The organism is Halorubrum cibi (assembly GCF_900182635.1).
In the GTDB taxonomy this organism is placed as follows: Archaea; Halobacteriota; Halobacteria; order Halobacteriales; family Haloferacaceae; genus Halorubrum; species Halorubrum cibi.
In genome coordinates this window covers 223,085-321,746 of sequence record NZ_FXTD01000003.1, presented here as the reverse complement: position 1 = coordinate 321,746, position 98,662 = coordinate 223,085, and the positions used below count along the sequence as shown (strand labels likewise).

Below are 98,662 nucleotides of genomic sequence, written 5' to 3'. Positions count from 1 at the left end.
CAGTTCCGTGAGATTGTCTTGATGTTCGCCATCACCAACATAGAACCGCTGTGTGAGCCGCTGTGACCGTGACTCAGCATCTATTCAACACAGCATACTAAATAGTCCTCTTGTCATTCCATCTGCTCGTTGTTCGTTGCTTCGGCGTAGTGTATGTTCATCATCTCGTGAGTTATCCACTCTGTCGGCGGTCACGTCCAGCCCCCTCCTCACCGTGCCACCTCCCGATTGACTCACACCGAACAATTCTACAGTCTACTAATTCTCGCGCGCGCTGACTGAACTAATAGATAGGAGGCAACTCAACTATAGCAAACCGCAGTAAGGAGCAGATGCGCATCACACTCGAAACGAACTGACGCCAAATCGACGGTTATTCCCAAACCTTCTAATGGCGCTACCTGCTATGTATAGACAGTTCAGCCGCTAACGACCTAACTTGGTATCCGTCTTTGAGAAAGCGGGCCGGGCGCGATTTGAACACGCGACCGACGGATTAAGAGTCCGTCGCTCTCCCTAACTGAGCTACCGGCCCTCGACCTTCCGTATCCGAGTCACGGTAAAAGGCCTTTTCATTCGCCGGGCACCACGGCGGCGACGGCCCCCTCACCTATCCGAGTCGGTGACGGCGATATCCGCCGAACGAGCGCGCGAATTCGATGAAGACGGCCCTCTCACGGACCGGGACGCCGCGGCGAGAGCGCACTCGTTAAGTGTCGTCCCGCGGAAACTCGCCCCAATGAGTGGCGCATCCGGCTCGGCACGCACGCGGTACGCGATACTCGGCTGCGGGAGCGTCGGCCACGCGGTCGCGGAGTCGCTCTCCGAACGCGGCAAGGACGTGCTCATCCTCGACCGCGACGAGAGCCGCGTCGAGGCGCTGCGGGACCAGGACCTCAACGCGCGCGTTCAAGACATCTCCGAGCCCGACGTCGTCGACGCACTCGACGACCGGGACATCGTGTTGATCCTCGCCTCGGACGTCGAGGCCAACAAGGCGGCCGTCTCCGCGATCCGCGAGGTCGACGGCGACCAGTACGTGGTCGTGCGCGCGTCCGACCCGGTGAGCGAGGACGAGCTGCGCGAGCGCGGCGCGGACGTGGTGATCAACCCGTCGACGGTGATAGCCGACAGCGCCCTCCAGTCGCTCGAAACGGGCGAGTTGGAGTACATGGCGCGGCAGCTCGCGGAGATCATCGAGGGCGGCGGCGGCCGGATGGCGATCCTCACCCACGACAACCCCGAGCCGGACTCGATCGCGTCCGCGACCGCTCTCCAGGCGATCGCGGACGCGTTCGGTGTCGAGGCCGACATCCTCTACTCCGGGGACGTGGGACACCAGGAGAACCGTGCGTTCGTGAACTTGCTCGGCATCGACTTACGCTCCCGAGCGGACGCACCCCCGCTCTCGGAGTACGACACGGTCGCAGCCGTCGACCTCGCGAAGTCCGCCGAGGACGAGATGGACTTCGAGACCGGGATCGACGTCTACATCGACCACCTCGAGTCGGACGCGCCGCCGGACGCGCGGTTCGTCGACGTCCGGACGAACGTCTCCTCGACGTCGACGATCCTCACGAAGTACCTCCAGGAGTTCGACCAGTCGCCGACGGAGGCGGTCGCGACCGCGCTGCTGTACGGGATCCGCGCGGAGACGCTGGATTTCAAACGCGACACCACGCCGGCGGACCTCACCGCGGCCGCATACCTCCACCCGTTCGCCAACCACGACACGCTCGAGCAGGTGGAGTCGCCCTCGATGAGCCCGGAGACGCTCGACGTGTTGGCCGAGGCGATCCAGAACCGGCAGGTTCAGGGGAGCCACCTCTTCTCGACGGCCGGGTTCATCCGCGACCGCGAGGCGCTCGCACAGGCCGCTCAACACCTCCTCAACCTCGAGGGGATCACGACGACCGCGGTCCTCGGGATCGCGGACGATCACATCTACCTCGCGGCCCGCTCGAAGGACATTCGGCTCAACATCGGCAACGTCCTCCAGGAGGCGTTCGCGGAGATGGGCGACGCCGCGGGCCACTCGACGCAGGGCTCCGTCGAGATCCCGCTCGGCATCTTCACCGGCATCGAGGCGAGCGGCGGGAACCGCGACACGCTCCTCCACCTGACCGAGGAGGCGGTCCGCCGGAAGCTGTTCGACGCGCTCGGCGTCGAGGGCGCGGCGGAGGGCGGAAACGGCTCGTAGACCGCGCCAGAGCCGTCTCACGTCCGGTGCGTCCGCCGCACACGTCGGGGACGGCTTTTTATCCACGGTCGGCGACTTCCCTCGCATGACCGACCCGTTCGTCGTCGTCGGTGCCGACGCGGCCGGACTGAGCGCCGCCAGCAAGTTCCGCCGGGAGGCCCCCGACCGCGACGTCGTCGTCTTCGAGAGGGGACGCTGGATCTCCTTCGCGTACTGCGGGATGCCGTACTTCATCGAGGGACGGATCGAGCACATGTCGAACCTGCTCTCGTTGTCGCCGAGCGAGGTCGACGATCGCGGGATCGACCTCCGGCGCGGCCACGAGGTCGTCGGAGTCGATCTTGAGGCCGCGACGGTCGCGGTCGAAACTGCCGACGGCGACGGGTTCGAGCAGCCGTACGGCGACCTGCTCGTCGCGACCGGCGGCCGCGCCGTCACCGGCCCCTTCGATGTGCGGGGGGTAGACGGTGCGTTCACCCTCCACGACATGGACACCGCGGCGGCGATCGACGCGTACGTCGCCGACCCCGACGAGTACGATCCCGGCCGCGTAGACGTGTCGGCGGTCGACCGCGAGCGCGTTGACCGCAACGCGGCCATGCCCGCCCCCGAGACCGCCGCGATCGTCGGCGGCGGGTACGTGGGCGTCGAGATGGCCGAGGCGCTTTCGGGCCGCGGGCTCGACGTTCATCTCTTCCAGCGCTCCGACCACCTCCTCCCGCCGTTCGGCGAGGCGGTCGGCGAGCGAGTCGAGGCGGAACTCGAAGACCGGGACGTGACCGTCCACACCGGGAGTCCCGTGGAGGGTCTGGTCGGTGACGGTCGGATCGAGGCGGTCGCGTTCGACGGTGAGTCGCTCGCCGTCGACCTCGCGATCGTCGGCGTCGGCATCGAGCCGAACGCGGAGCTGCTGTCGGGAACTGGCGTCGAACTCGGTGAGGGCGGCGCGATCCGGACCGACGAATACGGGCGGACGAACCTCCCGGACGTGTACGCCGCCGGCGACTGCGCGACGGCGATCCACGCTGTCACCGGCGAGGAGGCCTGGATGCCCCTCGGCCTCACGGCGAACCGTTCCGGCCGCGCGATCGGGGCGACGGTCGCCGGCGACCCGACGCCGGTCGGCGAGATCGCCGGGACGGCCGTCGTCAAGGCGTTCGACCAGGAGTGCGGTCGCGTCGGGCTCGTCGACGAAAAGGAAGCGGCCGAGGCCGGCTTCGACCCCGTGAGCGAGACGGTCACCGCGGGCTCGCGCTCTGGGTACTACCCGGGGGCGGCCGAGACGGACGTGACGCTCGTCGCCGACCGCGACACGAAGCGGCTGATCGGCGGGAGCATCGTCGGACCCGATCGCGCGGCCGTTCGAATAAACACCCTCGCGACCGCGCTGGAGGCGGACCTCACGGTTCCCGAACTCGAGCGGCTCGACTTGGCGTACGCGCCGCCGTTCAGCCCGGTCTGGGACCCGATACTGGTCGCGGCGAAGGTGTTGAACGGCTCGCTCGAGGAGTGAGAGACGGATCAGTCGTCGGCGTCGGCGGTGGGGGATCCGGCGTCGTCCTTCGAGTCCCCGCCGTCGTTCCCCGCGTCTCCACCGGTCGCCGCCGCTAGCCCGCGACCGACGAGGAAGCCGACAACCCCGAGCGCGACCGCGCCGGCGACCGCGAACGCGAGGGATTCCGCGAGCGCGAGGCCGGTCGAGAGCGGACCGCCGCCCGCACCGCCCGCGTCGACCGCGATCCCGCCGCCGGCGACGAGGCGGATCCGGGGGCCGAGAATTTCGAGCAGGGCCGCCGAGACCGGTCCGTACGCGAGGAGCACGCTCGGGAGTAGCCCGCCGTCGACCCGCGTGAATCCCGCGACGCCGACCCCAACCACGGCCGTACAGGCGACCGCGATCGCGATCGGAGCCGATCCCAGCGCTCCCGCGGCTCGGAGGGCGACGATCGAGAGCGCGAACCCGGTCGCGCTCCAGACGGCGGCGCGCTCGAATCCCGCCTCGCCGAGGAGAGTCCGCACGAGTCGCGTCATTCGGGCCGCGTCGCGCCCCGGCCCTCCCGGTCGGGGGTGATGTTTCCGTGTTCGTCGATCTCGCCGGCGACGATGCGCGTCGAGGAGATACGCTCGCCGTCGTCGGCGGGGACGTGGTCGACGACGACGATCTCTAGCGGGTCGTGGCCGCGCGACTCGCGGATCTCGTTGATGCGTTTCCCTCCCACCTTCGTCTCGGGCGAGACGATCAGCGCGTCGAACTGCGGCTCGACGGCGATCCCCGTCGGTTCATCCAGTTTCCTGACCGCGAACTCGCGGTCGTGTGCCGCCGCGAGGGGTTCGAGTTCGGCCTCCAAGTCGCGTTTGCGGCCCTCGTACGGGCGGACGTACCGCTCGACGTGTCGGGTCTTCGGGGCGAGCTCGTCGGAGGTCAAGCCGACAGTCACGTCACCCAGCTCGAACGCCCGTTCGAACAGCCTCCGGTGGCCGTCGTGGACGGGGTCGAACGTGCCGCCGAGCGCGACGTTCATGTCCGTTGGTTGCGCGGACGGGACTTAAATCATCCCGAACCGACCGCGAGGACGTCGATCGGTTCGGTCCGGTTCGATCGGTTCAGTTACCGATCGTCGGCGCCGTCTTCGGGCCGGTCGTCGTCTTCGGTTCCGTCGTCCTCGTCGGTCGTCCCGTTCACGCCCTCGTCCGATCCGGCTACGGATATCTCGACCGGTTCGTCGTCGCCTTCGGTGGACTCCCCGCCCAGCCGCCGGTCGAGGTTGAAGACGGCGTTGAGCTCTGCCTGGACGTCGCCGACGACGCCGCGGACCAGTTCGCTCGGCGCGATCGCCTCGTACTCGTAGGGGTTGTTGCCCGCGCCGTCGGCCTCGCGTTTCCCCCGCGAGACCGTCTCCTCCTCGTGAAGCTCCGCGAGTGCCTCCCGAACGGTGCTCGGGTAGAGGCCGGTCCCGTCCGCGACCTCGTCGCTGGTGCTCTCGGGGTTCTCACGGAGATAGACGTATATCCGCGCCCGCGTTTCCGTGTCGAGCAGCCACGCCAGCAGGTCCACGACGTTGTCGTCGAACCCCTTGACCGCCTTGTCGGCCCCCTCGCCGAGCCGCTCGCGAGTCTTTCGAAGCTCCTCTTTCGTCCGCTCCGTCGGCGATCCGTCGTCGCCGTCGCCGACGATGTCGTCTCCGCGTTCGGCGTCGTCGTCCGTGGTCATGCCCGAAACGTCGCTCCCCGCGCGGAAAAGGGTTTCTCGTCGCTTTCGTTCCGACGGAACCGGGTTCAGCGCGGATCCAACACGAGGTCCGCACACAGCGCGTCGAGCCCGCCCTCCTCTCGGATCCGGCGCTGGCGGTCGGTCCCGCTCTCGGCATCGTACACGTCCCGGATCCCGTCGATCCCCAGGCGGTCGCACTCCTCGTCGACGACTTCGCCGAGCGAGACCGTCGCCTCGCCGTCGCGTGTGACGAACGACGCGTCGTGTCCGTACCGGATCGCACGCCACTTGTTCTCGTCCAGTAGCTCGCGGCGGAGGCCGGAGTCGGATCCGGAATCGGGTTCAGATCCGGCCGCTCCGTCGTCGTACCGCTTCGCGAGGTCGACGACGAGCGCGTGGACGAACTCGACGAACGCGAGCGTCCGCTCCGGGTCGCGCTGGGCATCCGGCGCGCGCACCTCGACCGTGCCGTGGCCGGTGTGCGGGCGCACGTCGAACCAGAGCTCCCCCCGGTCCTCGATCGATCCCTGCTCGACCATGCGACGCTCGAACCGGTCGAAGGAGTCGAAGTCAGCGAACGCCGAGGGGATCCCCGTGTTCGGGAGGTTCTCGAAGACCTTCGCGCGCGCCGACGCCAGCCCGGTGTCGTGACCGTTCCAGAACGGGGAGTTCGCCGACAGCGCGAGCAACACCGGACAGTACCACCGGAGGCGGTTGGCGATCCACACCGCCTTGTCCGCGTCGTCGACGCCGACGTGGACGTGGAGGCCCGCCGTCGTGTTCCGGTGTTGGGGGTACTGGATACGGTCGAGCTGCGAGCGATACCGCGGCTTCTCGGCGTGATCCAGCTCGCGCCACCGCGCGGCCGGATGTAATCCGGCGGCCGCGATGCGGTAGCCGTCCTCGGCGGCGTGATCGACGAGCGCCCTCCGGACCGATCGGAGCGCGTCGCCCGCCCGGTCCGGGTCCTCGATGAGCGGCGTCTGCGCCTCGATCGTACACTTGAACAGCTCATGATCGAACCCCTCGGGGACCTCCGGAGGCGGGTCGCGACCGTACACGAGGTCGTCGGTCCCGGAGGTTGGGCGACCGTCGGCGTCCACGACGAAGAACTCCTCCTCAATGCCGAGCGTTCCCGTTCGGGTGAACGCGTCCCGCGAACCGAGTTCCATTACGAGCCGATTAGCCCGTGCGTTATTATAAGGATTGGATGGGGGAAATCGCTTCGCGACGGTACCACGATGCTTCGAAAACGCCTCGGCGGCGGCGCCGACGGCATCCCGAAGAACTGGCGTCTCGAAGGAGAAGACTCGCAACGAGAGGCGATCGAACTGCCGGAAAACGAGTCGGACGCAAAACGAGTCGGACCGAGGGTTCGACGGGGCCGCGCTCCCGGCTTAGCCGAGGAGGTAGCGGGCGGCCGGGAACCGCTCGATGAGAGGCATCCCGCCGACCTCGATCCGCTCGATGTAGGCGTCGAGGCCGAGGATCCGGCCCGCACCGAAGGCGGCGACCGTGAGGAACACGGCCGCGTAGATGAGCGTCGAGTCGAACAGGGCAAGGAACTCGCCCGCCCAGCCGCCGAGGTAGAACATCGTCATCTGGATGGCCCCGCCGAAGGCGGCCAGCCGGACGAACGCCCCCGCGATGAGCGCCACGCCGATGAGCACCTGCGTCACCGGGACGACGACGTTAACGATCTCCATGAGCGCCGGCATCGACGCCATCGCGCCGAACAGTCCGCTGACCGGGCTCGCGGGGTCGACGTTCGCGAGATACCCGCTCGCGTCGAACGGCCACTCGCTCACCTTCCCAAGGCCCGCGAACAGGATCATCCCGCCGATGGTCGCTCGAAGCAGGACGATGAACAGCGCCGACAGCGAGTGCGCTCTCCCCAGCAGCGTGATCCCGCCGAACTCCCCGCCGAACTCGTTGGTGGTTTTGGTGGACATAGTGTCTCTCTCCGGTTACGGATACGCCGGGTGAACACATAAGGGGGGAAGGGCGTTCCACGTTGCGGGGAAGGAGATCGTCGATTCCCCCGATCGACGGGGTCATTATAACCACACGAGGCCGTGGATCGGTTCCGCTCCGGACCGGTCTACCACTCCTCGCCGCTCGCGAGGTCCACGTCGGCGTCGGGTTTCGCGGAGGGACAGACATCGGCGAGCACGCAGTCGGCACAGTCCGGGTTGATCGCGGTACACGTCGCGCGCCCGTGGTCTATCATGAGGTGCGTGAACTGCTGCCAGTCCTTTTCGGGGACGATCCCGAGGAGGTCCTCCTCGATCGCCTCGGGCCGTTCCTCCTCCGTGATCTCAAGCCGCCTCGTGAGCCGTTGGACGTGCGTGTCGACGACGATCCCCTCGACCACGTCGTGGCCGTGCTGGAGCACGACGTTCGCCGTCTTTCTCCCCACGCCCGCGAGGTCGGTGAGCTCGGACATGGTGTCGGGGACCTCGCCGTCGTGTTCCTCCGCGATGTCCGCGCACGCCGAGCGGATGTACTTCGCTTTGTTGTTGTAGTAAGTGATCGAGTTGATCGCCTCGGCCAGTTCCTCTTGAGGTGCGTTCGCGTACTCCTCGGGCGTCTCGTAGGTCTCGAACAGGTCCGAACAGACCGTGTTGACGCGCTCGTCGGTACACTGCGCCGAGAGGATCACGGCGATGAGCAACTCCAGCCGGTTCGAGTATTTCAGCGAGATGGTGGAGTCCGGATACTCCTCGTAGAGCCTCTCGAGGACCTCCTCGACCTGCGCCTCGCGCGGTTCGAGCGGCGTTCCCATACGCGTCGCACTCGCCGACCGACATAAAGCGATCCGGAAGCGGCCGCGAACCGGTCCGGAAGCGGTCACGGGAGATACGGAATCGCCCCCGAAGTGGTCGGAAAACCGCCCCGGAGCGACAGTTTCAGGTTCCGTCCCGGCCACGAGCCGACGTGTCACGCTCCCGCGATCGGACCCGACGACACCCGGCGTACCTCCGGCGGCCCGAGGAGTTCTACACCCTCTGGATCGCCGCCACCTCGACGTACGGCGTCGGCGACATCGTCTCGACGATAGCCTTCCTCGCGTACGTCCCCGAGATCGAGGAGGCCAATCCGATCGTCGCCTTGGCGCTCGACTCCTTCGGCCTCGCCGGACTCGTCGGGCTCAAGATCGCGGTGTACCTCGTCATGCTGTGGATCAGCGTCCTCGGAGCCCGCGATGGCGACGGGCTCCTCTATTATTTCCCACCGGTACTTCTGACTATCGTCGGGCTCTACCTCACCGGCTCGAACGTCTGGCTGATGTGGATCGCGACGTGAGCGACGGGCATCGGTGAGTCTCTCGACAGGGGAGACGCTCTGAACAGGCGAAGCAGAGAGCGATCGCGGTGGCGTCGCCGGCGCTTTGCGCCGGCTGCCAGAGGCACGGAGCGCCTCGCTGTCGCGAGGACGACGTCGACTCCTCCTTTGGAGATAGTCACCGCCTCAGCAACGATCCCGTTCTCATCACCCCGATCCCCACCGAAACATCCGTACCACTAACACTCTTCATCGAACGATCGTTTCAGGCGGGAACAGGTCTGAAAGCGAAGCCTCGATACTCTCGTTCTCACCGAACGACTCTTGTAGACGAGATCGTTTCATCCGGTATGAACTTCCGCGGGCAACGCGTCACACTCGCCGTCCTCCTGCTCGTCGTGCTCGCGGGGTGTGCCGGGACCGCGGTCGACGATCGGCCCTCGCCGTCCTCCGGCTCGAACGAGCCCGTAACCGATCCCCGCGGTCCGGGGACGGGCACCGAGTGGATCGTGACCGTCACTCGAGTGATCGACGGCGACACGATCGAAGTCGAGTTCCCGAACGGGGAGACCGACACCGTCCGACTGTTGGGCGTCGACACCCCGGAGACTTCGTTGGACACGGTCTCGCCGGGCAAGTTCGAGGGGATCCCGGAGACGGCCGCCGGCCGACGTCACCTCTATCAGTGGGGCGAGGAGGCGACGCGCCACGCGACCGACGACCTGGCCGACGAGGAGGTTCGGATCGCGCTCGACGAGGAGGCGGACCGCCGCGGCGGCTTCGGGCGGCTCCTCGCGTACGTGTACGTCGACGGCGAGAACTTCAACGAGGGTCTCCTCTCGAACGGCTACGCGCGGGTGTACGACTCCTCGTTCTCGATGCGCGAGGAGTTCGACGCGGCGGAACGGGACGCTCGCGAGCGGTCCGTCGGCGTATGGGGGTTCGAGGCGTCGCGTGCGGCCGACCTCGTGCCGACCGACACCGGCGACGTGACCGTTCCGCCTCCGCCGTCCGACGGCGACTACGACTGTTCGGATTTCGACACGCGGGCTCAGGCTCAAGCCGTGTTGGACGGAGTCTCGGGGGATCCGCACGGACTCGATGGCGACGGCGACGGCGTCGCCTGCGAGTCGCTCACCTGACGACGGTGACCGTCCACGTCCTCCGCGACGATCCCGAGGAGCCGAGGGGCCGGAACGTCGTCGCGGATCCGACCGTTCGTCAACCCGAACACCTCGTATCCGATCAAACAATACTATGGATATAAGGTACAAACCTATCCGCTCTGGCATGCTACTGGATACCATGAGGCCGAACACGACGGAAACGGGAGAAGAACTGTACGAATGTTTCGAATGCGGAACTCGATCGGAGACGGCGGGTCGCTGTGACTGCGGCGGGGAACTGCTCCACTTGGGTCGGTCGCGCGACCTGTAAGCGGCCGAGGGCGAACCGATCCGTAGCGGGAACGGGGATCGACCGACGTTGAGGGGTCGTCGCCGTCGCGGGCTCGGTCGTTGTAGGGTCGGTCGACGTTGCGGACTCAGTCGTTGTAGGGTCGGTCGACGTTGCGGACTCAGTCGTTGTAGGGTCGGTCGACGTTGCGGACTCAGTCGTCGTCAGCCGCCGCGGCCGGTCCGCCGGACCCCGCGTCCGCGTCCTCCTCGATGCTCGGCGGGTACTTCCCGCGGTCGAGTTTCAGGTCGGACTGCGGGCGCGCCATACAGGTGAGCGCGAACTCCTCGGCCTCCTCGTCGGTCAGCCCACGGGCCGCCGGTTGGGTCACCTCACCCTCGACGATCTCGGCGGAGCAGGCGAGACACATGCCGACGCGGCAGGAGTACTCTTGGGCGATCCCCTCCTCGATACAGGGCTGGAGGATCGTCTCCGTGTCGGACACCTCGATCGTCTCGCCGGTGCCGACGAACTCGACGGTGTACTCGGTCATGAGGCGGAGTACCCGCCGACCCGTCAAAAAGGGTTCCCCTCGATCCCGTCGCCGTCGCGGGGTCGGAAGTGACCACGATGCGCCGCGGTGCGTCCGGTTTCGGTCGGCTTCCGATGTCGGTTTTTTTATAAACGGGACGAGAAGGCGGACCCGTCAATGGTCCTCGCTCCCTCCGTCGCAGGGTTGCCGACGTATCGATTCTGGGGCGTCACCGTCGTCCGCGACGAACTGTTTCTTTTCGCGGCGCTTCTCGTCCTCTGGGCGACGCTCGGGCGGTGGATCTACGGGGACGCGAAGGCTCGGGGTAGCGAGTGGGCGTGGCAGTGGGGGTTCGGCACCCCGCTGACGCTGGTCGCGGGCCTCGACGTGATGTTGCTGGTAGTAGTGATCTACCTCTTGCTTCGGAATTCGGACTGACCGTCGTACGTATTATTTCAAACGACTGACGCAGATCTGCGGTGAACATCTCCAAAGCCCCAGCCACTCCGAACCGCACAGCACCGCAACCGCACCTCACGCCTCCCCAGCCTCGTTGCGAGCGCGAACGCGCTCGCAACTCCCTCGCGGGCTCTTCGTGCCCCTGCGGGGCACTCGGAGGCGCACCGCCGCATCTCCGTTATTTATCGGGAGCTTCCTCCCGCTCATCGCAACGACTAATCCCCCGCCGGACGCTTCCCGAGGTATGACCGGCAAGGCCACCGCGCGTGCCCACCCGATCCAGGGGCTCGTCAAGTACCACGGGATGCGCGACGAACGGCGTCGCTACCCGTACCACGACAGCATCAGCCTCTGTACCGCCCCGACCGCGACCACGACCACCGTGGAGTGGGAGCCGGACGCCCCGGAGGACACCTACGTCATCGGCGGCGAGGCGGTCGAGGGGCGGGCGGCCGAGCGGATCGCGGCGGTCGTCGACGAGGTCCGCGAGCGCGCGGACACGGACGCCGCCGTCAGGCTGGAGAGCGAGAACTCCTTCCCGTCGAACATCGGCTTCGGCTCCTCGTCGTCGGGGTTCGCGGCCGCCGCGCTCGCGCTCGTCGAGGCCGCGGGACTCGACCTCGACCTGCCGGAGGTCTCGACCGTCGCTCGACTCGGCTCCTCCTCGGCGGCCCGCGCCGTCACGGGCGCGTACTCGCTCCTCGAGGCCGGACTCAACGACGCCGACTGCCGGTCGCGCCGGCTCGACGTCGGCGTCGGCGACGACGGCTTCGACCCCGAGGAGGACCTCCGGATCGTGGCCGCGCACGTCCCCGCCTACAAGGAGACGGAGGAGGCCCACCGCGAGGCCGCCGCGAGCCACATGATGCAGGCGCGGACCGCTCACGTCCAGGACCAGCTCGTGGAGATGACGGACGCCCTCCGAGAGGGCGACTTCGACCGGATATACGGGACCGCCGAACACGACTCGCTGTCGCTCACGGCCACCACGATGACCGGCCCCGCCGGCTGGGTGTACTGGCAGCCGGAGACGATCGCGGTGTTCAACGCGGTCCGCGAGCTCCGCGAGTCGGGCATCGACGTCTACTTCTCCACCGACACGGGCGCGTCGGTGTACGTCAACACCCGCGCGGAACACGTCGACCGGGTGGAGTCGCGGATCGCCGAGATCGGGATCGACACCGACGTCTGGGAGGTCGGTGGGCCGGCGCGCGTCCTCGACGCGGACGAGGCACTGTTCTAGGCGCGTTCCGGGCGACGGTCAGCACCCCCACGCTCCCCCGACTACAACCGGTCTCTGATATCGGCCGCGACCGCCGAGAGCGCCTCCTCCGCGACCGCGACCCGGTCCGTGAGGCTACAGAAGCCGTGCGCCATCGCCGGGTAGTGCCGCCTCTCGACGGACGTTCCGTCCTCGTCGAACCGCTCCGCGAGCGCCAGCCCGTCGTCGCGAAGCGGGTCGAAGCCGGCGGTGACGACGGTCGCGGGCGGAAGTCCGCCGAGGTCGTCGGCCCGGAGCGGGACCGCGAAGGGGTTCTCCGCGTCGACCGGGCTCCGGAGGTACTGCTCGTAGAACCACTCCATGTCGGCGCGGGTGAGGAGCGGCCCGTCGGCGTTCTCGCGGTACGACTCCGTCCCGAAGTCGTACCCGGCGATCGGGTACAACAGGAACTGGCCCGCGATGTCGGGGCCGTCGAACTCGCGGGCGTGAAGCGCCGCGGCGGCGGCGAGTGCGCCGCCCGCGCTGGTGCCGGCGACGCCCAGTCGGTCGGGGTCGCCGCCGAACGCGTCCGCGACGCTCGCGGCCCACTCGACCGCCGCGGCCGCCTCGTCGACCGGGACGGGAAAGGGATGCTCGGGCGCGAGCCGGTAGTCGACGGAGACGACCACCGAATCGGTCCGCGTCGCCAGCTCGCGACAGGGGCCGTCGATGGAGTCGAGCGTCCCGAGCGTCCAGCCGCCGCCGTGGAAGTAGACGAGGGTTCGGGCGGCCGGCGCGTCGGCATCGAGCGATCCGTCGGCGTCGGCCGGCGTGTCGGAGTCTGTCGCGGCGCCGGGACCCGTCGCGGCCGTCGGTCGGTACACCCGCACGGGAACTTCGCCGTGCGGGCCGTCGAACGCGAGGTCCCGCACGCTCTCGACGGGCGGCTCCGGCTCGCCGGAGAACACCTCGTCCTCCAGGCGTCTGGCGGCCTCGACGGAGAGGTCGTGCCACTCCGGGAGTCCGAGCGTTTCGAGTTCGTCGACGACCGCCGCGAGTTCGGGGTCGAGTTCGGCCGCGCGCATGCGGGGACCGAGGCGGTGGTCCTTTATCAGTCGGTCGGTAACTCCGACCGATGACGGTGCGGCTGTCGTACGAGAACGGGACGATCCGGGTCGAGGCCGATCCGGCCAGGAGCGACGGCGACGGCGGGACGGACCGCGGCACCGACGAGCGTGCCGCCGGTGAGGCGGACCGCGACGCTCCCGGCCTACCGCCGCTTCCGGGCGTCGAGACCGACCCTCGCTCGGGCACGGGGCGCGCCCCCGCGTACCGCTACGCGGCGATCCGGCGGGCGCTCGAGGTCGCCGGCGTCCCCGTCGACGACCGGGTGCCGGCGTGGGAGCACGGAAACGGCGACGATCCGGACGGTGTCGACCTCGCACTCTCGACCGAGTACGACCTCCGGGAGTACCAGGCCGACGCGCTCGCGGCGTGGCACGACGCCGACGACCGGGGCGTCCTGGAGCTGCCGACCGGGGCCGGCAAGACCGTGATCGCGATCCGCGCGATGGTCGATTCGGGCGTCCCGACGCTCGTCGTCGTCCCCACGATCGACCTCCTCGAGCAGTGGCAGCGCGAGTTGGAGGCCGAGTTCGACGTGCCGATCGGTCGGTTCGGCGGCGGCGAGCAGCGCAGGGAGGCGATCACGGTGTCGACGTACGACTCCGCGTACCTCAAAGCCGAGGACGTCGGCGACGCGTTCGGGCTCGTCGTCTTCGACGAGGTCCACCACCTCGGCGGCGAGGGGTACCAGGATATCGCCAGACTGCTCGCCGCGCCCGCCCGGCTCGGGCTCACGGCGACGTTCGAGCGGCCCGACGGGGCCCACGAGACGGTCGCGGAACTCGTCGGCGACCGCGTCTACGCGCTCGACGTCGACGACCTCGCGGGCGACCACCTCGCGCCCTACGACGTCAGGCGGATCGAGGTGGAGCTGACCCCCGAGGAGCGCGAGCGGTACGACGAGAAACAGGGGACCTTCCTCGAGTACGTCCGCGAGGCGGGGATCACCTTCACGAGCGGCGACGACTACCGCAAGCTGGTGATGCGGTCGGGAAACGACCCGCGGGCACGGGAGGCGCTGCTGGCGAAGTCGGCCGCCCGCGAGGTCATGATGAACGCCGACCGGAAGCTCGAGCGGCTCGCGGACCTCCTCGAGCGCCATCGCGACGACCGGGTCATCGTCTTCACGGCCCACACCGAACTGGTCTACCGGATCTCCGAGCGGTTCCTGGTCCCCGCGATCACCGCGGAGACGGGCGCGACGGAGCGCCGGGAGGTCCTCGAGCGGTTCCGCGACGGGACCTACGGTCGGGTGGTCGCCGCGAACGTCCTCGACGAGGGGGTCGACGTCCCCGACGCCAACGTCGCCGTCGTCCTCTCGGGGTCGGGCAGCGAGCGTGAGTTCACCCAGCGGCTCGGCCGGATCCTCCGACCGAAGGCGGACGGCGGCCGGGCGGTGCTCTACGAGATCGTCTCGGCGGAGACGGCCGAGGAGCGGGTCGCAGCGCGTCGGCGGTGAGTCGGCAGTGAGTCGGCTCGCGGCGGTCGACGGGACTGGGTCCTCGACGGGACCGGATTCGGGCCTCTCGGAGACGCTTCGTTCCTGAGAAGGAGTGTCACCGACACACTCATGGAACTAGCGGCATAGATCGTGACACATGAACACGCTTCGAGCGGGTGATCGACGTGTCCAGTGAGGGTGACGACGCGGTCAAGACGATCTGCCCGTACTGCGGCGTGGGCTGCGGTATCCAGATCCAACAGGGCGATGACCGCGGTGACGTGAACTTCAGGCCGTGGGGCGACGCCCCGGTCAACGAGGGCCGGATCTGCATCAAGGGGGGCGCGGCGACGCAGGTGATCGACCACGAGGACCGGCTCACGGAGCCGCTGATCAAGGAGGACGGCGAGTTCCGCGAGGCGACGTGGGAGGAGGCGTACGACCGGATCGTCTCGGAGATGGAGCGGATCCGCGGGGAATGTGGCCCCGACGGGATGGGATTCTACGGCTCCTCGAAGACGATGAACGAGGAGAACTACCTCCTCCAGAAGCTCGCGCGCCGGTACGGCACCAACAACGTCGACAACTGTACCCGAATGTGTCACGCCTCGACCGTCTGGGCGCTCCGGACCAGCCTCGGCGCGGGCGCGATGACGAACAGCATGGAGGACTTGGAGGAGGCCGCGGACGTGTTCTGGATCCAGGGCGCGAACCCCGGCGAGCAGCACCCGATCGCCAACAGCCAGTACTTCCGACAGGCGGTCTTAGAGGGCGCGACCGTCATCCAGGTCGACCCCCACGCCAACAAGACCACGCGCTCGTTCGACATCGAGGAGACCGACCGCCACATGCACCTCCAGTTGAATCCGGGTGCCGACATCCCCCTCCTGAACGTCGTGCTCAAGACGATCCTCGAGAGGCACGAGGCGGAGCCCGACGCGGGGTGGATCGACGAGGACTTCATCGAGGAGCGGACCGAGGGGTTCGAGCACCTGAAGGAGACGCTCGCGGACTTCGACAAGGAGGAGGCCGCCGAGGAGGCCGGCGTCCCGGTCGAGGACATCGAACTCGCCGCAGAGAAGTACGCGATGGCGAACAACGCCGCCATCTTCACCGGGATGGGGATGAGCCAGCACACCTGCGGCGTCGACAACGTTCAAAACGAGATCAACCTCGCGCTGATCACGGGTAACCTGGGCAAGCCCGGTACCGGCGTCAACCCGCTCCGCGGTCAGAACAACGTCCAGGGGACGAGCGACGTGGGCGCGATGCCGAACGTCCTGCCCGGCTACCAGCTCGTCGACGACGACGAGGCTCGCGAGTCGGTCGAGGAGGTGTGGGGCTTCGAGGTGCCGGACGAGCCCGGCCTCACGAACGTCGAGATATCTCACGAGGCGGGCAAGTCGGTCCACGGACTCTACGTGATGGGCGAGAACCCCGTGATGAGCGAACCCGACGGCAACGTCGTCGAGGAGCGGCTGAAGTCGCTGGAGTTCATGGTGGCACAGGACATCTTCATGACCGAGACCGCCGAGTTCGCGGACGTGGTCCTCCCGGCGACGACGTGGGCCGAGCGCGGCGGCACGGTGACCAACACCGACCGGCGCGTCCAGCGGATGCGCGGCGTCGAGAAGGTCCACGAGAACACGAAACACGACCTCGAGATCCTGATGGAGGTCGGCAGCCGCCTCTTCAACGAGGAGGAGTTCCGCTTCGACGACGTGGAGGCCGTCTTCGAGGAGCTTCGGGAGGTCTGTCCGATCTACCACGGGATGACCTACGACGGTCTCGGCGAGGAGGGGCTTCACTGGCCCTGCTACGAGGAGGGCGACGAGGGCGACCAGTTCCTCTACGAGGACTCCTTCGACACGGAGAGCGGCCTCGGGCAGATCGAGGGCGTCCGCCACCAGCCGCCCGCGGAGGTGCCCGACGAGGAGTACCCGCTCATCCTCACCACCGCCCGCCTCGAAGAGCACTACAACACGGGGACGATGAGCCGACGCTCGCCCACGCTCTCGCGCCAGCACCCGGAGAACTTCGTCGACGTCCACCCGAACGACGCCGATCACTACGGCATCGAGGACGGCGACGTGGTGACGCTCCGGTCCCGCCGCGGCGAGATCGAGGTGAAAGCGCAGGTGACCGAGGACATCAAGGAGGGCGTCGTCTGGACGACGCCGCACTTCGCGGCTGCTTCGGCGAACCGACTCACGAACGACGTACTCGACGACCGCGCGAAGATCCCCGAGTACAAGGCGGCCGCCGCCGACATCGCGGTGACCGTCTCGGACGGCGGCGAGCCGACCGGCGACGACCCCGAACCGGCCGACGACTGAACGGGTCACCCGCCTTTTCGAGAACGCCCGCGCTCTCACGCGACCGGAACGACCTCCAACGCTCTTGACCCGCCCGCGTGAAGGCCCGGTATGGTGACGACCGACGCCGATCTCGACGACGGAACGCCCGAATCCGACCTCGCCGTCGCGCGCGCGACGGACACGCGACCCATCGAGGAGGTGGCCGGAGATCTCGGCTTGACGCCCGAGGACATCGAGCCGCGAGGCGAGGGGATCGCGAAGCTCACACAGGGGGCGGTTCGGTCGGCGACCGCGGGCGACGTCGACGGGACGACCGTCCTCGTGACCGGGATGACGCCGACGCCGAAGGGCGAAGGGAAGACGGTGACCACCGTCGGCCTCGGTCAGGCACTCGCGGGGCTCGGCGAGTCCACGACGGTCGCGATCCGCGAGCCCTCGCTCGGGCCGGTCTTCGGGATCAAGGGCGGCGCGGCCGGCGGCGGCCGCTCGCAGGTGCTGCCGATGGAGGCGATAAACCTCCACTTCACCGGCGACATCCACGCGCTGACGGCCGCACACGACCTGATCGCCGCGGCGCTCGACAACCACCTCCACCAGGGGAACGAGCTCGAAATCGACGTGCGACGGGTCGACTGGCCGCGCGCGCTCGACGTCAACGACCGCGCGCTCCGGGAGACGGTAGTCGGGCTCGGCGGGCCCGCACGCGGCGTTCCCCGCGAGGACGAGTTCGTCATCACCGCAGCCTCGGAGTTGACGGCGGTGCTCGGGCTCGCGAGCGATCTCGAGGACCTCAAAGCGCGGATCGCTCGGATCGTCCTCGCGGAAGACGCCGACGGCGAACCGGTGACGCCGGCGGATCTCGGCGTCACCGGCGCGGTCGCGGCCCTGCTCCGTGACGCGTTTCGGCCGAACCTCGTTCAGACCGTCGAGGGCGTTCCGGCGCTCGTCCACGGCGGCCCGTTCGCGAACATCGCGCACGGCACCAACACCCTCGTGGCCGACCGCGTCGGCGCGTCGCTCTCGGAGTTCCTCGTCACGGAGGCCGGCTTCGGCGCGGACCTCGGCGCGGAGAAGTTCGCCCACATCGTCGCTCGCGAGGGGATCGTCCCGGAGGTCGCGGTCGTCGTCGCGACGGTTCGGGGGGCCAAACGCCACGGACTGGAGATGTGGCCGACCGACTTCGACGCCCTCGCGGAGCCGGACGCGGACGCGGTGCGTGCGGGCGTCGCCAACCTCCGACGCCACGTCGAGATCGTCGAGTCGTTCGGGATCCCCGCGGTCGTCGCGATCAACGTCTTCCCCGACGACACGGAGTCGGAGCTCGCGGCGCTCGAGGAGGAACTCACACAGGACGGGATCGCGGTCGCCCGCTCCACGGCGTACCGCGACGGCGGCGACGGGGCGATCGACCTCGCCGAGCGAGTTCGGGATCTGGCCGGAACCGGGGAGTTCGCGCCCCTGTACGACGTGGACGAGCCGGTCCGGGAGAAGATCGACACGGTGGCCCGCGAGGTGTACGGCGCTGACGGGGTGGAGTACGTCGACGGCGCGGACGACGACGTCGATCGCCTCGAGGAGTGGGGGTACGGCGACCTCCCGGTGTGTCTCTCGAAGACGCCGTACTCCTTCTCGGACGACGCCTCGTTGACCGGGGTTCCGACGGGGTGGACGCTCACCGTCAGGGAGGTGACGCCCTCGGCCGGGGCCGGGTTCCTCGTGGCGAAGACTGCCGACGTGATGACGATGCCGGGGCTTCCCGCCGAGCCGGCCGCCGAGGGGATCGACGTCGACGCGGACGGAGACGTCTCTGGACTGTTCTAGGTAGCGGAGCCCCGTCGCTTCTCGGGTTTCGCCGTCAGATCTCGCGTTTCTCCTTCGAAACGACCTCCACGTCCGAGATTCGCGTGTCCGGGTACTCGCCGTCAGCGTCCTTCTCCGCGGCCTTCACCATGTCCCAGACGACGTTGAGCCCGGTCGTGACGCCCTCGAGAGCCTCCATCTCGCAGCCGGTCTTTCCGGTCGTCTCGACGGCGACGGTGACCTCGACTCGGTCGTCTCCGACCGCGAACTCGGTGTCGACGTTCGTGATCGGGATCTGATGACACATCGGGATCGTCTCCCAGGTGTGTTTGACGGCCTGTATCGCGCCGATTCGGGCGGTCGCGAGTACGTCCCCCTTGGCGATCCCGTCGGCCCGGATCGCCTCGATCGTCGAGGCGGTGAGTCGGATCTCTCCACGGGCGACGGCCCGCCGGGCCGTGTCGGGTTTCGCTCCCACGTCGACCATCTGGACGTCGCCGTCGGCGGTCGTGTGCGTCAACTCGTCGTCCGAGGTCGCCGCCGGCTCCGGGGTCGCCTCGACCGGTTCATCGGGGTCCGTCTCCTCACTCATCGTACAGCGCGTCCGGGAGCCGGTCGATTAAGTCCGTCGCCACGAGGCCGTGTCCGTTCGCCTCCGCGGCCGCGTCGCCGGCGAGCCCGTTCACGTACGCGCCCGCGGCGGCCGCCTGAAACGGGTCCGTTCGGGCTGCGTTTCGGTCCGTTTGAGTCGTTCGCGGGTCCGTTTGGGCCGTTCGCGGGTCCGTCTGAGCCGCGAGCGCGCCGACCGTCCCCGCGAGCACGTCGCCGGTGCCGCCGACGGTCATCCCCGGGTTGCCGGTGCGGTTCTGTCGAACCGTCTCCCCGTCGTCGCTCGCGATCACGTCGTACCGCCCCTTCACGAGGAGCGTGTGGCCCACCTCCGCGGCGAACGCCCGGACGAGTTCCGCCCGTTCGTTCGGATCCGCGGCGGTCTCGCCGCCCATCCCCCGGAGTTCGCCCTGATGCGGCGTGCAGATCAGTTCGGCGTCCGTCTCGACCTCGGGGACGACTCGGAGCGCGTCGGCGTCGACGACCGCCCGGCCGGAGAAGTCGGCGAGAAATCGCCGGACGAACTCGAGCGACGCCTCCGCGTTCCCCATCCCCGGCCCGATCACGACGACGTCCTGGTCGGCCGCGAGCTCGGCGACCCGGTCGAAGTGGTCCGGACCGAGGCTCTCTCCGGGAAGCGGGCGAACGATGAGGTCCGCGGAGTAGCCCTGGATCTCGTCGGCGACGCTCGCCGGACACGCCACCCTCGCGAGGTCCGCGCCGGCCCTGAGCGCGGCCCGCGCGGACAGCGACGGCGCGCCGGTGTAGGGACCCCCGCCGACGACGAGGACCTCCCCGTTCTCGCCCTTGTGCGAGTCCGGGCTCCGACCCAGTCCGAGGAGGTCGCCGGGGCCGGTGTATCGCTCCGCGGCCGCCGGGATCCCGATGTCCGCGACCGTCACGTCGGCCTCGAGCCGTTCGAGCCCCGGCTTCGCGTCGTGAAACGTCACGACGCGGTCCGCGTCGACGGCGACGGCTCCGTCCCCGCCGGTCGGCTCCCCGGTGTCGGCGTCGACTCCCGACGGAACGTCGACGGCGATCACGATCGCGCCGTCACCGCCGCTCTCGCCGCCCCTCCCGCCCGACGCGTTGATCTCCTCGACCGCGGTCCGAGCCGGTTCACGCAGCGTCCCGGAGACGCCGGTTCCGAGGACCGCGTCGACGACGACGGCCGGCGATCCGAGATCGAAGTCGGCGGAGTCGGCGACGGTCTCGCTCGGGATCTCGGCCGCGTGGAGCGCCTCCCAGTTCTCGCGGGCGATCGCGGTTCCGATCGACTCCGGCCGTCCGAGCAGGTGAACAGTCACGTCGCGGTCGGCGAGGAACCGAGCCGCGACGAACGCGTCCCCGCCGTTGTTTCCGCGACCGCACACGAGCGCGACCGCGTCGCCGGGATCGCTCGCCGACCGGACCGCCCGGGCGACGGCGTTGCCGGACGACTCCATCAACTGTTTCGAGGGCACGCCGAGTGCGGCCGCGTTGGCGTCGACGGCCGCCATCCGTTCACTCGAGATCATACCGAGGGATCCGACGGTAACGGTGATAACGGTGATGGCCGCCCGCGGTTCGGTCGCGGGTCGTCGACGAGACGGCGCCGGAGGACTCCCGGTCCCCGTTACTTCGGATCCTCGGCGTCGAGTCGCCACGTGAATATCTCTCTCAACACGACGACCAGACTGTTCTTGTCGCCCTCGCCCCAGATGGCAGTCTCCGACCGGGCGTCCGATGGAGCCGCGTCCTCACCGTTGACGAGCGCGCTTATGAGCGTCTTCCGCCCGTCGATCATCGTGAGCCGCCCCGCCGACGTGTCCGACCAGACCCACAGCGACTCGAACATCTCCGCTCCAGGGATGTCGCTCTGGATGCGCTCTTGGACGTCCGTCGAGACCCCGCCGAGTTTGATCGAGACGCCGCGCTTCGCGGCTTCGCTTAGGCCATCGATCACGTCGTCGGTGAGGAGGCCCTCGACGGTCATGTAGACGATCTCCTCTTCGGCGCCCGAAAAGAACTCCAAGGCTCGTTCGGTGACCGCCTTCCGTCCATCGACCGTCCAGACGCCCCGCTGTTCGGCCCGTCGTTCGGCGGGCTCGAGTTCGTTCAGTGCCGTTCGGAGGACGTCAGTTCGGTGTTGGAGTTCGTGTTCGAACGATCGGCTCGCGGTTTCGGCCGAGATGGCCCAGAACTGCTTCGGTGACGATTGGAGCACGTCGACGAGTCCTCGGTCGTGTAGTTCGTCGATCGCGTCGTAGACGCGGGTCCGCGGTACCTCCGACACCTGGCTCACGTCCCTGGCCGTGCCCGACCCCAGACTCGAGAGTGCCACGAACGTCCGCGCGGCGTACGCGCTCAACCCGAACCGTTCGAGTTGCTCGATGGCTGCGGCGCGTGGGTCTTCGGTTGGATCGTCGTTCATCGGTTTGGCTGACTCCCGGTAGTACGAATCCAGACACGTGGCGTGATCGGGCGGCGCACAGTAGGCGAGTGGAACACGAAAGTGACCTGCGTACGGATGGACGGTCGAAGGCCACCCGGTTATTCTTTTTGTGATTAATCGAGTGAGTGATTCATCGAACCTATTTATCCATTTGAAGTGAAGTAGAGCGCGAGAAGATCAGTAGTTACTGGACGAGTTACAACTATCTCGGGTGGCGGCGCGCCATCGTGGACTGCGTCGCCGACAGCGGGAGGAAACGCCTCGGACGCCCTCGTCTCGTCATACATCGAGTGACAATACATATCCGTTGGGGGAGAGAATCAACAGGAAGTCCGGGGGATCCCGGGAGGGTGGGACACATGGAAACACCAGAAAACGTGGAGGAAGCGATCGAGGTCCTCCAGCAACTCGGCTTGAAGGAGTACGAAGCTCGATGCTTCGTCGGACTGGCTCGTCTCAATACGGGAACCGCGAAGCGACTGAGCGAGATAACGGAGGTTCCGCGGACGCGGGTGTACGACGCGATACGAGTTCTCGAGGCGCAGGGCTTGGTCGAGGTCCAACACTCGAGTCCACAGCAGTTTCGCGCGGTCCCGCTCGAGGAGGTGACCGGTGCGTTCCGCGATCAGTACGAGGAGCGCGTCGAGCGCCTGTACGACGCCCTCGATACGGTCGACCTCGTCGTCGAAGAGGACGACCGCACCGTCCAACAGATATGGTCGATGACCGGACGAGACGCGATCGAAAGCAGGACGGATCAGCTCATCGAGAAAGCCACGGAGGAGGTCGTGTTCATCATCGGCGACGAGTCGCTCTTCACCGAGAACCTGATCGATACGCTCAACGAAGTGAGCAGCCGCGTCGACGTGCTCATCGGAATCTTGTCCGAATCGTTCCAAGAACGGGTCCAAGCGGCCGTGCCGAACGCCACGACGTTCGTCTCCGGATTGGAGTGGTTGCGCAGCGAGAACACGACCGGAGACGAGACGTCGATCGGACGGCTGCTGCTCGTCGACCGTTCGATGATCCTTGTGAGTTCGATCATCTCCGAGAGCGGAGAGGAACGAGCGATCTACGGGGAGGGATTCGGGAACGGACTCGTCGTGATCTCCCGACGCCTCATGTCCCAAGGGCTGATACCCGCTCGCGACCCGCAACACTAGTCGCACACGCGACGACTCGATTTTCAGGCGAGCGCGTTGTCTCGGGTACCACCATCGACGGCGCCGCAGTCGCAGTTGTCGGAAGCGAACTCCCGATGTGGACCGTCGAGAGCTACGGACACGAATACTGCGTCTGATACGTAACGTCGTGCTACCGTTTATCGCACACTCGACCGACGAGTAAGCGAGATGTACTGGCGTCGGTGTGTCCCGACTCCGTCAGTCGCCCGGGTCGTGACGTCAACGGAGGATACGGAACTCCGAGCGTTATGGCGTACCTGCGGACGGGTCGGTCGGTCGGTCCGAATCGAACGGCACGGATCCGAACAATATTACCGAGATATTGATATTAATCGAACAATTTCTCGACATACCGGATTCGCTGTATTGGCAGTAAAGCCGGTATTACTGGCATAGAGTGATTCATTACTATTTAATATTGGATTCCTGATCTATTGTCTTCCCAACAATAAGACGCCGAACCTGCCGGCCAACGATCACTCACATATGCCACAGACACGACCGAATCAGGCCTTCGCGCTGCTCTTCTCGCTGTTGATGCTCACGTCTATGGGCGTGACCTCGATAGCGGTCGGAACCGGTACCGCGCAGGCACAGGCGGACGGAAACGTATCGTATCGAGTAAACGCAGGGGGATCGACGGTCGAAGCCGTCGACGGCCCCGACTGGGTGGGAGACGCCCAGTACCTCGTCGCCGGTGAGGACGAGACGTCGACCAGCCCCGCGCCGGACGCGATCGACGGCTCGGTTCCGGCGGGGACGCCCTCGGAGATCTGGACCACCGAGCGGTGGGAACCCGAAAACGGCGAGGAGCTACAGTACGAGTTCGACGTCCAGTCCGGCCAACAGGTCGACGTACGGCTGTACTTCTACGACGGGTACTCCGGGACGAGCAACCCCGGCGAGTACACCCACGGCGTCGTCACCGAGGACGACTCCGCGACCGCGACCATCACCATCGAAGCCGTCGATGACGGAGATGACGGAGCCGGTGATGGTGACGACGGAGACGATGGGGACGATGGAGATGATGGCGACGGAGACGACGGAGACGATGGGGACGATGGAGATGACGGCGATGGGGACGATGGAACCGGTGATGGTGATGACGGAGATGACGGAACCGGCGATGGTGACGACGGAGATGACGGAACCGGCGATGGTGATGACGGAACCGGTGATGGTGACGGCGGAACCGGTGATGGTGACGACGGAACCGGTGATGGTGACGACGGAGCCGGCGATGGTGACGGCGGAGCCGGCGATGGTGACGACGGAGCCGGCGATGGTGACGGCGGAGCCGGCGATGGTGACGGCGGAGACGATGGAGCCGACGATGGTGATGACGACGCTGCGGACGAGGAGTTCACTCTCGACGAGGTCTCACAGGCGAAGTACGGCCGGGACTTCGCGGAGCTCAGCACCGAGACTGCCGCCGAAGTTCAGGAGATCTTCAACCGCCAGCCGTTCCCTGAGGGAACGGACCCGGCCGACATCCGGACGCGGGACGAGATCACTACCGACCGCTACGACCGCGACTTCGACGAAGTGAGCCGCGAGACGGCGATCGAGATACAGAACGACTACGACGCACAGTTCGGTCCGCTTCCCTCCGATCCGTCGGTCACCCTCGACGAGGTCTCACAGGCGAAGTACGGCCGGGACTTCACGGAGCTCAGCACCGAGACTGCCGCCGAAGTCCAGGAGATCTTCAACCGCCAGCCGTTCCCCGAGGGAACGGACCCGGCCGACATCCGGACGCGAGACGAGATCGCTACCGATCGCTACGACCGCGACTTCGACGAGGTGAGCCGCGAGACGGCGATCGAGATACAGAACGACTACGACGCACAGTTCGGGGCCGAGAACTAGCTCCGGGGCACCGACGTTTCGGCGCTATTTTTTGACTATCGGTTCGCGGTGAAGTTCCCGGAACCGCTCTCGTCGTGATCGTGCGACGCTCGTGGTTCCAGAACCCGTTGAGCGAGTTCAACCGGTCTCCTACCGATCCGCACCAGTCGCGGGAGTCGGCTCCCGCCGATCGGTCTGGACGGCGTCTCGTCGTCGTATCCCGTGAGCGCGGCCGGCGGCCCGTGCCAGCGTCCCGGCACCGTGAAGCAGGGCCGATCGCACCGGGAAGCCGATGTAGTTCGCGGGATCGACCGCGTCACTGAGGGTCATCAACCACTGTTCTCGCCCGCTCCGCCCCGCCTTGTCCCACAGGTACGGTTGCTCCATCTCCTGACGGTACGTCTTCCGCAGGTAATCCGAAACCGAGTCGGCGTAGGGGTGATCGACCACGAGTTCGGGGTCGTAGTATATCGGAGAGGCGGTGAGTACCCGCTCCGCGAGCTCGAGTTCCTCGTGACCCCACGGGATCTTCTCGTCCCATCCCCCTATCTCGTCGAACACGTCCCGGTGTACTCCCATGTTACATCCCCAGAACCGCGTGACGTAGCGCGGCTCGTCGCCGAAGTCGTAGTGGCTGGTGAGGTTTCCGGCGAAGACGTCGTCGCGGGGGTGAACCGTCCTGCCCGCGACGGCCGTCTCGGTCTCGAAGATCTCGGACATCAAAGAGAGGTATCCGTCGCGCGGTCGGGAGTCGTCGTCGAGGAACACCAGTTTGTCCGCCTTCGCGCGGTCGATACCGGCGTTCCGGGCGGACGTAACGGTCGGCTCGTCCTGGAGGCAGACCTCGTAATCCGAAAACGAATCGGAATCCAAGTAGTCGAGACACTCGACTTCGTCCGGCGGTTTCAACGTGGGGATAATGACACTGATATCCGTCATAGGCCCCTGAACGACTGTTACTGGTTTTGTTATTGATCGCCTATCTCTCCCCTCGCTCGACCGCTTCGAGCCCTCGGCCCACGAGCGGTTTCGGCCGACGGCTCCCGAGTCGGAGGGGTCCAACGCCGGATCCCACGCACCATCCCGTCGATCATCCCCCGGACGAGGAACCGTAGGAGACGACAGTCAACTCGCCGGTCGGGTAACAGCCTACTACCCGGTGATAGAGGGATCGTAACTACACTGCCGACGTGCGACGGGCGAGTATGGTCGGGTTATCCGAACGGAAGGGGTCCCGACGTCGACGAACGGTTTCGGGACGGAGGTAACCCGTGGACCCGCGATACGGAACGGACCGAACCGAGAACCGATCCATGCCATCCGGAACACTGACCGACGTGAGTAGGATCGGGAACCTGGTCAAACACCAGGCCCTCAAGCAACTGAACCGACGACGGAGCGCCTCCGAGGTACCGGTCGCTCGGCTGGACGAACTGCTCAATCGGCACGGCGACGGGCGTTCGAAGGTGTTCGTTCACGTCGGTTTGAGCGACGTAAAGCGGGCGTTCCGAACCGATCCCTACGCGTTCCTCCGGTCGAAGCTCGACGAGCACTTCCGGAGCGTGCTCGCGCCGGGATTCACGGACTACTTCGCGACGTCCGGGGTGTATCACAAGCAGTACTCCCGGCCGAAACACGGGACCTTCGGGCCGCTGTTCCTCCGGGACGCCGACTATCGAACCGACGACGCGATGAAGTCGATCCTGGTGAGAGGTCCCTACCGGTTCGACGGCTGTCTACACTCCGACACGTACCACGAGGACGGCTGTTTCGCCCGACTCGTCGAGGAGGACGCGTTGGTTATGGACATCGGGACGCCGTGGCTCACCTGCTCGCACCTTCACCACTTCGAGAGCCGTCTAGACCTCGAGTACGTCGTTACGGAGACCTTCGAGGGGGTGATCTGTACCGAGGAGGGCGGCTGTGAGCCGGTCGAACAGACCTGCGGCGTCCGCACCTCGCCGTTCTACTCGTGGAACAAGCCGAAACTGACCAGAGACCTGGAACGTGACGGCGTCCTCCACAGGTACGACTTGAACGGGCTTCAGGTCCTGTTTTTCACCCTGGGTGACCTGAAGTCATCTCTCGTCCCGCGTCTACGGGCGGACCCGCAGTACCTCGTGACTTTGTGACGATACCACATACCAATCGACACGCTCGTCGCGGGAGGCCCGTGGCGTGGGCGCCGCGGTCAGTAGTCGACGGATAACAAAACGGACGACTACGGTGGTCTCGGTATGAACGACGAGCCCCCACGGAGTCCGTCGGTTACCGATCGGGCGCCGGTTACCGACCGACTGCCAGTTACTGACCAGCCGCCAGTTACCGATCGGGATGGTCGCGATCGCGGCGACGACCGGAGACGACGATGACTGCGGTCGGGCAGATCGGCGGGGATCGGCGGTCGGAATCGACCGCGACGGAAGTACCGCCGTCGACGGAGGTACTCGTCGTCGGTCCGGCGGGGTATCGCACGGAAGGAACCGGCGGCATCGGCCGATATATCGCGGAACAGCGGCGATATCTCCACGGTCGGGTCTCGGTGGACGTCGTCGACACCGCGGTGAGAACTCCCGATCGTCCGGTGGAGTACCTCCGAACCGCGGTCGTCGTTCTACTCACGTGGATCGGATTTCTCCGTCGTCGACGTCCCGATCTCGTTCACGTCCACACCTCTCATTCCCTCTCGTTTTACGTCTCGGCGCCCTACGTCCTCGTCGCTGCGGCGCTGTGGAATCGGCCCGTGATACTCCACGTCCACGGCTCGTCGTTCGACGCGTTCATCGAGGACGCGTCGGCTCCGGTGGCGGCCCTCCAGCGGGCGGTGTTCGACGCCAGCACCACGACGATCGCCCTCTCGGAGGGCTGGCGGGACGTCCTTTCAGCGCGTGTTCCCGCGGAGCGGATCGCCGTGGTACCCAACGCGGTCGACCCGGACGAGTACGACCCCGATCCCGCCGCCGACCCGCCTCATCTCGTGTTCGTCTCCAACCACATCGAGCGGAAGGGCATAATCGACGTGGCGGAGGCCGTCGACGAACTACAGGACGCCGGAGTCCGGTTCCGGGCGACGATCGCCGGAAGCGGTCCCCTCTCGAGTCACGCCGCCGCCGTCGCCGCCGATCACGACGCCGTCGACTACGTCGGCTTCGTGTCCGAGAAGCGGAAACGAGACCTCCTCAGCGAGGGAAGCGTGTACGTCCTCCCGACGCGGGCGGAAGGGCTGCCGATCGCCGTACTGGAGGCGATGGCCGGAGCGAACGCGATCGTCTCGACCGACGTCGGGGGAATACCCTCGATCGTCGACGAGGAGAACGGTGCGATCGTCTCTCCCGGAGACGTCCGTGAGCTGACCGACACCCTTGAGAGGCTGTTCTCGGATCCGGCGGCGATCGAACGGATGGGCCGGGTCAGCCGCCGACGTATCGAGGAGTCCTACGCGTGGCCCGACGTCGTCGACGACCTCCTCTCGGTGTATGCACGCGCCTTGGACGACACCGCCGTGACCGCGAATTCGGAGAACTGATCGGAACGGGGCCGCCGGGTGAGTTCGTCGAGTGACGGCGACGGAGTCCGGCGAATCGGACGTGGAGGACTCAGCGACACAACCCGAGCGAGACGTACCCACCGCGACTCGCGCACATCCACTCGGTGGTTCGTTTCTCCCCTGTGGGAGTCAGATAGAGCGTTCGTTCCTCCGGGCGATCGTCGTACCGCACCATCGTCGCCTCGATCGCGTTCCCGGTACCGTGTGAGTCCTCGGTCGTTCTCATCGATAGCCTCGTGTGGGACTCGTCCACATATCGTAATAGACGACCTAACGACGCGCGGTTTCCGGAGAACGGGAATGATTCACGGGGGTCCAACGCGAGGTCCTCGCCGTTCGACGCGGAGGAATCGAAAGGGCCGCCGGGGTCCGGTCTCCTTCCGGGCCGATCGGAAGTCCGACGATCTAAGGGGTACCTACTCGCCGCCCCCACGATCGCGATCGGTACGCACGACCCGCGTCGGGTACCGTCACACCGGGACGGATCGGGAAGGAGGTTCCTGTAGGGGGGTATGAACCACATAATAATCAGGACGGGTCCTGTCGAGGGAAGGTATGCGAAACCACCCCTCCGATGGGCTCTTCCGGCGGGTGCGTACTGAGCGAAGTCCCCGGGCGATCCCTCCGACCCTCCCGACCCCGACGGCGGCCGATCCCGAGCGACAGACGCTCAGGGTCGGCGCCAAGGCCCTCATCACGAATCTCGATCGAGTGCTGCTGATCAAGGAGTGTCACGGCGACAGTTCGACGTTCTGGACGCTTCCCGGCGGCGGCGTCGAGTCGGGAGAGTCGTTCACGACGTGTCTCCGGCGGGAAATACGAGAGGAGATACGGTGCCGCGCGACCGTCGGCGAGTCGATCGGGCGCTACGTCTACCACCACACGAGCAGCCCCACGACGACGGTCTATGCGATATTCGACGCAGCACTCCTGTCGGAGCCGGAACCGAACCGCGAGGAGCGCGTCCTGGATTACGCCTGGTCGGAACCGTCGGAGCTCCCGGCGACGACTCTCGATCCCGTCGAACGGTTCATCGAACGGTCGGTGACGGGAACGGACGGGGGACGATAGTGGCGTCGCGCCGGCTGAGACCGACCGCCGCTGGCGGTCGTAACCCCGAGTAATCCGCCGTTACCGATGATATACGGTATGTAACAAAGACGAGAGGAAGCGGCTGAACTCATAGCATCGGACCTACTACCCGAACCTCGTCGCCCCACAAAATGACAAAAAACCGAAATAATGGGTTGGATCAGGACGCCATGTTCAGTCTTCTCAGCAATCCGCGACGACGGTTCATCCTCCAGTATCTGAACAGAACCGGAGAGAGCATCCAACTCCAGGATCTCGCGACGGAAGTCGCGGCGTGGGAGAACGAAACGGAGCCGGAAGCGCTGACCGACAAACAGCGGAAGCGGTTGTACGTCTCCCTGTATCAGACACACATCCCGAAGCTCGAGGAGGCGGGAATCGTCGATTACGACGGTGACACGGGAGACATTCGGCTCACGGATCGGGGAAGCGATCTCAATCGATATCTCGACGCGGAGGCTCCCAAAGACGGCGACGCGCGTCCCTGGGGACGGTACTACCTCCTCGTCACGCTCCTCGGATTCCTCGTGTACGGACTGATCACGATCGGCGGGGAGCTGGGCCGAACCGAAATGGTTCTGATCGGTACGGGATGGGTGCTGTTGACCGTTCTAACGGTGCTTCATTACGTAGAGACAGAACGCTGGAGCGCACACTAAACGTCGGGGACTGACAGAGGGGCGAGCGTCACTTCGAACGAACCGCCGTCCGGACGAAGGCCCAGCCCGGTTTCCCGTCCAGGACCCACAGCGCCACGGTCCCGCCGATCAGGAGCGCCTCGAGCAGGAAGTACGTCCGCCCCATCGAGCCACCGAGGAGGGCTCGACTGTCCAACAACAGTTGCCAGGTCTTCACACCGAGTCCCGGAGCGTCGATCGCGGGCGTCGTGTAGACCGGCCACAGGAACGCCGGGAGGATCGGCGGTCGACTGAACAGGGCGGCGAAGAGGAGATCCCCGAAGACGTGACTCCCGTAGCCGATGGACAGACCGGCACCCAGCTGAGAGTGCCCGCCGAACCGGAGGGCGATCCCGACGGCGAGCGCGACGGGAACGCCGACGAGCAGGGAGTGGGCGACGCCGATGCCGTTGCTCAACAGTCCGAACTGCCAGGCGAGCGGCTTGTCGATGAGGTCCGGAAGCTGCGTGGCGACCGCGAGAACGAACACCGCTCGATCGTTCGGCCGATCTCGCAGTCCGAGGCGGACGAACGCCGAGAACGCGACGTACCCGACCGCGAGGTGCCCCCATGGCCACATCGGTCACTCACCCGCCGTCACGGACGGCTGGGCGTCGATCCAGAGGTACGTGCTCCTGTACGCGGAGTCAGTCGTCGGGTTTTCGGGCGGTTCACCCCGGTAGAGGTACGTCACGAACCGAAGGTTCTCGCCGGTGAGCGTCGCCTCGAACTCCTGTCTCTCACGCCAGCTCTCCCCGTGTCCCAGTTCGAACACGTGGCGGTCGATTCTGCGTTTCTCCACGACGACGACCGACCGTCCGTCGACTTGGACGCGTTGGATCTCCGTGATGACCGTGTACTCGGTCGTCCGGTGCTCCTCGTTCGTCACCCCGACGGTCAGGGCCGCCGATCCGTCCGCAGTCAGCGTGTCCGGATACTCGTTGGCGACGAGTCGGTCGCCCTGTTCGGTCAGGATGTGGAGATCCGTCGCCGCCTCTCCGTGGCTGGGCACGGTCACCGCCACGCCCAACGCGGCGACCGCGACGACGACGCTCGCCGCGAGAACGACGGTGAGGGGACTCAACCGACCGGACGACCAGCCGACCGACGCCGACGCTTCCTCCCGTGATCCGAACGGCCGAGACCCCCGACCACCCCCGCTCGCGTCGGAGCGCCGGGATCGACGCACTGCCGTGGCCGCCGCCCCGAGGAGGACGTACCCGGAAACGGTCGCGACGAGTCCCCACGCGGTCAACTCGCCCGAGACGAGATACGAGAGGACCGCCAGGATCGGCAGTACCGCCAGACTGCTGCCGAGCGAGAGAGCGAATCGCTCGACGAGCACGACAAACGACCACGGTTCCCGATCGCGCTCGGCGTACGCCACCGCCGTCGTCACATATCCCGGGAGGAAAAGGAGGAACAGGAAGACGGGAGGGAGCCGGACGGCGCTCGGCGCCTCCGCGGCGGTCGCCGCGGCTACGACCACGACAACCACCCCGACGCCGACGAGGTCCCGATCCGCCGGTATCTCGTCGACCGTCGGACTCATCGCGGAGGGGAGCGGGAGGAGCCGTCCCGGTGCCGCTCGTCGCCCTCGCAGTGAACGTCGATCGGATCGGTCGTGCCGGTACGGGCCGAGTGCCGCGACTGACTGCCGTGTGCTCCGATCGGTTCGAGGTGGCGGTCACTCATTCACCGGTACCTCTCTCGAGTCGCTATATCGTTATGGGGAGCATATCCGACTCGACCGACGCGGAACCCGATCTCCTCCGACGCGGTAAGAAGGCATTACCGACCGACTGCGGACGGATCCGCGGCGGCGTGACGGGAGGACGCGAATCGTCGAAGCGCCCTCGTTATTTTATAAACGATCTCCACGCCTTATGTCCGTAGGGCGGGAAAGGCAATCAATGGAGAACGAGCGGAACGAAGACGCCACGAACGATTGGGACCAGATCGGATTCATCATCAGCTCCAAATACCGAACGGCGGTGCTCGAACAGCTCGTCGAGAGTCCCTCCACTCCCTCCTCGATCGCGTCCCGTACCGGGCTCCCCATCACCCACGTCTCGCGTGCGCTGCGGTCCCTCCGCGATCGTTCGCTCGTCGAACTGCTCGTTTCGAAGGAAAAGCGGAAGGGACGCATCTACGGGGTCACGGAGAGGGGACAGCATCTCTGGAAACGCATCGAGACCGAAGGACTGATCGACTGACTTGCCGGAACATCGCCGCGGCCGGAGAACGCCGGCGACGCCCCTTCTAACGAGCGTACCTCACGCCGGCTAACGGGAGTACGCTACCCTCCGGGAACCGTCGCCGCGTCCTCGTCGGGCGACTCCGGGAACGTGTCCGACGGAATGTCGACGAAGTAGACGGTCAGTTCCCCGTTGTCCCTGACCTTCCCGACGTCGGGTTGCGCCTCGACGGCCTCGAAGGCGTCCGCCGAGTATCGCAGTTCGCGGTACGCGAGCACTTCGCGTTGACGGTCGGCCTCCGCGACGACGAAGTAGTGATCGCGCCTGACGATCTCCTCGGGGTGGTTCGCGTAGTACGTCGGCAACCCGTCCAGCATCGCCCGGTCCGGGACCGGTGAGCTCTTTATCACAGCAGGGTTCACCTGTCGGTCCCACGGTGCCGACTCCGCCCCGTACAGCGCGACCTCGTAGCGGTCCGAGGTGTGACGCACACCACCGAACCAGACCGGCGACCCTCCCGACTGGCTCGCGAACGCCCGCTCGTAGCCGTCCATCTCGCCCTCGGGAACGTGCGAGCCCGAGAGGTACACGAACGGCGAGGGGAACACCGTGGCCAGCGACAGCGAGAGGAGCAACACGACGACCGCGACCGCCGCGACCGAACGGGCCTCCGGGAGCACCTCGGTGAACCGGGCGGACGACGACCCGACGCGCGTTTCCGCCGAACGGCTACCGAGACCGCTCAGCGGGGACTCGTCGGCCAGCAGGTACCGGACGCCGACCGCACCGAAGATCGTGGCGAGCATCATGAGGAACCCGACGTGTCGGAACAGGTACGTCGAGATGGACCCCACGAAGTGAGCCGCGAAGAACGGGAGAAGCACGAGGATCCCCGCGAAGAACAACGTCGTGACGTCCTTCGCGGTGTCGGGGTCCGATCGCCTCGATCCCCGTCCCTCGAGCGGCCCGAGGTATCCGGTCACCCGTCCCAGAACGGCCGCCGCCGCCAGTAGCGAGTAGATCGCCCCGACGCCGAACAGTTTGACGAAGAGCTCCTGGATGCTCGCACCGATCGACGACGCCGACTCGCTCTGACTCTCGACGCGCGGCGTCGTACTTCCCTCGCCGGCGGCGAACTCGGTCACCGACTCGATCATCGCCTCCGCCGTGTTGACGAACTGCCACTCGTGAGTGGCGACCCAGACCACGAACACCACGAGGAGAAACGCCGTCTGGAACGTGAGTAGGCGGTACTCGGCGAGTACGTTGTCCGGGCGGAATCGTCGATACGCGTGCTGCGTGACCACCATTCCGCCGAACAGGAACACGACGTTCAACGCGATCTGGGGATGGACCAACACCAGCGCGATCGAGATCAGCGGCAGGAGGTAGCTCGTCGGGACCGGCTTTCTCGACCCCACGGAGAACGCGACGGTGTCGTCGAGCCCCACCGTCCCGCGACCGATCGCGCCGCTCCCGTCGGCGACCCGTTTGACGGCCCGCTCGCGCGCGTCACCGCCGATGAGGTGCGTGAACACCACGTAGATCACGAAGGGAACGAACAGCATCCCGATCGAGTACGTGTGGAAGTGTTGATGCGTACTGACGTTGTTTATGGGCAACAACAGGAACGCGGAGAACGCGCCGACGGCCAGCGCACGGCGGTCCGGGACCAGGAACCAGACGCAAAGCGGGACGCTCGCGAAGAACACCAGCGTGTACGTCCACATGACGAGCATCATCGCCCGAGTCACCTCCAGGGCCGCGACCTTGGCGAGGCTCGTCGCGATGAGGTGACTCCCCGGATAGAACAGCCGGAGCGGGTCGTTTCCGACGGAGATCGACCGCACGAGACCGAGGTGGACCAGCGAATCGGCCCGCCCGTAGAAGTGGTAGCCGCGGATCAGGGGGAGGCCGGCGACTGTCGCGGCCCCGAGAGCCGCGAGCAACACCGCCGGCGCGAGGTATCGCTCGTCGGACAGACAGACGCCGACCGAGACGGCGCCCGCGACCGCGAGCGCTGCCCACGTCACCGCCGGCGTCGCCGCGTATATCGACAGCTCGTAGCCGGTCGCCGGCGCGGCGTAGGAGGCCGCGATCCCCGCCGTGAGCGCCAGGTATCCGACCGCGAGCGCCGCTTCGGCGGCTCGGCCGTCCTCCCGTCGCACTGACGTCCTCACGTCGGATCACTCCGTCGGCGTTCGCGCGGCTCACGGGTCGCCCGTGGTCGCCGGGATCGGACGCGCTGTCGAGCGAGCACGGATCCCTCGAATCCGGTCGTGGCTTTTGTTATACATCGGTTACCGCACGCGGGGACGCCCGCACTCCCCGCCGGTCGACCGGCGGCGCGGTAAGCCGCCTATTACAATCCGATCGCCACCCCGAGAGGGCGCATGCGATTCGTCTTCTTCACGAACACGCCCGCTCACGTTCACCTGTACAAACACGCCGTCGACCGACTCCAGCGGGCCGGACACGAGGTGTTCGTTCTCGGCCGGGATTACGGCTGTACGGTCGCGCTGCTCGAACGGTACGAACTCCCCTACCGACTCTACGGGTCCTGCGGGACCACCAAGGGGTCGGTGTTCCGGAACCTCCCGCGGCACTACGCCAACCTCGTTCCCGCCGTCCGGTCGTTCGACCCGGACGTGATCTTCGGCGTCGGTGCCTACGCCGCCCACGCCGGGCTGGCGAGCGGGACGCCCGCGGTATTGATCCTCGATTCGGAGCCGACGTCGATCGACCACGCGATCTCCCGACCGTTCGCCGCGGCGCTCCTCACGCCGCACGCCTTCCGCAAGGACCTCGGGAAGAAACACTACCAGTTCCACGGGTTCTGTGAGGCGGCGTACCTCCACCCGGACGTGTACCGGCCGAACCCAGGGATCCGCGATGAGCTCGGCCTCGAAGCCGACGAGGAGTTCGTCCTGTTGCGATTCAACGCGTTCGGCTCCCACCACGACGTCGGGCAGTCGGGATTCACCCCGGACCAGCGGCGGCGGCTGATCGAGACGTTCGCCGAACACGCCACGGTCTTCGTCTCTGACGAGGGCGGGACGCGGGACTCCGACTCGCTTCCCGCCCGCGAGTTCGACGTCCACCCCGCGCTGCTCCACGACGCGCTGTCGGCGGCACGGCTCGTCGTCACCGACACGCAGACGGTCTGTACCGAGGCCGCCCTGTTGGGAACGCCGGTCATCAGATCGAACTCGTTCGTGGGGGACGACGACATGGGGAACTTCCGGGAGCTCGAGCGACAGGGGCTGGTCGTCAACACCGACGAGTTCGAGGAAGTCCTCGCGACGGGCACCGGCGTCCTCCGGGACGAGGCGGTCGGGGTGGAGTGGCGACGGCGACGGAACGAGTACGTGGGCGGGCTCGTGAACCTCACCGACGTGATCGTCGCGGTCGCGGAGGCGGGCGGCGCCGCGGCCGTCTCGGGGCTCGAACGCTGGCGAGCGGGCACGGAAGGGACGAATTCGGACCGTCCGACCCCCGTCACGGAGGAGTCGACGTGACGGCCTCCGGACACGGCACGGCCCGCGACGGAGGGGAGGTCCGATCTCTCGACGACCGCGGCCACGCCGACGAGGTCCCCGACGTCACCGAGTCGCCGACGAGCGGGGGCGGGACCCACCGCGTCACGGACGAATCGGTGGCGCGGGTACTGGAGGAGACGCTCGCGTACGCGCGCGATAGAGAATACACCGGATGGGACTACTTCGACGGCATGAGCAGTCGGTTCCGGCAGTGGCTGCCGGTGGAGAACAAGTGGCTGAACATCGCGGTCCAAGAGGGGATCAAGCGCGCCCCCGTCAACGTCCGCCGACTCATGCTGGTGGAACGGCGGCAGAACTTCAAGGGGACCGCACTGTTCGTCATGGCCAACCTGGCCGCCGCGGATCACCTCCGGGACGAGCGGTACCGTCGCGAGGCCGATCGGCTGACGAAGTGGTTACTCGAGAACCGGAGCCGCGGATATGCGGGCTTCTGCGGCGGTCACCAACACGCGACGCAGGGACTTCACGACCGGCTTCGGGCGCGACACCCGGGGATCGTCTCGACCGGCTACGCGGTCAGGGCGTTACTGACCGCCTCGAACGGGGAGGAGTACGTGGACGTCGCCGAGTCCGCCATCCCGTTCGTGTTCGAGGACCTGAACTACCGGGAGATCGGTGACACCGCCAGGATCGACTACCACGCCAGCGACGAAGCGGGCGAGACGGTCGTGATAAACGCGAACGCGATCGGTGCCCGACTGTTGTTGGACCTCCACGAACGCCAGCCTCGTCCACGTCTCCGGGAGCGTGCGGAGCGGATCCTGGACTACGTCGCGGGCCAACAGGCCGAGATCGGCGGGTGGGTCTACACCGATCCGCCGTCCGGGTCGCACCTCTCGATGGACAACCACCACAACGGGTTCATCCTCGAGTCGTTCCTCCGCTACCGGGAGGTAACGGGATCGGACCGCTACGACGACACGCTGAAACGCGGACTCGAGTTCTACCGCGAGATCCTGTTCGAGAAGTCGGGGGCGCCAAACTGGGACGAGGAGAGCGCCTATCCCAAGGACGTTCACGCCGCCGCGGAGGGGATCGTGTTGTTCAGCGCGGCCGGCGACACCGCGTTCGCGTCGCGGATCATCGACTGGACGCTCTCGAACCTGTACGCCGGCGACGGACGGTTCTACTACCAGAAACGACGGTTTTACACGAAGCGGTTCACGCTGATGCGGTGGTGTCAGGCTTGGATGGCGTTCGCGCTGGGAGAGTACCTCCGCGCTCGCGAGCGCGAGTGAGAATGAGACGGCGGAGCGGGAGGGACCGGAGACGGGGTTCGATCGGGCGGACGGCCTCCGTCTCCGATCACCCTCCGGTTTCGATCGTCCACCGGTTCCGAGCACTCACCGCCTCCGATCACCTACCGCCCCCGGTCATTCTCAGGTCCCGTCGGCCAGTACCGCCTCCAGCGCCGCGACGGTTCGAGCGGCCGCGTCGCCGCCGCCGTAGAGCTCGGGTTTGGACGGGAGCTCCGACCGGTCGGTCAGCGCGGCGACGATGCGTTCGGGGTCGCTTCCGACCAGCACGTTCCAGCCCGTCTCGACGGTCTCGACCCACTCGGTCTCCTCGCGGAGGGTGACACAGGGCGTGTCGAGGTAGAACGCCTCCTTCTGGACCCCACCGGAGTCGGTGGCGACTTTCGACGCGTTCGAGAGCAGTCTGAGGAAGTCGACGTAGCCGACCGGATCGACGAGGCGTATCGCGTCGGCGGCCCGATCGTACAGACCGTGCCGACGGAGGGCGTCGTCGGTACGCGGGTGTACCGGCAGGACGACCGGCTCGTCGACGGCGGCGAGACCGTCCACGATCGCGGCCAGACGGTCCGGGTCGTCGGTGTTCGACGCCCGATGGACCGTAGACAGCACGTACTCGTCGGGGCGGAGGTCCGGGACGGGGAGCGGCTCCGACGCATCGAGTACCCGGTCGCGAACGGCGAGAACGGCGTCGTACATCACGTCACCGGTCACGACGACCTCGCCCCTGATGTCGTTCGCACGGAGGTTCGCCGCGGCGTTCTCCGCGGGAGCCAAGAGGAGGTCGGAGCAGTGGTCCGTGAGCACGCGGTTGACCTCCTCCGGCATCGACCACTTCCCGCTGCGGAGGCCGGACTCGACGTGCGCCAGCGTCGGTTCGCGCTTGGCCGCGACCAGCGCCCCCGCGAGCGTCGAGTTCGTGTCCCCGTACACCAACACGGCGTCCGGCGACTCGGCCTCGATCACCTCGTCGAGCAACCGCATCATCTCGGCCGTCTGGGAGGCGTGTCCCCCGGAACCGACCCCGAGGTTGTACTCGGGCTCCGGGATGTCGAGTTCCTCGAAGAAGATCCCGGAGAGCGACTCGTCGTAGTGCTGTCCCGTGTGGATCAGCACTTCCTCGTGGTCCGCGCGCAGCCGCCGGGACACTGGCAGCGCCTTGATGAACTGTGGGCGCGCGCCGACCACCGAACAGACCCGCATGGTCACTCCTCCCTCGCCGGCGGGTCGTCCCTCGGCGGGACCTCCTCCGACTCGATGCGGGGCTTCCAGGGCGGGCCGCCCGAGTCGGCCCGGACCTCCAGGTCGACGTTCCGCCGTTTCTCGCCCACGACTCCCGTGAGGAACGAGACGAGGCCGACCAGCACGAGGATCCCGCCCGTCGACGTCGCCGCGGGGAGTAGGGGAAAGAGCGCACCGACGCCGACCCCGCCGACTATCGCGCCCATCCCCAGGAGCTGCGCGGCAGCCGTCGGCTCGCCGAGACCGTGTCCGTCGGCGTCGAGGAGCCGTCCGAGGTACCCCCGCAACAGCAGAAGCGAGAGCGCCGGCACGAACGTTTCGTACCTGATGTAGCTGGTCTCGTCGCCGTACACCGCCTTCATGGAGACGTCCGCGATGCGCAGTCGCTGCCGATTCAGGCGAACGAGCAGGTGGTTACAGAACCCGTAGTCCTCGTAGAGCGATTCGAACTCGACGCGGTCGAGCGCCCGTCGGGAGATCGCCGTGTACCCGTTCTGCGGGTCCATCATCCGCCAGTACCCGCTGGCGACCCGCGTGAGGCCGGTGAGGAGGAAGTTGCCGAACGTCCGCCACGTCGACATCTCGCGTCTGAAATCCGTGTGTCGGAGGCGGTTCCCCTTCGCGTAGTCGGCGTCACCGCGGACGACCGGGTCGATGATCCGGTCGAGGATCGTCGGGTCCATCTGCCCGTCGCCGCTCATGACCGCCACGACGTCGACGTCGGCGGGGTCGTTCATCGCGTTCCGGTACCCCGTCTTTATCGCCCCGCCGACCCCGGCGTTCTCGCGGTGTCGAAAGGCGACGAACCGTCGGTCCGGCCGACCGGAACCGTCCCTCACGTCGTGGGCGACGATCCTGTCGCGCCACCGCACGCCCCCTCCGTCGGCGACCCCTCCCGCGCCGTCGGCGATCGCTCCCGTGCCGTCGGCAATCGCTCCCGCGCCGTCGGTGACCGGCCGCACCCCGTCGTGGGTCGGCTGCGATCCGTCGAGTTTCCCGAACGTCTCGCGGATCTCGTTCCAGGAACCGTCCGTCGAACAGTCGTCCACGACGTACACGCGGTCGACGAACGCGGGGACCGTCTCGATGACGTCGCCGACGAATTCCTCCTCGTTGTACGCCGGGACCACGACCCCGATCGTCGCACCACGGTACATCAGTCGCGCCCCCGTCCGACCGTGTACTGTCTGTGTGCCGTTCCCGATAGATCGAGCGCCTGACGACCGTCGACGACCGGGATACCCCGCCGCTTCCCGCCCCCGGAGGCGTCCTCCGTCTCGAAGGCTCCCCAGTCGATCGACTGGAACTCCTCGTGAGCGGTGACGAGGACCGCGGCGTCGACGTCCCGGGACTCGAGCGCCTCCAGGGAAACGGACTCGCCGGGCATCTCCGGTAAGTCGTCGAGGACCGGATCCACCACGAGGACGGTCGCCCCGAGCCGATCCAGCCGGTGGGCGACGTCGATCGCGGGCGAGGCCCGCGCCTCGGGGATCCCCGCACGGTAGGCCACGCCGAGCAGCGCGACCGTCGCGTCCTCGACGGAGCCGCCGTCGACGGCCAGCTCGTCGACGAGCGTCTCGACGACGAACCCCGGCATCCGCTCGTTGACCTCTCGGGCCGTTCGGATCAGCGGCGCCCGCTCGTTCACGTCGTCGAGGAGGAAGTACGGGTAGTACGGGATGCAGTGACCGCCCACGCCCGCGCCCGGCGTGTGGATGTCACAGTACGGCTGCGTGTTCGCGGCCTCGATGGTCTCGACCACGTCGACGCCGAACTCGTCGGTCAGCGTCGCCAGCTCGTTGGCGAGCGCGATGTTGACGTCGCGGTAGACGCCCTCGAAGAGCTTGACGCACTCCGCGGTTCTGGCGTCGCTGGTGCGGATGACCTCGTTGTCGGTCAGCTCTCCGTAGACGAACTCCGCGACGCGGCCGCTCTCCGAGTCGACCCCGCCGACGATCTTCGGGTACGAGCCGCGGATGTCTCGGAGCGCGCGCCCGCTGGCGGTGCGTTCGGGGGTGTGTGCGAGACCGAACTCGCCCGGGACGCGGTCGCCGGACGCGAGGATCGGGGCCACGACGTCCGCGCACGTTCCCGGTGGGACCGTCGACTCGACGAACACCGCGTCACCCGGCTCCAGTCCGTCGCGGACGGTCTCCGTGGCCGCCTCGAGGATCGAGAGGTCGGGGGCGTCGGACTCGTCGATCAGGGTGGGAACGACTATCACGTGAACGCGCGCCCGCGTGGCGGCGGCCTCGCCGTCGGTCGTGGACTCGAAGCGCCCGTCGGCGACCAGGTTCGACAGCAACGTCGACAGCCCCGGCTCGTGGTCGAAGGGGTTGATCCCGCCGTTCAGCGCCGAGACGCGATCCGGATCGACGTCGACGCCGGTGACCGCGCCGGTCGCTTCGGCGTACACCAGTGACAGCGGCAGCCCGATCTTCCCCATCCCGTACACCGCGACGGGGACCCGGCCCTCCCGGAAGGCCGCTCGCGTTTGCTCCGCGCTCGCGTCGGTCCCGTACAGGGCGAACGTCTCCGTCGTCGGGACGTTCGCGGTCATCGTCCACCCGTGCCGACGACCGTGGCTTCGGGGCCGTCGACCTCGTTCCGTATCCTGTGGACGAGTTCGATCGCCCTGATCCCGTCGTGGCCGGTGACTTCCGGGTCGGTGCCCGCGTTCACGGCCGAGACGAACGAGTCGAGTTCGGCGTGGAGCGGTTCGCCGTTGTTGATCTGCGGTCGCTCGACGACGCTCTCCGAGCGGTATCTGACGTCGCCGTCCGACTCGACGTAGCCCGGGAGCGAGTGGCGGTGTATCTTTACCGACTGCGTCAGGTAGTCCACGGTCACCTGACACTCCCGTCCGGTGACCGCGAGCTCGCGGACCTTCTGATGGGTGACCCTGCTCGCCGTCAGCGTCCCCAACACGCCGTTGTCGAGCTGAAGCGTCGCCGTGACGTGTGGTTCACCCCCGACCCCCGCCGCGAAGGCCTCGTCCACCTCCGCGTCGAAAAGCGACAACAGAACATCGAGGTCGTGGATCATCAGGTCCTCGACCACGCCGTCGGTGTTCTCGCGGTCCACCGGCGGGCCGAGACGACGGGCGTCGACCGCGAGAACGTCCATCTCCGGCAACACGTCGGTGAGCGCCCTGACCGCGGGGTTGAACCGCTCGATGTGCCCGACTTGGAGCCGGAGGTCCCGCCGGTCCGCGAGCGCTATCAGCTCGCGTCCCTCCACCGGATCGGCAACGAAGGGCTTTTCGACCAGCACGTGCGTGTCGGCCTCGAGGGCCTCCCGGACGATCGCCCCGTGATACCGGGTCGGGACGACGACGGAGACGGCGTCGACCGCCCGGAGCAACGTCGCTCGGTTGAGCGCCCGCGTCCCGTGCTTGGCGGCGATCTCCTTCGCCCGCTCCCAGTCCGTGTCCGCGACCCCGACGAGGTCCACCGTGGGCAGTCCGGCGTACACGCGGGCGTGGTGAGCGCCCATGCTCCCGACGCCGATGACGCCGACGGCGAGCGTCCCGTCGTCAGTCATCCGCGTTCACCCCTGTCACGGCCCGGTCGTAGTGGTCACACACGGCGGCGGCGACCCGGTCGACGTCCGACTCGTCGAGTCCGGCGTGGATCGGCAGCGAGAGGATCTCGTCGGCGAGCCGCCCGGCCGTCGGGACCGAGGCCTCGTACCCGTCGTAGGCGGGCTGGTCGGGGATGAGCGTCGGGTAGTAGACGGCCGTGTCCACGCCGCGCTCGTCGAGGTGGTCCCGGAGCGCCGCCCGGTCGCGACAGCGGACCGTGTACTGGTGGTAGACGTGACGGCGCCCGGGCGGCTCCGTCGGCAGGACCAACTCGGGGACGTCCGAAAGCGCCGCCGAGAGCCGCGCCGCGTTCTCCCGGCGACGCTCGTTGTACGTCGGGAGCTTCCGGAGCTGTTCCAGCCCGATGCCGGCTGCGAGGCTCGTCAATCGGAGGTTGTGGCCCACGGAGACGTGGTCGTAGTCGCGGGCGTCGGCGTTCGCGCGACCGTGGTTGACGAACCGGGCGGCGCGGTCGGCGATATCCGAGTCGTCCGTGACCACCATCCCGCCCTCGCCGGTCGTCATGTTCTTCGTCGGGTAAAACGAGAAGCACCCGGCGTCGCCGAACGTCCCGACGGGCGTTCCGCCGTAGGTCGCTCCGTGCGCCTGTGCGGCGTCCTCTATCAGCGCGAGGCCGTGTTCCTCGGCGATCTCGACCAACCGGTCCATCTCCGCGGGCAACCCGTAGAGGTGGACCGGGAGGATCGCGGCGACGTCGTCGTTCTCGGCCAGGGCGTCCTCGACCGCCTCGGGGTCCAGCGTGTAGGTCGTCGCGTCGACGTCGGCGAACACCGGTCGGGCGCCGCAGAGCCGGACCGCGTTCGCGCTCGCGACGAACGAGAACGGAGTCGTGACGACGGCGTCTCCCTCCTCGATCCCGACTGCCTCGAGCGCAGTCTGTAAGGCGGCGGTTCCGTTGGCGGTGGCGACGCCGTGACCGGCGCGACAGTAGTCGGCGAAGTCGCGTTCGAACTCGCGAACGACGGGACCGTCGGCCAGCCGACCGCTCTCCAGCACGTCGCGGACGCGCTCGATCTCCGGTTGGCCGACGTCGGGGTCGGCGATCGCGATCCGGTTCATGCTATCGAGTTCGACCCGCCGAGCGGTTCCGGGAGCGCGCGGGGCGCGGCGGGGGCACCGGTGAAGACGGCGCGTTCCCTGACGAGGGCGTCGCGTTCGGTCGTGACTCCGAGTCCGGCGTCCGCAACCGCCGACGCCGGGACGTTTCGTTGTAGGTCTCCCATGAGTGCCGGTGTGGCGGGTCCGGCCATTGTTATGGAGAGACTTGTCAGGGTACGGTGATCATACTCGACCGTCGTCGAACGGTCCGGATTCTCCGTGAACCGCGGTCGTTCCGCACTCAAGGCGGTACCGGTATCGAGCACTCCGACACGATCGGCGAGTATGATCGGTCAAACCGGAGTATGCTCGCCGTAACAATACCCGTGTCAGGAGTACACCCACGCATGGGTATCTCACAGACACACGCCGCGGTGCTCCTGATGATCGTCGTCGTCGGGGCGGTCGGCGTCTCGTCGTTCACCGACCCGGGAAGCGGCGGCGAGGCGATGACCGTCGAGGGGACCGAAGACCGACAGTCGGTGGCCGCTGGAGGGTCCGAAGAACGGCGATCGGTGACTGCGGAGGGAACGACGGGAGGGAGATCGAGCGCCAGCAACGTCGCCTTCGAGGTCCGGACCACGCTCAACAACAGCGACGCGGCCGGCGCGACGAGATCGATAGAACTGGTCGTCGAGGACGAGGACGGGTTCTCGTTCACGGTCGACGAACGGACGGTGAGTCTGTCCGCGGGGGAAACCCGGGAGGTCACCCTCTCGGCCCCTGCCGACGCGATGACCGCGGGACGGTACGACTACGCGCTCGGCGACGAGGCGGGGACGCTGGCGACGGGAACCGTCACCCTCGAGGGACCCGCGTTCGATACCTCCAAGGTCCGTGCGGAGCCGGTCGTCCGCGGCGCGATCGGGACCGTCTCCGTGACCGTGCGCAACCGTGGTGACTTCCGCGGAATGCGAACCCTCGACCTCCACCTCGACCGGAACCGAGACGGCACGTACGACGCCAGCGAGATCGTCGCCACGAGGGCGCCGCTGCTCCGGGCGGGAGAAGACGCGTCCGCGACCCTCTCGGTCAGGACCGACGGACTCGAGCCGGGGACCTACGCGTACCGGGTCGAGGTCGGAGAGAGCGTCGAGGAGGGAACGCTGACCGTCTTGCGGCCCGCGACCTTCCGACTTGCGGGGTCGACGATGACCACGGACGCCGTCCGAGGCGAGCGGTTCAACGGGTCGGTGACGCTGGTGAACGCGGGCGACGTCCGGGGGAACGCGACGGTTCATCTCGACGGGCCGACCGAGGCGTTCGACTGGAACCGAACGACGACGCTCGACGGGAACGCCTCGACGACGCTCGAGTTCGCCGCCGGGACGGGGAACCTGACTCGTGGAAACTACTCGATCGCCCTCTCGACGGCGAACGATTCGGCCACGGGGACGCTCCGCGTTCGCGAGAGCCACCTCGCGGTCGACGACCTGGACGGTCCGCGGTCGGCCGACGTCGACGACGACATCCGCTTCGCCGCGAGGGTGTGGAACACGGGCGACGCGGCCGCGAACCGGACGGTCGAGCACCGAATCGATCTGGACGGCGACGACGACCCTGAAACGGTCGTGGAGAACCGGTCCGTAGACCTCGCGCCGGGCGAGCGGACGACCGTCGAGTTCACGCTCGCCGAGGACGATCGGGACCGGTTCGATGACCGGGACCTGCTCGGAACACACGTCTACGGCGTCTACAGCGGGGACGCCAACGCGACCGACGTGGTGGTCGTTCGCCACTACTCCAGCGGGAGCAGCTCGTCGACGTCGTCGGCGGCGAACGACGAGCCGGAACCCGTAAACGACGAGCCGGAGATCGTCTCGCGGGACGTGATCACCCAGGAGAAGTACGGTCTGGATTACGACGAGGTCAGCAACGAGACGCGGAGCCAGATCGACGAGATACACGAGAGACAGCCGTTCAGCGACGGGCTCGTCGTCACGGAGGTGCTGACTCGCGAGGAGATCGCGCGTCAGGAGTTCGGGCTCGACGTGGGGCGGAACGACGCCTTCGAGTTCACCTCGATCGAGGTCGAAACTCAACAGGAGATCGAGGCGGCGTTCGACGCGCAGTTCGAGTCCGACGACGGCGACCGGATCGAGTCGTGGGACGAACTGGCTACAGAGCGATACGAGAGCGACTACGCGGGGCTCGATGCCGACCAACGGGAGACGGTCCGGAGTCTTTACCGGGGGCAGTTCGAACGATGATCTCAGTCGCGCTCCTCGGTAGTCGTCCGCTCAGTCGGGCCTGCCTGGAACTGCTACACGGCGAAGAGGCGATCTCCGTCGAAGCGGTCGTGACCTATCCCGAGGATCACGAAGGGTGGTGGGACGGATCGCTCCGTTCCACGGCCGAGGGATACGGGTACCCGGTCGTCGAAGAGTCGGATCTCTTCGAGTACGACCTGGACTACCTCATCAGCGTCCTTTATTACGACATCCTCGGCGAGGACGTCCTCGAACACCCGCGGTACGGGGGGTTGAACCTCCACCAGGCGGAACTCCCGCGATACGGGGGGAGCAACACGTTCAGCCACGCGATCATGAACGCGCGCGACGACGACTACTGGAAGTACGGAACGACGCTACACTTCATGTCCGAGGCGGTCGATGAGGGGGACATCGTCGCACGCAACTTCGTCGATATCACCGAAGAGGACACCGCGAAGTCGTTGTACGAGAAAACGGAACGGGCCTCGATCGAGCTGTTCGAGGAACAGTTACCGAACGTCGTCTCGGGCGAGGTCCGATCGATGCGGACGCCCCAGTCCGAGTTCGACGGGAAGACCTACTTCTACAACAAAACGAGCCTGGACGGCGAGAAGGAGATCCCGCTCGAACGGCTCACCGGGGAGGGATCCGTCGAAACCTACGACAAGATCCGCGCACTGGACTTCCCCCCGTTCGAGCCGGCGCACACCGAGATCGCCGGGCGGAAGGTCTACCTCACGAAGACCTCCTACGAGGACCTTCCACTCTCCGCTCGGACGGAGTGACCCGCCCGCCGTCATCCGGAGGCCGACGCGCGTACCGTGGGCGCTTCGTCCGGGAGCCGCGACAGTTGTTCGGGCGGAACGCGTATGACGGAGCCGTGGTCGGTTCGCGTGTTGAAGGGGTTGACGAACAGACCCATCCGCTCGTCGGCCGCTAAGAACACGTACGCGCTCGCGGTCGGCACGCCGGGGGCGATCGATCCGAGGGGCCTCCGTCGAGGGAACGCCGCCAGTTCGTACCACTCCTCGTACGCCGACGCCGAGGACGCCACCAGCACCCGTGCCACGTCACCGCTCCGGTTTCCTCGACCCGCGGGAGCGGTGCTGTCCGTGCCGACCTCCGCCGCGGTCGCGACCGCGACCCAGACCTCACCGTCCACCGGAAGGGTCGCGGTGTAGTACACCGACGCGTCCGTTCTCCCGACCGTCTCGGGGGCGGAGAGGTCCTCGCGACGCAACCTGAGGAGTTCGACGTCTGCCGCGTACGAACAGTCCATCCCCCACACCACCGACGACGGGGTAAACGACAACTCGACGGCCCGCCACCGCTGGCTTCCCTCTCCGACGCGGACGAAGCGGCCGTCCGCGAGGCGACCGACGGCGCTCTCGTCGTCGGCGTCGCCCGAGGTCGCCCACAGGTCGCCGCCGTAGGGATCGCTGAAGACGCCGTGGAAGTGGCGGACGGCGGTCGTCTCGACGTACGTCTCCCAGCTCCGGCCGTCGTCCTCGCTCCGGAGGATCCGGGCGGGATCGTCCCCGAGCGTGTACTCGGCGAGGTACACCGCCCCGTCGTGGAGACCGACGGAGGTCGGCAGGACGCCCATCGGACCCGAAGAAGACGGGAGCCGGCGAACCGGGTCCCAGGACCGCCCGCGATCCGACGAGCGGAACACCCGCCGGCCGACCGTCGCGAGCAGGGCGTCGCGCAGCGGCCAGAGGTTCGTCGTCGTCCAGGACCCGACGACCGGACGGAGGAGACGCTTCGTGAGAGCCCCGTTCCGCAGTCGGAACCGGACGTCCGCGATCCCGTCGCCCGACGTCGGAAGGCGTCCGAGCCGAGCGTACCCGTCCGACGGAGTCCAGACGCCGACCGTTCGACCTCGGGTACAGTAGAGTCGCCCGTCGCGGATCCCGCCGATCCTCGCCCGGTCGACGTCGAGGCGGCCGCCCCGGAGTCCGTGACCGCCGAACCAACGCACCTCACCGGCGCATAGTTCCTCCGTCGAGGTCATCGACCGGCGGGCGGCGCTTCGTCGGCGTCGGACGCGGTGGTGCTCCGGTCGTCGGACGCCGTGTCGTCCGATCGGAGGCCCAACTGGTCGGATTCGATCATGGCGACGAGCGGGTTGTCGTCGATCTCGAGGGGGAGGTCGACCCGCCCCCGGCGTCGGGCCGATTCCCAGCCGGCGAAGATCACCTCGGTCGCCCGGAGTGCGCCCTCGCCGGAGAGTTCGGGCTCCGAGCCCGTCTTCAATCCCTCGACCGCGTCGGCGACGGCCCGTTCGATGAAGATCGGTGTCGTCCGGTCCTCGGCCGACACCAACGGGAGTCGCGTCCGGAGCTTCCCCACCGCGGCGCCGAGGTATCCCGGCGATTCGCGGCCGTGGAGGTTCTCCCCGTCCGTATCGACCGGCTTCCACTTCCCGTCGTCCGTTCGATATCGAAGCGTCGGCCCGTCGTCGACGCCGAGTTCGATGACCCCGTCCGCACCGACGAGCCGGAGATAACACGCCCCTCGAGGCGCCGACTCTCCGGTCGTGGCGAGCCCGACCGTCCCGTCGGCGTAGCGCCACTGGACGATCGCCTGCGTGGCGTTCGGCGTGCCGAACCAGACGTTCTCCTCGCGGTAGTCGACCTGTGCTAGCACCCACTCGACGTCGGCCCCGTCGGTGAAGTACCGACAGAGGTCGACCTGATGGATCCCGGCGTCGAACAGCGTCTCTCCCGCGAACTCCAGTTGATGGAGCTCCCCGATCTCCCCGTCCGCGAGCAGTCGCTTGGCCTTCCGGAACGGCGCGCCGAAGCGTCGCTGGTGGTTGATCGTCAGCTGTACCCCCGCCCGGTCACACGCCCGGACCATCTCCCGACAGTCCGCCCAGGTGTCCGCCATCGGTTTCTCACAGTGGATCGCCTCGACGTGGCCGCTCTGAGCGCCGTTCACGACGATGTCGGCGTGGATCCCCGGCGGGACGCAGACGCTCACCAGGTCCGGTTCGACCGCCGCGAGCATCTCCTCGTAGTCCTCGTATGCGGTGTCCTCCCCCAACCCGAACGCCCGAGCGAACGCCCGCCCGTTCTCGGGAACGATGTCCGCACACGCGACGAGATCACAGTCCTCGTCGTTCGCGTAGGCGTGTCCGTGACGGTACCCCATCGCGTAGCCGTCCCGACCGGGGTCGGAGGGGTTGGGTCCCGTGCCGATGACCGCGACGTCGTAAACCATCTCGGACGGAGAACGCCGTCCCCGACCAAAGAGTATAGACCGCCTACCGCGATCCCGCGCAGAATCGTGGCGCAACCGGCGACCCGTTCCACGGTTCGCCGTCGGATGCCGGTGGACCCCTTCGTCGTCGGATGCCGGTGGACTTCTTCGCCGTCGGATGCCGGCGACTCCCCGCGATCCAGCGACGGAACCGCCGGTACGGTTCCTATAACAATGTACGTCCTCGCGGATACCTCCGTCGTGGCTTCTCAGCGCAACCCGGCGACCGCCGATCGCCACGGGCCTGGACTCGGGAACACCTCGGACGCGGAGGGGAAGGAACTCCCGTTCGTCTCGGTCGTGGTCCCGGTGTACAACGATCCGACCGGGATCGAGGCGACGCTCGAATCCCTCCGCAGGCAGTCGTCCCCCGCGGACCGGTACGAGGTGATCGTCGTGGACAACGGATCGACCGACGGGACGCGCGAAGTCGTCCGCGAGTACCTCGAGGCGTTCGACGGTCTCCGGTTGCTCGTCGAGGACGAGGTTCAGGGCTCGTATGCCGCCCGGAACGAGGGTATCTCCGCCGCAACGGGGACGGTGATCGCCTTCGTCGACGCCGACATGATCGTCGATCCGGGCTGGATCGACGACGTCGCGCGACGAATGGCCCGGACCGACGCGGAGTACCTCGCCTGCGACGTGCGGCTGTTCACCCCCGGCGACGAGGGCGCGGTAGCCCGGTACAACCGGCTCAACGACCTCCACGTCGAACGATTCCTCGACGAACTCTCGTTCGCACCGACCTGCTGTCTGGTGGTTCGTCGGACGCTCCTCGAAGAACTCGGCGCGTTCGACTCGCGGCTCCGATCCGGAGGTGACCTCGAGTTCGGGAATCGCGTCGCGGCGAGCGGCCGCCGCCTCCTGTACGCCCCTGACGTAGTCATGTACCACCCGACACGGACGGAGATCGGCGCGCTCCTCCGGAAGGCCAGACGCGTCGGTCGCGGAAAGACCCAGCTTCGGCGGTACTACCCCGACCGCTACGGGTCGCCGCTCCGCTCCGCGCTCAACCCCGCCGCGTTCCTCCCGCCGCGACCGAGTTTCGCGCGACGGTCGATCCGCGACTGGGAGAGCCTCTCCCTTCGCCGGAAGTGCGTGTTTCTCGCCTTGAGTTATCTCACGTCGCTCGCGAAGGCCTACGGCCAGCTGCTCGAGCTGGCGGAGCCGACGGAGACGGGTGCCGACGCGGGACCGCGGAGCGGATCTCCCGAAAAGTAGGGCGGTACCGCCGATCGACCGCGACGACGCGGCCGGGATCGCCGCCGGATCAGGACTCGTCGGCGTCCCGAAACGACTCGAGGTCCGGGAGGTCGGCGACGCCCTCGTGTTGACCGACGTACGCCGCGGAGCCCGTCGCCTCGTCGAACGTCTCCTCGTCCGGGTACTCTCGGACGGTCAGGACGCGACCGTCGTCGACGGCGAACACGATCTCCACGGACCCGTCGTCGTGTCGGTACTCCGCGGCCCTCCTCGTCGAGTCGGCAGGCTCCTCCATGCTCGGATCGTTGGAGCGTTACCGGCTTACCGGTTTCGCCCGTGACACGTCCACGACCTCGAGTTCCCACGGAGTTCGTCCGGGGATCTCCCTACCTGTTGTCGACCAGGTCCGAGACGGCCCCCGGCGACGCCACGACGAACGCCTCCTTCCGAAGCAGTTCCTCGTCGCCGGGGAGGTAGAGGAACTTCTCCGAGTCTCCCCCGGTCGCCCGGATCCGCTCCCACTCGTCGAGTTCGTATCCGAGGTCGTCGCCGACCGGATCGTCGGGCTGACCGTCCCACTCCCCCTCGAGCGAGTTCCGGTTCATGCTCCCACCGATCGGTGATCGGGTTGATCGCTCTGTGGTGACGTCATCGGTTTACCTCCGGAAGGTCAGCGAGGCGTCACCGTCTATCCGCATCCGTGCGATGTCTCCGGAGAAACCGAACGTGTCGCGGTCGTCCGCGACCGTTCCGCTGGCGACGGCGCCGTCCGCGGCGTCCGTCGCTTCGGCTCCCCACCCGCCGTCGCGCTTCGCGACCGATCCGGTCGTCTCGACGAGGTAGCTCGCCTCCGCACCGTCGCCGACGACGACGAGTTCGTGAGGCAGGTCGCGGTCCGGCCCGAGCGCGGCGGGGTCCACGGGCTCTCCGTCCACCCGAACTTCCAGGTCGTCGTCGACCTGGAAGTTCGTGAACGCGCCCGCGATCTCGTAGGAATCGACGTCGCCTTCGACCCGGTCGGTGACGGTCGTTCCGTCGATCGTCTCCGCACCGTCGACGTGAGCGCCGGCCTCGACGCTCCCGTCCACCCCGAACGTGTACGCGAGGCGGTCGGTCGTGTGGCTGCCGTCGATCTCCACCGTACGCGTGGTCACGACGAGTTCGTCGGGGTCGACGGTCTCGCCGTCGAGTCGGACCGGCACGTCGCCGTCCATCTCGAAGTCGGTGAACTCCCCCGCGACCCGGAAGGAGTCGATGCCACCCTCGACGTGCCCGGAGACGGTCGTACCGTCGATCGTGTCGCTCCCGTTGGCGCGCGCGCCGGCCTCGACGCTCCCGTCGACGCTGAAGGTGTAGTCCACCCGGTCGTACGTGCCGCCACCGTCGATGACGAGCTTCTCGTAACTCGTCGTGGAGTCTGAGTCGTCTGCCGGTTCCGAAATCGAATCGTCCGTCGAATCGGAGCCGTCCGTCGTCTCCGAGGTGACCAGCTCCGACGGGTCGACGGTCTCGCCGTCGAGTCGGACCGGTACGTCGCCGTCCATCTCGAAGTCGGTGAACTCTCCGGTGACTCGGAAGGAGTCGATGCCACCCTCGACGTGCCCGGAGACGGCCGTGCCGTCGATCGTGTCGCTCCCGTTGGCGCGCTCGCCGGCCTCGATGCTCCCGTCCACTTCGAACGCGTAGTTCACCCGGTCGTACGTGCCGCCACCGTCGATGACGAGCTTCTCGTAATTCGTCGAATCGGAGTCGTCAGTGGTGGAGTCGGAGCCGTCCGTGGTGGAGTCGGAGCCGTCCGTCGAATCGGAGCCGTCCGTCGTCTCCGAGGTGACCAGCTCCGACGGGTCGACGGTCTCGCCGTCGAGTCGGACCGACGCGTCGCCGTCGACCTGGAAGTCGGTGAACTCTCCGGTGACTCGGAAGGAGTCGATGCCGCCCTCGACGTGCCCGGAGACGGTCGTACCGTCGATCGTGTCGCTCCCGTTGGCGCGCGCGCCGGCCTCGACGCTCCCGTCGACGCTGAAGGTGTACGTGAGCCGATCGGTCGTGTGACTCCCGTCGACGACGAGTTTCCGGCCGTCGGTCGTTCCGGTCGACGTGGAGTCGTCCGTCGGTTCCGAAGTCGAGTCGTCCGTCGATCCCGACGACGCCGGTTCGGGGTTCGGGAACGGACACGCCCCGTCTCGGGTGATCGCCGACGTCGACGCCGTCGAGTTCTCGAGGTCGATCTCCCTGCCGGTCACGTCGATGGTCGAATCCTCGACGACGCCGCCGCTCGCGTCAACGAACGCGACCCCGTCGCGGTTCGATCCCGTCTGGTGGATACAGCAGTTCCGGACGACCGACTCGTCCGCCTCGACGAACCGGACCGCCTCCCGGCCGGAGGCCGATCCGGTGATGCTGACGTTCTCCATCCGGATCCAGTGGGGTTTCGGTGCCGTCTGCTGCCACTCCCGCCAGGAGATCGTGCCGGGTCGACCCCGGCGGACGGCCCGCATGCCGTCGATGTCACACCGGATGCGGGTGTCCTCCATGTACAGGCTCCGCCCCTGCGGCGAGAGGTTCACCATGGCGATCCCGTTCGGGGCGTCCGTCCCCACGAGTTCGCAGTTTCGGACCTCCGCGCCCGCCGGGATCGACTCGGCTCCCTCGAGCTGGACGCCCTGATCGATGTGGATCCCGCGCATTCCGAATCCCGTCGAGATGTCCCCCAGCGACGGCCCGGTGTATTTCTCGAAGTCGATCTCGACCGTACAGTTCTCGATGTAGCTCCCCTCTCCGCCGATGCGCACGTTCGCGGCGTTGTTGTTGAGGAAGTAGCAGTCGACGATCTCGACCTGTCCGGGCGTCCGGGAGGTGTAGGTGCCGTTGTTGCCGAACTCGCGGAAATCGCACCCCTCGATGCGGACGGTTCCCTTGTTCGACCATCCGACCCACACCCCGATCCGGCCGTTACCACGGGCGTACCCGTCTACGCGAGAGCCCTTCTTCGCCACCGCGTCCCGTAGAACGCCTCGCCCGCTCTCGCTCGTGATCCCCAGAAGGAAGGCGCTGACCTGCCCGGAGTTGTCCGTGAGTCCGCGCCCGAGGAACTCGACGTCCTCGATGTGAAACCGGTTCCGACATCTGAGTCGGATTCCGGTCGTCGTCGCGTCGGCGCGCATGTCGATGTCGACGCCCTCGATGAGTACGTCGTCCGGGACCGGATCGTAGTTGAACAGGAGTCCCGTGTAGCCCGTGGGAGGGACGAAGCGCACGTCGCCCTCGCCGAGCACGCCCACGCGGTCGGCGTCGACGACGATCCCGCCGTCGAACTGGTACTCCCCCTCGGGGAACCGCACCAGCGTCCCCTCGGAGAGTGCGTCGTCGAGGCGGTCGTTGACCGCCTCGGCTCCGGTCGGGTCCAACCCGAGATCGTCGACCGCGTCCAGCACCCGATCGAACTCGATACCGTGACGCGTCGTCCCCCCGGTGGCGGCGGCCCCCGCCGTCGAGGCCGTGGCGACCGCGGCCGCGGCCGCACCCGCCATCTTCAGATAGCCACGGCGGTCGAGCAGTCGAGAACCCTCAGGGTAGTCACCGTCTACCTCGGTATGGCTCTCGTAATCGTCTCCTACCGCTTCCTCGTCAGGTGCCCGTTCTTTGGACATTACCGGGTATGGCCAGATTACCGAAATAGGCCTTTTCGCCACTAACTGACCGACTAGAGACGAGTGATTCCGATTGGTTACCAGATGCTTCCCGAACGGTGACCGAACCGTTCATTTCATGCGAGATATACACGATCAATCGGGTCGCGTCGAGTAGAAGCTACCTACCTACCCACATTACCGGGTAGAAGCGTCCTACCGGGGCGATCGACGGCCGATCGGGTGGGACGGAAGTCGGCCGCCGAGCGATCGCGAATCACCGGCCGCGCGGGAAGGGCGTCGCGCGCGGAGACGTCCACCACGCTCACCGCTCCACCGCGCTCACCGCTCGCCGTCCGGTTCCTCCACCGCGCTCCGCCGACTCGACTGCGCCGGGAGGAGAGTCACCGATCGTCCACGAGCCGCCCGAGAGGAACGCCGGCCTCCAGCGAGTCGATACCGATCCGGATCGGCTCCGATCCGGACCCGACGAACGGAAGCGCCGACACGGAGGGACCGAGTCCGAGACAGACGCTATCGGTTCCGGAGTTTCGATCGAGGGCCTGGAACAACGGTGGGTCCGAAGTGAGTTCGACCGCCGTGTTGCCGTCGCCGAACCGTTCCAAGGCCGTTTCGACGTCGAGACACAGGAGGTGACGGTCGGGCGGGGTCGTCGAGTCGACGGCGACGACGATCGGGTGTCCGTCCGTCCTGATCGAGCTCCCTTTCACCTCGCTCCGCGGCGAGTCGTCCAGCAGAACCCCGCCCCGATCCGACCCTCGACAGACGATCTCGCAGTTCGCCACCGTCGAGCCGGGTGCCGACCGGAGATCGACCGCGACGCCCCCGGTCGCGCTTCCGTCGATGGTGACGTTCCGCAGGTGCGTCCAGTGCGGGATCGGCGGGATCCGCCGGTCCGGTCGGTAGGGAATCGAACCCACCGCGCCGCGACGAACCGCCGGCGTCCCGTCGATGTCACACCGGATCTCCGTGTCGCGGACGACGAGGCTCCGCGCCTGCGGCGACTGTTCGATGACCGACTGCGACAGCGGCGAGTGGCGGGCGTGGAGCGTACAGCCGCGTATCTCCGCACCCGCCGGGAGCACCTCCGCGCCCTCGCGCTGGACGCCCTGCTCGACGATGATCGCCCGTGTGTTGAACTCCGTCGACACGTCGACTGCCCCCCCGGTGTACTCCCTGAGGTCGATCTCGACCGTACAGTTCTCGACGTAGCTCCCCGCCCCGCCGATGCGCGGCCCCGCCACGTTGTTGTTGAGGAAGTAACAGTCGACGATCTCGACGTTTCCGGGGGTTCGGGACCCGTATATGCCGTTGTTTCCGAACTCGCGGAAATCGCACCCCTCGATGCGGACGGTTCCCTTGTTCGACCACCCGACCCACACCCCGATCCGGCCGTTGCCGCCCTCGTAGCCGTCGATGCGGGAACCCTTCTTCGCAACCGCGTTCCGCAGGACACCCCGCCCGTCTTCGTTTCGGATCGCGAGGAGGAACGCGCTCGTCGTCCCGCCCGGCGAGTCCTTTCTCCCGCGACCGAGGAACTCGACGTCCTCGACGTGAAACCGGTTCCGACAGTTGATCCGGAGCCCGGCGGTCGTGTCCGGCTCGCGGATGTCGAGGTCGATACCCTCGAAGAGCAGGTCGTCGAGGTCCTCTCCCTGCCCGTCGAACAGCAGGCTGCCGAACCCGGGGTCGGGGACGAACTCGACCGAGCCCCGGCCGAGAAGCCCGATCCGCTCGGCGTCGAGGGACACGGACGCGTCGAAGCGGTACCGTCCCTCCGGGAACAGCACCAGCGTCCCGGCGCTCGACAGCGCCGATTCGAGTACCTCGCCGGCGAGGACTTCTCCCGACGGGTCCAATCCGAGGTCGTCGACCGCGTCCAGCACCCGGTCAAACTGGATCCCGCGGTAGGCGTCCAACCGTTCCTCGTCGGGTTCCGCGGGGTCGGTCGATTCGGCGGGTGGCTCGTCGTCCTCTACGCTTCCCTCGGACGTGTCGGTCCGGAGATCGGTCGGTTCGTCGGACTCCCTGCCCGTACAGCCGGCGACGGACGCCATAGCGGCACCGACGAACCCGAGATACGGGCGTCGCCCGTAGGAGCCCATCGAGTCCTCTCGGTCGGTCCTGTCCTCTCCATCGCTCCCCGGCCTGCTTCCGTCGGTGACCGGTCGATCTCCCGATCCGCGGTTCATAGGTAGCCGAGCCCGCGGAGACGCTCTTCGACCGCTTCGTCGCTCTCGAGTCCACGGGTCGCCTCGGTCGACGAACCGTGGTCCTGACGGGATACGTCCCGCGTCGCGGGCGACGATCCAGACTCGAACACCTCCGTCAGAACCTGCCCCTGAGCGGCCGCCGGAACCGGCTCGCCCAGCCCATGGAGGAGCGTGGGCGCCACGTCGACGACCGTGGCGCCCTCGATGGCGGTCCCGGCCGCGATCGAGGGACCGCGGGCGAAGAACACGCCCTCCGGTCGGTGGTAGGCGGCGATGCCCTCGGCGTCGACGACCGCGTCGTCCCCGAGACCGGGTTTGACGTGGTACCCCTCGACGCCCTCGACGACCACGTCCGGAGCGAACTCGTCCTCCGGGTTGAGGTCGTCGCCATCGTGAACCGAGAGGACCGCGTCGCCGGTGGCGGGGTCCGTGAGCGTCGAGAGCGCCTCCATCACCTCGGCTTTGATCCGGTCGCGATCGGCCGGGTCGACGGCTCCGTCGTCGAAGCGAGCGGTGTCGTTGACGTAGACGCTCCCCAGCCCGTGGAGGAACGCCTTGGTTCGCGCGAAGTCGACATCGTAGAGTGCGTGGTCGCCGGGCACCGTTCGGGCGACGCCGTCGACGACCGACGCCGGGAGGCGCTCGACGAGCGTCTCGTCGTCGATGCCGACCCGCTCTAGGGCACCCAACACGCGCGCCTTCGTCACCCCGGTCCGCGAGAGCGCGGCCCGGACCCCGCTCGACTCCTTCGGCGTCAACAGCCCCGCGTCCGCCAGCGCCCGGTTGACGTTGACGATCCGCGAGATAGGGCCGAACCCGTGATCGGAGACGACGTAGAGGGTCGCGCCCAGCCGGTCGCAGTACGCCATCACCTCCGAGAGGACCGCGTCGAGGTCGCGGTAGTGGTCCGAGATCACGTCCTCGTCCCAGATCAGGTGCTGGAGCCTGTCGGGCGCCGTGAACGTGAAGAAGAACAGCCGCCAGTCCTCCCGTTCCATGAGCGACCGCAACAGCTCGCGGCGCCCCTCGAACAGCGCCGCGAAGTCCTCGAGGAACTCGTCGCGTCGGTCGTCGCCGTATCGGTGCCACTTGAGGCCGACCCGATACCCCGGGATCCGGTCGACGATCTCGTCGCCGAGCTCGGGCGGCTGGGTGAACCCGTCCGCGTCGGGAGCGGGAGTCATCATCCCGGCGACCATCGTTCCGTCCTCGCCGACTCCGCCGGCCGGATACGTCATCGGAACGTTCGCGACGACGGCGGGCGAAAGCAGGTCCCAGAGCGGCGGCTGTCGGAGGTCCTCCCGGTTGTACGGTCGCTGGCTGTAGTCGGCGTCCAGCTTCATGAACTCGTACAGTCCGTGCCGGTCGGGCCACGTTCCGGTCGCGATGGAGGGCCACGCGACCGGCGTGTTCGCGGGCGTCGTGCTCCGGAGCGGTCCGGAGGCTCCCTTCTCGACCAACTCGGCGAAGGCCGGGAGGTCTCCTCCCTCGATCCAGGGTTCGATGAGCGGCCACGGGACGCCGTCGAGACCCAGGACGAACGCGCGGTCGCCGCCCTCGCTCATCGGGATCTCCCCCGTCGACGTGACTCGATCCGGACCATTGCCTCCGGTTGGAGGAGGATCCGGTTTGTTATGCTCGCCGTAACGGGGTAAGCCGTCGATATCAGTCGATATCGAGCTCGAAGCGGTTGGCGTGGGTCAGCGTCGTCCATCCGAGGATCCGACGGTCGTACAGCGGCCGACCGATCGACTCGACGACGGCGCGAAACTCGGGGCGGTTCCACTGCGAGTACGCGAGCTCGTACACCGAGCCGATGGCCTGTTCGTCCTCGTCGGTGTAGCCGTCCTCGCCGGTTCCCCACTCCCAGGTTTCCGGATCGAGGATGTAGGGACGGAGGCCTTCGAAGGCCCGCAGGAGCGCGCTGGTGTCGTCGCCGGGAAGGCGGTAGCCGTAGAGGTCGACCCCGTAGTGCCGGGCGATCTCCGCAGTGAGTGCCAGCGACTTCAGCCCGTACACGGAGTAATGTAACCCGTCAACTCGCTGCCGTTCGTGTTTCAACAGCCCGTTCGACTCGAGCTGATCGAAGGCGTTCTCGCGCCAGTCGTCGAACGCCCGCGCCAACGCGTCGCGGTCGCCGAGGTACGCCGCGGCGGCCGCCCGGGCGAGGATCCACCAGGCGTAGATGTTGTTCCGAACGACCCCGACGTACTGCTGTCGTCCCCGGCCGTCCTCGAGGTCGGCCAGGTACGCCCGGACCCACGCGCGGAGCTCTCCCCGGTCCGCCCCGACGGTCGACCAGTGATAGGAGCGCCGGACGAGCGCCGCCCCGTACAGGAGCGTCGGGACGGTGATGTGAAGCTCGATCGAGAAGTAGGTCTCGCCGAAGTTCCGACCGGAGGGGTACATCCGCGTCTCGGGGTCGAGAAACCAGTGATCGAGCAGCTCGATCGCCCGTCTGGCGTACCGCTCGCGACCGGTGAAGACGTACCCGATCCCGAGGTCGCGAACCCAGGTGCCCATGTCGATAGCGGCGTGGTAATCGGGGCGGTCCTCGCCGGTGGCGAACCGGTGCTCGTCGACGCCGTCTGGCGATCCGTCGTCGACGACGCTCACCGGCGTCGTCCGCATCGCCCGCTCCGCGTCCCGTAGCTGGACCGAGTACCCCGTCGACCAGGGGTCGTTCTCGGCCGCCACCTGCCGGCGGATCGCCGCGACCTCCTCGCCGTCGAGAAAGCCCGCGTACACCCTCGGCATCGAGACCGTCAGGTCCCGCGGCGGAGCCGCGGCTCCGTCCGCGGTCGGCGGCGATTCGGCCGCTCCGCTCGCGTCCGATCCGCAGCCGGCGACGCCCGCGGCGGTCCCCAGCGCCGCGACGCCGCGGAGGACGTCCCGGCGACGTATCGGGTCATCATCGGGGCCTCGCCGGGTCATCCGTTACCCTCCGACCGTTTCGCCCTCCTGTTCATCGTTTCTCCGTCCCGCTCATGGTTTCCCGCACCTCGTTCGTCGTTTCTCCGTCCCGCTCATCGTTCCGCGTCGCGTCCTCCGGCCTCGGACTCGTTGTACCAGACGTCGACGTGGTGATCTGGGGTGTAGGACTTGCCGACGACGTCGAGGGTTCCCGTCCCTGTGACGTCCACCGCCTTCGCCTCGTGGGTCTCGATCCCCTCCGCGACGACGACCTCCTCGAACCGACCCCCGCCCCCGTTTCTGAACAGGTAGTGCCGTGGGAGGTCGTTCTCGCCGAGACCCATCTCCGCCACGTAGACGTCGAGTCGTCCATTCCCGTCGAAATCGGCTACCTGGAGGCTGTGCGGACAGAACAGGTCGTCCGCGAGAATCGTCCCCTCCCAGCCGTCGTCCCTTCGATCGAACCACGCGACGCGTCCGGGATGGGTGCCGTAGGTGGGCGAGTCCCCTTCCGCCAACACGATCTCGTACTCTCCGTCGTCGTCGAGGTCGCCGACCGCGACGCGGACGTCGTCCCAACCGGTGACTACCGGCTCGGCCTCCCACTCGTGAGTGCCCTCGGTCCGACTGTACACGTCCGTTCCGACGACGAGTTCCGTCCGTCCGTCCCCGTCGACGTCGCCGATCCACACGCCCTCGGCGTCGCTATCTCCGTCCACGACGTGACAGTTCTCTTCGGGCCACGGTTCGACGGTCGGGTCCGCCGGGACGTCGTAGTAGAACACCACACCGGAGCGTTGAGAGAGTCCGACCACCTCGGGGTCGCCGTCGTCGTCGACGTCCCCGAAGGCGAGGTCGTGGTACTTCTCGAAGCGGTCCGTGACCAGGCGGCGCGTCCAACTCGAGCGGGGGTCTGGCGGCTGTTCGAACCAGTAGACCGCGTTGTAGTGGATCCCCTGTCCGGCGAGGACGTCGACGCGGCCGTCGCCGTCGACGTCGCCGAGCGCGCACCCGACGCCGAGTTGGGGGACGTCGGAGATGGCGTGTCGCTCCCAGCCGGGGTTCTCATACCAGAACAGCGTCGGGCCGGCGAGTCCGGTCGCCTGCTTGATCCCTTCCACGCTCGGGAGCCGCGTCCGACCCCCGCCCACGAACAGTTTCGTCTCCGGGCCGGTCCCTCCGACGACGACGTCAGGGAGGCCGTTTCCGGTGAGATCGGTCGTCAGACAGATGCCCAGTTTGGTCGTCGGTGGTGCCGAGTCGATCACGTCGTGGCGGAATCGAGAGCGCTGCGTCTGCATGGATCCTCCCTGGAGATCGGTGGATATTGTTATCGATCGCCTACGCACCCGCCGTCTGTCAGATCGCCCCGGCGAAGTTCCGGAACGTCTTCCGCAGTCCCCAGCGGAGTTGCGTCTCGAGCACCGCGACCGCGACCGCGTACACCGCGGCGCCGGCCGTGACGAGGACGATCAGTTCGAGGATCGCCCACTCCAGTGTCAGCGTCGCCTGGAGCCACAGAACGACGCCGCCCATGAGGAGGCTCGCGGCGGCCGGATAGGACATCTCCCGGAGCAGGCGCCCGAGGCTCGTCTCGACCGACTCGATCACGAGGTACACGTCGATCGGCATCACCGGGAAGATGTAGACGCCGAGGACCGCCGCCGCCGTGCCCGCGATCCCGAACTCCCGGGTGACGGGTATGACGATGATCGCCGTCAACACGAGTCTGAGCGCCCCCAACTTCACCATGTAGTCGGGGCGGTCGAGGGCCTTCCACACCGGGGAGTACGCCGACCCCAGCGCGATGAGGAGGCCGTACACCGCGACCAGTTGCATCACCGGCACCATCGGCGTCCACTCGGTCCCGAGGACGGCCTCCACGAAGGTCGGGGCGACGGTCGCGATGCCGACCGCGGCGGGAAAGGCGATCACCATCGTCACCTGAAGCGTCCGGTAGAACGCCGACCGGAGGGCGGGGATGTCGTCCTGAAGCTGGGAGTACGCCGGGAAGGCGACGCTCGAGATGATCTGGGAGATCTCCGTGGCCGGGGCCTTGGCGAACTGGTACGCGACCTGATACAGTCCGAGCGACGTGGCCGACAACACCCACCCGATGACCGCGTCGTCACCCTGATTGATGAGGAAGTAGACGATCTCCGAACCGGTGATCCACTTGCCGAACCCGAAGAGATCACGGACGACCTCGAGATCGAGTTCCGGCCACGGGCGGTAGCCGTGGATGGCGTAGGAAGCCAGCAGACGGGCGGCATCGGAGGCGACGTATCCGAACACGAGCGCCCAGACGCTCCCGGTCGTGAGCGCGAACGCGAGCGCGACGACGAAGTTCGTCACCGACCCGCTCATCGTGTAGACGAACTGCTTGTGGAACTCGAGGTTCTTCCTGAAGTACACGATACCGGGGTTGCGTAGCCCGAGGAGCAACGGCGTGAGCGCGATGACACGGAGGATCGGGGTGGCCCGCGGTTCGCTGAAGAAAGCCGCGACGAGGGGCGCGATGAACAGGAGGATCCCGGCGAGTACGATCCCGCGAAGGATCTCGATGCTCCAGTAGGTGTTGAGGTAGCTGTCGACGTTCCCCGACGCCTTCTGGATGAGCGCCTGATCGAACCCGACGTTCGAGAACCGCTTGAACGCCGTCAGCGTCAGCAGCGCGATACCGAGGAGCCCGAAGTCGGCCGGGGAGAGCATTCGAGCGAGGATCGCGACCATCAGCAGCTGTAGGGCCCGATCGAGGACGTTCGTGATCGTGGCCCAGATACCGCTTTTCACCGTCTGCTCGGTGAGGTCACCGCCCGGAGTGAGGCGGGTCAACACGCGTCTGAGTGCGGAGAGAGGTGACATGATACGGTGAGTCGGGTATGTCGCCGGAAACCCGCGTCGCGGGCATTGTTATGAACGCGTTACCGACCCAGCGCGGCGGTGCCGCCCCTTATGGCGTCGCGGTCGCGTGCGCAGCCACGGCCCGAGTCGGAGGGCGTGAGCCGACGTAACGAACGTCCTAACAATACGCCTCCCGGGGGCACGTCCGAGCCATGGGGACGCCAGACCGACCGTTGGTCAGTGCGGTGCTGATAACCCGCGACCGGCCGACGAAGCTCGCGGGTGCGCTCGTCAGCCTCCGCGAACAGACGTACCCGAACCTCGAACTCGTCGTCGTCGACGGGTCCGAGGAACCCGTCGAGCCGCTAGTGTCCCGCCGTTCCGGCGACTTGCCGGTCACCTACCGCCGCGACGACGGCGAGGGACCGGGCGCCGCCCGGAACCTCGGGATCCGCGCGGCCACCGGGGAGTACGTGGCGTTCCTCGACGACGACGACAGGTGGCTTCCCGAGAAGGTCGAGCGACAGATCGAGACGTTCACGCCCGAGGTCGGAACCGTGTACACCGGTCAGTTCGCCGTGCGTGACGGCGAGCGGGTCGGCGGGCGGACTCCGTCGCTATCCGGGTGGATCACGGAGGACCTCCTCCGGGGGGCCGCGTGTGCCCCGACGTCGACCGTCATGGTCAGACGAGCGGTGATCGACGAGGCGGGGGAATTCGACGAGGGCCTCCCACTCTGGGAGGACCGCGAGTGGTACGTTCGCCTCTCTCGTCACGGGACGTTCAGACCGGTTCCCGAGGCGCTGGTCCGGCGCGGGTTCGGGGAGTACGACCAGCTCACCGACGACTACGAGGCGGCACGCGACGTCGCGTATCCTCGGTTTCTCGAGACGCACCGGGAGCTGGCCGCGGAGTACGGGCCGTCCTGCGAGCGGGCGCTCGTCGCGTCGCTGTCGCTGAAGCTGGGCGCGGTCGGTCTCGAGACCGATCGATACGCCGAGGCACGCCGGCACCTGCTTCGTTCGCTCCGGTACGACCCCCGCCGACGACGGACGTGGCTCTACCTCGCGCTCTCGTTCGGCGGACGGCCCGCTCGAGACGGCGTCCGTCGGATCCGGAGGACGTACGGCTCGGTGACGGACTGAGTCGTCGTCCGTCGCGACGACTCGGCTCCCCGCGCCGCATCTCCTTGACGGTACGGACAGGCTTTGAGGCCCGACCGAGGGTACGTGTCCGTTGACGTGACGGCGGACAGTGTGTCTTTTCACTCGATTATTCAAAACAAACCAACCGGATGAAGATATCACCTATTCATATAATCCGGGTGATGTTAATTGGTATCGAAGCATCTCGCGGGCAAGAACGTGAAATCCGAAAAGCGAGGCGTACATAGCATATGAGTGAAAAAACGAACGGGAGAGACGGTTCGATGGCCGTTCGGAAGGGTGATGGACCGTGATCGCCAAACCGGACGGCGACGCCCACGACCCGAACGAGATTCGTCCGGAGACGACCCGGACGGGGCTCGTCGACGCGGACACCGCCGCGGGTGCCGACCGGACGGATATCGAGGAGGCGTCGATCGGGTTCGACCAGTTGTTCGAGATACTGAAAAACGAGCGGCGGCGGCGCGTGTTACGGTACCTGATCGAGGTCGACGGCGAGGTGACGTTGTCCGAGATCGCCGAGGAGATCGCCGCGCGTGAGACGGAAAAGGACGTCAAACAGATCACCTCACAGGAACGCAAACGCGTGTACGTCGGGTTGTACCAGTGTCACCTGCCGAAGATGGACGACTACGGTGCGATCTCGTACAACAAACCGCGCGGACGGATCGAGACCGGGGAGCACACGTCACTCTTCCAGCGATACGTGTGCGAGGATCGCGACTCCGACGAATCCGAATGGACGCGGTATCACTCGATGCTGTCGCTCGGCATCGTCCTCCTACTCGCCGTGCCCGTTCTCATCGGAGTGGTAGTATCGAGCGCGACGGTACAGGTGGGTGTCGCCCTTCTGGTCGGAACGCTCGTTGGCGTCTCGGCGATTCGATTTGTGAAATAACGGTCGATTCGATACTCGGAAACGGGATCCCGCCGAAACACGTCCGAGAGACGTCTGAGAGACGTCCGGTAGGTCCGTCCTACGCCCGGATAATCCGGTTCATAACTATCCTCCGCTTACGGAATGACGGTGTATGCAAGTAGATGGAACCGACACGCGGGACTGGTCCTCTTAACGATGCGTTCCGAGACCGGATCGCTGACGCCCGACAGCGTCTTCGAACTCCTGAGCAACCACCGACGTCGAATGGTGTTGTATTACCTCCGGAGGAGCGGCGAGTCGATCGGGATACAGCAGCTCGCCGCACGGATCGCGTCGGTGGAAAACGACGTTCCGGTCGACGAGTTGACCAGCCAACAGCGAAAGCGCGTCTACGTCTCCCTGTATCAAACCCACCTCCCGAAGATGGCGGAGATGGATACCATCGAGTACGACAAGGAAAGCGGGACCGTCCGACTCACCGAACGAGCCGACGACATCGACGCGTATCTCACGACGAGCGATCGGCAGACGTACCCCTGGAGGTTCCACTACCTCCTCCTCGCGATCGCGGCAACGACCGTCCTGATCTCGTCGGCACTGAACGTTCCCGTCTTCGACGTCGTCCCGACCTCGGTACTGGTCGCTTGCGTCCTCGTCGCGGTCGCGGGCTCGGTCGTCGGTCAGTACTGGCAGATCCAAAACCGCGAAGAGGAGATCCCGATCGAGCTGACCCAGTACGAGCGTTAAGGGCAGTATTCGGCCGTAAGGGGCGACATACGGCCGACGCGGAGCGAGTAAGCTCGGCTGAGGTTCGGATATGGACTTTATTATTAACTGGTTCGGCCCACATTCGACGTGTATGGGGAGAGTTGACAAGGACATCTGCGTAACCGTGAGTGAAACCGTCTCGGACGCGTTAGACGAGCCGGTGGACGCGTTACCACCGCTTTTCGACGCGATCGATACCGACGGATTGGCTTCGATGGTGACGAACGACCGATCGCACGACGTGACGGTGACGTTCTCGTACGCCGGCATGCGCGTCCTCGTCCGCTCCGATTCCACCGTCTACGTCGATCCGCTGCGCACGGCGAGGTCGGATTCGCTCGATAACTGCGTGTGATCCGCGTTGACGTCGCCGACGTCGTTCGAACCGGCCGCGAACACGTGATACCGTGACAACTATTCGGAGAGTTAAGTAGATCCGAAAAGCCCGATATTGAGGTCTTCTACCGGTTTTACGGCCTTTTCAGTAATATTCGCCGTACCGACATTGAGTCCGAGCGAATTCACAAAGGTTACTACGGTGATTCCCTGACGGGAAGTAACGACATGACCGACTCAGATCGAGTTGCTTACGAGCCCGGTGCCGAGATCGTCGGCCAGTACCGGGCCACCTACAACTGGACTTCGATGGAACCGAGCACCGGTATCATCGAGACCGTGGCGGACGCGGCGAACCGCGAATCGCTCGGGCTCTCGCCGCTGTACGACTCCATCGATCCCGACGCGCTGGACTCGCTGTTTCGTCTGAGCGACGAGGCGGTGTCGGTCTCGTTCACGTACGAGGGGTTCGAGATAACCGCGGACAGCGACGGTGAAGTCGTCCTTCGACCGAGCTCCGCGGATCGAGGCCCGGGACTGTAGTCGGCGTCACCCGGATACCTCCCGTCGTCTCGCGTCACCGCCCGGCACGAGACACGTCTCGCTCTCCCGACTCGTGCCCTCGATCTCGATCACCCGCCCGCGCGTTATGCTCCGACCGTCGCGGTATCGGTCGCATCCGACGCCGTTCGTCCGACGTACGCCCCGCGAACGCCCTCCCCCGGATCCTTCGAACGAGTAGGGATCGATTATCGATCGTCCCCACCGAGAACGGTCTAATTACTCAAGTCCCCCCGAGTTAACGGGGGTGTATGGAGAGTTTCATCACGGAGGGAGATAAGCGGCGAATCGCGGCGTTCGTGTCGACACCGAAGTACGAACGCGATCCGGAAATGCTCGTACCAAGCGGCGAGTAACGCTGTCGTACCCGGTACCTCTGAGGGTCCGTCCACGAGATGCTCTGGGGGCCTCGGTTTCTCCGACTCCGATCGAGAGGAACGGAGCGGCGCTCACGAGAACGGCCGAATTCGTTCGCCGTCGACGAGGATCACGTCACTTCCCGTGACTTCTACGAGGTGATTCGGCGTCTCGAACTGGAGCCGCCACGAGTCGCTATCGTGATCTTTCAGATCCCGTATCGCGTCGGTGGACACGTGGTCCTGAATGGAGACCCCAAGTGCGTCCGGCTCCACACCCTCGACCTCCGCGATACTCGCGGCGATCCGTTCCGGAAGGGTTCGATCCACTCATGGACCTCCGTGCTTGTCGATAATAATCCGTGTGATCCGTGAGAGTATGATCGACATTTGGTATAGCAATATGTGATTTATTTGATCGGGTTCGAACGTGGATCGCGTTCCGGACGTTCCCCGTCGACTCCGGAACGATTAGGGGGGTGCCGAAACAGGCACACACATGACGAGTTCCGACTGGGGCGACTGGCTGCCGCGAGCGGTCGCGGAGGCCGACCCCGAGACGGTGTCGCTGTGGTACCTCGGCTGTAACGGCTTCGCGATCAAGGGCCGCGACGGGACGGTCCTCTGGATCGACCCGTACGTGGGCACGGGCGACCCGCCCCGAACGGTCCGGATGATCCCGGTCCCGTTCGATCCGGTCGACGTCGACGCGGCGGACGCGGTGTTCGCGACCCACGAACACACCGACCACGTTCACGGTCCCTCACAGGCCCCGATCCTCGCGAACACCGACGCGGAGTTCCTCGCGCCGGACGACTCGCTGTCGGTCGCCCGCGACGAGGAGTCCTGGACCGACGAGTGGGACGTCGACGACGAGCAGTTCAGCGAGGTACGCGAAGGCGACGAGCTTCGCGTCGGCGAGTTCACCGTTCACGTCGTCGAGACGCACGACGCGGACGCGACCCACCCGGTCGGCTACGTGATCGATCACCCGACCGGGACGATCTTCCACGCCGGCGACAGCAAACCCTCGCCGACCTTCCCGGCGCTCGCCGACGAGTACGACATCGATCTGGGCATCCTCGCGTTCGGATCGATCGGCACCGTCCCCGACAAGGAGACGGGCGAACCGGTCCGAACCAAGTGGTACAGCGACGAGAACGAGATCGTCGAGGCCGCGAGCGCGCTGGATCTCGACCGCCTCGTTCCCACCCACTGGGACATGTGGAAGGGGCTCACCGCGGACCCGACGGCGCTACACGAGCACGCGCGGAGCTTCGAGTACCCGGAGCGGCTGGAGGTCGTCGAGATCGGCGACCGGATCGAGCTGTAGGTGGGACGCCGCCGCGTCGCGATCAGTTATCACGCCTGAGAGGTCGCCCGTGGAATTTAAGCCCTGGCTTGCGGAGGGTAGCGTATGAACGAACGGACGGCCGAAGCGACGACGACCGTCGAGGAGGACGGCGTTCGCGTCGAGAAGTCCTTCACCGACGACGCGTTTCCGGTACCCGCGGTAACCTTCGATCTCTCCTCCCGCCGCGAGGACGCGGTCCGGGTGCGGATCGTCGACCGAATCCCCGAGGAGTTCCCGATGGACCGGGTGGGATTTCACCCCGACTACGAGAGCGAGAACTGGACGGCCTACAAGGACCACCGCGTGGAGTTCGAACGGGTCCTCGAGCCCGGAGAATCCGTCGAGACGGTCTTCGGGATCCGCGACGACGACCCCGATCTGGACGGGTTCCTCGGAACTCCCGTCATCGAACACGTCCCGGTCGGCGAGGAGATCGGCGACGTCCTCGGAAGCGGTGAGACCGATGCGGTTCGGGAGGTGCTCTCCGGGGATCGCGCGACGCTGCCGGGAATGGAGGACGCACCCGCCGAGGACGCGCCCGCTGAGGACACCGCGACGAGCGCCGACGAGGACGCCGAACCGGAGGACCCGCTTCTCGACGATCCCGCGGTCGACGCGGACGCGACCGGGAACGAGGAGACAACAGAGAGCGAGGAGACGACCGACGACGACGTGGAAGCCCCCGACGAAGACGCCGCGGAGGACGGCGAGACGGGTCCGGAGCCGCGGACGGTCGACGCCGAGACCACGGCCGCGGTCACCCGGCGGGAGGACGCGCCGGCGATCGAGACGACATCCGACGACTCGGATGTGGATCCCGACGATTCGGAGGCGGAGCCGGACGTCGACGGGTCTCCGGTGCCTCTCGAAGGCGGCGTCGCGGCCGCGCTCGCCGAGGAGATCCGATCGGGGAGCGTCGACGAGGAGGACATGGACGCTCTGCGGTCGGAACTCGACATGGGGGTCCCCAAGAGCGTCGACGTTCGGATCAGCAGGCTCCAATCGAGCGTCGCCGACATCGAGGCGTACGCCGACGCTCTCGCCGAGTTCATCGACGAGGAGGGAACCGCGAGGGAGATCCTCGACGGCCTCGACGCACGCGTGGAGAACCTCGAGTCCGCGGTCGACGACGTCGACACCCGGCTCGCAGCCGGGGAACGGGCACACGGCGAACTCGCCGACGACGTCGATGCAGTCGAGACGACGGTCGACGAGGTGGAAACGTCCGTCGAGACCGTCGAATCGACGACCGGCGATCTCTCCGATACCGTCGAGGGCGTCGAAACCGACGTGGCGGCCGTCCGCGAGGACGTCGACGAGGTCGAGACGACCGTCGAGGATCTCGACGACGCCGTTTCGGCCGTCCAGGCGACGACGCACGGGCTCGAGGAGACCGTCGAGGGCGTCGCCGGGGACGTGACCGCGCTCGAGGCCGATCTCGCGGGGCTCGATGACGCGCTCGACGACGTCAATGACGACGTCGAGACGCTCTACGAGGAGGTCGACGACGCCGCGGCCGGGATCGAGCGGACGGACGGACGGGTCGACGACGTTGAAGAGCGGATCGGCCGCTTCGACGAGGAGTTCGACGACCTTTGGGACGATCTCGCGGAGGTCGATTCGCGGCTGACGGAGATCGAGGGACGGCTCGGAGACGACTTCGAGGACGTCGAGGCCGAGTTGGAGGCGATACAGGACCACCTCGAGGAGCTCGAGGCCTTCCGGAAGCGGCTCAACGAGGCGTTCGGACCGTAGTCGATCGAAAGCGCAACCCGTTTTAGCCGCGACACCCCATCACGGACAATGACGCACCCGCTCCCGGTGGCCGTTCCCAGGAAGGGTCGGCCACTGGAAGCCGTCCTCGAGCGGATCGCCGACGCCGGCCGTACCGACGAACTCGACGCGCTCGCCGACCGAGTGAGTAACACGCTCCGTTACGAGAAGGCGGTGACGAAGGGATCGGTCGAGGCCGACGACGGCCCGTACCACCGGCTCGCGGAGTACTCCGACCCCGAGGAACCGAGCAACCCGGAGTTCACGCTGCTCCGTGACGACCGCGAGGGGAAGCCCCGTCGGATCGTCTTCGACGCGGCTACCGTCACGGTCGACGGCGTCGATCTCAGACTCGTCGGTCGCGAGGAGCCCTTTCGAGCGCTTCGCACCCACGAGTTCGCGCTCGGATTCGACTCGGCGGATCTCGTGTTGGAGGAGGTTGTCGGGATCCGACCGACCGGGCTCACCGGGCTTCAGGACGTCAACGACCGGATCGACCCCGTCGATACGGACGTCCGCGTGGTGAGCGGGCTCGGAGACACGGTGTACCACACGCTGATGGGCCGTCCCGAGGCGCTCGCGTCCGGCGAGGAGTTGGATCGGGAATTCCTCGTGAGCTACGAGGGGCCGCTCTGTATCTCGCCACGGTACGAACGGCTCGTCACCGCCGTGCTGGGAACTGATACGCTCGAAGACGTCGAGTTCGTCTATCCGGGTGCGGAGCGATCGGAGGAGGCGGCCATCGCCGATGCGGGGATGGGAGTGTACCTCACCGTCACCGGGTCGACGGCGCGTGACCACGGCCTCGTGCTCGGTGAACACCTCTTCCCGAGCGAGACCGTCGTGATGCGTAACACCGCGGAGGACCATCCCGACTTGAAGCGCGCGCTCGCGCTGTTCGACGGATTGGACGCCGAATCGGAACTCACGGTCTGATCCCAGGTCGATATCTGCCTCTGTATCGCGACATACGATATATTCGTCCGGGATCGGACGCCGAATCGAAGTGATCTCGCGTCGCGTGGTCGGACGAGATGCGCTATCGTGTTGGGGAGGACTGCTGTTCATCACCACGGCTTCATCCGCTCCGAAACGTAGATCGCGGACGGAAGCGTCTCGAGACGATCATCGAAGTGGGTTCACGGCTACGAACGCGCGCGCGGTCGAAAGACGAGAGTCGATCTCTGTACTCGTGACGTGAGGAGATACCACGAACGACGCGCCGGTTGTCTTCGGTCTCCGAGAGACGAACGTACACCCGGTCGAGAGCCTTCCCGATTCGAACCGATTCGAGATGCCGGCCACGATCATCGTCTCAACGGCCGACCGATCTCTTGGCACGGGTTTCGATCGGAGCGTCGTGGATGAGAGTTATCCAGGAGTATGTACCCATAGATTCAGGGAGTATTATCTTGATTTGTGGGATTGTCTGTTGAGTATCTTTGAATATAGTACCGTATTTGTGTCCACTAACAGTCCTACACTCCTGTATAAGGTCACTTATCCGTAACTCTGGGATAGATTCAAGGAAGTGCGGTGAGAGGGACGACACGAATGAACGACGACCGTCGATCGGTGAAGACGTACGTGCCGGCCGACCAGAAGACGCGCTGGCGACGACACGCCGACGAGCTCGGGATGTCACAGAGCGAGTTCGTCAGAACGATGGTACAGGCCGGCAGGCGGGGATTCACGCTCCCGGAGGAGAGTAACCCCGAGGAGAGTCGATCTGGAGGGTCAGACCCTGGGGGTCACGACCTCGAAACGCGGATCGAATCGGCGATCGCCGACGGCCACTCGTCGTGGGACGATCTCGTCGACGCGGTCTTCGACGATTTCGAGGATCGGCTGGAGAAGACATTGGATTCATTACAGGAACGCGACCGCGTCCGGTACAGCGGACGCGAGGGAGGGTACATCCTCGTCGATGAGTAGCACGGAGACGACGCAGGACGTCGAGGATCCAGTAGGCTACTTCATCGAGGATCTCATGTATCACGGAAAGACCGACCGAACGAGAGAGTCCTACGAGCGCGTTCTCAGGCGTTTCGAGGCGTTTCTCGACGACGGAACGTCTACGTCGACGGCGACACATCGAGACTGTATGGCGTTCGTCCACTCGCTACGCGGCGACCTCACGGAGAGCACGGTCGCGACGTACGCGGCGTACCTCCACCGATTTTACGGGTACATGACCGAAGTCGGCGTCTTCGAGGAAAATCCGATGACGCTCGTGATGGAGGAGATGGACGAGACGATAGACAAGGACCCCGCCCGTCGGGACATCCCGATCCCACGGATGCGCTCGTTCGTGGTCGGGATCACGCATCCGCTTCACCGCGCGCTCGTCTGTACGCTGTTGAAAACGGGCATGCGGGTCGGAGAGCTGTGTAACCTCGATCTCCGCGATCTGACCGTCTCGGATCCGGAACTCGAAGCGGCGTACCCGCTGGGCACGCGCCCGGCGCTCACGGATCGGCCGAACTCGCTGTACGTGACCCCCGACGCGGCGGTGGGCGAGGAGCTGAACGGGGAGGTTCGGACCGCCTCGAACAAGCGCAAACGCGAGACGGTGATACCCGTCGACGACGAGCTCCGAGCGGTTCTGAAACGCTGGCTCGCGATACGGCCCGACGCACCCTCCCCGGCCGAGCCGCTCTTCGTCGGTACGTCGGAGCGGTGGGGCGAGCGGCTCGACCCGCAGGCGGTTCGACACGTCGTCGAGCGCTACGCGCGCGAGGAGGGGTGGTATCGGACCGGCGGCGGAGCCGGCGAGAACGTCACGCCGCACTACTTCAGACACTTCTTCACGACGCATCTTCGGGACAGAACCGGCGATCGGGGCGTCGTGAAGTACCTCCGCGGCGACGTCGCCGACGACGTGATCGACACTTACACCCACAACTGGGGCGATCGGGTCCGAGAGACCTACGAGACGAACGTGTACCGATTGTTCGGGTGAGCGAGACCGATCTCGTGCGGTGATCCAGATTTAGTCGTGTTCGAAACGACGGAATTCTGTCTCACTGCGATCGCATAAACTGTATATCGCAATACAAATTGTTATCCCTGAGCGACCGGCGGTCGGCACGGCTCGAGGCGACCCCACCAACGCCGTTTCGGCGGTCTCCGCGGCCGTCCCAGCGGAACGGATAACACCCCATGCGCTCGATACGAGGACGATAATGAGCCGGGGACGAGCCGCGACCGATACGGACGACTCGGGGCCATTGGACGCGTTTCGGCAGTTCTTCGCGCTCGAGCGGGACGTGTTGGTGTTGTCGCTCGCGATGTTCGCGTTCAGCCTCGCCTTTCAAATGACCAACCGATATCTCCCGGAGTACATGGTCGCGTTGGGGGCGTCCGGGTTCGTCGTCGGTCTCTTCGGGACCGTCGGAAACGTCGTCTCGGCGGTGTTCCCGTACCCCGGCGGCGCGATCTCGGACCGGATCGGGTCGCGGTACGCGCTCACGGTGTTCGGCCTGATATCGACGCTCGGATTCGTCGTATGGTTGGTCGCGCCGTCTCTGGGTACGGTCACCGTCGGCGGCGTCGCGATCCAGCCGTGGATCTGGATCTTCGTCGGCCTGCTGTTCGCGCAGGGATGGAAGTCGTTCGGGCTCGGTGCCACGTTCGCGGTCGTGAAACAGGCGACCGACCCGTCGCGGCTCGCGGCCGGATTCGCCAGCACGGAGACGTTCCGGCGGACCGCGTTCCTCGTCGGGCCGGTACTCGCGGCCGTGCTGATAGGCTTTCACCCCACGTTCACGGTGAGTTTCCGGTACGTCCTCGCGGTGGCAGTCGTCTTCGGCGTGGTCGGGACGGTCGCCCAACACGTCCTCTACGACGCCAGCGGAGACTCCGTCGGCGGCTCCTTCGAGGGCGTCGAACGGATCAGACGCGACCTTCGCGAGATGCCCGAGCCGCTCCGGCCGCTACTGATCGGCGACACGCTCGTGCGATTCGCGAACGGCATGGTGTACGTCTTCTTCGTGTTGGTGATCACGCAGTTCTACGAGGTCGGCCTCGAGACCACCGTCTCCTTGGCCGGGACCTCCTACGGCGTCGACCTCTCGCCGGCGGCCTTCTTCGGCTACCTGCTCGGCGTCGAGATGCTGGTCGCGCTGGTCTCGATGGCACCCGCCGCCAAGGCCGCCGAACGAGTCGGGCTCAAACCGGTCGTCGGGCTGGGGTTCGCGGTGTACGCCCTCTTCCCCGTCGTGCTCATCGCCGTCCCGGAGGCGCTCACGTCGGTGATGCCGCTCTCCTGGGCGATGGTCCTCGTCTTCGCGTTCTCCGGGCTCCGCTTCGCGGGCCTCCCCTCCCACAAGGCGTTGATCGTCGGCCCCGCCGAACGGGGAGCGGGCGGGCGCGTCACCGGGACGTACTACCTGTTGCGGAACACGGTCGTGATCCCGAGCGCCGCGCTCGGCGGCTATCTCTGGCAGTTCGCCAGCCCCGAGGTCGCGTTCACGATCGCGGCCGCGATCGGTGTCGTCGGCACCGGTTACTTCCTGGTATTCGGCGAGGAGTTCGAGGCGTACCGATGACCGACCGCGCCGCACGCCGACCGTTTAAGTCCGCGCGAACCGAACGGGAACCGATGTGTGGCCGCTACACCCTGTTCACGCCAGCGGAGACGCTCGGATCCCGCTTCGGCGTGACGTTCGGGGACGGCTTCGAGCCCAGCTACAACTGCGCGCCCGGCGAGGACCTCCCGGTCGTGACGGCCGAGGACCCGGATAGGGCCACCCGGATGAGGTGGGGGCTGACGCCGTCGTGGGCGGAGGAATCGTTCGATCTGATCAACGCTCGATCGGAAACGATCAGAGAGAAACGGAGCTTCGCGGACGCCTACGAGTCCCGTCGGTGTCTCGTCCTCGCGGACGGGTTCTACGAGTGGGTCGACGAGGGGGACGGAGCCGGAACGCGGCCGTACCGCGTCGCCCTCGAGGACGACCGGCCGTTCGCGATGGCCGGGATCTACGAGCGGTGGACGCCGCCGGAGCCGGAGACGACGCAGACCGGGCTCGGCGCGTTCGGCGGCGGGACGGACGCGGGTGCGGGTGGAGCGGTCGCCGGCGACGGGCGAAGTGATGGCGGCGACCGAGTCCGAGAGACGTTCGCAATCGTGACGACCGAGCCGAACGACGCGGTAGCCGACCTTCACCACCGGATGGCGGTGATCCTCGCGCCCGACGAGGAGGAGCGGTGGCTCCGCGGCGACCCGGAGGAGGCGGCCGCGCTCATGGGCCCGTACCCGGCGGCGGAGATGGAGACGCACCCGGTCTCGACGCGGGTGAACGCCGCCGGAACCGACGGTCCGGAGCTGATCGAGCCGGTCGGCGTCGAATGAGGGTGAGGGCGGGATCGTCGGCGGGAGGGGCGACAGTCGGCTGAATTCCCTCGAGATCGGATGCGTCGGAGCCGAAGGACAAACGACGGTTTGTGCCTTGCGAGCCTTTACCGCGGGCGCGACGTATCACCCGAACATGGACACGAGACGACTGCTTCTCGTCGTGACGGTCGCGGTGCTCGTGGCGCTCGCCGGCTGTTCAGGTGCCGGCGGCGGAGCCGGAGGGGGCGCGGACGCCGGCGGCGACGTCCCCGAATCGCGTTCGCTCGAGGGGGACGGAGGCGGTGCGTCGAACGGAGCCGAGGACGGCGGAGGCGGTACGGCCGAAGCCACGTACACCGTGAGCGAGGACGGCGAGACGGTCGCCGCGGTGGCTGAACGGCGGCTGATCCGGACCGGAGACCTCCGGGTGACCGTCGACTCCTTCGAGGAGGCGGACGCCGAGGCCCGCTCGATAGCCGAGGAGTACGGCGGGTTCGTGAGCGACTCGACGCGCGAGATCCGCGAACGGGGCGACGAGAACTACACCGTCGGCTCGCTCACGATCCGGGTCCCGAGCGAGGACTTCGACGCCGCCGTGGCCGACCTCGAGGCGCTCGGGACGGTCGATCGGTCGACGACGGAGAGTCGGGACGTCACGGACCGGATCGCGGACCTCGAGGCGCGCTTAGAGAACCGACGGGCCGAGCGCGACCGCCTCAGGGAACTCTACGAGGAGGCGAACACGACCGAGGACGTGCTGGCGGTCCAGTCGGAGCTTTCCGACGTTCAAGCGGAGATCGAGCGGATGGAGACGCAGTTGGCCTCCCTCGAGGAGCGTGTCGCGCTATCGACGATCCGGGTCGAACTCCGCGAGGAGCCGCCCGATCCCTCCACCGTCTCGACGGCGTGGTACGACACCGGCGTGGTGACGGCGTTCCTCGAGTCGGTCCGCGGCCTCGGAACGGTCCTCCGGGCCGCGGTCGTCGGTGCGGCCTACGCCGCGCCGTACCTCCTCGCGGCCGGTCTACCGCTTTTGGGCGTCGGGTTCGCGATCCGTCGCCGACTGTCGCGATCGAACGCCGAGGAGTGAGGTTCGTGATTCCGACGGCCGCCTCGCCGCCGGCGACGGTCGACTGCGACCCGGCTACCGCCCGTCGACCACCCGAATCTCCATCCCGTCCGGGTCGGTGACCGCGAACCCGTCTCCGGGCGTCGGCTCCGTGACGTCCTCCTCCAGCCGCTCCCGGAGTTCACGGCGAGCCTCGTCGCCGGGGACGACGACCTCGAACCGGTCGAGTCCGCGGGCGGCGGCCGGGTCCGTACGCCCGTTCCACGTGTTCGCGCCGACGTGGTGGTGGTAGCCGCCGGCGGCGACGAAGCGGGCGTCCGGGTAGGTGGCTCGGAGGTCGAAACCGAATTCCGCTATATAGAACCGCTCGAACGCCTCGAGCGAAGTGACTTCGAGGTGAACGTGCCCGACGTGGGTATCGGCCGGTACCCGGTCCTCGCCGGCCGCGGCCGCGGCGACGCTCTCGACGTCGAGCGGTTCGGTGGTCATGTGAACTCGGTCCTCGCCGACCGCCGACCACGACTCGCGGGGGCGGTCGCGGTACACCTCCACGCCGTTGCCCTCCGGATCGGCGAGGTACAGCGCCTCGCTCACGTCGTGATCGGACGCGCCGTCGAGCTCCCACCGCTCCCGGATCCGCGTCAGGACGTCGCCGAGCGCGGCGCGGGAGGGGACCCGGAATGCGGTGTGGAACAGCCCGGCGTTCGCTCGGCCGCGGTCGGGCGCGTCGGGATCGGCGATCAGTTCGAGGAGGGGCGTCCCGCCGGCCCCGAGCGTCGCGGTCGTCCCGTTCCGGTCGAGCACGGCGAGTTCGATCACGTCCTGGTAGAAAGCGGTCGTCGCATCGAGGTCGCCGACGCGGAGCGCGACCCGGCCGATCCGCGTGTCCGCGGGAAGCGTCCGGTCGTCGCCGCCCGGAGATGTGTCCATGCGGGTGGAACGGGCGGCACGCGAATCAGAATGTCGATGGGTCGGGATTCGACCGATTTCGGTTACGGGTTTCGAGTCGCCGATCGCTCGGTCAGGGCGCGACGACGTCGACGACGGTCTCGTCGTCCACGACGACGTTGTACGCGCCCTCGTCGCCGTTCCAGAGCACGAGCCCGTTCTCGACGAAGACCACCGCGCCGTAGTCGGCCCCCCGGAGCCCGTCGTTGAGGACCGTCTCGCGCGTACAGACGAGGTAGTGGTCGACCGACTGGGAGCCGTCGCCAACGCGGTACACCGCGTTCTCCCCGTCGCTCAGGTCGTGGCTGAGCTTCACCGCCAGCAGGTTCACCCGGTCGGTGACGTGCTCCTCCGAGTCGGCCATCCGCGCGCAGCGGTCGTCGCTCGCGCGGACGTCAACCCGGCGTTCCCCGTCGGTCCGCAGGATCGAGTAGGCGAACTGGACGTCGACGTTGTGGAACTCGCCCGGCTCGTCGGTCGCCTCGCGGGCGGCCGCCTCGTCGAGCCGGCGCTGAAACGGCGGGACCGCGAGGTCGTCGCGGACGTCGAAGGACCACCCGCGGTCGCTCGGGGACGCGCCGGGCCAGAGCCGGATCCCCGGCGAGTACACCTCAACGCCGCTCTCGGGGGTCGCGACCGCCCGCTCGGCCTCGCGGAGCCCGATCGCCGTCTCGCGGTCCGCCGGCGCGAGCGCGAGGAGGCTCCCGTCGGCCGCGAGCGCGTCGGTGGCGGTCTCGAGGACGGCGACCGGGTCCTCGAGTTCGGAGAGGACGTTGCCGAACAGCAGCAGGTCGAACGGTTCGTCGAGCGGGTCGGACCGCTCGGACCGGCCGGACGGCCCCTCGAGGCCGAACAGCGACTCGGCGGTCGTCCGGTGGACCGTCGAGCGGAAGTTTCGGCCGGTCTCCTCGAGCAACCGGTCGAGCACGTCGGCGGCGGCGCTGGGTTCGACGGCGTGGTACTCCACGACCGCGTCCTCGGGGAGGTAGTCGTGGAGCCCGAGCGCCGGCCCGCCGACGCCCGCACCGACGTCGAGGACCCGGAGCGTCCGATCGATCAGGCCATTCTCGGCGAGGTCGTCGAGGACGTAGCCGATCGCGGCGTAGTAGCCGGGAAGGTGATATATCGCGTAGCCGAGCGCGGCCATTCGATCGTACTCGACGTCGTTGCCGTAGAGGTAGTCGGCCTTGAGCCGGCGGATCGTCTCCCGGAGTTCGTCGCCGGAGTCGCCGACGTGCCAGTTCGCACCGAACTCCGCGACGAGGAGGTCCTCCAGGGCGAACGCGTACGCCTCGGGAAACGCGTCCGGTTCCCATCCCGGCGGGCTAACCGGATCGTCGTCGACCGGGACGAAGCTCCCGTCCTCGCGCTCGCGGAGCCGGAGGTCGAACGCCTCCTCGCGAAGCGTCTCGCGGACGACCGCTGGGTGTGGCGTCCCTTCGATGTACTCGGTTATCTCCTCGGGGTCGATGGGGCGGACCTGACGCAGGTAATTGGCGGTGTTCCGGACCGCCGCTCTGTCGATCATGAGTTCACTCGTGTCGTTCGCGGGGGTCGCGCTCGCCGCGGGCGCGCTCGTAGAGGTCGGCGAACCGCTCCGGGTCGGCGTCTGCGATCTCGCGGGCCGCCTCGGCGACGTCGTCGGCGCCGTCGAAGGCGCGCTGGATCTCGGCGTACACCGCCGGCGACCCCTCCGTGACCGTGTCGGCCACGTCGTCGAGGGCGGCCGAGACCGGGGTGTGGAACTCCTCGCGGACCTCCTCGCCGGCGAGCCGCCACGCGAGCACCGCGGCGTGTGCGCCCGCCTGGACGGTCTCCATCGCGCGGTCGTGCTCCGCCGCCGTGGTCTCGAAGACCTCGTTGCCGCCGGCCTCGATCGCCGCGGAGACGGCCTCGATCGCGGGCCCGGGATCGTCGACGACGGCGGCCACGTTGCCGGGAACTCGCGGCGGCGCGAAAAGCGGGTGGTAGCTCGCGCGCTCGAGGTCGGGGGCGTGTTCGCGCATCGCCGCGATCGACGCCGTCATCTCGCCGGAGACGTCGAGGATCGTCTGGTCGGCCCGCGGCGCGTACGCCGCGACCGCGTCGGGCACCGCCGACATCGGGACGGAGAGGCAGACCGCGTCGTGGGTCGTCTCGGCGTCGACCGGAACGGCCTCGGCGTCCCGAGTCGCGGCGGCGTCGGCGGCGACGGCGGTGTCGCGGTCGGTGAAGGTCACGCTCGCGTCGGCGGGCGAGCCGTCGGCTGTGAGGGTGTCCGCCACCCAGCGGCCGATCTCTCCCGCGCCGACGACGAGCACGTCCATTCGTCGTCCGACCCGAGGACCCGAGAGCGGTAAAAAGGCTCGAATCGGCCGGAGGGCCGGACCGGTCTCGCCACACGAATCAGTCGCCGCCGGTCGGCGAGGCGGAGGATGCTCGCGGCGCGACCGCGCGAACGGCCGGAAGCAGTGCCAGCGCGATGGCGAGTTCGAGCCCGCCCACGGCGAGGAAGGCGGTCCGGTAGCCGAACGCGCCGGTCGCGCCGCCGCCGACGAGGAAGCCCGTCAGGAACCCGAGCGAGCCGAAGACGTTGAACGCCCCCATCGCCGCGCCGCGGGCGGCCGGGTCGACGAGGTCGGTGACGAGCGCCATCGTCGCCGGAGCCATGAGCGCGCCGCAGACCCCGACGAGTACCATCAGCCCGGCCGCGACCGGATAGACGGGCGCGACGCCGACGCCGATCGTGACGACGCCGTAGGCGATCGACCCGAGGACGACCGGCCCGAACCGGCCGACGCGGTCCGACAGCGTTCCGAACGGCGACTGTAGCAGCGCGAACGGGACGAAAAACAGCGCGAGCGTCGCGCCCGCCCCGGTCGCCGAGAGCCCGAAGGTCGCCGGGTCCTGGAAGTAGTACACCCCGACCAGCGCGAAGAAGCCGGCCGTCAAGCGGTCGACGAATCCGAACGCGAAGGGAACGAGGAGTCCGGGAGTCTCGCGGGCGCGGGCGAGCACCTCACGGAATCCGGGGTCGGCGGAGTCGGCGGGATCCGCCGGGGCGTCGAGGTCACCGTCCGACCCGGCGACCCCGCCCGTCTTCCGGTCGTCGACGGTCGCCGCGAGCGCGCCCGCGATCGCGAGGACGATCGCGCCGGCGTACACGGGATAGAACGCGCCGAGATCGGCGAGCGCCCCGCCGACGACGGATCCGATCGCGGCTCCGAGGCCGATCGCGAGCCCGGCGGCACCCATGTTCCGGCCGTTGCCGCCGCCGAGATCCATCAGCATCGTGATCGCGAGCGAGAACGCCCCGATCGTGAGGGACCCGCCGACGACGCGGACGAGGAGGGCCGCCGGGAAGCCGAAGCCGAGCCGCGGCACCGCGGCGAGCGCGGCGTAGGAGGCGGCCCCGCCGAGCGCGCCGACCACGACCAGCGGCACGCGTCGACCGAGCGCGTCGCTCGCGGCCCCCCAGACCACGGCAAACGTCACGAACGCCGCGAACTCGGCGACGAGGAACCACATCCCCGCGTCGATACCCGCGGGTGCGCCGAGTTCGACCACGAGGTCTGGGACGCCGGGGTAGAGGAGGACCTGCGATATCAGCACCGCGAGCACGACGGCGACGAGCCGTCGACGGTCCCTGCGGTCGTCGCTCGTCATCCGTTTATAGGACGAGTCGGACGCTCAAAAGAGCGACGTTCGGGGGTCGCCGTGTCGGTCACACGGGGGCGACACCTCAGAGCGCCGATTCGATCGCGGCGATGACCGTCTCCGCGTCGTAGCCGTCGGTCGCCTCGCCGTTCACGAATATCGTCGGCGTTCCGGAGACGCCCATCGACTCGCCCTCGTCGCGGTCGCCCATCGACGCCTCCTCGTACGCCGAGAACTGGGCGTCGGCGATGGCCGCGCAGGGGTCGGCACCCGCCGCCTCCGCGGCGGCGCCGAGTGCCGGCCCGTCGTACTCGCCCTGCGACTCGTAGGCCGCCGTGGCGAACTCGAAGAAGGCCTCGTCGCCGGCGCGGTCGCCGACGCCGCGGGCCGCGCTGGCGACGGGGACCGCCCACGTCTCGTTCACCGGGATCGGGAAGTCCCAGTGTTCGTACCGGATCTCGTCGGTGACGATGAACTCCTCGCGGACGGCCGGGAAGTGCTCGAGCTTGTAGGTCGCACAGTGGCCGCAGGTGAAGTCCTCGAAGGCTCGAACGACCACGTCGGCCTCGGGATCGCCGAGGGTCGGGCGGTACTCGAGGTCCGGATCGCTCGGCTCCGAGAGGTCACAGCCGTACTCGCCGGTGTCGAGCGTGTTCCCGCCGTCGCTTCCCCCGCCGTTCCCGCCCGCACAGCCGGCCAGTCCGAGCGCGCCGCCGGCCGCGACGCCGGAGAGCAGCGCCCGCCGCGTGTGTTCCATGTCGGCGGTTCGGGGTGGGACGCACTTAACCACACCGAGAGCCTCGAACCGGACGTGATCCGACCGTCGACGTACGAACACTCCCGATACCTGGAGGCCAAACGCACCGTCGACGACCGCGCCCTCCACCGCCCGACGCTTGACCGGCTGCGGGAGGCGCTCGAGGGCCGGGCCGCCCCACTCCGCGTCGTCGAGGCCGGCTGTGGGACCGGGACGATGCTCCGGCGACTCCTCGAGTGGGGAGTGCTCCCCGACGAGATAGTCTACCGCGGGTACGACCTCCGGGACGAGGCGCTCGACCGCGCGGTCGACGAACTCGAGAGGTGGGCCGACGGCGCGGGGTACGGGGTCGGAATCGACGACTTCGAGACGACGCGGACGGTTCGCCTCGACGCGCCCGGCACCGGGACCGTGACCGCGACGTTCGCCGCGGCGGACGCGGTCGAGGTCGCGCGCCGGTCCGACGCCGAGTACGACCTGCTCGTCGGCTGCGCGTTCCTCGACATCGTCGACCTCGACCGGGCGCTCGACCCCCTCCTCGGGCTGGTTCCGGACGGGTTCGCGTACTTCCCGATCACCTTCGACGGGGAGACGTTTCTCGCCCCCGAACACGGGGACGAGGCGGAGGTCGGCGGAACGACCGAACGCGTCGTCCTCGACGTCTACCACGCGACCATGGACGCGCCGGGTCGTCCTGGCGGGAGTCGGACCGGAAGGGACCTGTTCTCGGAGTTGCCGGCCGTCGGCGGCGAGGTCGTCGCCGCCGGCGGCTCGGACTGGCTCGTGACGCCGCCGTACCCGGCCGAGGAGGCGTACTTCCTCCACCACCTCGTCGACGGGATCGAGGGGGCGGTCCGGGAGGCCGTCACGGAGGGCGGTGGCGAAATCGGCGGCGACGGCGACGAGGCCGCCTCGCAGCTCTCGCCTGCCGCAGTCTCGGCGTGGGCCGACACGAGACATCGCGCGGTCTCTGACGAGCGGCTGACCTTCGGCGCGCACAACCTCGACGTGATCGCGCGCGTCGGGTCGAACGACGGGTAGCGGAGGCGGAAAGGAGCGTCCGCGCTTGCCCGAACGCTTTTGCCGGCGTGAGTCGACCCTGGAGTATGAGTGACTGGGACCTCGACCTCCGCGACGCCGAAGAGCAGATGGACGAGGCGTTCGCCGACGCCGGCGACGTCGTCCTCGGCGTCCTCGATGGGTCGACCGACCCCGAGACGTGGATCCGCACCGTCGATTACGGCAACACCCTCGTGTTGTCCGTCGAGGGCGACCTCAACCAACTGGCGGCCGGCTTCGCTCGCGAGATCAAGGACATGGGCGGCGAACTGATGCACTTCCGCGGGTTCCTGATCGTCTCGCCGCCCGGAACGGGGATCGACACCGACCGACTGAACCGGTAGTGCGGTCCGCGATCCCTCCGATCGTCGTTACGACGAGTCGGCGAGCCGGGAGAGCGTCTCGCGGGCGTTCTCGACGGCGGCCTCCTTCTTCGCCGGGTACGCCTCGACCTTCGCTCGAACGGTGATCCCGGGACCGAGCCGGACCTCGCCGCGGAACGCGGCCTGCTTGTCGAGCCGCATGAAGAGCGCGCAGTTGTCGTCGACCCGCTGGTCGAGCTCCGCGAGCACGCCGTCGAGGTCGTCGAGCTCGGCGATCCGGTCGAGCACGTGACGCATCCCGTCGGCGCGTTCGATCCGCGCGGAGAGGACGACGATCCGGTCGCCGTGGTGGCCCACGTTCTCGACGCGGTCGAGTTCGGCGTCCTCGGGTAAGAGCGATCGGAGCGCCTCCTCGACGCGCTTCTCGTCCTCGGTCGCGTACGAGAACGCCCGGAGGTCGACGTAGTGGAACGGGACTGCGGGCACGGGCGGAAAAGGAGCTACTCCTCGCTCTCGACGGCTTCCAGCGACTCCTCGGGGACGCCCGTCTCCTGGCCGTCCTCGAAGCTCACGGTGTAGGTCGCGTCGCCGAACATCGTCTCCATCACCTGCGTGATCCGCCCGGTCTCGCCGTCGTACTCGCTGTGTTTGTCGTGGAGGACGACCTCGTCTTCCTTCTCGAAGCTCATGTCATCCGGTTCCGCCGGGACGCTTAAAAGCGCGCGGATCCACCTCGAACCGGGTCGGAGCGTCGCCCAGTCGAGGACAGCTCACCACAGTATGGTCGAGGACGGCTCACCACAGCAGGTACAGCGTGGCCGCGAGCGTCACCGCGAGCACGACGGCGACGGCGAGAAAGACCAACGCGCTGTCGATCGCGAACGCGGCCACGACGGCGAGCGCGACTGCCAGAAACGAGACGAGAAGCGCCGGCACGCCGCCGCGTTCGACCGCCCGTTCGAGTCCCGCGGCGAGCCGGGTCGGCCACGGGGGCGGCGGGGTGCGCTCGGGGGGTTTCGCGAAGCGCTCGTCGACGACGACCTCGTCCGGGGCCACCTCGGGCGGCGGCTCGATCCGCACGTCGACGTACGCCGTGTTCGAGCCGTATCCCGTCACGACCTTCAGCTTCCCGCGGACGGGTTCGTCGACCTCGACGGCCGAGACGTGGACGCGTTTGACCGCGTCGTCCTCGACGTAGTGGTTCACGGTGGCGATCGAGGCGACCCGATCGAGGTCGTCGTCGAGATGGAGGTGGACGTGAGTCGAGCGGCCGCGGTTCGCGAGCTCGATCGAGAACGGGGCGGTCGTGGTGAACCGGTCGGGGGCGCTGATGGAGTGCACTTCGTCCCCGTTCAGTTCGACGGCGAGAGTCGACACGCGTAGTAGCTCACACCGCGACCAAAAAAAGATTCAGTTCGCCGAGGTGCGTCGAATCCGGATGCGAACCCATTAGCCACCGGGGGATCTACTTCGAGGAGACACATGTACGACGACATTCTGTTTCCCTTCGACGGGAGCGACGGGGCCGTCGACGTGCTCGATCACGTCGTCGAACTCGCCGGCTTCGCCGACGCGACGGTCCACGTCCTGTTCGTCGCCGACACCGCCCGGGACAGCGTCACCGTGATCGGAGGTGAGACCGTCGACGTCCTCGAGCGACGGGGCGAACGTGTCCTCTCGGCGGCGACCGAGGTGCTCGCGGCCGCCGGCGTCGCCCACGACACGGAGGTCCGCCAGGGGAATCCGGCGCCGACGATCGTCGACCGTGCCGAGACCGCCGGGGACGACCTGATAGTGATGCCGACGCGGGGCCGGGAGGGACTCTCGCGACACCTCCTCGGGAGCGTGGCGGAGAAGGTGATCAGGCACTCCGCGGTCCCGGTGCTCACGGCCCGGATGCGACCGGACGAGCGGCTCGCGTTCCCCTACGATCGGATCCTGATCCCGACGGACGGGAGCGACGGGGCGGCGGCCGGGGTCGAACACGGTCTCGCGCTCGCGACCGCGCTCGACGCGACCGTCCACGGCCTGGCGGTCGTCGACGACGAGGGGTTCGACCCGCTCTCGGGAGTCCTCGTCGACGGCGCGGACGACGAGGACGACGAGGACGGCCCCGTTAGCGCCGTCGACGGGAAGGCCGCCGCGAACGACGCGCTCGACGACCTGGCAGCCGCGGCCGAGCGCCACGGGGTCACGGAGTTCGGCAGGCACGTCGAGCGCGGGGACCCGGTCGAGACGATCGTCGACGCCGTCTCCGAACTCGACGCGCACGCGATCGTGATGGGTTCGACTGGAGATCACGGCGACGATCGAGTCCTCCTCGGGAGCGTCGCGGAGCGGACGGTCCGAACCGCACCCGTCCCGGTGATCACGGTCCGAGACGGCGCGTGAACGCGTTTTAGTAGTCGACGTACGCGAGCGCGAACGCCACGACGACGGCGCTCACGGCCGCGATCCCGAGGAAGCCCTCGTCGAAGTAGCCGCGGTCGGCGACCGCCCCGAAGGCGACGGGGCTCACCGCGCCGACCACGATGTACACCGTACGGAGCGCGCCGAGCTTGCTCCCCCGCGAGCCGTCCGGGAGCCTGTCGGTCAGGTTGGAGATGACGACGGTCTCGTAGCCGAGGATGGCGCTCGCGAGCACCGTGAGTCCGACGAACGACGGGAGCCCGCTCGCGAACGGGAGCGCGGCGAGCGTCAGGGCGGTTATCCCCATCATGATCGCCAGGGGATACCGGACGCCGACGCGGTCGTACGCCCGGCCCGCGACCGGCTTGATCAGGCTTCCAAGCGCGAAGAAGAAACCGAACAGGACGGTCGCGGTGGTCGGGGAGAGTCCCTTCACGTCGATCAGGTACGTCGGGTAGAACCCGATGAACGCCTGGACGACGGTCGCCCACAGGACGAGCAGGACCATCGAGTGACGAACCACCGGCCGTCGGAACAGCGGCGCGAGGTCGCCGACCGAGAACGCCTCGCGGAGCGACGCGGTCCCGGAGGGACTGGAGGGGACCGTGAGCCACAGCGCGGCCGCCGCGACGACGAAAAGCGGGATCACGACGCCGAACCCGTACTGCCAGGCGACCGCGCCCGCGAGCACGCCGGCCGCCGGCGGCATCACCGCGTTTCCCACGTCGCCCGCGGCCATCGTTACCCCGGTCGCCGTGCCGAGTCGGTCGGGGTAGATGTCCTTGAGGACGGTGAAACGCGAGACGCCGTACGTCGCCGTTCCGAGCCCGAAGAGCGCGGTTCCGGCGAACAACAGCGGCGGCGAGTCGGCGACAACGACGAGCGCGAGCATCGCGGCCGCGAGCAAGGAGCTGGCGACGAGCAGCGTCCGCTCACCCGCCCAATCGGCGAGCATCCCGCCGGGAAGCTGACCGATCCCGTAGGCGATCCACAGCACGGTCAACAGCAGGCCCGCGGTCGTGAGCGTGAGTCCGTACGTCGACCGGATCGAGGGGAGCAGCGCCGGATAGATCATCCGAGTGCTGATCGAGAGGAACCAGCCGAACGCGACGGCGGCGAGCGCCTTCCCGCGGCCGCCGCCACGGAGGTCCGCGATCAGCCGCCGGGGCACGGAAACGTACCGTTCGAGGGAGGACACTACCCGATACACCGCCGTTCGGGGTTTCAATCTTCCACTCCCTGAAAGGCTCGCCGGAGAACGTGGCCGACCGTCCATCACCGGTATCGAACGGTTTCCGGCCCCGACCTCGCCACGTCGTCAGCGCGGAGTCGCCACGTCGTCAGCGCGACCTCACCACGTCGTCAGCGCGGCTCGGCCGTGGTCGCGGATCAGGAACGCGAGGAACGCGAGGACGCCCGTGATCGCGAACGCGCCGCCGACGTGGAACACCGAGGCCATGCTCACCTCGACCATCAACCACCCGGCGACCAGCGGTCCCGCGACGGAGCCGGGTCGCCAGACGAGCTCGCGGATGCCGAAGCTGGAGGCGACGCCGCCCTCGTCGGTCCCCTCGTCCGCGAACAGCGCCATGCTCGCGGGCTCGCGGAAGGAGTCGGCGACGCCGAGCAGCCCCGAGAACGCGACGAGCGGGAGGTACGCCGGCGGGAGCGTGCCGAGGAACGGGAGCGTCACGTCGGCGCCGAAAGCGGTGCCGATCGCGGGCGCGAAGGGGATACAGACCGCGACCAGCCCGTAGGCTCCCCCGCCCGCGAAGACGAAGAGCGACCGGCCGTAGCCGTCGGAGAGGCGGCCGGTGAACAGCTGGCCGACCATGTTCGTCGCCTTCTCCACCGTGACGGTGACCGCGACCGCGGTCGCGCCGACGGCGAGACCGCCCGAGGCCATCGCGGTCCCGGCGTAGATCGGCACCCACGTCCGGACCATCGTCACGGCGAAGGCGTACTGCGCGCGGAACGCCGTGATCGAGACGATCTTCCGGTTAACCGCGAGGTCGGTGAACGGGAACCCCTCGGTGCGGGTGGGATCGGGGTCGAGGACGCCCCAAACGACGACCCACGCGAGGACCATCAGGACGGTGATGACGGTGAAGATGGGGCCGAAGCCGACGGCGTCGTAGATCACGCCTGCGGAAAGCGACCCGACGATCGAAGCCGAAAAGGAGGCCGCGTTCGCCTTGCCGATCTTGTCCGCGCGGGTGCCCGTCTCGGCGACTTGGCCGACGAGCGAGAGCGTCATCAGCGACACACCGGTTACCGCGACGCCCTGGAGCCCGCGGATCAGGACGAACGACGCGGAGGAGTCGACGACGGGGAACAGCGCGTAGACGGCCGCGCCGGCCGCCAAGACGGCGAGGAGGACGCGACGCTTGTCGAACCGGTCGCCTGCCCACGCGAGCGGCACCACCGCGACCGTCTGCGCCAGCGTGAACCCGGTGGTGTACATCCCGATGATGAACCCCGCCGAGACGCCGATCCCGAGCACGGTCGTCGCCTGCGGGTCGAGCGTGTTGATGTACGTCGGCAGGAGCGTCAAGAGCGTGATGAATCCGAAGCCCTCGGCGAACCGCGTGAGGTAGAGGGCCCAGAACTGCGACCGGCTGTCGGCGTTGCTCACACCGGTACGCCGCTCACGGGTTGGAAAGGGATTGCGATCCGGGCCGGACGTGCCGAGACTTTTGTCGACGGAGTCCCTCGGGTCGGACATGGGCGACCCAGCCTGCGATCGCCGGTTCTGTCCGGCGTGCGACCTCGCGGTCTCTCGCGAGGACGACGTCTGTCCCGACTGCGGCGCGCCGATCGGTCCCACCGACCGGTGAACTCACCGACCCGCGACCCGGCGGAACCGGGAGCGAATCGCGGCGACCGAGACGACGAGCGGGGCGAACGCAGTCGCGCCTTCCCGGGGACGCTTGCGTGCGTCGCCATATTCAAACCCTCACCACCTCACGTGTCGGTATGGAAGCAGAGCGCGAGGTACTCGACGTGTTGGCGCGGAACGCTCGCGAGGACATCGAGGACATCGCGGCCCAGACGGGCCTCGACGCGGAGGGGGTTGAGGCGGCCATCGCGTCGCTGGAGGCCGACGGCGTGGTCCACGGCTACCAGGCCGTCGTGGACTGGGACCGCACGGAAGACGGGAAGATCCGCGCGCTCGTCGAGATCAACGTGGCGCTCGACCGCGAGACGGGCTACGAGGAGGTCGCGGACCGGATCGCGAAGTTCCCCGCGGTCGACGCCCTCCACCTCGTCTCCGGCGACTACGACTTCGCCGTCGAGGTGCTCGGCGGCTCGATGGACGACGTCTCGCGGTTCATCTCCGAGCAGGTCGCGCCGATGCCGGAGGTCACCCAGACGGTCACCCACTACATCATGGAGACGTACAAGGACGGCGGGGTCCGCTTCGCCGACGGCGACGACGACGACCGGCTCTCCGTCTCGCCATGAGGACGGCCGATCGCGCCCGCGAGCTCCCCGAGTCCGGGATCCGGAAGTTCTTCGAGCTGGCGGAGGCCCGCGACGACGTCATCTCGCTCGGCGTCGGCGAGCCCGACTTCTCCGCGCCGTGGGCCGCGCGCAACGCCGCGATCGACGGGCTCGAACGCGGACGAACCTCCTACACCGCCAACCGCGGGACCGTGGAGCTTCGCGAGGCGATCGCCGTCCACCACGAGCGGTACGACCAGTCGTACGATCCGGGCGAGGAGATCCTCGTCACGACGGGCGCGAGCGAGGCGGTCGATCTGGCGTTCCGCACGCTCGTCGACCCCGGCGACGTCGTGGCGATCCACGAGCCCTCCTACATCTCGTACGCGCCGGGCGTCGAGCTCGCCGGTGGCGAGCCGCTGTCGGTCCCGACGCGCGCCGTGGACGACTTCGCGCTCACTCCCGATCGGCTCGAGGCGGCCGGCGCGGGTGAGGCCGACCTGCTCGTCCTCTGTTACCCGAACAACCCGACCGGCGCGACGATGACCGACGCGCAGCTGGCCGAGGTGGCGACCTTCTGCCGCGAGAACGACCTCCGGGTCGTTGCCGACGAGATCTACTCGGCGCTCACCTACCGCGGGGATCACGCCTCGATCGCCACCCAACCGGGAATGCGCGAGCGCACTGTCGTCGTCAACGGCTTCTCGAAGGCGTACGCGATGACGGGGCTCCGGCTGGGGTACGCGCTCGGCCCGGCAGACGTGATCGACGCGATGAACCGGATCCATCAGTACACCATGCTCTCCGCGCCGACGACCGCCCAGATCGCCGCCCTGGAGGCGCTCCGGAGCTGCGACGACGAGGTGACGGAGATGGTCGAGGAGTACAACCGACGCCGTCGGCTCGTCGTCTCCCGGTTCAACGCGATGGGCCTCGACACGTTCGAGCCCGGCGGGGCGTTCTACGCGTTCCCGGAGTGCGGCGGCGACGACGAGGCGTTCGCCGAGGCGCTGCTGGAGGCGGAGGGGGTCGCGGTCGTGCCCGGTTCCGTCTTCGGCGCGGGCGGCGAGGGCCACCTCCGGGTGTCGTATGCGACCTCGATGCGCGAGCTCAAGGAGGCCACGGACCGGATCGCGCGGTTCCTCGAGGAGCGGGACTGACGGGAGAAACCCAGAGCGGTCGACGCGTGCCCGAAAGATTGATTATTTGACACGAACATCGGAACGGCGGGTGTTCGCTCGTATCCACTGTCATCGGTCCGGTAACGGAGGAAACGCTCGTGTTGGCGCTCGCCGGCGTCGCGGCGCTGGTCGGCGTCTACCTCGTGGTCTGGGGAGTCAACGGGATCAGGCGGACGATCGCGGTGTGGGCGAGCGATCCGATCCCGATCGAGGAGGCCCGTCTCGCGGACGGGACGATAGAGATCGAAGGAACGGCGGAACCGCTGTCGGGTACACTCCAGTCGCCGTACGACGAGGCCGAGTGTCTGGCGTACAGCTACTCGAAGAAACGAGAGAAGCGGGAGCGGAACGAGGACGGTGAGTACGAGACGGAGTGGCGGACCGTCGACTCCGGAGGCGACTCGGTTCCGTTCCTCGTCTCCGACGACACCGGATCGATACCCGTCGATCCGGCCGCCGCGACGCTCGGGTTGGACACCGAGTACAGCAGCCACGTCGGGGACGTGAAGAAGACCGAGAGCCGCATCGATCCCGGCGACGGAGTCCACGTCATCGGACAGAAGGTCCCCGCGGTCGAGACGGACGTCGACCTCGGTGACGAGCGGGCGTACGTCGGCGACGGCGAGGAGACCCCGACGTTCCGGATCACGAACGGGGGCGAACTGGAGACCGTCGCGCGGATGTTCGGTCGATCCGCGGGAAGCATCGCGCTCGGCGGGACCCTCATCGCTGCCTTCGGCTACCTGCTTCTCACGTCGGTTCCCGGAATCGCCGCCTGACTCGGTGTAACCGGGCTCTGAGGTCTGGAATTCGAGGTCCGAGTCCGGGTCCGGCTTCGAGGACACCGCCGACTCAGATCCGTTTCCGCCGGAGCGCGACCGCGGCGACGACGCCGGCGACCGCGACCCACGCGAGGAGCGACGCGAGGAGGAGTCCGATCGAGAGGCCGCTGCCGTTGAGCGCGGCCGCGAGGCCGGCGCTCGCGGCGTCCGTGGGCGCGAGCGCGAGCAGGCGGTACGTCGCGACCGGGTTCGAGACGATCATGGCGGCGACGAACTCGCCGGCCCCCCCGAACGCCGAGAGCACGCCGAGCGCGAGCAGGTCGTGGACGAGCGCGGTCCACACCCAGACGAGGAGCGAACCCGCCAGCGCGAACGTCGAGGTGGGCGCGAGCGCGGAGATCGCCACGCCGACCCCGAGGAGCGCGACCGCGACCGCGACGGTCGCGAGCAGGAACCCCGCGAACGTCGGCCACCCCGCCAGCCCGAACTCGCGCAACAGGAGCAGCCCCGGGCCGCCGAAGCCGAGGACGACGGCGCTCGAGAGGACGGCCGCCCGCCCGGCGAGGATCCCGAGGGCGGTCTCCGCGCGCGAGACCGGCAGCGTCAGGAGGACGCCGAGCCGCCCGCGCTCGGCCGCGCCCACGACCGCGCCGTGGCCGAACGCCAGCGCGGCGAGCGGCACGAGGTACGTCGCCAGCTCGACGTAGCTCGCGACCACGGGGTCGTACCCGCTCGGCGCGACGCTCGACCCGCTGAACGTCGCCAGCAGGACGGCGAAGACGGCGAGCAGGACCGTCAGCCCGAGCGCCCAGCCGCGGCGGACCGTGAGCCGGGCCTCCCGCCGCGCGAGACGGACGACGGTCCCCGGGCGCGGGAGTCCGCCGACGAGGCGGCCGAGGGAGGACGCGTTCCGGCCCTCCGCGGTCGCGGTCGGCTCGGCCGCACGCGGCGCCTCGGCCGTCGACACGTCGTCGACGGCGACGCCGCCGTCGGGGACGCCCTCGTCCGGCTCGTCGTCCGTGCTCCTCTGGTCCGGCTCCTCGCCGTCGCGCTCTCCGTCCTCGCCGGGCTCAGGCATCGCGACCACCCCCGGTGAGGGAGACGAACGCGCCCTCGAGCCCGTCCTCGTGGCCGTCGGCGAGTTCGTCGGGCCTCCCCTCCGCGAGGAGCCGGCCGCCGTCGACGACGCCGACGCGATCACAGACGCGCTCGACCTCCCGGAGCGCGTGCGACGCGAGCAGGAGTGTCGCGTTCGTCTCGTCGCGGACGCGGGTCAGGACCTCCCTGAGCGCCGCCACGCCGTTCGGGTCGAGTCCCGCGGTCGGCTCGTCGAGGAGCAGCACCGAGGGGTTCGCCAACAGGGCGGCCGCCAGCCCGAGCCGCCGGCGCATTCCCTTCGAGTATCCCCCGATGGGTCGGTCGATCGCATCCGCGAGCCCGACCGTCGCGGCCGCGCCCTCGATCCGGGCCGCCGCGTCGTCGGGACCGGACCCGATCCCGCGGACGTCGGCGTGGAACGCCAGCGTCTCGCGGCCCGTCTCGCCGGGCGGGAAGCCGGGGTCCTCCGGGAGGAAACCGATCTCCTCGCGGACCCGCCAGCCGGCCGCCGCGGCATCGCGGCCGCCGACCTCGACGCGACCCGCGTCGGGTCGCTCGTGGCCGGCGATCAGCCGGAACAGGGTGGACTTGCCCGCGCCGTTGGTGCCGACGAGGCCGTACGCGTCGCCGGGCTCGACCGTGAAGTCGACCCCGGCGAGGGCCTCGAGGTCGCCGTACCGTCTGTGGACGTCGGTGATGTCGATTCGCATGGTCAGTGGTGTTCGTCTCCGGGGTCGTCGTCGTACTCCACGGCCGGGTCGACGGCCGCGGCGTACGGGCGATACGACTCGAGGTCGTGGCTCGGCGTGGCCAGCGGGCGGTGGTCGACCACGCCCGCGGTCTCGACGACGGGGAACCGGCTCTCGACCAGCCGGATCGCGTCGAAGGCCGGGCCGGTCGCGAAGACGGCGGCGGTCGGGTGCTCCTGGACCAGCCGCTCGGCCGCGCCGGCCGGCCGGTGTCTGGCCTCGCCGACGCCGTCGCCGTCGCTGTCGGCCACGCGGGCGTCGGACCAGTGGTTGCCGCGGGTCGTCCCGTTCCACGCCAGCAGCTCGCGAGTCGTCGTCAGCACCTGCTCCCCGTTGTCGACGAAGTCGTTGCCGACGACCGCCGTCCCCTGGGTGTCGGCGCTGTGGTGGACGCCGACCCCGTTCGCGTAGACGAGGTTCCCGCGGACCTCGTTGTGCTGGGCGTTGTAGAGGAAGAGCCCCCGGTCGTTGGCGACGAGGTCGTTGTCGCTGACGACGCTGTCCTCGATCTCCTTGAGCAGGATCCCGTGGCCGCTCTTCCCGCGGTTCGCGACCGCGGTGTTGTTCACGGCCTCGACGCCCTCGCTCACCATCAGCGCGTACCCCACGTCGTTGCCGACGGCGACGTTGTCCGCGAGGCGGTTGTCGTCCGAGTACATGTAGTGGACGCCGTACCGAAGGTCCCACAGCGTGTTCCCCGTGGTCTCGACGTTCGACGCCCACGAGAAGTAGATCCCGTCGCGGACCCCGGTGATCTCGTTGTTCCGGATCTCGGATCCGGTCGTCTCCCAGAGGTTGATCCCGTTGCCGCGGTCGACGAAGCTCGGGTCCTCCGTCCCCTCGATCCGGGAGTCCCGCACGGTGACGGCGTCCGCGCCGTTCACCCAGACGCCGAAGGCGACGTCGGAGAGGTACAGGTCGGCGAGGACCGCCCCGTCCGCGTTCTCGGCGAGGAAGACGCCCGCGTCCTCCGACTCGAGGTCCTCGCCGGAATCGTGGATCCGGAGCCCCTCGACCGTGACGTTCGGGGCGCGGACCGAGACGACGGTGTCGTCGCCGCCGCCGTCGATCATCGCGGCCTCGGCCCCCCCGCCGCGGATCGTCACGTTCCGCGCGTCGACGACGACGGGATCGGCGGGCTCGAGGACGCCCGACACCTCGACGACGTCGCCCGCCTCCGCGGCGTCGACGGCGTCGGCGAGGTCGTCGTACGTCTCGGCGTCGCCCCCGGCAGCGCCATCATCCGATGACGCGTTCCCGGCCGTGGCGTCCCCGTCGCTCACGACCCTGGCGACGCCGGGTTCAGTCGGTCGGTCGGGGTCGTAGTCGGAGACGTCGACGACGGCGTCGCCGGTGGCGTTCACCGCGTCGATCGAGCCGCTCCCGTCGACGCCGCTGTCGGTTCCAGCTCCCGCCTCCGTCCCGCCCTCGACGGCGGCGACGGCCCCGCCGAGGACGGCCGCGAGGACGATCGCGGCCGCGAGGAACACCGCACGTGCCGGAACGAGCGCGCCGGGAGACGGGAGACGGCTCATCGGGTCACACCTCCGTCCGCGGGTCCTCGGCGGTCGGCCGTCGATCCGACTCCGCCACGGTCGGGTCCCCCTCCGAATCGGCCGCGGCCGGATCCCGATCCGACCCCGCCGCGGCCGGGTCCCGATCCGACTCGTCGGCGTCGCGACCCCCGAGCCGCTCCCGGAGCGCGCCGAGGGCCTCGCCGACCGTGATCCGCGAGTCCCGCAACAGGAACGCGACCACGAGCAGCAGGAACCCCGCTCCGGCGAGGTAGCCGCCGGGGCCGAACCACGCCACGCCGCTGATGTTGGCGATCCGGTAGCCGCCCAGAAGCGGCGGGGTGAACTCCGCGACGCCGACGACCGGTGCGCTCTCACCGAGCGCGTGGCCGGCCTGGTGGAGCCGGTACTGGACGATCGCGAACGTGCCGACGAACGCGACCGTGGCCCCGATCAGTTGGCCGAACAGCCCGAGCCGGAGCTTCCGCTCCGTGGGCGCGACCGCGACGAACACGCCCGCGGCCGCCACCGCGAGGAACACGATCGGCCCCAGGATCCACTCCGGGGCGGCGATCGCGTCCGGGTGGACCGCGTAGTTCGGGTCGACGAACACCGGGTCCGGGTAGTAGAACCCGACGTAGTGGTTGAGCGCCTGTACCTCCGCGAAGTCGCCGCCGAGCCGCGGGTACGCGTACAGCGTGACGAGCAACCCGTCGGGGTACTGGGGCGCTTCGAAGGCGATCCGCCAGACGGGCACCGTCAGCGCGACGACGAACATCGCCGCCGCCGTCACGGGCAGCGCCCGTCTGAGTTCCGTGAGTCGGTCGAGTGGGGCTGTCATGGCGTGGGTGAGGTTGGGTTGGGTGGGGGCGGGTGACGGCCGCGTCCGGCGGCCCGGCGGTTCGTCGGTCGGCGCCTCAGCCGTCGCGCGGCTCCACGAGGATCCGCGAGCGCATCTCGAGGTGGAGCGCGCTACAGAAGTACGCGCAGTACGCCCAGTACACGCCGGGCTCGTCCGCGGTGAACGTCACCTCACGGGTGTCCTGGGGCGCCAACGCGAGGTTGATGTCGTACTCCGGGATCGCGATCGAGTGGATCACGTCGCTCGTGGTCTCGACGTTGGATATCCGGATCGTGACCTCGTCGCCCTCCCGGACCGTGACCTCGGGGAAGGCGTACTCGTTGCGGCGCGCCCACATCTCGATCTCGACGGTGCTGTCGTCGACCCGCTCGAAGGACTCCTCGCCCTCGGGGACGAAATCGAGGTCGTAGTCGTCGGGATCCCACGTCTTCGCCGGCTCGATCTTGTCCCGGTGGACGATGCTCGCGTCGTGCGGCTCGGGGTACGACGGCTTGTCCTTGACCAGCTCCATCCCGGCGTCGTCGTCGCCGATGTAGAACATCTGGTCGTTCTCGGGATGGATCGGGCCGACCGGGAGGAACCGGTCCTTCGAGAGCTTGTTCAGAGACACCAAGTAGTCGCCCTGCGGCGACGCCGTGTACGACTCGCTCGCGATGAGGTGGCCGGGGTTGTAGTGGACGTCGTGTTTTTCCACGATCGGCTCCTCGGAGCCGGCCTCGGCCTCCACCGCCGCCTCGTAGTCCCACTTGACGACCTGCGAGTCGATGAACAGCGTCGTGTACGCGTGGCCGCGGTCGTCGTAGGCGGTGTGGAGCGGCCCCATCCCGACCCGCGGCTGCCCGAGGATCGCGTCCGCCGGGTCGTCGACCTCGGCGATCTCGTCGACGCCGATGACCGTACAGGTCGGGTCGAGCTTGCCGGAGGCGATCGCGTAGTTCCCGTCGGGCGTGACGCTGACCCCGTGGGGGCTCTTCGGCGTCGGGACGTACCGGACGACCGGACGGTCGCCCTCGTTGAGCGAACTGTCCATGGTGCCGTCGACGACCGGCACGCCGCTTATCTCCTCGTAGTTCCCGGCCTCGACGGCGTCCCAGATCGCGGGGATGTCAAACGCCTTCACGTAGTCGCGGTCCGATCGGGTCATCTCCCCCTGGGTGACGCCCTCCTCGCTGTTGTAGCCGGTCGCGAAGAACCAGCGTCCCTCCTTGCCGCCGTCGCCGTTGTCCATGTTGCCGTCGACCTCGACCTGCCACTCAACGTCCATCGTCTCGGGGTCGATGGCGGTGAGGACGGAGCCGTACGCGTCGGGGTCGTCCACGTCGCGACCGTCGTTGGGCATCGGCACGCGGAACTCCCCGACGCCAAAGACGAGCTGCGTGTCGGGAAGCTGCATACACGCGCCGTGGACGGCCTGGCTGTTGGGGACGTTCGTGATCGCGTCCGTCTCGAAGTACTCGAGGTCGACTCGGGCCATCCGCCCGTTCGCCTTGTCGTTGACGAACAGCCAGCGGCCGTCGTAGTCGTTGTCGGTCTGTGAGACGCGCGGGTGGTGGGTGTCACCCCACGTGTAGCCGCCGCCCTCCTCCAGGATCTCGCTCGACTTCGCGTCGTGACCGAACCCGCGGGCGCTCTCGGCCTGGAACACCGGGATCCGCATGAGCTCGCGCATCGAGGGGATCCCGACGACCCGGATCTCGCCGGTGTGACCCCCGCTGAGGAAGCCGTAGTACTCGTCGTGTTCGCCCGGGGCGACCGAGTGCTCGCCGCTCGCGCCCGAGGAGCCGCCTCCGCCGTTCCCCTCGTCCGAGAGGACGCTCGTACAGCCCGCGAGTCCCGTCATCGCGCCCACCGCGGCCCCGGCCTTCATGAAGTCGCGTCGGCCGAGCTCCAGCCGCGGGAGGTCGAGGTTGGGCCGCCGGGCGGCCGTGGCGTCGGTCCCCTCCGCGGTCGCGGCGATGTCGCGCTCGTGGTCGGTGATCAGGTGTTCGACGGTGCGCCCGTCGACGATCTCGGGACCGTCGTCGGTCGATCCCTCGTCGGTCCGTCTCTCCTCGGCCGCCCCGTCCTCGGTCGCGGAGGCGGTCCCCGCGGCGTCGTCGCGCTGTTCGTCGCTCCGTGCCTCCCGATCGTCGGTGGGATTCGGGTCAGTAGTCATCGTGTCGTGGTCGGGCTCCGGCGACGTCGGCGTCTCCGCCGTCGTCGCCGTCGCGTTCCGTTCGGACCGCGCGGGCGAGCCGCTCCGCCGCCGGCTCGCCGAGCACCTCCCGTACCTCGGCGGCGAACGCCGGTAGGAGGCGATCTCGGGCGACCTCGACGTCGAAGCGGTACCGGTGGCGGGTCGTCCCGCGGTGCGTCTCGACGTCGCGCTCGACGAGCCCCTTCTCGACCAGCCGGTCGACCGTCCGCTTGACGGTCGTGTACGCGACCTCGTCGCCGCGGCGACGTACCGCGTCGAGCAGGTCGCGTGCCGTGAGGGGGGCGTCGGCGCGCCGCAGGACGGCGAGGATCTCGCGTTCCCGCGGTCCGAGCTGTGTCCACTGGGTCATGGGTTCCCGGAGCCGAACGAGCCCGTTCGACCCCGCTGGTGATCACTACGGTCTACCCGCCCGCATGCCTGCCGCCGAACTGTTCGGCGGTTTAAGTATCCTGCCCGTCCGCGAAGATCTGCGAGAAGAGCGACGCCGTCACGATCCGGAGGTGTTCTGAGACGGTCGACTTCGCGATACCGAGCTCGTCGGCGAGGTCGGCCGCGGACGCGCCGTCGGGCTCGAAGTAGCCGTGCTCGGCGGCGGCGGCGGCCACCTCGGCCTGCCGGTCGGTCACGCCGGTGAGGTCGACGGGGACGACGTCACACCGCTCGTCCTCGGGACACCGGTCGACGAGGAGTCTGCGAAGTTCGACGTCGAGGCCCGCGTCCTCGAAGCCGTCGACGACCGACTCGAGCTCCTCGTGTCCGCCCAGGACGAACGAGACGAGGAGCTCGCCGTCGTCCATTCGCGTCTCGCGCGGCGACACGGGAAAGTCCGCGAACGCGGCCGTGAGTCCCCCGCACGAGCAGCCGGCACAGACGCCGTCGCCGGCGGCATCGTCCCCGCCCGTCGCGTTGCCGACGCTCGCGACCGCCTCCGCGTCGGTCGGCGCGGTCACTCCGTCGGTCGCCGCCCCGACCGCGAGCCCCCCGTCGGTCGCCGGACGCGCGTGTTCGTTCGCGTCGTGGGTGATCTCGTATCGACCGTGCGCGCGGCCGCCGAACTCGACGAACTCCAGGACCGACGGCGGGTCGTCGGGCGGTTCTGAGGCGACGAACTCGACCGTGTCGTCGACGGGGTCGACGCGGAGGTCCTCCACCTCGGTCGACCCGGAGAGCGCCGCCACGGGACAGCCCTCGCAGGCGGAGACCGCCAGTTGAACGTGGATCCCGTCGGTCATAACGGGCGGAGATACGCCTCCTTCATTCAAGTAACGCGGAGAGGGTTCCTACGACGTGAAAACACGACCGAACCGCCTCCTCACGGATCGGAAACGCTCGTTTCCGGCTGAGGTGGGCTTTTCACTCGGCGGAGAGACGTGTGGGTATGCCACCGATCGACCTCGGACTCGGACTCGGCACGTCCGGTCTCGACGACCCCGCGGAGTGTACGGAGAGCGTCGTGACCGCGCTGGAGGCCGGCTACCGCCACGTCGACACCGCACAGATGTACGACAACGAGACCGCGGTCGGCGAGGGGATCGCGAGGGCCGACGTCGACCGCGACGAGGTCGTCGTCGCCACCAAGATCCACCCGACGAATCTCGCGCCCGCGGACGCCCGCGAGACGGCCCGCGAGAGCCTCGACCGGCTGGGACTCGACCGCGTCGATCTCCTGTACGTCCACTGGCCCACGAAGGCGTACGACCCCGAGGCGACCCTTCCGGTCTTCGACGAGCTCCGTGAGGAGGGCGTCACCGACCACGTCGCCGTCTCCAACTTCACCCCCGACCTGCTCCGGGAGGCTCGCGAGATCCTCGAGTCGCCGATCGCGGCCCACCAGGTCGAGTGTCACCCGCGGTTCCAGCAGCCCGAACTCCGGGAGCTGGCCGCCGAGTTCGATCACCACCTCGTGGGGTACTCGCCGCTCGCGAGGGGTGAGCTGCTCGATGACCCGACGCTCGCGGCGGTGGCGGAGCGGAACGGGACCTCGACGGCGGTCGTCGCGCTCTCGTGGGCGCTCGCCCGCGACGTGGTCCCGATCCCGAAGTCGACCGGGGACCACGTGACGGAGAACCTCGCGGCGCCGGAGGTCGACCTCTCTGCGGACGACCTCGCCGAGATCGACGGGCTGGCCGGCGGTGGGCGGACGATCGACCCCGACGACGCGGCGTGGAACCGGGAGTAACGAGGAGAGGGGCCACCCCTTTCCAGTAGCCGGATCGGCTCCTCGGGTCACCCCTCCGGATCGTTCATTCGGACCGTTCGAGCCGTTCCCGTCGGTGTTCGAACTCCTCGTCGGTGAGCTCACCGCGGGCGTAGCGCTCACGAAGCACCGATGGCGCTCGTGTCTCCTCCTCTCTAGACGCTCGATCAAGGAGCGAGCGGGCGAGGAAGAGCGGGACGGCGATCAGGAGTCCCATCCAGAGGAGTCCCCAGAGGCCCATTCCACCGCCGAAGAGCCCCCAACCGCCGCCCATCATACCGCCGCCGTA

Annotated in this window: 92 protein-coding genes, 1 tRNA gene and 1 pseudogene (1 of these 94 only partly in view); 42 read left to right on the top strand and 52 right to left on the bottom strand. The window is 67.9% G+C overall.

Going from position 1 to position 98,662, the window contains the following annotated elements:
* Window positions 1–461 precede the first annotated feature (461 nt).
* A tRNA-Lys gene (locus FN829_RS05925) sits at window positions 462–535 on the bottom strand.
* A gap of 204 nt (window positions 536–739) precedes the next feature.
* Between FN829_RS05925 and FN829_RS05920 the strand changes: the two genes are divergently transcribed.
* Window positions 740–2,200: a DHH family phosphoesterase gene (locus tag FN829_RS05920; RefSeq protein ID WP_142986071.1), complete on the top strand. Its 1,461-nt coding sequence runs from the start codon at window positions 740–742 to the stop codon at window positions 2,198–2,200.
* 85 nt (window positions 2,201–2,285) lie between these two features.
* Window positions 2,286–3,713, top strand: a complete 1,428-nt coding sequence (locus FN829_RS05915; RefSeq protein ID WP_142986070.1) for an FAD-dependent oxidoreductase — start codon at window positions 2,286–2,288, stop codon at window positions 3,711–3,713.
* An 8-nt stretch (window positions 3,714–3,721) separates the two neighbouring features.
* On the opposite strand, the gene FN829_RS05910 is transcribed toward FN829_RS05915, so the two are convergent.
* The 6 genes from FN829_RS05910 to nth form a co-directional block, all read right to left on the bottom strand.
* Window positions 3,722–4,231: a hypothetical protein gene (locus FN829_RS05910; RefSeq protein ID WP_185955698.1), complete on the bottom strand. Its 510-nt coding sequence runs from the start codon at window positions 4,229–4,231 to the stop codon at window positions 3,722–3,724.
* Window positions 4,228–4,722, bottom strand: a complete 495-nt coding sequence (locus FN829_RS05905) for a phosphopantetheine adenylyltransferase (protein ID WP_142986069.1) — start codon at window positions 4,720–4,722, stop codon at window positions 4,228–4,230. Before FN829_RS05905 ends, FN829_RS05910 begins: the two co-directional genes overlap by 4 nt.
* A gap of 86 nt (window positions 4,723–4,808) precedes the next feature.
* Window positions 4,809–5,411 (bottom strand): winged helix-turn-helix transcriptional regulator, encoded by a 603-nt coding sequence (locus FN829_RS05900; protein ID WP_142986068.1) that lies wholly within the window; start codon window positions 5,409–5,411, stop codon window positions 4,809–4,811.
* Window positions 5,412–5,476: 65 nt separating this feature from the next.
* Window positions 5,477–6,583: a glutamate--cysteine ligase gene (locus FN829_RS05895; protein WP_142986067.1), complete on the bottom strand. Its 1,107-nt coding sequence runs from the start codon at window positions 6,581–6,583 to the stop codon at window positions 5,477–5,479.
* A gap of 225 nt (window positions 6,584–6,808) precedes the next feature.
* Window positions 6,809–7,363 (bottom strand): DoxX family membrane protein, encoded by a 555-nt coding sequence (locus FN829_RS05890; RefSeq protein ID WP_142986066.1) that lies wholly within the window; start codon window positions 7,361–7,363, stop codon window positions 6,809–6,811.
* A 149-nt stretch (window positions 7,364–7,512) separates the two neighbouring features.
* Window positions 7,513–8,196, bottom strand: coding sequence for an endonuclease III (nth, locus tag FN829_RS05885; RefSeq protein WP_142986065.1), 684 nt, complete (start codon window positions 8,194–8,196; stop codon window positions 7,513–7,515).
* 152 nt (window positions 8,197–8,348) lie between these two features.
* Here nth and FN829_RS05880 point away from each other — a divergent pair, with 152 nt between their 5' ends.
* The 3 genes from FN829_RS05880 (at window position 8,349) to FN829_RS16400 (ending at window position 10,133) form a co-directional block, all read left to right on the top strand.
* Entirely contained in the window at window positions 8,349–8,717 is a 369-nt protein-coding gene (locus FN829_RS05880) for a hypothetical protein (protein WP_142986064.1), read from the top strand.
* Window positions 8,718–9,046: 329 nt separating this feature from the next.
* Complete coding sequence (locus FN829_RS05875) at window positions 9,047–9,838, top strand: thermonuclease family protein (RefSeq protein WP_142986063.1); 792 nt, start codon at window positions 9,047–9,049, stop codon at window positions 9,836–9,838.
* Window positions 9,798–10,133, top strand: a complete 336-nt coding sequence (locus tag FN829_RS16400; protein WP_321169399.1) for a rubrerythrin-like domain-containing protein — start codon at window positions 9,798–9,800, stop codon at window positions 10,131–10,133. The genes FN829_RS05875 and FN829_RS16400 overlap by 41 nt, the downstream gene beginning before the upstream one ends.
* Before the next feature lie 172 nt (window positions 10,134–10,305).
* Here FN829_RS16400 and FN829_RS05865 read toward each other — a convergent pair whose 3' ends face one another.
* Window positions 10,306–10,644 (bottom strand): 2Fe-2S iron-sulfur cluster-binding protein, encoded by a 339-nt coding sequence (locus tag FN829_RS05865; protein WP_142986062.1) that lies wholly within the window; start codon window positions 10,642–10,644, stop codon window positions 10,306–10,308.
* Between the two features lie 156 nt (window positions 10,645–10,800).
* Between FN829_RS05865 and FN829_RS05860 the strand changes: the two genes are divergently transcribed.
* Both FN829_RS05860 and mvaD read left to right on the top strand, forming a co-directional pair.
* Entirely contained in the window at window positions 10,801–11,061 is a 261-nt protein-coding gene (locus FN829_RS05860) for a hypothetical protein (protein WP_142986061.1), read from the top strand.
* A 265-nt stretch (window positions 11,062–11,326) separates the two neighbouring features.
* Complete coding sequence (gene mvaD, locus FN829_RS05855) at window positions 11,327–12,325, top strand: phosphomevalonate decarboxylase MvaD (protein WP_142986060.1); 999 nt, start codon at window positions 11,327–11,329, stop codon at window positions 12,323–12,325.
* 41 nt (window positions 12,326–12,366) lie between these two features.
* On the opposite strand, the gene FN829_RS05850 is transcribed toward mvaD, so the two are convergent.
* Window positions 12,367–13,368: an alpha/beta hydrolase gene (locus FN829_RS05850; RefSeq protein WP_142986059.1), complete on the bottom strand. Its 1,002-nt coding sequence runs from the start codon at window positions 13,366–13,368 to the stop codon at window positions 12,367–12,369.
* A 50-nt stretch (window positions 13,369–13,418) separates the two neighbouring features.
* On the opposite strand from FN829_RS05850, the gene FN829_RS05845 reads away from it, so the two are divergent.
* From FN829_RS05845 to FN829_RS05835, 3 genes are all read left to right on the top strand, one after another.
* Window positions 13,419–14,867, top strand: coding sequence for a DEAD/DEAH box helicase family protein (locus FN829_RS05845; protein WP_142986058.1), 1,449 nt, complete (start codon window positions 13,419–13,421; stop codon window positions 14,865–14,867).
* 167 nt (window positions 14,868–15,034) lie between these two features.
* Window positions 15,035–17,185: a formate dehydrogenase subunit alpha gene (gene fdhF, locus FN829_RS05840; protein WP_142986057.1), complete on the top strand. Its 2,151-nt coding sequence runs from the start codon at window positions 15,035–15,037 to the stop codon at window positions 17,183–17,185.
* A gap of 90 nt (window positions 17,186–17,275) precedes the next feature.
* Window positions 17,276–18,988, top strand: a complete 1,713-nt coding sequence (locus FN829_RS05835) for a formate--tetrahydrofolate ligase (RefSeq protein ID WP_142986056.1) — start codon at window positions 17,276–17,278, stop codon at window positions 18,986–18,988.
* A gap of 34 nt (window positions 18,989–19,022) precedes the next feature.
* Here the strand turns inward: FN829_RS05835 and moaC are convergent, their stop codons facing one another.
* The 3 genes from moaC to FN829_RS05820 all read right to left on the bottom strand — a co-directional run bounded on the left by moaC (window position 19,023) and on the right by FN829_RS05820 (window position 21,989).
* Window positions 19,023–19,559: a cyclic pyranopterin monophosphate synthase MoaC gene (gene moaC, locus FN829_RS05830; protein WP_142986055.1), complete on the bottom strand. Its 537-nt coding sequence runs from the start codon at window positions 19,557–19,559 to the stop codon at window positions 19,023–19,025.
* The gene (locus FN829_RS05825) at window positions 19,552–21,093 is read right to left on the bottom strand and encodes an NAD(P)H-hydrate dehydratase (RefSeq protein ID WP_142986054.1); all 1,542 of its coding nucleotides are present in this window, start codon (window positions 21,091–21,093) and stop codon (window positions 19,552–19,554) included. Before FN829_RS05825 ends, moaC begins: the two co-directional genes overlap by 8 nt.
* Before the next feature lie 98 nt (window positions 21,094–21,191).
* Window positions 21,192–21,989, bottom strand: a complete 798-nt coding sequence (locus FN829_RS05820) for a TrmB family transcriptional regulator (protein ID WP_142986053.1) — start codon at window positions 21,987–21,989, stop codon at window positions 21,192–21,194.
* A gap of 380 nt (window positions 21,990–22,369) precedes the next feature.
* Here FN829_RS05820 and FN829_RS05815 point away from each other — a divergent pair, with 380 nt between their 5' ends.
* Together FN829_RS05815 and FN829_RS05810 are read left to right on the top strand one after the other, a co-directional pair.
* The gene (locus tag FN829_RS05815) at window positions 22,370–23,173 is read left to right on the top strand and encodes a TrmB family transcriptional regulator (RefSeq protein ID WP_142986052.1); all 804 of its coding nucleotides are present in this window, start codon (window positions 22,370–22,372) and stop codon (window positions 23,171–23,173) included.
* Between the two features lie 507 nt (window positions 23,174–23,680).
* Complete coding sequence (locus FN829_RS05810; protein ID WP_142986051.1) at window positions 23,681–25,066, top strand: hypothetical protein; 1,386 nt, start codon at window positions 23,681–23,683, stop codon at window positions 25,064–25,066.
* 129 nt (window positions 25,067–25,195) lie between these two features.
* Here the strand turns inward: FN829_RS05810 and FN829_RS05805 are convergent, their stop codons facing one another.
* Window positions 25,196–25,954, bottom strand: coding sequence for a glycosyltransferase family 2 protein (locus tag FN829_RS05805; RefSeq protein ID WP_246066454.1), 759 nt, complete (start codon window positions 25,952–25,954; stop codon window positions 25,196–25,198).
* A gap of 404 nt (window positions 25,955–26,358) precedes the next feature.
* On the opposite strand from FN829_RS05805, the gene FN829_RS05800 reads away from it, so the two are divergent.
* Window positions 26,359–27,177, top strand: a complete 819-nt coding sequence (locus FN829_RS05800; RefSeq protein ID WP_142986049.1) for an AAC(3) family N-acetyltransferase — start codon at window positions 26,359–26,361, stop codon at window positions 27,175–27,177.
* A gap of 236 nt (window positions 27,178–27,413) precedes the next feature.
* Window positions 27,414–28,571: a glycosyltransferase family 4 protein gene (locus FN829_RS05795; RefSeq protein ID WP_142986048.1), complete on the top strand. Its 1,158-nt coding sequence runs from the start codon at window positions 27,414–27,416 to the stop codon at window positions 28,569–28,571.
* Between the two features lie 70 nt (window positions 28,572–28,641).
* Here the strand turns inward: FN829_RS05795 and FN829_RS15855 are convergent, their stop codons facing one another.
* Window positions 28,642–28,818, bottom strand: a complete 177-nt coding sequence (locus FN829_RS15855; protein ID WP_185955697.1) for a DUF7511 domain-containing protein — start codon at window positions 28,816–28,818, stop codon at window positions 28,642–28,644.
* Between the two features lie 329 nt (window positions 28,819–29,147).
* Between FN829_RS15855 and FN829_RS05790 the strand changes: the two genes are divergently transcribed.
* On the top strand, window positions 29,148–29,663 hold the full coding sequence (locus FN829_RS05790) for an NUDIX hydrolase (RefSeq protein ID WP_142986047.1): 516 nt from the start codon (window positions 29,148–29,150) through the stop codon (window positions 29,661–29,663).
* Between the two features lie 191 nt (window positions 29,664–29,854).
* On the top strand, window positions 29,855–30,343 hold the full coding sequence (locus tag FN829_RS05785) for a DUF7344 domain-containing protein (protein WP_246066453.1): 489 nt from the start codon (window positions 29,855–29,857) through the stop codon (window positions 30,341–30,343).
* A 28-nt stretch (window positions 30,344–30,371) separates the two neighbouring features.
* On the opposite strand, the gene FN829_RS05780 is transcribed toward FN829_RS05785, so the two are convergent.
* The gene (locus FN829_RS05780) at window positions 30,372–30,941 is read right to left on the bottom strand and encodes a metal-dependent hydrolase (protein ID WP_142986045.1); all 570 of its coding nucleotides are present in this window, start codon (window positions 30,939–30,941) and stop codon (window positions 30,372–30,374) included.
* A 3-nt stretch (window positions 30,942–30,944) separates the two neighbouring features.
* A complete protein-coding gene (locus FN829_RS05775; protein WP_142986044.1) occupies window positions 30,945–31,913 on the bottom strand; it encodes a DUF1616 domain-containing protein in 969 nt (322 codons plus the stop codon).
* A 361-nt stretch (window positions 31,914–32,274) separates the two neighbouring features.
* Between FN829_RS05775 and FN829_RS05770 the strand changes: the two genes are divergently transcribed.
* The gene (locus FN829_RS05770) at window positions 32,275–32,577 is read left to right on the top strand and encodes a winged helix-turn-helix domain-containing protein (protein ID WP_142986043.1); all 303 of its coding nucleotides are present in this window, start codon (window positions 32,275–32,277) and stop codon (window positions 32,575–32,577) included.
* Between the two features lie 83 nt (window positions 32,578–32,660).
* Here the strand turns inward: FN829_RS05770 and FN829_RS05765 are convergent, their stop codons facing one another.
* On the bottom strand, window positions 32,661–34,727 hold the full coding sequence (locus FN829_RS05765) for a hypothetical protein (RefSeq protein WP_246066452.1): 2,067 nt from the start codon (window positions 34,725–34,727) through the stop codon (window positions 32,661–32,663).
* Between the two features lie 225 nt (window positions 34,728–34,952).
* Between FN829_RS05765 and FN829_RS05760 the strand changes: the two genes are divergently transcribed.
* Both FN829_RS05760 and FN829_RS05755 read left to right on the top strand, forming a co-directional pair.
* Window positions 34,953–36,077: a DUF354 domain-containing protein gene (locus FN829_RS05760; protein WP_142986041.1), complete on the top strand. Its 1,125-nt coding sequence runs from the start codon at window positions 34,953–34,955 to the stop codon at window positions 36,075–36,077.
* A gap of 137 nt (window positions 36,078–36,214) precedes the next feature.
* Window positions 36,215–37,357: an antibiotic ABC transporter permease gene (locus tag FN829_RS05755; protein WP_142986081.1), complete on the top strand. Its 1,143-nt coding sequence runs from the start codon at window positions 36,215–36,217 to the stop codon at window positions 37,355–37,357.
* A gap of 141 nt (window positions 37,358–37,498) precedes the next feature.
* On the opposite strand, the gene wecB is transcribed toward FN829_RS05755, so the two are convergent.
* Genes wecB through FN829_RS15850 form a run of 6 tightly spaced genes read right to left on the bottom strand, consistent with a single transcriptional unit; the run spans window position 37,499 to window position 43,441 of the window.
* Complete coding sequence (gene wecB / locus FN829_RS05750) at window positions 37,499–38,575, bottom strand: non-hydrolyzing UDP-N-acetylglucosamine 2-epimerase (RefSeq protein WP_142986040.1); 1,077 nt, start codon at window positions 38,573–38,575, stop codon at window positions 37,499–37,501.
* 2 nt (window positions 38,576–38,577) lie between these two features.
* Window positions 38,578–39,771: a glycosyltransferase family 2 protein gene (locus tag FN829_RS05745; protein WP_142986039.1), complete on the bottom strand. Its 1,194-nt coding sequence runs from the start codon at window positions 39,769–39,771 to the stop codon at window positions 38,578–38,580.
* Window positions 39,771–41,174 carry a nucleotide sugar dehydrogenase gene (locus FN829_RS05740; protein WP_142986038.1) on the bottom strand — a complete coding sequence of 468 codons (1,404 nt, stop codon included), beginning with the start codon at window positions 41,172–41,174 and terminating at the stop codon, window positions 39,771–39,773. The genes FN829_RS05745 and FN829_RS05740 overlap by 1 nt, the downstream gene beginning before the upstream one ends.
* Window positions 41,171–42,157 carry a Gfo/Idh/MocA family protein gene (locus FN829_RS05735; protein ID WP_142986037.1) on the bottom strand — a complete coding sequence of 329 codons (987 nt, stop codon included), beginning with the start codon at window positions 42,155–42,157 and terminating at the stop codon, window positions 41,171–41,173. The genes FN829_RS05740 and FN829_RS05735 overlap by 4 nt, the downstream gene beginning before the upstream one ends.
* Window positions 42,150–43,277: a DegT/DnrJ/EryC1/StrS family aminotransferase gene (locus FN829_RS05730; RefSeq protein WP_142986036.1), complete on the bottom strand. Its 1,128-nt coding sequence runs from the start codon at window positions 43,275–43,277 to the stop codon at window positions 42,150–42,152. Before FN829_RS05730 ends, FN829_RS05735 begins: the two co-directional genes overlap by 8 nt.
* Entirely contained in the window at window positions 43,274–43,441 is a 168-nt protein-coding gene (locus FN829_RS15850; protein ID WP_185955695.1) for a hypothetical protein, read from the bottom strand. Before FN829_RS15850 ends, FN829_RS05730 begins: the two co-directional genes overlap by 4 nt.
* A 222-nt stretch (window positions 43,442–43,663) precedes the next feature.
* Here FN829_RS15850 and FN829_RS05725 point away from each other — a divergent pair, with 222 nt between their 5' ends.
* Both FN829_RS05725 and FN829_RS05720 read left to right on the top strand, forming a co-directional pair.
* Window positions 43,664–45,526, top strand: coding sequence for a hypothetical protein (locus tag FN829_RS05725; RefSeq protein ID WP_142986035.1), 1,863 nt, complete (start codon window positions 43,664–43,666; stop codon window positions 45,524–45,526).
* Window positions 45,523–46,314, top strand: a complete 792-nt coding sequence (locus FN829_RS05720; RefSeq protein WP_142986034.1) for a formyltransferase family protein — start codon at window positions 45,523–45,525, stop codon at window positions 46,312–46,314. The genes FN829_RS05725 and FN829_RS05720 overlap by 4 nt, the downstream gene beginning before the upstream one ends.
* Before the next feature lie 11 nt (window positions 46,315–46,325).
* On the opposite strand, the gene FN829_RS05715 is transcribed toward FN829_RS05720, so the two are convergent.
* Window positions 46,326–47,510 (bottom strand): WD40/YVTN/BNR-like repeat-containing protein, encoded by a 1,185-nt coding sequence (locus FN829_RS05715; RefSeq protein ID WP_246066451.1) that lies wholly within the window; start codon window positions 47,508–47,510, stop codon window positions 46,326–46,328.
* 29 nt (window positions 47,511–47,539) lie between these two features.
* Complete coding sequence (locus FN829_RS05710) at window positions 47,540–48,754, bottom strand: Gfo/Idh/MocA family protein (RefSeq protein WP_142986032.1); 1,215 nt, start codon at window positions 48,752–48,754, stop codon at window positions 47,540–47,542.
* A 240-nt stretch (window positions 48,755–48,994) separates the two neighbouring features.
* On the opposite strand from FN829_RS05710, the gene FN829_RS05705 reads away from it, so the two are divergent.
* The gene (locus tag FN829_RS05705) at window positions 48,995–50,014 is read left to right on the top strand and encodes a glycosyltransferase (RefSeq protein WP_246066450.1); all 1,020 of its coding nucleotides are present in this window, start codon (window positions 48,995–48,997) and stop codon (window positions 50,012–50,014) included.
* A 49-nt stretch (window positions 50,015–50,063) separates the two neighbouring features.
* On the opposite strand, the gene FN829_RS05700 is transcribed toward FN829_RS05705, so the two are convergent.
* The 8 genes from FN829_RS05700 to FN829_RS05665 all read right to left on the bottom strand — a co-directional run bounded on the left by FN829_RS05700 (window position 50,064) and on the right by FN829_RS05665 (window position 61,637).
* Complete coding sequence (locus FN829_RS05700; RefSeq protein WP_142986030.1) at window positions 50,064–50,291, bottom strand: hypothetical protein; 228 nt, start codon at window positions 50,289–50,291, stop codon at window positions 50,064–50,066.
* Window positions 50,292–50,382: 91 nt separating this feature from the next.
* The gene (locus tag FN829_RS05695; RefSeq protein ID WP_142986029.1) at window positions 50,383–50,601 is read right to left on the bottom strand and encodes a hypothetical protein; all 219 of its coding nucleotides are present in this window, start codon (window positions 50,599–50,601) and stop codon (window positions 50,383–50,385) included.
* A 51-nt stretch (window positions 50,602–50,652) separates the two neighbouring features.
* A complete protein-coding gene (locus FN829_RS05690; RefSeq protein ID WP_246066449.1) occupies window positions 50,653–53,646 on the bottom strand; it encodes a hypothetical protein in 2,994 nt (997 codons plus the stop codon).
* Between the two features lie 383 nt (window positions 53,647–54,029).
* The gene (locus FN829_RS05685; protein ID WP_142986028.1) at window positions 54,030–55,838 is read right to left on the bottom strand and encodes a right-handed parallel beta-helix repeat-containing protein; all 1,809 of its coding nucleotides are present in this window, start codon (window positions 55,836–55,838) and stop codon (window positions 54,030–54,032) included.
* Window positions 55,835–57,424: an alkaline phosphatase family protein gene (locus FN829_RS05680; RefSeq protein ID WP_142986027.1), complete on the bottom strand. Its 1,590-nt coding sequence runs from the start codon at window positions 57,422–57,424 to the stop codon at window positions 55,835–55,837. Before FN829_RS05680 ends, FN829_RS05685 begins: the two co-directional genes overlap by 4 nt.
* 100 nt (window positions 57,425–57,524) lie before the next feature.
* Window positions 57,525–58,793 (bottom strand): alginate lyase family protein, encoded by a 1,269-nt coding sequence (locus FN829_RS05675; protein WP_142986026.1) that lies wholly within the window; start codon window positions 58,791–58,793, stop codon window positions 57,525–57,527.
* A 92-nt stretch (window positions 58,794–58,885) separates the two neighbouring features.
* Window positions 58,886–60,073, bottom strand: a complete 1,188-nt coding sequence (locus FN829_RS05670; protein WP_142986025.1) for an FG-GAP repeat domain-containing protein — start codon at window positions 60,071–60,073, stop codon at window positions 58,886–58,888.
* Between the two features lie 58 nt (window positions 60,074–60,131).
* Window positions 60,132–61,637, bottom strand: a complete 1,506-nt coding sequence (locus tag FN829_RS05665) for a lipopolysaccharide biosynthesis protein (protein WP_142986024.1) — start codon at window positions 61,635–61,637, stop codon at window positions 60,132–60,134.
* Window positions 61,638–61,828: 191 nt separating this feature from the next.
* Between FN829_RS05665 and FN829_RS05660 the strand changes: the two genes are divergently transcribed.
* The 5 genes from FN829_RS05660 to FN829_RS05640 all read left to right on the top strand — a co-directional run bounded on the left by FN829_RS05660 (window position 61,829) and on the right by FN829_RS05640 (window position 65,309).
* Window positions 61,829–62,761, top strand: a complete 933-nt coding sequence (locus FN829_RS05660) for a glycosyltransferase family 2 protein (RefSeq protein ID WP_142986023.1) — start codon at window positions 61,829–61,831, stop codon at window positions 62,759–62,761.
* Window positions 62,762–63,071: 310 nt separating this feature from the next.
* Window positions 63,072–63,680: a DUF7344 domain-containing protein gene (locus tag FN829_RS05655; protein ID WP_246066448.1), complete on the top strand. Its 609-nt coding sequence runs from the start codon at window positions 63,072–63,074 to the stop codon at window positions 63,678–63,680.
* Window positions 63,681–63,857: 177 nt separating this feature from the next.
* Entirely contained in the window at window positions 63,858–64,409 is a 552-nt protein-coding gene (locus FN829_RS05650) for a DUF7344 domain-containing protein (protein ID WP_142986022.1), read from the top strand.
* 112 nt (window positions 64,410–64,521) lie between these two features.
* A complete protein-coding gene (locus tag FN829_RS05645) occupies window positions 64,522–64,785 on the top strand; it encodes a HalOD1 output domain-containing protein (protein ID WP_142986021.1) in 264 nt (87 codons plus the stop codon).
* A 209-nt stretch (window positions 64,786–64,994) separates the two neighbouring features.
* Window positions 64,995–65,309, top strand: coding sequence for a HalOD1 output domain-containing protein (locus tag FN829_RS05640; protein WP_142986020.1), 315 nt, complete (start codon window positions 64,995–64,997; stop codon window positions 65,307–65,309).
* 467 nt (window positions 65,310–65,776) lie between these two features.
* Here the strand turns inward: FN829_RS05640 and FN829_RS05635 are convergent, their stop codons facing one another.
* Window positions 65,777–66,013 carry a HalOD1 output domain-containing protein gene (locus FN829_RS05635; RefSeq protein WP_142986019.1) on the bottom strand — a complete coding sequence of 79 codons (237 nt, stop codon included), beginning with the start codon at window positions 66,011–66,013 and terminating at the stop codon, window positions 65,777–65,779.
* 169 nt (window positions 66,014–66,182) lie between these two features.
* Between FN829_RS05635 and FN829_RS05630 the strand changes: the two genes are divergently transcribed.
* From FN829_RS05630 to FN829_RS05595, 8 genes are all read left to right on the top strand, one after another.
* Window positions 66,183–67,016, top strand: coding sequence for an MBL fold metallo-hydrolase (locus FN829_RS05630; protein WP_142986018.1), 834 nt, complete (start codon window positions 66,183–66,185; stop codon window positions 67,014–67,016).
* Between the two features lie 84 nt (window positions 67,017–67,100).
* Window positions 67,101–68,792: a hypothetical protein gene (locus FN829_RS05625; protein WP_142986017.1), complete on the top strand. Its 1,692-nt coding sequence runs from the start codon at window positions 67,101–67,103 to the stop codon at window positions 68,790–68,792.
* A gap of 48 nt (window positions 68,793–68,840) precedes the next feature.
* On the top strand, window positions 68,841–69,746 hold the full coding sequence (locus tag FN829_RS05620) for a hypothetical protein (RefSeq protein WP_142986016.1): 906 nt from the start codon (window positions 68,841–68,843) through the stop codon (window positions 69,744–69,746).
* A 618-nt stretch (window positions 69,747–70,364) separates the two neighbouring features.
* A complete protein-coding gene (locus FN829_RS05615) occupies window positions 70,365–70,745 on the top strand; it encodes a DUF5805 domain-containing protein (RefSeq protein WP_142986015.1) in 381 nt (126 codons plus the stop codon).
* Window positions 70,738–71,772, top strand: coding sequence for a tyrosine-type recombinase/integrase (locus FN829_RS05610; protein WP_142986014.1), 1,035 nt, complete (start codon window positions 70,738–70,740; stop codon window positions 71,770–71,772). The genes FN829_RS05615 and FN829_RS05610 overlap by 8 nt, the downstream gene beginning before the upstream one ends.
* Before the next feature lie 223 nt (window positions 71,773–71,995).
* A complete protein-coding gene (locus FN829_RS05605; RefSeq protein ID WP_142986013.1) occupies window positions 71,996–73,360 on the top strand; it encodes an MFS transporter in 1,365 nt (454 codons plus the stop codon).
* Window positions 73,361–73,413: 53 nt separating this feature from the next.
* A complete protein-coding gene (locus FN829_RS05600) occupies window positions 73,414–74,166 on the top strand; it encodes an SOS response-associated peptidase (protein ID WP_142986012.1) in 753 nt (250 codons plus the stop codon).
* A 136-nt stretch (window positions 74,167–74,302) separates the two neighbouring features.
* Entirely contained in the window at window positions 74,303–75,238 is a 936-nt protein-coding gene (locus FN829_RS05595) for a DUF4349 domain-containing protein (protein WP_142986011.1), read from the top strand.
* Between the two features lie 54 nt (window positions 75,239–75,292).
* Here the strand turns inward: FN829_RS05595 and FN829_RS05590 are convergent, their stop codons facing one another.
* The 5 genes from FN829_RS05590 to FN829_RS05570 all read right to left on the bottom strand — a co-directional run bounded on the left by FN829_RS05590 (window position 75,293) and on the right by FN829_RS05570 (window position 80,558).
* A complete protein-coding gene (locus FN829_RS05590; RefSeq protein WP_142986010.1) occupies window positions 75,293–76,147 on the bottom strand; it encodes a VOC family protein in 855 nt (284 codons plus the stop codon).
* A 91-nt stretch (window positions 76,148–76,238) separates the two neighbouring features.
* Window positions 76,239–77,693: a small ribosomal subunit Rsm22 family protein gene (locus FN829_RS05585; protein WP_142986009.1), complete on the bottom strand. Its 1,455-nt coding sequence runs from the start codon at window positions 77,691–77,693 to the stop codon at window positions 76,239–76,241.
* Between the two features lie 4 nt (window positions 77,694–77,697).
* Window positions 77,698–78,471 (bottom strand): NAD(P)-binding domain-containing protein, encoded by a 774-nt coding sequence (locus FN829_RS05580; RefSeq protein ID WP_142986008.1) that lies wholly within the window; start codon window positions 78,469–78,471, stop codon window positions 77,698–77,700.
* A 79-nt stretch (window positions 78,472–78,550) separates the two neighbouring features.
* Window positions 78,551–79,810 carry an MFS transporter gene (locus FN829_RS05575; RefSeq protein WP_142986007.1) on the bottom strand — a complete coding sequence of 420 codons (1,260 nt, stop codon included), beginning with the start codon at window positions 79,808–79,810 and terminating at the stop codon, window positions 78,551–78,553.
* Window positions 79,811–79,886: 76 nt separating this feature from the next.
* Window positions 79,887–80,558: a DsbA family protein gene (locus tag FN829_RS05570; RefSeq protein ID WP_142986006.1), complete on the bottom strand. Its 672-nt coding sequence runs from the start codon at window positions 80,556–80,558 to the stop codon at window positions 79,887–79,889.
* A gap of 54 nt (window positions 80,559–80,612) precedes the next feature.
* Between FN829_RS05570 and FN829_RS05565 the strand changes: the two genes are divergently transcribed.
* Together FN829_RS05565 and FN829_RS05560 are read left to right on the top strand one after the other, a co-directional pair.
* Window positions 80,613–81,599, top strand: a complete 987-nt coding sequence (locus FN829_RS05565) for a class I SAM-dependent methyltransferase (protein ID WP_142986005.1) — start codon at window positions 80,613–80,615, stop codon at window positions 81,597–81,599.
* 65 nt (window positions 81,600–81,664) lie between these two features.
* Window positions 81,665–81,955, top strand: a pseudogene (locus FN829_RS05560) (DUF5779 family protein); the annotation flags it as partial.
* A 33-nt stretch (window positions 81,956–81,988) separates the two neighbouring features.
* On the opposite strand, the gene FN829_RS05555 reads toward FN829_RS05560, so the two are convergent.
* From FN829_RS05555 to FN829_RS05545, 3 genes are all read right to left on the bottom strand, one after another.
* Window positions 81,989–82,426 carry an RNA-binding protein gene (locus tag FN829_RS05555; protein ID WP_142986003.1) on the bottom strand — a complete coding sequence of 146 codons (438 nt, stop codon included), beginning with the start codon at window positions 82,424–82,426 and terminating at the stop codon, window positions 81,989–81,991.
* A gap of 14 nt (window positions 82,427–82,440) precedes the next feature.
* Complete coding sequence (locus FN829_RS05550; RefSeq protein WP_142986002.1) at window positions 82,441–82,629, bottom strand: DUF1918 domain-containing protein; 189 nt, start codon at window positions 82,627–82,629, stop codon at window positions 82,441–82,443.
* A gap of 106 nt (window positions 82,630–82,735) precedes the next feature.
* Window positions 82,736–83,317 (bottom strand): DUF7524 family protein, encoded by a 582-nt coding sequence (locus FN829_RS05545; protein WP_142986001.1) that lies wholly within the window; start codon window positions 83,315–83,317, stop codon window positions 82,736–82,738.
* 105 nt (window positions 83,318–83,422) lie between these two features.
* Here FN829_RS05545 and FN829_RS05540 point away from each other — a divergent pair, with 105 nt between their 5' ends.
* Complete coding sequence (locus FN829_RS05540) at window positions 83,423–84,331, top strand: universal stress protein (RefSeq protein ID WP_142986000.1); 909 nt, start codon at window positions 83,423–83,425, stop codon at window positions 84,329–84,331.
* A gap of 7 nt (window positions 84,332–84,338) precedes the next feature.
* Here FN829_RS05540 and FN829_RS05535 read toward each other — a convergent pair whose 3' ends face one another.
* Both FN829_RS05535 and FN829_RS05530 read right to left on the bottom strand, forming a co-directional pair.
* Window positions 84,339–85,547, bottom strand: a complete 1,209-nt coding sequence (locus FN829_RS05535; protein WP_221929820.1) for an MFS transporter — start codon at window positions 85,545–85,547, stop codon at window positions 84,339–84,341.
* A 153-nt stretch (window positions 85,548–85,700) separates the two neighbouring features.
* The gene (locus FN829_RS05530) at window positions 85,701–86,984 is read right to left on the bottom strand and encodes an MFS transporter (protein ID WP_142985998.1); all 1,284 of its coding nucleotides are present in this window, start codon (window positions 86,982–86,984) and stop codon (window positions 85,701–85,703) included.
* Between the two features lie 341 nt (window positions 86,985–87,325).
* On the opposite strand from FN829_RS05530, the gene FN829_RS05525 reads away from it, so the two are divergent.
* The 3 genes from FN829_RS05525 to FN829_RS05515 all read left to right on the top strand — a co-directional run bounded on the left by FN829_RS05525 (window position 87,326) and on the right by FN829_RS05515 (window position 89,753).
* The gene (locus tag FN829_RS05525) at window positions 87,326–87,814 is read left to right on the top strand and encodes an Lrp/AsnC family transcriptional regulator (protein WP_142985997.1); all 489 of its coding nucleotides are present in this window, start codon (window positions 87,326–87,328) and stop codon (window positions 87,812–87,814) included.
* Window positions 87,811–88,953 (top strand): pyridoxal phosphate-dependent aminotransferase, encoded by a 1,143-nt coding sequence (locus FN829_RS05520; protein WP_142985996.1) that lies wholly within the window; start codon window positions 87,811–87,813, stop codon window positions 88,951–88,953. The genes FN829_RS05525 and FN829_RS05520 overlap by 4 nt, the downstream gene beginning before the upstream one ends.
* A gap of 119 nt (window positions 88,954–89,072) precedes the next feature.
* Entirely contained in the window at window positions 89,073–89,753 is a 681-nt protein-coding gene (locus tag FN829_RS05515) for a GIDE domain-containing protein (protein WP_185955694.1), read from the top strand.
* A 73-nt stretch (window positions 89,754–89,826) separates the two neighbouring features.
* Here FN829_RS05515 and FN829_RS05510 read toward each other — a convergent pair whose 3' ends face one another.
* The 7 genes from FN829_RS05510 to FN829_RS05480 form a co-directional block, all read right to left on the bottom strand.
* Window positions 89,827–90,834, bottom strand: coding sequence for an ABC transporter permease (locus FN829_RS05510; protein ID WP_142985994.1), 1,008 nt, complete (start codon window positions 90,832–90,834; stop codon window positions 89,827–89,829).
* Entirely contained in the window at window positions 90,827–91,564 is a 738-nt protein-coding gene (locus tag FN829_RS05505; protein WP_142985993.1) for an ABC transporter ATP-binding protein, read from the bottom strand. Before FN829_RS05505 ends, FN829_RS05510 begins: the two co-directional genes overlap by 8 nt.
* Window positions 91,565–91,566: 2 nt before the next feature.
* On the bottom strand, window positions 91,567–93,138 hold the full coding sequence (gene nosD / locus FN829_RS05500) for a nitrous oxide reductase family maturation protein NosD (RefSeq protein ID WP_142985992.1): 1,572 nt from the start codon (window positions 93,136–93,138) through the stop codon (window positions 91,567–91,569).
* A 4-nt stretch (window positions 93,139–93,142) separates the two neighbouring features.
* Complete coding sequence (locus FN829_RS05495) at window positions 93,143–93,958, bottom strand: hypothetical protein (RefSeq protein WP_142985991.1); 816 nt, start codon at window positions 93,956–93,958, stop codon at window positions 93,143–93,145.
* Between the two features lie 76 nt (window positions 93,959–94,034).
* A complete protein-coding gene (nosZ, locus tag FN829_RS05490; RefSeq protein WP_185955693.1) occupies window positions 94,035–96,134 on the bottom strand; it encodes a TAT-dependent nitrous-oxide reductase in 2,100 nt (699 codons plus the stop codon).
* Window positions 96,124–96,525: a BlaI/MecI/CopY family transcriptional regulator gene (locus FN829_RS05485; RefSeq protein WP_142985990.1), complete on the bottom strand. Its 402-nt coding sequence runs from the start codon at window positions 96,523–96,525 to the stop codon at window positions 96,124–96,126. The genes nosZ and FN829_RS05485 overlap by 11 nt, the downstream gene beginning before the upstream one ends.
* 91 nt (window positions 96,526–96,616) lie before the next feature.
* Window positions 96,617–97,408, bottom strand: coding sequence for a helix-turn-helix domain-containing protein (locus tag FN829_RS05480; protein WP_142985989.1), 792 nt, complete (start codon window positions 97,406–97,408; stop codon window positions 96,617–96,619).
* Between the two features lie 146 nt (window positions 97,409–97,554).
* On the opposite strand from FN829_RS05480, the gene FN829_RS05475 reads away from it, so the two are divergent.
* Window positions 97,555–98,355, top strand: coding sequence for an aldo/keto reductase (locus FN829_RS05475; protein ID WP_142985988.1), 801 nt, complete (start codon window positions 97,555–97,557; stop codon window positions 98,353–98,355).
* A gap of 64 nt (window positions 98,356–98,419) precedes the next feature.
* Here FN829_RS05475 and FN829_RS05470 read toward each other — a convergent pair whose 3' ends face one another.
* Window positions 98,420–98,662: the 3' portion of an SHOCT domain-containing protein gene (locus FN829_RS05470; protein WP_142985987.1), read on the bottom strand. 111 nt of this gene lie beyond the right edge of the window; the window shows 243 of its 354 coding nt (coding positions 112–354); the start codon falls outside the window, past its right edge; its stop codon occupies window positions 98,420–98,422.

Bases quoted from the DNA above. Each gene is read 5' to 3' on its own strand.
- FN829_RS05920 (WP_142986071.1), top strand. From the start codon at position 740: ATGAGTGGCGCATCCGGCTCGGCACGCACGCGGTACGCGATACTCGGC.
- FN829_RS05915 (WP_142986070.1), top strand. From the start codon at position 2,286: ATGACCGACCCGTTCGTCGTCGTCGGTGCCGACGCGGCCGGACTGAGC.
- FN829_RS05910 (WP_185955698.1), bottom strand. From the start codon at position 4,231: ATGACGCGACTCGTGCGGACTCTCCTCGGCGAGGCGGGATTCGAGCGC.
- FN829_RS05905 (WP_142986069.1), bottom strand. From the start codon at position 4,722: ATGAACGTCGCGCTCGGCGGCACGTTCGACCCCGTCCACGACGGCCAC.
- FN829_RS05900 (WP_142986068.1), bottom strand. From the start codon at position 5,411: ATGACCACGGACGACGACGCCGAACGCGGAGACGACATCGTCGGCGAC.
- FN829_RS05895 (WP_142986067.1), bottom strand. From the start codon at position 6,583: ATGGAACTCGGTTCGCGGGACGCGTTCACCCGAACGGGAACGCTCGGC.
- FN829_RS05890 (WP_142986066.1), bottom strand. From the start codon at position 7,363: ATGTCCACCAAAACCACCAACGAGTTCGGCGGGGAGTTCGGCGGGATC.
- nth (WP_142986065.1), bottom strand. From the start codon at position 8,196: ATGGGAACGCCGCTCGAACCGCGCGAGGCGCAGGTCGAGGAGGTCCTC.
- FN829_RS05875 (WP_142986063.1), top strand. From the start codon at position 9,047: ATGAACTTCCGCGGGCAACGCGTCACACTCGCCGTCCTCCTGCTCGTC.
- FN829_RS16400 (WP_321169399.1), top strand. From the start codon at position 9,798: ATGGCGACGGCGACGGCGTCGCCTGCGAGTCGCTCACCTGACGACGGT.
- FN829_RS05865 (WP_142986062.1), bottom strand. From the start codon at position 10,644: ATGACCGAGTACACCGTCGAGTTCGTCGGCACCGGCGAGACGATCGAG.
- FN829_RS05860 (WP_142986061.1), top strand. From the start codon at position 10,801: ATGGTCCTCGCTCCCTCCGTCGCAGGGTTGCCGACGTATCGATTCTGG.
- mvaD (WP_142986060.1), top strand. From the start codon at position 11,327: ATGACCGGCAAGGCCACCGCGCGTGCCCACCCGATCCAGGGGCTCGTC.
- FN829_RS05850 (WP_142986059.1), bottom strand. From the start codon at position 13,368: ATGCGCGCGGCCGAACTCGACCCCGAACTCGCGGCGGTCGTCGACGAA.
- FN829_RS05845 (WP_142986058.1), top strand. From the start codon at position 13,419: ATGACGGTGCGGCTGTCGTACGAGAACGGGACGATCCGGGTCGAGGCC.
- FN829_RS05835 (WP_142986056.1), top strand. From the start codon at position 17,276: ATGGTGACGACCGACGCCGATCTCGACGACGGAACGCCCGAATCCGAC.
- moaC (WP_142986055.1), bottom strand. From the start codon at position 19,559: ATGAGTGAGGAGACGGACCCCGATGAACCGGTCGAGGCGACCCCGGAG.
- FN829_RS05825 (WP_142986054.1), bottom strand. From the start codon at position 21,093: ATGATCTCGAGTGAACGGATGGCGGCCGTCGACGCCAACGCGGCCGCA.
- FN829_RS05820 (WP_142986053.1), bottom strand. From the start codon at position 21,989: ATGAACGACGATCCAACCGAAGACCCACGCGCCGCAGCCATCGAGCAA.
- FN829_RS05815 (WP_142986052.1), top strand. From the start codon at position 22,370: ATGGAAACACCAGAAAACGTGGAGGAAGCGATCGAGGTCCTCCAGCAA.
- FN829_RS05810 (WP_142986051.1), top strand. From the start codon at position 23,681: ATGCCACAGACACGACCGAATCAGGCCTTCGCGCTGCTCTTCTCGCTG.
- FN829_RS05800 (WP_142986049.1), top strand. From the start codon at position 26,359: ATGCCATCCGGAACACTGACCGACGTGAGTAGGATCGGGAACCTGGTC.
- FN829_RS05795 (WP_142986048.1), top strand. From the start codon at position 27,414: ATGACTGCGGTCGGGCAGATCGGCGGGGATCGGCGGTCGGAATCGACC.
- FN829_RS15855 (WP_185955697.1), bottom strand. From the start codon at position 28,818: ATGAGAACGACCGAGGACTCACACGGTACCGGGAACGCGATCGAGGCG.
- FN829_RS05790 (WP_142986047.1), top strand. From the start codon at position 29,148: ATGCGAAACCACCCCTCCGATGGGCTCTTCCGGCGGGTGCGTACTGAG.
- FN829_RS05785 (WP_246066453.1), top strand. From the start codon at position 29,855: ATGTTCAGTCTTCTCAGCAATCCGCGACGACGGTTCATCCTCCAGTAT.
- FN829_RS05780 (WP_142986045.1), bottom strand. From the start codon at position 30,941: ATGTGGCCATGGGGGCACCTCGCGGTCGGGTACGTCGCGTTCTCGGCG.
- FN829_RS05775 (WP_142986044.1), bottom strand. From the start codon at position 31,913: ATGAGTCCGACGGTCGACGAGATACCGGCGGATCGGGACCTCGTCGGC.
- FN829_RS05770 (WP_142986043.1), top strand. From the start codon at position 32,275: ATGGAGAACGAGCGGAACGAAGACGCCACGAACGATTGGGACCAGATC.
- FN829_RS05760 (WP_142986041.1), top strand. From the start codon at position 34,953: ATGCGATTCGTCTTCTTCACGAACACGCCCGCTCACGTTCACCTGTAC.
- wecB (WP_142986040.1), bottom strand. From the start codon at position 38,575: ATGCGGGTCTGTTCGGTGGTCGGCGCGCGCCCACAGTTCATCAAGGCG.
- FN829_RS05745 (WP_142986039.1), bottom strand. From the start codon at position 39,771: ATGTACCGTGGTGCGACGATCGGGGTCGTGGTCCCGGCGTACAACGAG.
- FN829_RS05740 (WP_142986038.1), bottom strand. From the start codon at position 41,174: ATGACCGCGAACGTCCCGACGACGGAGACGTTCGCCCTGTACGGGACC.
- FN829_RS05735 (WP_142986037.1), bottom strand. From the start codon at position 42,157: ATGACTGACGACGGGACGCTCGCCGTCGGCGTCATCGGCGTCGGGAGC.
- FN829_RS05730 (WP_142986036.1), bottom strand. From the start codon at position 43,277: ATGAACCGGATCGCGATCGCCGACCCCGACGTCGGCCAACCGGAGATC.
- FN829_RS15850 (WP_185955695.1), bottom strand. From the start codon at position 43,441: ATGGGAGACCTACAACGAAACGTCCCGGCGTCGGCGGTTGCGGACGCC.
- FN829_RS05725 (WP_142986035.1), top strand. From the start codon at position 43,664: ATGGGTATCTCACAGACACACGCCGCGGTGCTCCTGATGATCGTCGTC.
- FN829_RS05720 (WP_142986034.1), top strand. From the start codon at position 45,523: ATGATCTCAGTCGCGCTCCTCGGTAGTCGTCCGCTCAGTCGGGCCTGC.
- FN829_RS05710 (WP_142986032.1), bottom strand. From the start codon at position 48,754: ATGGTTTACGACGTCGCGGTCATCGGCACGGGACCCAACCCCTCCGAC.
- FN829_RS05700 (WP_142986030.1), bottom strand. From the start codon at position 50,291: ATGGAGGAGCCTGCCGACTCGACGAGGAGGGCCGCGGAGTACCGACAC.
- FN829_RS05695 (WP_142986029.1), bottom strand. From the start codon at position 50,601: ATGAACCGGAACTCGCTCGAGGGGGAGTGGGACGGTCAGCCCGACGAT.
- FN829_RS05690 (WP_246066449.1), bottom strand. From the start codon at position 53,646: ATGTCCAAAGAACGGGCACCTGACGAGGAAGCGGTAGGAGACGATTAC.
- FN829_RS05685 (WP_142986028.1), bottom strand. From the start codon at position 55,838: ATGAACCGCGGATCGGGAGATCGACCGGTCACCGACGGAAGCAGGCCG.
- FN829_RS05680 (WP_142986027.1), bottom strand. From the start codon at position 57,424: ATGAGCGAGGGCGGCGACCGCGCGTTCGTCCTGGGTCTCGACGGCGTC.
- FN829_RS05675 (WP_142986026.1), bottom strand. From the start codon at position 58,793: ATGACCCGGCGAGGCCCCGATGATGACCCGATACGTCGCCGGGACGTC.
- FN829_RS05670 (WP_142986025.1), bottom strand. From the start codon at position 60,073: ATGCAGACGCAGCGCTCTCGATTCCGCCACGACGTGATCGACTCGGCA.
- FN829_RS05665 (WP_142986024.1), bottom strand. From the start codon at position 61,637: ATGTCACCTCTCTCCGCACTCAGACGCGTGTTGACCCGCCTCACTCCG.
- FN829_RS05660 (WP_142986023.1), top strand. From the start codon at position 61,829: ATGGGGACGCCAGACCGACCGTTGGTCAGTGCGGTGCTGATAACCCGC.
- FN829_RS05650 (WP_142986022.1), top strand. From the start codon at position 63,858: ATGCGTTCCGAGACCGGATCGCTGACGCCCGACAGCGTCTTCGAACTC.
- FN829_RS05645 (WP_142986021.1), top strand. From the start codon at position 64,522: ATGGGGAGAGTTGACAAGGACATCTGCGTAACCGTGAGTGAAACCGTC.
- FN829_RS05640 (WP_142986020.1), top strand. From the start codon at position 64,995: ATGACCGACTCAGATCGAGTTGCTTACGAGCCCGGTGCCGAGATCGTC.
- FN829_RS05630 (WP_142986018.1), top strand. From the start codon at position 66,183: ATGACGAGTTCCGACTGGGGCGACTGGCTGCCGCGAGCGGTCGCGGAG.
- FN829_RS05625 (WP_142986017.1), top strand. From the start codon at position 67,101: ATGAACGAACGGACGGCCGAAGCGACGACGACCGTCGAGGAGGACGGC.
- FN829_RS05620 (WP_142986016.1), top strand. From the start codon at position 68,841: ATGACGCACCCGCTCCCGGTGGCCGTTCCCAGGAAGGGTCGGCCACTG.
- FN829_RS05615 (WP_142986015.1), top strand. From the start codon at position 70,365: ATGAACGACGACCGTCGATCGGTGAAGACGTACGTGCCGGCCGACCAG.
- FN829_RS05610 (WP_142986014.1), top strand. From the start codon at position 70,738: ATGAGTAGCACGGAGACGACGCAGGACGTCGAGGATCCAGTAGGCTAC.
- FN829_RS05605 (WP_142986013.1), top strand. From the start codon at position 71,996: ATGAGCCGGGGACGAGCCGCGACCGATACGGACGACTCGGGGCCATTG.
- FN829_RS05600 (WP_142986012.1), top strand. From the start codon at position 73,414: ATGTGTGGCCGCTACACCCTGTTCACGCCAGCGGAGACGCTCGGATCC.
- FN829_RS05595 (WP_142986011.1), top strand. From the start codon at position 74,303: ATGGACACGAGACGACTGCTTCTCGTCGTGACGGTCGCGGTGCTCGTG.
- FN829_RS05590 (WP_142986010.1), bottom strand. From the start codon at position 76,147: ATGGACACATCTCCGGGCGGCGACGACCGGACGCTTCCCGCGGACACG.
- FN829_RS05585 (WP_142986009.1), bottom strand. From the start codon at position 77,693: ATGATCGACAGAGCGGCGGTCCGGAACACCGCCAATTACCTGCGTCAG.
- FN829_RS05580 (WP_142986008.1), bottom strand. From the start codon at position 78,471: ATGGACGTGCTCGTCGTCGGCGCGGGAGAGATCGGCCGCTGGGTGGCG.
- FN829_RS05575 (WP_142986007.1), bottom strand. From the start codon at position 79,810: ATGACGAGCGACGACCGCAGGGACCGTCGACGGCTCGTCGCCGTCGTG.
- FN829_RS05570 (WP_142986006.1), bottom strand. From the start codon at position 80,558: ATGGAACACACGCGGCGGGCGCTGCTCTCCGGCGTCGCGGCCGGCGGC.
- FN829_RS05550 (WP_142986002.1), bottom strand. From the start codon at position 82,629: ATGAGCTTCGAGAAGGAAGACGAGGTCGTCCTCCACGACAAACACAGC.
- FN829_RS05540 (WP_142986000.1), top strand. From the start codon at position 83,423: ATGTACGACGACATTCTGTTTCCCTTCGACGGGAGCGACGGGGCCGTC.
- FN829_RS05525 (WP_142985997.1), top strand. From the start codon at position 87,326: ATGGAAGCAGAGCGCGAGGTACTCGACGTGTTGGCGCGGAACGCTCGC.
- FN829_RS05520 (WP_142985996.1), top strand. From the start codon at position 87,811: ATGAGGACGGCCGATCGCGCCCGCGAGCTCCCCGAGTCCGGGATCCGG.
- FN829_RS05510 (WP_142985994.1), bottom strand. From the start codon at position 90,834: ATGCCTGAGCCCGGCGAGGACGGAGAGCGCGACGGCGAGGAGCCGGAC.
- FN829_RS05505 (WP_142985993.1), bottom strand. From the start codon at position 91,564: ATGCGAATCGACATCACCGACGTCCACAGACGGTACGGCGACCTCGAG.
- nosD (WP_142985992.1), bottom strand. From the start codon at position 93,138: ATGAGCCGTCTCCCGTCTCCCGGCGCGCTCGTTCCGGCACGTGCGGTG.
- FN829_RS05495 (WP_142985991.1), bottom strand. From the start codon at position 93,958: ATGACAGCCCCACTCGACCGACTCACGGAACTCAGACGGGCGCTGCCC.
- nosZ (WP_185955693.1), bottom strand. From the start codon at position 96,134: ATGACTACTGACCCGAATCCCACCGACGATCGGGAGGCACGGAGCGAC.
- FN829_RS05485 (WP_142985990.1), bottom strand. From the start codon at position 96,525: ATGACCCAGTGGACACAGCTCGGACCGCGGGAACGCGAGATCCTCGCC.
- FN829_RS05480 (WP_142985989.1), bottom strand. From the start codon at position 97,408: ATGACCGACGGGATCCACGTTCAACTGGCGGTCTCCGCCTGCGAGGGC.
- FN829_RS05475 (WP_142985988.1), top strand. From the start codon at position 97,555: ATGCCACCGATCGACCTCGGACTCGGACTCGGCACGTCCGGTCTCGAC.